The sequence below is a fragment of the Thermodesulfobacterium hydrogeniphilum genome (genome assembly GCF_000746255.1).
Taxonomy (GTDB): domain Bacteria; phylum Desulfobacterota; class Thermodesulfobacteria; order Thermodesulfobacteriales; family Thermodesulfobacteriaceae; genus Thermodesulfobacterium; species Thermodesulfobacterium hydrogeniphilum.
In genome coordinates, this window is sequence record NZ_JQKW01000006.1 from 1 (window position 1) to 112440 (window position 112440).

Annotated in this window: 136 protein-coding genes, 2 tRNA genes and 1 pseudogene (1 of these 139 only partly in view); 105 read left to right on the forward strand and 34 right to left on the reverse strand. The window is 30.0% G+C overall.

Translation table 11 applies throughout. The annotated features are described in order from the left end of the window. The 38 genes and pseudogenes from CC87_RS00435 to CC87_RS00620 all read left to right on the forward strand — a co-directional run. The coding region (locus CC87_RS00435) for an EF-Tu C-terminal domain-related protein (RefSeq protein WP_038054987.1) at positions 1-447 on the forward strand (447 nt) is incomplete at its 5' end. 24 nt (positions 448-471) lie between these two features. Then, on the forward strand, positions 472-780 hold the full coding sequence (gene rpsJ, locus CC87_RS00440; RefSeq protein WP_038055614.1) for a 30S ribosomal protein S10: 309 nt from the start codon (positions 472-474) through the stop codon (positions 778-780). 13 nt (positions 781-793) lie between these two features. Then, positions 794-1429, forward strand: a complete 636-nt coding sequence (gene rplC, locus CC87_RS00445) for a 50S ribosomal protein L3 (RefSeq protein ID WP_038054990.1) — start codon at positions 794-796, stop codon at positions 1427-1429. A 14-nt stretch (positions 1430-1443) separates the two neighbouring features. After that, a complete protein-coding gene (gene rplD / locus CC87_RS00450) occupies positions 1444-2076 on the forward strand; it encodes a 50S ribosomal protein L4 (protein WP_038054993.1) in 633 nt (210 codons plus the stop codon). A 3-nt stretch (positions 2077-2079) separates the two neighbouring features. Continuing rightward, positions 2080-2370: a 50S ribosomal protein L23 gene (gene rplW / locus CC87_RS00455; protein ID WP_038054996.1), complete on the forward strand. Its 291-nt coding sequence runs from the start codon at positions 2080-2082 to the stop codon at positions 2368-2370. A 13-nt stretch (positions 2371-2383) separates the two neighbouring features. Then, on the forward strand, positions 2384-3208 hold the full coding sequence (rplB, locus tag CC87_RS00460) for a 50S ribosomal protein L2 (protein ID WP_038054998.1): 825 nt from the start codon (positions 2384-2386) through the stop codon (positions 3206-3208). 20 nt (positions 3209-3228) lie between these two features. Then, positions 3229-3519: a 30S ribosomal protein S19 gene (gene rpsS / locus CC87_RS00465; protein WP_038055000.1), complete on the forward strand. Its 291-nt coding sequence runs from the start codon at positions 3229-3231 to the stop codon at positions 3517-3519. A gap of 12 nt (positions 3520-3531) precedes the next feature. Then, on the forward strand, positions 3532-3885 hold the full coding sequence (gene rplV, locus CC87_RS00470) for a 50S ribosomal protein L22 (RefSeq protein WP_038055004.1): 354 nt from the start codon (positions 3532-3534) through the stop codon (positions 3883-3885). A 3-nt stretch (positions 3886-3888) separates the two neighbouring features. After that, positions 3889-4551 carry a 30S ribosomal protein S3 gene (rpsC, locus tag CC87_RS00475; protein WP_038055005.1) on the forward strand — a complete coding sequence of 221 codons (663 nt, stop codon included), beginning with the start codon at positions 3889-3891 and terminating at the stop codon, positions 4549-4551. Positions 4552-4577: 26 nt separating this feature from the next. Then, on the forward strand, positions 4578-4991 hold the full coding sequence (gene rplP, locus CC87_RS00480; RefSeq protein ID WP_038055616.1) for a 50S ribosomal protein L16: 414 nt from the start codon (positions 4578-4580) through the stop codon (positions 4989-4991). Then, positions 4991-5188, forward strand: a complete 198-nt coding sequence (gene rpmC / locus CC87_RS00485; RefSeq protein WP_038055009.1) for a 50S ribosomal protein L29 — start codon at positions 4991-4993, stop codon at positions 5186-5188. Before rplP ends, rpmC begins: the two co-directional genes overlap by 1 nt. Positions 5189-5204: 16 nt before the next feature. After that, complete coding sequence (gene rpsQ, locus CC87_RS00490; RefSeq protein ID WP_038055011.1) at positions 5205-5489, forward strand: 30S ribosomal protein S17; 285 nt, start codon at positions 5205-5207, stop codon at positions 5487-5489. A gap of 2 nt (positions 5490-5491) precedes the next feature. Next, complete coding sequence (gene rplN / locus CC87_RS00495) at positions 5492-5860, forward strand: 50S ribosomal protein L14 (protein WP_038055013.1); 369 nt, start codon at positions 5492-5494, stop codon at positions 5858-5860. Positions 5861-5873: 13 nt separating this feature from the next. Then, entirely contained in the window at positions 5874-6242 is a 369-nt protein-coding gene (gene rplX, locus CC87_RS00500; protein WP_051920355.1) for a 50S ribosomal protein L24, read from the forward strand. Positions 6243-6245: 3 nt separating this feature from the next. Then, complete coding sequence (gene rplE, locus CC87_RS00505; protein WP_038055014.1) at positions 6246-6785, forward strand: 50S ribosomal protein L5; 540 nt, start codon at positions 6246-6248, stop codon at positions 6783-6785. 6 nt (positions 6786-6791) lie between these two features. Further along, entirely contained in the window at positions 6792-6977 is a 186-nt protein-coding gene (locus CC87_RS00510; protein WP_038055016.1) for a type Z 30S ribosomal protein S14, read from the forward strand. A 13-nt stretch (positions 6978-6990) separates the two neighbouring features. Next, positions 6991-7386 (forward strand): 30S ribosomal protein S8, encoded by a 396-nt coding sequence (gene rpsH, locus CC87_RS00515; protein WP_038055019.1) that lies wholly within the window; start codon positions 6991-6993, stop codon positions 7384-7386. A gap of 14 nt (positions 7387-7400) precedes the next feature. Continuing rightward, positions 7401-7988 (forward strand): 50S ribosomal protein L6, encoded by a 588-nt coding sequence (gene rplF / locus CC87_RS00520; RefSeq protein WP_038055020.1) that lies wholly within the window; start codon positions 7401-7403, stop codon positions 7986-7988. A 27-nt stretch (positions 7989-8015) separates the two neighbouring features. Continuing rightward, on the forward strand, positions 8016-8396 hold the full coding sequence (rplR, locus tag CC87_RS00525; RefSeq protein WP_342666624.1) for a 50S ribosomal protein L18: 381 nt from the start codon (positions 8016-8018) through the stop codon (positions 8394-8396). A 14-nt stretch (positions 8397-8410) separates the two neighbouring features. Then, complete coding sequence (rpsE, locus tag CC87_RS00530) at positions 8411-8914, forward strand: 30S ribosomal protein S5 (RefSeq protein WP_038055022.1); 504 nt, start codon at positions 8411-8413, stop codon at positions 8912-8914. Continuing rightward, on the forward strand, positions 8911-9096 hold the full coding sequence (rpmD, locus tag CC87_RS00535) for a 50S ribosomal protein L30 (protein WP_038055023.1): 186 nt from the start codon (positions 8911-8913) through the stop codon (positions 9094-9096). Before rpsE ends, rpmD begins: the two co-directional genes overlap by 4 nt. 4 nt (positions 9097-9100) lie before the next feature. Continuing rightward, positions 9101-9550, forward strand: coding sequence for a 50S ribosomal protein L15 (rplO, locus tag CC87_RS00540; RefSeq protein WP_084222164.1), 450 nt, complete (start codon positions 9101-9103; stop codon positions 9548-9550). A gap of 19 nt (positions 9551-9569) precedes the next feature. After that, positions 9570-10880: a preprotein translocase subunit SecY gene (gene secY / locus CC87_RS00545; RefSeq protein ID WP_038055026.1), complete on the forward strand. Its 1311-nt coding sequence runs from the start codon at positions 9570-9572 to the stop codon at positions 10878-10880. A gap of 12 nt (positions 10881-10892) precedes the next feature. Further along, on the forward strand, positions 10893-11540 hold the full coding sequence (locus CC87_RS00550) for an adenylate kinase (RefSeq protein ID WP_038055028.1): 648 nt from the start codon (positions 10893-10895) through the stop codon (positions 11538-11540). Beyond that, positions 11541-12314 (forward strand): type I methionyl aminopeptidase, encoded by a 774-nt coding sequence (map, locus tag CC87_RS00555; RefSeq protein ID WP_038055032.1) that lies wholly within the window; start codon positions 11541-11543, stop codon positions 12312-12314. A gap of 3 nt (positions 12315-12317) precedes the next feature. Further along, positions 12318-12563, forward strand: a complete 246-nt coding sequence (gene infA / locus CC87_RS00560) for a translation initiation factor IF-1 (RefSeq protein ID WP_038055034.1) — start codon at positions 12318-12320, stop codon at positions 12561-12563. Positions 12564-12568: 5 nt separating this feature from the next. Further along, positions 12569-12682 carry a 50S ribosomal protein L36 gene (gene rpmJ, locus CC87_RS00565; RefSeq protein WP_038055036.1) on the forward strand — a complete coding sequence of 38 codons (114 nt, stop codon included), beginning with the start codon at positions 12569-12571 and terminating at the stop codon, positions 12680-12682. 11 nt (positions 12683-12693) lie between these two features. Further along, positions 12694-13065, forward strand: a complete 372-nt coding sequence (gene rpsM, locus CC87_RS00570; RefSeq protein ID WP_038055038.1) for a 30S ribosomal protein S13 — start codon at positions 12694-12696, stop codon at positions 13063-13065. A gap of 15 nt (positions 13066-13080) precedes the next feature. Further along, on the forward strand, positions 13081-13470 hold the full coding sequence (gene rpsK / locus CC87_RS00575) for a 30S ribosomal protein S11 (RefSeq protein ID WP_038055040.1): 390 nt from the start codon (positions 13081-13083) through the stop codon (positions 13468-13470). A gap of 28 nt (positions 13471-13498) precedes the next feature. Then, complete coding sequence (gene rpsD, locus CC87_RS00580; protein ID WP_038055042.1) at positions 13499-14131, forward strand: 30S ribosomal protein S4; 633 nt, start codon at positions 13499-13501, stop codon at positions 14129-14131. Between the two features lie 58 nt (positions 14132-14189). Beyond that, on the forward strand, positions 14190-15155 hold the full coding sequence (locus CC87_RS00585; RefSeq protein ID WP_038055044.1) for a DNA-directed RNA polymerase subunit alpha: 966 nt from the start codon (positions 14190-14192) through the stop codon (positions 15153-15155). A gap of 18 nt (positions 15156-15173) precedes the next feature. Then, a pseudogene (gene rplQ / locus CC87_RS09235) lies at positions 15174-15521 on the forward strand (50S ribosomal protein L17); the annotation flags it as partial. A gap of 285 nt (positions 15522-15806) precedes the next feature. Continuing rightward, complete coding sequence (locus CC87_RS00595; RefSeq protein ID WP_038055046.1) at positions 15807-17264, forward strand: tRNA nucleotidyltransferase/poly(A) polymerase-related protein; 1458 nt, start codon at positions 15807-15809, stop codon at positions 17262-17264. Positions 17265-17320: 56 nt separating this feature from the next. Continuing rightward, positions 17321-18685, forward strand: coding sequence for a trigger factor (tig, locus tag CC87_RS00600; protein WP_038055048.1), 1365 nt, complete (start codon positions 17321-17323; stop codon positions 18683-18685). A 2-nt stretch (positions 18686-18687) separates the two neighbouring features. Further along, on the forward strand, positions 18688-19272 hold the full coding sequence (gene clpP, locus CC87_RS00605) for an ATP-dependent Clp endopeptidase proteolytic subunit ClpP (RefSeq protein WP_038055050.1): 585 nt from the start codon (positions 18688-18690) through the stop codon (positions 19270-19272). A 12-nt stretch (positions 19273-19284) separates the two neighbouring features. Beyond that, a complete protein-coding gene (gene clpX / locus CC87_RS00610; RefSeq protein WP_038055052.1) occupies positions 19285-20538 on the forward strand; it encodes an ATP-dependent Clp protease ATP-binding subunit ClpX in 1254 nt (417 codons plus the stop codon). Positions 20539-20546: 8 nt separating this feature from the next. Then, on the forward strand, positions 20547-22970 hold the full coding sequence (lon, locus tag CC87_RS00615) for an endopeptidase La (protein WP_038055054.1): 2424 nt from the start codon (positions 20547-20549) through the stop codon (positions 22968-22970). 73 nt (positions 22971-23043) lie between these two features. Beyond that, positions 23044-23736 (forward strand): thermonuclease family protein, encoded by a 693-nt coding sequence (locus CC87_RS00620; protein ID WP_051920357.1) that lies wholly within the window; start codon positions 23044-23046, stop codon positions 23734-23736. Here CC87_RS00620 and serS read toward each other — a convergent pair. Further along, complete coding sequence (serS, locus tag CC87_RS00625) at positions 23733-25013, reverse strand: serine--tRNA ligase (protein ID WP_038055056.1); 1281 nt, start codon at positions 25011-25013, stop codon at positions 23733-23735. The two genes, CC87_RS00620 and serS, sit on opposite strands and share 4 nt — an antisense overlap. Before the next feature lie 112 nt (positions 25014-25125). Between serS and CC87_RS00630 the strand changes: the two genes are divergently transcribed. From CC87_RS00630 to CC87_RS00690, 15 genes are all read left to right on the forward strand, one after another. Beyond that, positions 25126-26133: a potassium channel family protein gene (locus CC87_RS00630; protein ID WP_038055624.1), complete on the forward strand. Its 1008-nt coding sequence runs from the start codon at positions 25126-25128 to the stop codon at positions 26131-26133. A gap of 9 nt (positions 26134-26142) precedes the next feature. Then, positions 26143-26721, forward strand: a complete 579-nt coding sequence (locus CC87_RS00635) for a kinetochore Spc7 family protein (protein ID WP_038055058.1) — start codon at positions 26143-26145, stop codon at positions 26719-26721. Next, complete coding sequence (locus CC87_RS00640; protein ID WP_051920358.1) at positions 26684-27193, forward strand: phosphatidylglycerophosphatase A family protein; 510 nt, start codon at positions 26684-26686, stop codon at positions 27191-27193. Before CC87_RS00635 ends, CC87_RS00640 begins: the two co-directional genes overlap by 38 nt. A gap of 12 nt (positions 27194-27205) precedes the next feature. Next, on the forward strand, positions 27206-28462 hold the full coding sequence (locus CC87_RS00645) for a nicotinamide-nucleotide amidohydrolase family protein (RefSeq protein WP_038055060.1): 1257 nt from the start codon (positions 27206-27208) through the stop codon (positions 28460-28462). After that, entirely contained in the window at positions 28404-28985 is a 582-nt protein-coding gene (gene thpR / locus CC87_RS00650) for an RNA 2',3'-cyclic phosphodiesterase (protein WP_051920359.1), read from the forward strand. Before CC87_RS00645 ends, thpR begins: the two co-directional genes overlap by 59 nt. 270 nt (positions 28986-29255) lie before the next feature. Beyond that, entirely contained in the window at positions 29256-30887 is a 1632-nt protein-coding gene (locus tag CC87_RS00655) for a peptide-binding protein (RefSeq protein WP_038055066.1), read from the forward strand. A gap of 12 nt (positions 30888-30899) precedes the next feature. Further along, a complete protein-coding gene (locus CC87_RS00660; protein ID WP_038055067.1) occupies positions 30900-31901 on the forward strand; it encodes an NAD(P)H-dependent glycerol-3-phosphate dehydrogenase in 1002 nt (333 codons plus the stop codon). A gap of 253 nt (positions 31902-32154) precedes the next feature. Further along, on the forward strand, positions 32155-32346 hold the full coding sequence (locus tag CC87_RS08515) for an AlbA family DNA-binding domain-containing protein (RefSeq protein WP_051920360.1): 192 nt from the start codon (positions 32155-32157) through the stop codon (positions 32344-32346). A 54-nt stretch (positions 32347-32400) separates the two neighbouring features. After that, positions 32401-32697 (forward strand): hypothetical protein, encoded by a 297-nt coding sequence (locus tag CC87_RS08965; protein WP_156955549.1) that lies wholly within the window; start codon positions 32401-32403, stop codon positions 32695-32697. Between the two features lie 91 nt (positions 32698-32788). After that, positions 32789-33496, forward strand: coding sequence for an ATP-binding protein (locus CC87_RS08525; protein ID WP_051920362.1), 708 nt, complete (start codon positions 32789-32791; stop codon positions 33494-33496). A gap of 221 nt (positions 33497-33717) precedes the next feature. After that, the gene (locus tag CC87_RS00670; RefSeq protein ID WP_038055068.1) at positions 33718-34080 is read left to right on the forward strand and encodes a phospholipase D-like domain-containing protein; all 363 of its coding nucleotides are present in this window, start codon (positions 33718-33720) and stop codon (positions 34078-34080) included. 78 nt (positions 34081-34158) lie between these two features. Then, positions 34159-36666, forward strand: coding sequence for a site-specific DNA-methyltransferase (locus tag CC87_RS00675; RefSeq protein WP_038055069.1), 2508 nt, complete (start codon positions 34159-34161; stop codon positions 36664-36666). 13 nt (positions 36667-36679) lie between these two features. Continuing rightward, the gene (locus tag CC87_RS00680) at positions 36680-37351 is read left to right on the forward strand and encodes a TIR domain-containing protein (protein WP_051920363.1); all 672 of its coding nucleotides are present in this window, start codon (positions 36680-36682) and stop codon (positions 37349-37351) included. A 1-nt stretch (position 37352) separates the two neighbouring features. Next, the gene (locus CC87_RS00685) at positions 37353-37985 is read left to right on the forward strand and encodes a hypothetical protein (RefSeq protein ID WP_038055632.1); all 633 of its coding nucleotides are present in this window, start codon (positions 37353-37355) and stop codon (positions 37983-37985) included. Positions 37986-38039: 54 nt separating this feature from the next. After that, positions 38040-41066, forward strand: coding sequence for a DEAD/DEAH box helicase family protein (locus CC87_RS00690; RefSeq protein WP_038055071.1), 3027 nt, complete (start codon positions 38040-38042; stop codon positions 41064-41066). Between the two features lie 415 nt (positions 41067-41481). Here the strand turns inward: CC87_RS00690 and CC87_RS00695 are convergent, their stop codons facing one another. Then, a complete protein-coding gene (locus CC87_RS00695) occupies positions 41482-41661 on the reverse strand; it encodes a hypothetical protein (protein ID WP_038055073.1) in 180 nt (59 codons plus the stop codon). After that, the gene (locus CC87_RS00700; RefSeq protein ID WP_038055075.1) at positions 41658-41855 is read right to left on the reverse strand and encodes a hypothetical protein; all 198 of its coding nucleotides are present in this window, start codon (positions 41853-41855) and stop codon (positions 41658-41660) included. Before CC87_RS00700 ends, CC87_RS00695 begins: the two co-directional genes overlap by 4 nt. Before the next feature lie 184 nt (positions 41856-42039). Here CC87_RS00700 and CC87_RS00705 point away from each other — a divergent pair, with 184 nt between their 5' ends. The 7 genes from CC87_RS00705 (at position 42040) to CC87_RS00730 (ending at position 44449) form a co-directional block, all read left to right on the forward strand. Next, entirely contained in the window at positions 42040-42489 is a 450-nt protein-coding gene (locus tag CC87_RS00705; protein WP_038055077.1) for a PIN domain-containing protein, read from the forward strand. Continuing rightward, positions 42473-42682 (forward strand): hypothetical protein, encoded by a 210-nt coding sequence (locus CC87_RS00710; RefSeq protein ID WP_038055078.1) that lies wholly within the window; start codon positions 42473-42475, stop codon positions 42680-42682. Before CC87_RS00705 ends, CC87_RS00710 begins: the two co-directional genes overlap by 17 nt. Before the next feature lie 181 nt (positions 42683-42863). Next, complete coding sequence (locus tag CC87_RS00715; RefSeq protein ID WP_038055080.1) at positions 42864-43070, forward strand: winged helix-turn-helix domain-containing protein; 207 nt, start codon at positions 42864-42866, stop codon at positions 43068-43070. A gap of 72 nt (positions 43071-43142) precedes the next feature. Continuing rightward, positions 43143-43385, forward strand: a complete 243-nt coding sequence (locus tag CC87_RS00720) for an AbrB/MazE/SpoVT family DNA-binding domain-containing protein (RefSeq protein WP_038055082.1) — start codon at positions 43143-43145, stop codon at positions 43383-43385. After that, positions 43357-43749, forward strand: a complete 393-nt coding sequence (locus CC87_RS00725; RefSeq protein WP_084222147.1) for a type II toxin-antitoxin system VapC family toxin — start codon at positions 43357-43359, stop codon at positions 43747-43749. The genes CC87_RS00720 and CC87_RS00725 overlap by 29 nt, the downstream gene beginning before the upstream one ends. 147 nt (positions 43750-43896) lie before the next feature. Further along, on the forward strand, positions 43897-44064 hold the full coding sequence (locus CC87_RS08970) for a hypothetical protein (protein WP_156955551.1): 168 nt from the start codon (positions 43897-43899) through the stop codon (positions 44062-44064). Between the two features lie 67 nt (positions 44065-44131). Then, positions 44132-44449, forward strand: a complete 318-nt coding sequence (locus tag CC87_RS00730; RefSeq protein WP_038055084.1) for a DsrE family protein — start codon at positions 44132-44134, stop codon at positions 44447-44449. 32 nt (positions 44450-44481) lie between these two features. Here the strand turns inward: CC87_RS00730 and CC87_RS00735 are convergent, their stop codons facing one another. The 12 genes from CC87_RS00735 to rpmH form a co-directional block, all read right to left on the reverse strand. Continuing rightward, a complete protein-coding gene (locus CC87_RS00735; protein ID WP_038055086.1) occupies positions 44482-46590 on the reverse strand; it encodes an amylo-alpha-1,6-glucosidase in 2109 nt (702 codons plus the stop codon). A gap of 2 nt (positions 46591-46592) precedes the next feature. Beyond that, positions 46593-47639 (reverse strand): glycosyltransferase family 4 protein, encoded by a 1047-nt coding sequence (locus tag CC87_RS00740; protein WP_038055088.1) that lies wholly within the window; start codon positions 47637-47639, stop codon positions 46593-46595. Positions 47640-47757: 118 nt separating this feature from the next. Further along, positions 47758-48636: a ParB/RepB/Spo0J family partition protein gene (locus tag CC87_RS00745; protein ID WP_038055090.1), complete on the reverse strand. Its 879-nt coding sequence runs from the start codon at positions 48634-48636 to the stop codon at positions 47758-47760. 16 nt (positions 48637-48652) lie between these two features. Next, positions 48653-50116, reverse strand: coding sequence for an Asp-tRNA(Asn)/Glu-tRNA(Gln) amidotransferase subunit GatA (gene gatA, locus CC87_RS00750; RefSeq protein WP_038055636.1), 1464 nt, complete (start codon positions 50114-50116; stop codon positions 48653-48655). Between the two features lie 35 nt (positions 50117-50151). Continuing rightward, the gene (gene gatC / locus CC87_RS00755) at positions 50152-50445 is read right to left on the reverse strand and encodes an Asp-tRNA(Asn)/Glu-tRNA(Gln) amidotransferase subunit GatC (RefSeq protein ID WP_038055091.1); all 294 of its coding nucleotides are present in this window, start codon (positions 50443-50445) and stop codon (positions 50152-50154) included. Beyond that, positions 50430-51203: a hydroxymethylpyrimidine/phosphomethylpyrimidine kinase gene (locus CC87_RS00760; RefSeq protein ID WP_038055092.1), complete on the reverse strand. Its 774-nt coding sequence runs from the start codon at positions 51201-51203 to the stop codon at positions 50430-50432. Before CC87_RS00760 ends, gatC begins: the two co-directional genes overlap by 16 nt. A gap of 1 nt (position 51204) precedes the next feature. After that, the gene (mnmE, locus tag CC87_RS00765; protein WP_038055093.1) at positions 51205-52605 is read right to left on the reverse strand and encodes a tRNA uridine-5-carboxymethylaminomethyl(34) synthesis GTPase MnmE; all 1401 of its coding nucleotides are present in this window, start codon (positions 52603-52605) and stop codon (positions 51205-51207) included. 33 nt (positions 52606-52638) lie between these two features. After that, positions 52639-53286: a Jag family protein gene (locus CC87_RS00770; RefSeq protein ID WP_038055094.1), complete on the reverse strand. Its 648-nt coding sequence runs from the start codon at positions 53284-53286 to the stop codon at positions 52639-52641. Between the two features lie 17 nt (positions 53287-53303). Next, positions 53304-54926 (reverse strand): membrane protein insertase YidC, encoded by a 1623-nt coding sequence (gene yidC / locus CC87_RS00775; RefSeq protein ID WP_051920366.1) that lies wholly within the window; start codon positions 54924-54926, stop codon positions 53304-53306. After that, on the reverse strand, positions 54926-55174 hold the full coding sequence (gene yidD / locus CC87_RS00780) for a membrane protein insertion efficiency factor YidD (protein ID WP_038055095.1): 249 nt from the start codon (positions 55172-55174) through the stop codon (positions 54926-54928). The genes yidC and yidD overlap by 1 nt, the downstream gene beginning before the upstream one ends. After that, the gene (rnpA, locus tag CC87_RS00785; RefSeq protein WP_038055096.1) at positions 55155-55532 is read right to left on the reverse strand and encodes a ribonuclease P protein component; all 378 of its coding nucleotides are present in this window, start codon (positions 55530-55532) and stop codon (positions 55155-55157) included. The genes yidD and rnpA overlap by 20 nt, the downstream gene beginning before the upstream one ends. A gap of 4 nt (positions 55533-55536) precedes the next feature. After that, positions 55537-55671 (reverse strand): 50S ribosomal protein L34, encoded by a 135-nt coding sequence (gene rpmH, locus CC87_RS00790; protein ID WP_038055098.1) that lies wholly within the window; start codon positions 55669-55671, stop codon positions 55537-55539. Positions 55672-55782: 111 nt separating this feature from the next. Between rpmH and trpC the strand changes: the two genes are divergently transcribed. The 6 genes from trpC to CC87_RS00820 are packed head-to-tail and all read left to right on the forward strand — an operon-like array spanning position 55783 to position 59947. Beyond that, entirely contained in the window at positions 55783-56574 is a 792-nt protein-coding gene (trpC, locus tag CC87_RS00795) for an indole-3-glycerol phosphate synthase TrpC (RefSeq protein ID WP_038055100.1), read from the forward strand. Next, positions 56567-56947, forward strand: a complete 381-nt coding sequence (hisI, locus tag CC87_RS00800; protein ID WP_038055101.1) for a phosphoribosyl-AMP cyclohydrolase — start codon at positions 56567-56569, stop codon at positions 56945-56947. Before trpC ends, hisI begins: the two co-directional genes overlap by 8 nt. Next, positions 56931-57806 carry an ATP phosphoribosyltransferase gene (gene hisG, locus CC87_RS00805; protein WP_038055102.1) on the forward strand — a complete coding sequence of 292 codons (876 nt, stop codon included), beginning with the start codon at positions 56931-56933 and terminating at the stop codon, positions 57804-57806. The genes hisI and hisG overlap by 17 nt, the downstream gene beginning before the upstream one ends. A gap of 14 nt (positions 57807-57820) precedes the next feature. Further along, positions 57821-58129, forward strand: a complete 309-nt coding sequence (locus tag CC87_RS00810; protein WP_038055106.1) for a hypothetical protein — start codon at positions 57821-57823, stop codon at positions 58127-58129. Positions 58130-58142: 13 nt separating this feature from the next. Next, on the forward strand, positions 58143-59012 hold the full coding sequence (locus tag CC87_RS00815; RefSeq protein WP_038055108.1) for an HDOD domain-containing protein: 870 nt from the start codon (positions 58143-58145) through the stop codon (positions 59010-59012). Then, positions 59012-59947 (forward strand): GGDEF domain-containing protein, encoded by a 936-nt coding sequence (locus tag CC87_RS00820; RefSeq protein ID WP_051920367.1) that lies wholly within the window; start codon positions 59012-59014, stop codon positions 59945-59947. The genes CC87_RS00815 and CC87_RS00820 overlap by 1 nt, the downstream gene beginning before the upstream one ends. Here the strand turns inward: CC87_RS00820 and CC87_RS00825 are convergent. The 4 genes from CC87_RS00825 to CC87_RS08530 are packed head-to-tail and all read right to left on the reverse strand — an operon-like array spanning position 59944 to position 62361. After that, a complete protein-coding gene (locus CC87_RS00825) occupies positions 59944-60204 on the reverse strand; it encodes a hypothetical protein (protein WP_038055110.1) in 261 nt (86 codons plus the stop codon). The two genes, CC87_RS00820 and CC87_RS00825, sit on opposite strands and share 4 nt — an antisense overlap. Then, positions 60171-60575 (reverse strand): flagellar export chaperone FliS, encoded by a 405-nt coding sequence (fliS, locus tag CC87_RS00830; RefSeq protein WP_038055111.1) that lies wholly within the window; start codon positions 60573-60575, stop codon positions 60171-60173. Before fliS ends, CC87_RS00825 begins: the two co-directional genes overlap by 34 nt. A gap of 26 nt (positions 60576-60601) precedes the next feature. After that, positions 60602-61909: a flagellar filament capping protein FliD gene (gene fliD / locus CC87_RS00835; protein ID WP_038055113.1), complete on the reverse strand. Its 1308-nt coding sequence runs from the start codon at positions 61907-61909 to the stop codon at positions 60602-60604. A gap of 5 nt (positions 61910-61914) precedes the next feature. After that, a complete protein-coding gene (locus CC87_RS08530) occupies positions 61915-62361 on the reverse strand; it encodes a flagellar protein FlaG (protein WP_051920368.1) in 447 nt (148 codons plus the stop codon). A 186-nt stretch (positions 62362-62547) separates the two neighbouring features. Here CC87_RS08530 and argF point away from each other — a divergent pair, with 186 nt between their 5' ends. From argF to CC87_RS00885, 9 genes are all read left to right on the forward strand, one after another. Beyond that, positions 62548-63468 (forward strand): ornithine carbamoyltransferase, encoded by a 921-nt coding sequence (argF, locus tag CC87_RS00845; protein ID WP_038055114.1) that lies wholly within the window; start codon positions 62548-62550, stop codon positions 63466-63468. A 23-nt stretch (positions 63469-63491) separates the two neighbouring features. Beyond that, positions 63492-63977 (forward strand): FKBP-type peptidyl-prolyl cis-trans isomerase, encoded by a 486-nt coding sequence (locus CC87_RS00850; protein ID WP_038055115.1) that lies wholly within the window; start codon positions 63492-63494, stop codon positions 63975-63977. A 48-nt stretch (positions 63978-64025) separates the two neighbouring features. Next, on the forward strand, positions 64026-64994 hold the full coding sequence (locus CC87_RS00855) for an ABC transporter ATP-binding protein (RefSeq protein ID WP_038055644.1): 969 nt from the start codon (positions 64026-64028) through the stop codon (positions 64992-64994). Next, a complete protein-coding gene (locus CC87_RS00860) occupies positions 64963-65928 on the forward strand; it encodes an ABC transporter ATP-binding protein (protein WP_051920369.1) in 966 nt (321 codons plus the stop codon). The genes CC87_RS00855 and CC87_RS00860 overlap by 32 nt, the downstream gene beginning before the upstream one ends. A 352-nt stretch (positions 65929-66280) precedes the next feature. Then, on the forward strand, positions 66281-67636 hold the full coding sequence (gene dnaA, locus CC87_RS00865) for a chromosomal replication initiator protein DnaA (RefSeq protein WP_038055116.1): 1356 nt from the start codon (positions 66281-66283) through the stop codon (positions 67634-67636). Continuing rightward, positions 67611-68999: an FAD-binding oxidoreductase gene (locus CC87_RS00870; protein ID WP_051920371.1), complete on the forward strand. Its 1389-nt coding sequence runs from the start codon at positions 67611-67613 to the stop codon at positions 68997-68999. Before dnaA ends, CC87_RS00870 begins: the two co-directional genes overlap by 26 nt. Before the next feature lie 14 nt (positions 69000-69013). After that, positions 69014-69775 carry a tRNA lysidine(34) synthetase gene (locus CC87_RS00875; protein WP_038055118.1) on the forward strand — a complete coding sequence of 254 codons (762 nt, stop codon included), beginning with the start codon at positions 69014-69016 and terminating at the stop codon, positions 69773-69775. A 108-nt stretch (positions 69776-69883) separates the two neighbouring features. Beyond that, positions 69884-70471 (forward strand): TetR/AcrR family transcriptional regulator, encoded by a 588-nt coding sequence (locus CC87_RS00880; RefSeq protein ID WP_051920373.1) that lies wholly within the window; start codon positions 69884-69886, stop codon positions 70469-70471. An 86-nt stretch (positions 70472-70557) separates the two neighbouring features. Continuing rightward, positions 70558-70644: transfer RNA gene (locus CC87_RS00885), tRNA-Leu, on the forward strand. A 101-nt stretch (positions 70645-70745) separates the two neighbouring features. On the opposite strand, the gene CC87_RS00890 is transcribed toward CC87_RS00885, so the two are convergent. Next, positions 70746-71285: a macro domain-containing protein gene (locus CC87_RS00890; protein ID WP_038055122.1), complete on the reverse strand. Its 540-nt coding sequence runs from the start codon at positions 71283-71285 to the stop codon at positions 70746-70748. Between the two features lie 28 nt (positions 71286-71313). Between CC87_RS00890 and CC87_RS00895 the strand changes: the two genes are divergently transcribed. The 21 genes from CC87_RS00895 (at position 71314) to CC87_RS00995 (ending at position 87181) form a co-directional block, all read left to right on the forward strand. Continuing rightward, positions 71314-71796 (forward strand): methylated-DNA--[protein]-cysteine S-methyltransferase, encoded by a 483-nt coding sequence (locus CC87_RS00895; RefSeq protein WP_051920375.1) that lies wholly within the window; start codon positions 71314-71316, stop codon positions 71794-71796. Between the two features lie 116 nt (positions 71797-71912). After that, positions 71913-72398 (forward strand): flagellar basal body-associated FliL family protein, encoded by a 486-nt coding sequence (locus CC87_RS00900; RefSeq protein ID WP_038055126.1) that lies wholly within the window; start codon positions 71913-71915, stop codon positions 72396-72398. Positions 72399-72400: 2 nt separating this feature from the next. Next, positions 72401-73399: a flagellar motor switch protein FliM gene (fliM, locus tag CC87_RS00905; protein ID WP_038055127.1), complete on the forward strand. Its 999-nt coding sequence runs from the start codon at positions 72401-72403 to the stop codon at positions 73397-73399. A gap of 1 nt (position 73400) precedes the next feature. Further along, positions 73401-74009 (forward strand): flagellar motor switch protein FliN, encoded by a 609-nt coding sequence (fliN, locus tag CC87_RS00910; RefSeq protein ID WP_038055128.1) that lies wholly within the window; start codon positions 73401-73403, stop codon positions 74007-74009. Between the two features lies 1 nt (position 74010). Continuing rightward, positions 74011-74265: a flagellar biosynthetic protein FliO gene (locus CC87_RS00915; protein WP_038055129.1), complete on the forward strand. Its 255-nt coding sequence runs from the start codon at positions 74011-74013 to the stop codon at positions 74263-74265. Further along, the gene (gene fliP, locus CC87_RS00920; protein ID WP_038055130.1) at positions 74252-74953 is read left to right on the forward strand and encodes a flagellar type III secretion system pore protein FliP; all 702 of its coding nucleotides are present in this window, start codon (positions 74252-74254) and stop codon (positions 74951-74953) included. The genes CC87_RS00915 and fliP overlap by 14 nt, the downstream gene beginning before the upstream one ends. Positions 74954-74974: 21 nt before the next feature. Next, positions 74975-75244 (forward strand): flagellar biosynthesis protein FliQ, encoded by a 270-nt coding sequence (gene fliQ, locus CC87_RS00925; RefSeq protein ID WP_038055131.1) that lies wholly within the window; start codon positions 74975-74977, stop codon positions 75242-75244. A 3-nt stretch (positions 75245-75247) separates the two neighbouring features. After that, the gene (locus CC87_RS00930) at positions 75248-76030 is read left to right on the forward strand and encodes a flagellar biosynthetic protein FliR (protein ID WP_084222149.1); all 783 of its coding nucleotides are present in this window, start codon (positions 75248-75250) and stop codon (positions 76028-76030) included. Between the two features lie 3 nt (positions 76031-76033). Continuing rightward, positions 76034-77104 (forward strand): flagellar biosynthesis protein FlhB, encoded by a 1071-nt coding sequence (gene flhB / locus CC87_RS00935; RefSeq protein WP_038055136.1) that lies wholly within the window; start codon positions 76034-76036, stop codon positions 77102-77104. 10 nt (positions 77105-77114) lie between these two features. Beyond that, on the forward strand, positions 77115-79181 hold the full coding sequence (gene flhA, locus CC87_RS00940; RefSeq protein ID WP_038055138.1) for a flagellar biosynthesis protein FlhA: 2067 nt from the start codon (positions 77115-77117) through the stop codon (positions 79179-79181). Between the two features lies 1 nt (position 79182). Then, the gene (locus CC87_RS00945) at positions 79183-80175 is read left to right on the forward strand and encodes a flagellar biosynthesis protein FlhF (protein WP_038055140.1); all 993 of its coding nucleotides are present in this window, start codon (positions 79183-79185) and stop codon (positions 80173-80175) included. Between the two features lie 16 nt (positions 80176-80191). After that, positions 80192-80983, forward strand: coding sequence for a MinD/ParA family protein (locus tag CC87_RS00950; protein ID WP_038055654.1), 792 nt, complete (start codon positions 80192-80194; stop codon positions 80981-80983). A gap of 14 nt (positions 80984-80997) precedes the next feature. Next, positions 80998-81738, forward strand: a complete 741-nt coding sequence (locus CC87_RS00955; protein WP_051920378.1) for a sigma-70 family RNA polymerase sigma factor — start codon at positions 80998-81000, stop codon at positions 81736-81738. Between the two features lie 15 nt (positions 81739-81753). Beyond that, the gene (locus CC87_RS00960; RefSeq protein ID WP_038055142.1) at positions 81754-82137 is read left to right on the forward strand and encodes a response regulator; all 384 of its coding nucleotides are present in this window, start codon (positions 81754-81756) and stop codon (positions 82135-82137) included. 1 nt (position 82138) lies between these two features. Continuing rightward, a complete protein-coding gene (locus CC87_RS00965; protein ID WP_038055144.1) occupies positions 82139-82897 on the forward strand; it encodes a hypothetical protein in 759 nt (252 codons plus the stop codon). Position 82898: 1 nt separating this feature from the next. After that, entirely contained in the window at positions 82899-83234 is a 336-nt protein-coding gene (locus CC87_RS00970; protein WP_038055146.1) for a DUF6115 domain-containing protein, read from the forward strand. Positions 83235-83237: 3 nt separating this feature from the next. Further along, positions 83238-84032: a hypothetical protein gene (locus CC87_RS00975; RefSeq protein WP_038055149.1), complete on the forward strand. Its 795-nt coding sequence runs from the start codon at positions 83238-83240 to the stop codon at positions 84030-84032. Positions 84033-84062: 30 nt separating this feature from the next. Continuing rightward, positions 84063-84434, forward strand: a complete 372-nt coding sequence (locus CC87_RS00980) for a response regulator (RefSeq protein ID WP_051920380.1) — start codon at positions 84063-84065, stop codon at positions 84432-84434. A gap of 2 nt (positions 84435-84436) precedes the next feature. Beyond that, on the forward strand, positions 84437-85468 hold the full coding sequence (locus CC87_RS00985; protein ID WP_038055151.1) for a protein-glutamate methylesterase/protein-glutamine glutaminase: 1032 nt from the start codon (positions 84437-84439) through the stop codon (positions 85466-85468). Next, entirely contained in the window at positions 85469-86290 is an 822-nt protein-coding gene (locus tag CC87_RS00990; protein ID WP_038055153.1) for a CheR family methyltransferase, read from the forward strand. A 15-nt stretch (positions 86291-86305) separates the two neighbouring features. Next, a complete protein-coding gene (locus CC87_RS00995; protein WP_038055155.1) occupies positions 86306-87181 on the forward strand; it encodes a DnaJ C-terminal domain-containing protein in 876 nt (291 codons plus the stop codon). Between the two features lies 1 nt (position 87182). On the opposite strand, the gene CC87_RS01000 is transcribed toward CC87_RS00995, so the two are convergent. The 3 genes from CC87_RS01000 to CC87_RS01010 are packed head-to-tail and all read right to left on the reverse strand — an operon-like array spanning position 87183 to position 89076. Further along, the gene (locus CC87_RS01000; protein WP_038055156.1) at positions 87183-87788 is read right to left on the reverse strand and encodes an HNH endonuclease; all 606 of its coding nucleotides are present in this window, start codon (positions 87786-87788) and stop codon (positions 87183-87185) included. A gap of 1 nt (position 87789) precedes the next feature. After that, on the reverse strand, positions 87790-88023 hold the full coding sequence (locus tag CC87_RS01005; RefSeq protein WP_038055157.1) for an Lrp/AsnC family transcriptional regulator: 234 nt from the start codon (positions 88021-88023) through the stop codon (positions 87790-87792). A 3-nt stretch (positions 88024-88026) separates the two neighbouring features. After that, positions 88027-89076 (reverse strand): uroporphyrinogen decarboxylase/cobalamine-independent methonine synthase family protein, encoded by a 1050-nt coding sequence (locus CC87_RS01010; RefSeq protein WP_038055159.1) that lies wholly within the window; start codon positions 89074-89076, stop codon positions 88027-88029. Positions 89077-89236: 160 nt separating this feature from the next. On the opposite strand from CC87_RS01010, the gene CC87_RS01015 reads away from it, so the two are divergent. Next, positions 89237-90919, forward strand: a complete 1683-nt coding sequence (locus CC87_RS01015; protein ID WP_038055161.1) for a bacteriohemerythrin — start codon at positions 89237-89239, stop codon at positions 90917-90919. A gap of 83 nt (positions 90920-91002) precedes the next feature. Continuing rightward, positions 91003-91076: transfer RNA gene (locus tag CC87_RS01020), tRNA-Arg, on the forward strand. Between the two features lie 73 nt (positions 91077-91149). Here the strand turns inward: CC87_RS01020 and CC87_RS08535 are convergent. Beyond that, positions 91150-91560 (reverse strand): helix-turn-helix domain-containing protein, encoded by a 411-nt coding sequence (locus CC87_RS08535; protein WP_051920383.1) that lies wholly within the window; start codon positions 91558-91560, stop codon positions 91150-91152. 212 nt (positions 91561-91772) lie between these two features. Between CC87_RS08535 and CC87_RS09395 the strand changes: the two genes are divergently transcribed. The 3 genes from CC87_RS09395 (at position 91773) to CC87_RS01035 (ending at position 94101) form a co-directional block, all read left to right on the forward strand. Beyond that, a complete protein-coding gene (locus CC87_RS09395; protein ID WP_156955553.1) occupies positions 91773-91913 on the forward strand; it encodes a helix-turn-helix domain-containing protein in 141 nt (46 codons plus the stop codon). A 109-nt stretch (positions 91914-92022) separates the two neighbouring features. Then, a complete protein-coding gene (locus tag CC87_RS01030) occupies positions 92023-93645 on the forward strand; it encodes a methyl-accepting chemotaxis protein (RefSeq protein WP_038055163.1) in 1623 nt (540 codons plus the stop codon). A 99-nt stretch (positions 93646-93744) separates the two neighbouring features. Further along, positions 93745-94101, forward strand: a complete 357-nt coding sequence (locus tag CC87_RS01035; protein WP_038055165.1) for an STAS domain-containing protein — start codon at positions 93745-93747, stop codon at positions 94099-94101. A gap of 71 nt (positions 94102-94172) precedes the next feature. Here the strand turns inward: CC87_RS01035 and CC87_RS01040 are convergent, their stop codons facing one another. Further along, the gene (locus CC87_RS01040) at positions 94173-95876 is read right to left on the reverse strand and encodes a response regulator (protein WP_038055168.1); all 1704 of its coding nucleotides are present in this window, start codon (positions 95874-95876) and stop codon (positions 94173-94175) included. Positions 95877-95904: 28 nt separating this feature from the next. After that, positions 95905-97509 carry a sensor domain-containing phosphodiesterase gene (locus CC87_RS01045; protein ID WP_038055171.1) on the reverse strand — a complete coding sequence of 535 codons (1605 nt, stop codon included), beginning with the start codon at positions 97507-97509 and terminating at the stop codon, positions 95905-95907. Between the two features lie 130 nt (positions 97510-97639). Here CC87_RS01045 and queF point away from each other — a divergent pair, with 130 nt between their 5' ends. Continuing rightward, positions 97640-98011, forward strand: a complete 372-nt coding sequence (gene queF / locus CC87_RS01050; protein ID WP_038055172.1) for a preQ(1) synthase — start codon at positions 97640-97642, stop codon at positions 98009-98011. Here the strand turns inward: queF and CC87_RS01055 are convergent. The 5 genes from CC87_RS01055 to CC87_RS01075 are packed head-to-tail and all read right to left on the reverse strand — an operon-like array spanning position 98008 to position 107255. After that, the gene (locus tag CC87_RS01055; protein ID WP_038055173.1) at positions 98008-99654 is read right to left on the reverse strand and encodes a FlgT C-terminal domain-containing protein; all 1647 of its coding nucleotides are present in this window, start codon (positions 99652-99654) and stop codon (positions 98008-98010) included. The genes queF and CC87_RS01055 overlap by 4 nt on opposite strands. Continuing rightward, complete coding sequence (gene ftsH / locus CC87_RS01060) at positions 99644-101500, reverse strand: ATP-dependent zinc metalloprotease FtsH (protein ID WP_038055175.1); 1857 nt, start codon at positions 101498-101500, stop codon at positions 99644-99646. Before ftsH ends, CC87_RS01055 begins: the two co-directional genes overlap by 11 nt. After that, a complete protein-coding gene (locus tag CC87_RS01065) occupies positions 101500-102846 on the reverse strand; it encodes an ATP-dependent 6-phosphofructokinase (protein ID WP_038055176.1) in 1347 nt (448 codons plus the stop codon). The genes ftsH and CC87_RS01065 overlap by 1 nt, the downstream gene beginning before the upstream one ends. Continuing rightward, positions 102843-104168 (reverse strand): histidinol dehydrogenase, encoded by a 1326-nt coding sequence (hisD, locus tag CC87_RS01070; RefSeq protein WP_051920385.1) that lies wholly within the window; start codon positions 104166-104168, stop codon positions 102843-102845. The genes CC87_RS01065 and hisD overlap by 4 nt, the downstream gene beginning before the upstream one ends. Positions 104169-104189: 21 nt before the next feature. Further along, on the reverse strand, positions 104190-107255 hold the full coding sequence (locus tag CC87_RS01075; protein ID WP_038055178.1) for an AIR synthase-related protein: 3066 nt from the start codon (positions 107253-107255) through the stop codon (positions 104190-104192). 172 nt (positions 107256-107427) lie between these two features. On the opposite strand from CC87_RS01075, the gene purD reads away from it, so the two are divergent. Then, positions 107428-108711, forward strand: coding sequence for a phosphoribosylamine--glycine ligase (gene purD, locus CC87_RS01080; protein WP_038055179.1), 1284 nt, complete (start codon positions 107428-107430; stop codon positions 108709-108711). Here purD and purE read toward each other — a convergent pair. The 3 genes from purE to CC87_RS01095 form a co-directional block, all read right to left on the reverse strand. Then, positions 108708-109220 (reverse strand): 5-(carboxyamino)imidazole ribonucleotide mutase, encoded by a 513-nt coding sequence (purE, locus tag CC87_RS01085; RefSeq protein WP_038055180.1) that lies wholly within the window; start codon positions 109218-109220, stop codon positions 108708-108710. The genes purD and purE overlap by 4 nt on opposite strands. 12 nt (positions 109221-109232) lie before the next feature. Further along, positions 109233-109838: a sulfurtransferase-like selenium metabolism protein YedF gene (gene yedF, locus CC87_RS01090; protein WP_051920387.1), complete on the reverse strand. Its 606-nt coding sequence runs from the start codon at positions 109836-109838 to the stop codon at positions 109233-109235. Between the two features lie 90 nt (positions 109839-109928). Next, on the reverse strand, positions 109929-110732 hold the full coding sequence (locus CC87_RS01095; protein WP_038055182.1) for a glycosyltransferase family 9 protein: 804 nt from the start codon (positions 110730-110732) through the stop codon (positions 109929-109931). A gap of 81 nt (positions 110733-110813) precedes the next feature. On the opposite strand from CC87_RS01095, the gene CC87_RS01100 reads away from it, so the two are divergent. Continuing rightward, the gene (locus tag CC87_RS01100; protein WP_038055183.1) at positions 110814-111953 is read left to right on the forward strand and encodes a DegT/DnrJ/EryC1/StrS family aminotransferase; all 1140 of its coding nucleotides are present in this window, start codon (positions 110814-110816) and stop codon (positions 111951-111953) included. Further along, positions 111946-112440: the 5' portion of a sugar phosphate isomerase/epimerase family protein gene (locus CC87_RS01105; protein ID WP_038055184.1), read on the forward strand. Its footprint extends 273 nt past the window's final position; only the first 495 of its 768 coding nucleotides appear in the window; it begins with the start codon at positions 111946-111948; its stop codon lies beyond the right edge, outside the window. Before CC87_RS01100 ends, CC87_RS01105 begins: the two co-directional genes overlap by 8 nt.

The window sequence follows — 112440 nt, forward strand, 5'->3', positions numbered from 1 at the left end:
GGTTTAAGGCCAACGATAAAGACAGTAGCAACGAGTATAGAGATGTTTAGGAAGATATTGGATGAGGCATTACCAGGTGACAATGTAGGGGTGTTATTAAGGGGAGTAGGGAAGGATGATGTAGAGAGGGGGCAGGTGCTTGCGAAGCCAGGGAGTATAAAGCCACATACGAAGTTTAAGGCAGAGGTATATGTATTGAAGAAGGAGGAGGGGGGTAGGCATACACCATTTTTTAATGGGTATAGGCCGCAGTTTTATTTTAGGACAACAGATGTAACAGGGGTGGTGAAGTTACCAGAGGGAGTAGAGATGGTGATGCCAGGGGATAATGTAGAGTTAGAGGTTGAGTTGATAAAGCCGGTGGCATTAGAGGAGGGATTGAGGTTTGCGATTAGAGAAGGTGGTAGAACAGTTGGAGCTGGTGTAGTTACAAAAATAATAGAATAAAGGGAGTGTGAGGTTTTGGAGATGATACCCGCACAGAAAATTAGAATAAAATTAAAAAGTTTTGATCACAGGATTTTGGATAAATCGGTAGCCAATATTGTGCATACTGCTAAAGAGACAGGAGCTAAGGTAGTAGGTCCTATACCTTTACCTACAAAAATTAGCAGATGGACAGTTTTAAGGTCTCCACATATTGATAAAAATTCAAGGGAACAATTTGAGATAAGGGTGCATAAAAGACTTATAGAGATATTAGAGCCTACCCAACAAACTATAGATGCATTGATGCAACTTGAATTGCCTGCTGGTGTAGAAGTTGAAATAAAGGTGTAGGGGAGTGATAAAAATGAAACTTGAAGGGTTAATAGGTAAAAAGTTAGGTATGACCCGTGTTTTTGATGAAGAGGGGAATGTTATTCCTGTAACAGTTTTGCAAGTAGGTCCTTGTGCAGTTGTGCAGGTGAAAACAGTAGATAAAGATGGGTATAATGCTGTGCAGTTAGGATTTGATCCTAAGAAATTAACAAAATGCACTTTTCCTATGATAGGGCATTTTTTGAAAGCAGGTCTTGATACAGGATTTTATATTTTAAGAGAGTTTAAAATTGAAGATCCCGCAGAATTTAAACCAGGGCAATATATAACTTTAACAGATTTACCCATAGAAAAAGGTATAAAAATAGATGTTACAGGAACTTCTAAAGGGAGAGGTTTTACTGGGTGTATTAAAAGATGGAATTTTTCAAGACAACCTATGAGTCATGGTGCAAAAAAGGTGCATCGTAAAAGAGGTTCAAGTGGTGCTAATACTTTTCCTGGAAGAGTTATTAAGGGTAAAAAAATGGCAGGGCATTATGGAAATGAAACTGTAACTATAAAAAATTTAACAGTAGTAGATATAATTCCTGAAAAGAATTTATTGTTAGTAAAGGGAGCTGTTCCTGGCTGGACTAATGGATATGTAATGGTTTATTTTAAATAAAGGGGAGTATAAAGATGGATGTTATAAAAGCAAAATTAGTTGATAGTACTGCTAATATAATAGGAGAAATAGATTTACCTATTGATATTTATGGAGTTTATCCTAAGGAAGGGATTTTACATGAGATAATAAGATGGCAGATGGCAAGATGGAGAGCTGGTACAGCTTGTACTAAGACAAGAGGTGAGGTTAGAGGAGGAGGGAGAAAACCTTGGCCTCAAAAGCACACTGGTAGAGCAAGGCAGGGGTCTATTAGAGCTCCTCAATGGGTAGGTGGTGGAGTTGTTCATGGCCCTAAACCAAGATGTTATGAATTCAAGCTTAATAAAAAAGTTAGAAGATTGGGATTAAAAATGGCTCTTTCTTCCCGTGCTTTGACTAATAAACTTTTTGTAGCAGAGGATTTTCCTGTTAAAGATCAACCTAAAACAAAAATCTTAAAAGGATTTTTAGATAATTTAGGTTTGAAAGAAGCTTTAATTATTGTTCCAGAGAGAAATTTAGTTTTGGAAAAAAGCGCCACCAATTTACCTAAGGTTAAAGTTTTAGCAGTTGAAGGTTTAAATGTTTATGATATTTTAAATCACGAAAATTTAATCTTGGCTAAGGATGCTTTAAGTAAAATAGAGGAACGTTTAAGGAGATAAAAGATGAGGGATCCAAAAACTATAATTTTAGCACCTATTATTACTGAAAAATCCATGTTGTTAAAAGAAAGAAATAATCAGGTTTCTTTTTGGGTAGATCCTTCAGCCAATAAAATAGAGATAAAAAAAGCTGTAGAAGCTTTATTTAATGTAAAGGTAAAAAAAGTTCAAACTATAAGGGTTAAAGGTAAGCCAAAAGGAGGATTTAGAAATCCTGGAAGAACTTCAATTAGAAAAAAGGCTATTGTAAGGTTAGCAGAAGGCCAAACTATAGAATTTTTTGAAACCATATAAGGGGTGAAAGAAGATGCCTATAAAGAAATGTAAACCCACCTCACCAGGTAGGAGATTTCAAAGCTATTTAGTTAATCCTGAACTTACTAAAAAAGAACCTGAAAAAAGTTTAGTAGAACCTTTAAAAAAGACAGGTGGAAGAAATAACTATGGAAGAATTACAGTAAGATTTAGAGGAGGTGGGCATAAAAGACTTTATCGTATTATTGATTTTAAGAGAGATAAAGATAATATACCTGCTAAAGTTATAGCTTTAGAATACGATCCTAATAGATCTGCTAATATTGCTTTACTTCAATATGCTGATGGAGAAAAGAGGTATATTTTAGCACCTCTTGGACTTAAGGTTGGCGATGTGGTAATGTCTGGTGAGAATGTAGAAATAAAGGTAGGCAATGCTTCACCTTTAAAAAATATTCCTGTAGGTACTATAGTTCATAATGTAGAACTAAAACCAAAAAAAGGTGGACAATTAGCTAGAGCTGCAGGAACTTTTGCCCAGATACTTGGTAAAGAAGATAAATATGTTATATTAAGACTTCCTTCAGGAGAGATTAGAAAGGTTCATGAAAATTGTAAGGCAACTATTGGACAGGTTGGTAATTTAGAATGGGAAAATGTTATGCTTGGTAAAGCTGGAAGAAGCAGATGGCTTGGAAGAAGACCTCATGTGCGTGGTGTTGCTATGAATCCTGTAGATCATCCTCTTGGTGGTGGAGAAGGAAAATCTCATGGAGGAAGACATCCCTGTTCTCCTTGGGGTTGGTTGTGTAAAGGATTAAAGACCCGTAAAAAGAAACCTTCAGATAAGTTTATTATTAGAAGAAGGAAGGGCTAATTGAGAGGGAGGTGTATTAGATGCCAAGGTCCAAAAAGAAAGGTCCTTTTGTAGATGAGCATTTGTTGAAAAAGGTTTTAAAAGCAAGAGAAACAGGAGATAAAAAGCCTATAAAAACATGGAGTAGGCGTTCTACTATAATACCTGAGATGGTTGGTTTAACTTTTGCAGTGCATAATGGGCATAAATTTATTCCTGTTTATGTTACTGAAAATATGGTGGGGCATAAATTAGGGGAGTTTGCTCCTACCAGAACTTATAAAGGACATCCTGCTGATAAAGGAAAAGTAAAGGGAGTAAAGAAGAAATAAAGGAGATAGAATATGAAAGCCCGAGCTACAGCAAAATATGTACTAATTTCTCCTTACAAAGCAAGGTTGGTTATAGATTTAATAAGGGGTAAAAAAGTTGATGAAGCTTTAAATATTTTGCAATTTACTCCTAAGAAGGCTGCCAGAATAATAAAAAAGGTTTTAGAAAGTGCAATTGCAAATGCTGAGAATAATTATGGGATGGATGTAGACAAACTTTATGTTTCTGAGGCTTATGTAAATGAAGGTCCTCGTTTAAAAAGAATTTGGCCCAGAGGATGGGGAAGAGCCAGCAGAATTCTTAGAAGGATGAGTCATATTACTGTAGTGGTAGAAGAAAAAGAAGAAAAAAGAAAAGGGAGGTAAGCCTTGGGTCAGAAGGTTAATCCAATAGGTTTGAGAATTGGTATTACAAGGACTTGGGATTCTCGTTGGGTGGCTAAATCTTCAGAATTTCCTAAATATGTGCATGAGGATTATTTAATTAGAAAATATTTAAAAGATAATTATTATCATGCAGGAATTGCACGTATAGAAATAGAAAGAGCAGCTAATAAAATTAGAATAATAATACATTCTGCTCGTCCTGGAATAGTTATAGGAAAAAAAGGAGCAGAAATTGAGAAAATAAAAAAAGAATTAAAAAATACCTTAAAAGATTATGAAATAGAGGTTTTGGTAAATGAAGTTAGAAGACCGGAGCTTGAAGCACAGTTAGTAGCTGAAAATATTGCTACACAGATAGAAAGAAGAGTATCTTTTAGACGTGCTATGAAGAGAGCAGTAGCTTTAGTTATGAGATTTGGAGCCCAGGGTGTAAAAGTTCAATGTTCTGGTAGATTAGGGGGAGCAGAGATTGCAAGAAGTGAATGGTATAGAGTTGGTAGAGTTCCTCTTTCTACTTTAAGAGCGGATATTGATTACGGTTTTGCTACTGCTATTACTAAATATGGAAGTATTGGGGTTAAGGTTTGGATTTTTAAAGGAGAGGTTTTACCTGAAAGAGAAGGACAAGAAAAAGTAGTTATATAAAAAATAAACAGAGGTGAGCAAAAATGTTGCTTCAACCAAGAAAGACAAAATATAGAAAGCAGCAGAAAGGTAGAGTTAGAGGAAAAGCTACTAGTGGTTATACTTTAGAATTTGGTGAATATGGTTTAAAGGTTTTAGAAGGTGGATGGTTAACTGCTCAACAAATTGAAGCAGGACGTGTAGCTATTGTAAGAACTGCTAAAAAAGGAGCTAAGATCTGGATTAGAGTTTTTCCTGACAAACCTATTACTAAAAAACCTGCAGAGACACGTATGGGAAAGGGAAAAGGTTCTGTGGAAGGCTGGGTAGCTGTAGTTAAACCTGGTAAAATAATTTATGAAATTTCTGGAGTTCCTGAAGAGGTTGCAAGAGAGGCTTTAAGGTTAGCTGCAAGCAAGATGCCCTTTAAATGTAAAATTGTTACCAGGGAGGAATTTTAATGAAAGCCCGTGAGCTTAGGGAATTATCAATCCCTGAATTAAAAGAAAAACTTTCCCAATTAAGAGAGGAATTATTTAATTTAAGATTTCAGAAGAGTATCCACAGATTAGAAAATCCTATGAGAATTAGACAGGTTAAAAGAGATATAGCCAGAGTTTTAACTATACTTAGAGAAAAAGAACTTAATATAAGATAATAGGTGGGAGAAAAAAATGGGAAGGAGAAAACAGTTTATAGGAACTGTAGTAAGTGATAAAATGAATAAAACAGTGGTTGTGATGGTAGAGACTTTGGTTAAACATCCTTTATATGGAAAATATATTAAAAGAAGAAAAAAATATATGGCTCATGATGAAAATAATGAGTGTAAAATAGGAGATAAAGTTTTAATTGAAGAGACCAGACCTCTTTCCCGCAGAAAAAGATGGAGAGTGAGAGAGATATTAGAGAGAGCCAAAAGATTGGAATTGGAAGAGCCTTCTGAAGGGGGTGAGTAAGCATGATTCAGCAACAGACTTATTTAAATGTAGCTGATAATTCAGGCGCTAAGAAAATAATGTGTATAAGAGTTTTAGGTGGTTCTGGAAGAAAGTATGGAACAGTGGGAGATATAATAGTTGCTTCTGTAAAAGAAGCTTTACCAAATTCTAAGGTCCAGGCAGGGGATGTGGTAAAGGCAGTTATTGTTAGGACCAAAAAAGAAATATCAAGACCAGATGGTACACATATCAGATTTGATGAGAATGCTGCAGTGCTTATAAATCAATATAAAGAGCCTGTTGGAACTCGTATATTTGGACCTGTAGCAAGAGAGCTTAGGGCTAAGGGTTTTATGAAAATTATATCCTTAGCTCCTGAAGTTTTATAAAAAGGGGTAAGTTATGATAAAGCGTGGAATTAATAAAAAACTTCCTAAACCTCATGAAGCAAAGGTGCATATTAGGAAAAATGATATGGTGGTAGTAATTGCAGGTAAGGATAAAGGTAAGATTGGTAAAGTATTAAAAGTTTTTCCAAGAAAAGGAAGAGCTATTGTAGAGGGAGTGAATATAGTTAAGAGGCATATGAAACCTACTCCTTATAGTAGCGGAGGTATTATAGAAAAGCCAGCACCTATTCATGTTTCTAATTTAATGATTTATTGTCCTAAATGTAAAAGAGGGGTTAGGATAGGGAAAAAAATTCTTGAGAATGGTACAAAAGTTAGAGTTTGTAAAAAATGTGGAGAAATAATTGAGGCAGAGGAGTAAAAAATGAGTTGGTTAAGAGATTATTATAAAAATGAGGTGATTCCTAAATTGAAAGAGAGATTTGGTTATAAAAATATTCATGAGATACCAAAATTAGAAAAAATATGTGTAAATATGGGATTAGGAGAAGCGGTTTCTAATCCTAAAATAATTGATCAGGCTTTAATAGAGCTTGCTCAAATTACAGGACAAAAACCCAAGATTTGCAAAGCAAGAAAATCTATTGCTGGATTTAAATTAAGAAAAGGAATGCCTATAGGTGTAATGGTAACTTTAAGAAAGAATAGAATGTATGATTTTTTGGCCAGACTTATACATGTAGCTTTACCAAGAGTAAAAGATTTTAAAGGTCTTTCTAAATCTGGATTTGATGGTAGAGGTAATTATACTCTTGGTATTACAGATCATACTATTTTCCCTGAGGTAGATTCAAGTAAAGTGGAAAGAATTAAAGGGATGAGTATTACTATTGTAACTACAGCAGAAACAGATGAAGAAGCTTACGAACTTCTTAAAGAATTAGGAATGCCATTTAGGAGGTAATTTTATATGCCAAGAAAAGCCCAAATAGAGAAAGCAAAAAGAGAACCTAAATTTGAAGTAAGAAAAAGAAATCGTTGTTCTATTTGTGGAAGGGCAAGAGGATATATAAGGAGATTTGGTCTTTGTAGAATGTGTTTTAGAAAATTAGCTTCAGAGGGAAAAATCCCTGGAGTAAGGAAAGCTAGTTGGTAAGGGGGATGGAAATATGATGACCGATCCAATTGCAGATATGTTAATTAGAATAAAAAATGCTTTAATGGCAAGACATAAAACTGTAGTAATTCCCGCTTCTAAGATAAAATTAGAAATTGCCAGAATTCTTAAAGAAGAAGGATATATAGAAGATTTTAAATATATAAATGAAAAACCTCAAGGTAAGATCGAAATAGTATTGAAATATGATGAAAACAAACGACCTGTTATTGCTGGAGTAAAAAGAGTTAGTAAACCCGGAAGAAGGATTTATATGGGGTATAAAGATTTACCAAAGGTTTTAGATGGTTTGGGAATTGCTATTGTTTCTACTTCTCAGGGAATTATGACAGATCATGAGGCAAGGCGCCGCAAAGTAGGCGGTGAAATACTTTGTGAAATTTGGTAAAGGGGTGATTTGATATGGGAGAAGTTTCACGTATAGGTAGAAAACCCATTAAAATACCAACTGGGGTTAAGGTTGAAATTAAAGATGATGGTATAGTTGTAGTAGAAGGACCGAAAGGAAAATTAGAGAAGAAATTACCACCCTTGGTTAAGGTTAATATTGATGGTGATACTGTTATTGTTTTACAAGAAGATGTAAGAAAAAAATTAAGGAATAAAGCTAAAGCTTTTCAGGGGTTAGCAAGATCTTTGATTAACAATATGGTTATTGGTGTAACTCAAGGTTTTAAAAAATCCTTAGATATCGTAGGATTAGGGTATAAAGCAGAGGTTAAAGGAAATGAGATAGTTTTTAGTTTAGGATATTCCCATCCTATCAATTTTAAATTACCTGAAGGAATTACTGCTAAGACTGAAAAAGGAAGTGGAGAGGTTCAGGTAAGGGTTATAGTAGAAGGTATAGATAAAGAATTAGTAGGACAGGTTGCTGCGAATATTAAAAGACTTAGACCTCCAGAGCCTTATAAAGGTAAGGGTATTAGATATACTGGTGAAATTATTCTTAGAAAAGCAGGAAAAGCTGGAAAAGGTGCTAAAAAGTAATTTAAGGGAGTGAAGTATATGGCTAAACTGAGCAAAAGAGAAAAAAAAGTAGAAGCAAGGCTTAGGAGAAAAAAGAGAGTTAGAAAAAAGATTTTTGGAACTCCAGAAAGACCAAGATTAAGTGTTTATAAGAGTTGTAAACATATTTATGCTCAAATTATAGATGATACTATAGGGCATACCTTAGTAGCAGCTTCTTCTCTTTCACCCGAAATTAGAGAAAAGGTGGAAGAGCTTAAGAAAAAAGGTGGAAAAACTGAAGTTGCCAAAGCAGTGGGGGAACTTTTAGCTAAGAAAGCTTTGGAAAAAGGTATTACAAAGGTTTGTTTTGACAGGGGTGGTTTTAAATACCATGGTAGGATTAAAGCTCTTGCTGATGCTGCAAGAGCTGTGGGATTACAATTTTAAAGGAGGTAGGGGCTTTGGCTAAGGTAGGAGAAGAATTTATTGAAAAAATCATACAGATAAATAGGGTTACTAAGGTTACTAAAGGTGGCAAAAGATTAAGATTTTCTGCATTAGTAATAGTAGGAGATGGAAAGGGTAAAGTTGGTTTTGGATTGGGTAAGGCTCCTGAAGTTCCTGATGCTATAAGAAAGGCTATAGAAAAAGCAAAAAAAAGCATGATAGAAGTTCCTATTTCTAAGGATACTATACCTCATACTATTATGACAAAGTTTGGAGCCACAAAAATATTATTAAAACCTGCTAAACCAGGAACAGGAGTTATTGCTGGAGGTACTGTTCGTGCTATTATGGATGCTGCGGGAATTAAAGATATTGTTACTAAATGTATAGGGAGTAGTAATCCTCATAATTTAGTAAAGGCTACTTTTAAGGCTTTATCTCAATTACAGAGTGTTGAATATGTAGCCAGAAAAAGAGGAAAGAGTATAGAAGAAATTATGAGGGAGATGAGAGTATGAAAAAGTTGAAAATAACTTTAATAAGAAGTAGATATGGAAGAAAGCCTAAACAAAGGGAATGTTTAAAAGGTTTAGGTCTTAAAAAAATTGGACAAAGTGTAATCAGAGATGATAATCCTATGATAAGAGGTATGATAAGAAAAGTAAGTCATTTAGTAAAGGTGGAGGAAATCCATGAATAAGGTAATAACCTTAGATGAATTAAAGCCGTTTTATGGTTCTAAGCATAAAAAGAAAAGAGTAGGTAGAGGACATGGTTCTGGGCATGGAAAAACTTCATGCAGAGGACATAAGGGGCAAAAAGCACGTAAATCTCCAGATATTTCTCCTTGGTTTGAGGGAGGTCAAACTCCTATAATTAGAAGACTACCCAAAAGAGGTTTTAAGAATATTTTTAAAATTGAATATACTGTGATTAACATAAAAGATTTGGCTGAAAGATTCAAGGAAAATGAGATAGTGGATTATGAAAGTTTACAGATGAAAGGATTGATAAAAGGTAAAAATAAGCTTATAAAAATTTTAGGAGATGGTGAGATAAATATTCCTTTAATTGTAAAGGTACATGCTATTTCTCGTAGTGCTAAAGAAAAAATTGAAAAAGCAGGTGGTAAAGTGGAATTAGTAAAGGTTTAATTTTTGGAGTTTTTATAGAGTGAATGGAAGAGACAACCTTTTAAATTTTGCTAATATTCCTGAATTAAAACGTAGATTATTATATTTATTTATCGGATTGGCTATTTATCGGTTTGGTGTTCATATTCCAACGCCTGGTATAAATGGAGAGGCTTTTCTTAGTTTATTTAAACAGGCAAGTGGAACATTATTTGGATTTTTAGATATTTTTTCAGGTGGGGCTTTGAGAAGATTTTCTATTTGTGCCTTAGGTGTGATGCCTTATATAAGTGCCTCTATCATCCTTGAATTAATGACAGTAGTATATCCTTCCATTAAAGAACTTTATAAAGAGGGACCAGAGGGTAAAAGAAAATTAGCTTATTATACACGTTATCTAACCATAGCTATTTGTCTTATTCAGGGATTTGGCATATCCTTAGGGTTAGAGAGGATGACAGCTCCTAATGGAGCTCCTATTGTAATTGAACCTGGATGGCTTTTTAGAATTACTACCACTTTAAGTCTTACAGCTGGAAGTATGTTTTTAGTTTGGTTAGGAGAACAGATGACAGAGCATAGTATTGGAAATGGTATTTCTATGATAATTTTTGCGGGAATTGTAGCAGGGATTTTTCCAGCTATAGCAAGAACTTTAAAATTTGTTCAGACAGGTGAATTTTCTTTATTTTTTCTTTTAATTGTTTTGCTTTTAATTTTTGGTATTTTGGTTTTTACCTGTTTTATGGAACTTGCTCAGAGAAGGATACCTATTCATTATGCTCGTAGGCAGGTAGGGCGTCAAATAATAGGAGGGCAGACAAGTTATTTGCCCTTAAAAGTAAATACGGCTGGTGTTATTCCACCTATTTTTGCTTTAGCAATTTTAATGTTTCCTACTACTTTGGCTAATTTTGTTCCTGTAGAAATATTTAAGCAGATAAATAGTTTTTTGAGACCAGGAAGTATTCTTTATGAAGCTATTTTTGCTGGTCTTATTATCTTTTTCTGTTATTTTTATACAGCAATTATTTTTAATCCAAAGGAAGTGGCTGATAATTTAAAAAAATGGGGTGGTTTTATTCCTGGGATAAGACCTGGTAAGGCTACAGAAGAGTTTTTAGATAGAGTGTTAACAAGGATTACTCTTATTGGAGCTTTATATGTTGCATTTATTTGTGTTCTTCCCAGTTTTTTAATTGCTAAGTTGAATTTACCTTTTTATTTTGGAGGAACTTCGCTTTTAATTGTAGTTGGAGTTGCTTTAGATATAATGGGACAGATAGAGGCGCATTTAATAACGCGCCAATATGAAAGTTTTGTTAAGCAAAGTAAACTTAAAATTAAATAAGGGGGTGGGGAAATGAATATAGTATTTTTAGGACCACCAGGAGCCGGTAAAGGAACACAAGCCAAAATTTTAGTAGAAAAGTATGGTATTCCCCAGATCTCTACAGGGGATATGTTAAGAGAACATGTTTCTAAGGGAACAGAATTAGGATTAAAGGCTAAGGAGTATATGGAAAAAGGACAGCTTGTTCCTGATGAGATTATTTTGAGTATGGTAAAAGAGAGACTTAGTCAGCCAGATGCTCAGAAGGGGTTTATTTTAGATGGATTTCCCAGAACTGTAGCTCAGGCAGAAGCTTTGGATAAGATGTTAGAAGAAATGGGTAAAAAGATAGAATTTGCTCTTGCTTTAGTTGTTCCTGATGAAGAATTGGTTATTAGACTTACTGGTAGAAGGACTTGTAAAAATTGTGGAATGATGTATCATATAAAATTTAAACCCCCTAAGGTAGAAGGAAAGTGTGATGCTTGTGGAGGAGAGCTTTATCAAAGACCTGATGATAATGAAGAAACTGTTAGAAATAGATTAAAGGTATATCATGAATCAACAGCACCTCTTATCGAATATTATAAGAAAAAAGGTGTTTTATATGAAATTGATGGAAGTAAAAGTATAGAAGAAATTACCCAACAAATAATAAATATTTTGGAAAAGAAGTAATTGTATAGCAGATTTTATAAACCAAAACCAAGATTAAAAACTCAGAAAGAGATAGAGTTACTAAGAAAGGCTAATGCTATAGTTATGGAGATCCTCCTCTATTTAAAAGAGGAGGTTAAACCTGGTAGAAATACATACGAATTTGAAGAAATGGCTATTAAGCTTTGTGAAAAAAAGGGTGTTAAACCTGCTTTTAAAGGGTATAGGGGTTATCCCTATGCCCTTTGTGTTTCTGTAAATGAAGAAATTGTGCATGGTATGCCAAGAAAAGACAAGGTTTTAAAAGAAGGAGATATAGTAAGTTTTGATTTTGGTGTTATTTATGAAGGTTATTTTGGAGATGCAGCTTTAACTGTAGGGGTGGGGAAAATTTCTGAAGAGGCTGAGAAGTTATTAAAAGTCACGGAAGAGGCTTTATATAAAGGTATTGAAAAAGCGCATTTTGGTAATAAAATAGGAGATATTTCTTATGCTATTCAGGCTTATGTAGAGAAATATGGATTTAATGTGATAAGAGATTTTGTAGGACATGGAATAGGAAGAGATTTACATGAACCTCCAGAGGTTCCAAATTATGGTAAACCAGGAAGAGGACCAAAGATAGAAATAGGTATGACTATTGCGATTGAACCTATGGTTTCAGCTGGAACGTATGAAATAGAAATTTTAGAAGATGGATGGACAGCGGTTACTAAGGATAGGAGTTTAGCTGCTCATTTTGAACATACTATAGCTATCACACCCAAAGGACCAAAAATTTTATCAAGGATATAGGTTATGGCTAAGGAAGATGTTATTCTTTTAGAGGGTAAGGTTGTAGAGGCATTACCCAATGCTATGTTTAGAGTTGAACTTGAAACAGGGAATAAAATATTAGCACATATTTCAGGTAAAATGAGGATGCATTATATAAGGATATTGCCAGGAGATAGTGTTGTGGTAGAATTATCGCCTTATGATTTAACAAGAGGGCGTATAGTATATAGAGGTACCATGAAGGATTATAATAGAAGGGGAGGTTAAATATTATGAAAGTAAGTCCTTCTGTTAAAAAAAGATGTAGAAAATGCAAGATAATAAGAAGAAAAGGAGTGGTTAGAGTTATTTGTGAAAATCCTAAACATAAACAAAGGCAGGGTTAGGAGGATAGATTATGCCAAAAATTGCAGGAGTTGATATTCCTGAGAATAAACCTGTAGAAATAGCTTTGACTTATATTTTTGGGGTAGGAAGAACTTTAGCTCAAAAAGCCTGTACTAAGGCAGGGATAGACTGGTTTAAAAAGGTAAAAGATTTAACTGAGGAAGAAATAAATAAGTTGAGACAAATTGTAGAAAAAGAATATAAGGTGGAAGGAGATCTTAGAAAAGAAATTAGACAAAATATTCAAAGGCTTATGTCTATAGGATGTTATAGAGGTTTAAGGCATAGGATGGGACTTCCTGTAAGAGGACAAAGAACCAGATCTAACGCCAGAACCAGAAAAGGACCGAGACCTGGTTCATTGAGAAGAAAGAAGAAATAAGAGGAGGGATATAACGTGGCAAGACCAAGAACCAGAAAGAAAAAAAAGATTAAAAAGACAGTAACAGAAGGAATTATCCATATACATTCTACATTTAATAATACTATAGTTACTATTACTGATAGGCAGGGGAATACAATAGCTTGGGCAAGTGGAGGAACCGAAGGTTTTAAAGGAACAAGAAAAGGAACTCCCTTTGCAGCTCAGTTAGCCATGCAATCAGCTTTAAAAAAAGCTCAAGCTTATGGATTAAAAGAGGCTTGGGTATATGTAAAAGGCCCAGGACCAGGAAGAGAAGCAGCTTTACGTGCTTTACAAGGTTCAGGTATAAAAATTACTTTAATTAAAGATGTAACCCCAATTCCTCATGATGGATGTCGTCCTCCTAAAAGAAGAAGAGTTTAAAATAAATTAGAAAAGGAGGTTAAAGAGCGTGGCCAGATATACAGGACCGAGATGTAGACTTTGTAGAAGAGAAGGAATGAAATTGTTTTTAAAAGGAGAAAGATGTTATACAGATAAATGTCCTTTTGAAAGAAGAAGTTATCCTCCAGGACAGCATGGACCGCAACAGATAAGGGTTAAACTTTCAGACTATGGAGTGCGTTTAAGAGAAAAACAGAAAGTTAAAAGAATTTATGGAATTTCTGAGAAACAGATGAGAATGTATTATGAAAAAGCTACAAAAATGCCTGGACAGGCAGGTCATAATCTTTTACAGCTTTTAGAAAGAAGACTTGATAATGTAGTTTATAGATTAGGATTTGCAGTATCAAGAGCTCAGGCAAGACAATATATTACTCATGGTTTCTTTAAAGTGAATGGAAGAAATGTAGATATTCCTTCATATTTAGTAAAACCTGGAGATGTTATTGAATTAAAAGAGAAATATAGAAATAATCCTCAAATTATTGAAAGTTTGGAAACTGTTATAAGAAGAGGAATTCCTTCTTGGTTAGAGTTGGATAGTGATAATTTCAAAGGTGTAGTTAAAAGCTTACCTACAAGAGATGATATTACTATGCCTATTCAGGAAAGCTATATTATTGAGTTTTACGCAAGATAAACGTTGTTATATATAAAGAAAATATTTAAAATATTTTAAAACAGAGGGAAAAGAACCGATGAAAAAAGAGGTAGAATTAATTAAACCAGAAGAAATAAAGGTTCATAAAGATAGTCAGTTTCCTTATTATGGAAAATTTATTATTGAACCTTTGGAAAGAGGTTATGGAATAACTATAGGAAATGCTTTAAGGAGAGTTCTTTTGTCTTCTATTCCTGGTTATGCTATTACTGAAGTAAAAATAGAAGGAGCTCCTCATGAATTTAGCAGTTTACCTGGTGTGATAGAAGATGTTCCTGAAATTATTTTAAATCTAAAAGGAGTTAGGTTTAAACTTAATGAAGAAGGACCTGTATATTTAAAATTAGAAAAAATTGGAGAAGGAGAAGTAAAAGCAGGAGATATACAAATAGAAGATAAAGGAGAAATAGTAAATCCTGATCATCATATAGCAACTTTGACTAAGGATGGAAAATTGGTAATGGAAATAAAAGTAGAGAAGGGTAGAGGATATGCTCCTGCAGAATATTCTAAAAATAATGAAATAGGAGTAATTTTGGTAGATGGATTATTTTCACCTATTACCAAGGTTAATTTTAATGTTACTCAAGCTCGTGTAGGAAAAAGTAGTGATTATGATAGTCTTATTTTAGAAATTTATACTGATGGAACTATAGATCCAAAAACAGCTTTAATTAAAGCAACTAAAATATTAATAGAACAATTAATGGTATTTTTGGGAGAAGAAAAAATAGCTTTACAAGCTCAACCAGCTGAATCCGTATCAATAAATAATATTTTAAATTTACCTATAGAAGAGCTTGACCTTTCTGGAAGAGCTTACAATTGTTTAAAAGGGGCTGGCATTAATTATGTAGGACAACTGGTTCAAAAAACAGAACCTGAGCTTCTAAAATTAAGAAGTTTTGGTAAAAAATCCTTAGATGAGATTATAGAAAAATTAAGTAAATTTAATTTAAAACTTGGTATGACAGATATTAAATGGAAACCTCCAAAAGATTAAGCTAAGGGAGAGGAAAAGATGAGACATAGAAAGGTTAGTAGAAGGTTAGGAAGAGATACAGAACATCATTGGGCTATTCTTAGAAATCAGGTTACTGATTTATTGAAATATGGTAGAATAACTACTACCTTAGCTAAAGCTAAGGAACTAAGAAGAGTAGCTGATAGAATGATAACCTTGGCTAAAAGAGGTGATCTTGCTTCCAGAAGAAAAGCATTGGCTTTTATTAGAGATAAAGCTATAGTTAAAAAGCTTTTTACTGAATTAAGAGAAAAATATATGGATAGACCTGGAGGATATACCAGAATTATTAAAATTGGTCCAAGAAGAGGCGATGCCTCTATGATGGTTATCATAGAATTAGTAGAAGAAAAATTATCTACTAAACCTTCTAAATTAAAAAGAGAAAGATTAAAGAAAATTCATGATTTTATTGAAAGAAAGAAAAAGGAATATGGATTGATAAAAGAAAGTAAAGGTGTAGAAGCTAAAACTTCAAAAGTTGAAGTTTCTAATCAAGCTACTGAAACCCAGAAAGAAGAACCTCAAACAGAAACAAAGGAGGAAACTTCTCAGGAGAATCCTTCTTAAAAATAAGTCTTTTGGTCTTTTTTAGCCCCTTTGCTGGGGCTTTTTATAATTGTTTTGTAAATGGGAAGTTTAATTTTTGATAAACATTTTATAGAAAGATTTTTTAATCTTCTAAAGTTTCCTCCTAAGGAAAAAAAACTTTTTATTTCCTTTTTAAGAAAATTTAAAAATAGAAAAGATTTTTATATAGTAGGAGGAGCTGTTAGAGCTATTTTTACTTTAGAAAAAATATATGATGTAGATCTTACTTTAAAAGATGATGTGGAATCCTTAGTTTTTTTTGTCAAAGAATATCTTAAATATCATTTTGTTCCATTAGCTCCAGAATTAGGCATTTATCGTTTAGCTAAAGGAAAATGTAGTATTGATTTCACAGCTTTTAGAGGAGAAACCATAGGAGAGGATTTAAAGGAAAGAGATTTTACTTTTAATGCTATGGCTATTCCTGTAGAATTTTTATTTGAAGACCATCTTATTATTATAGATCCCTTTTCAGGCTATGAGGATTTACAAAAAGGGCTAATTAAAATAATTGATGGAAAAAATATTATAGAAGATCCTTTAAGGATTTTAAGAGGATATAGATTCTTTGCCTTTAGATTAGGAAATTTAGAAGAAAAAACAAGAATTTTATTTAAAAAGTATAAAAAAAGGATAAATTTTTGTGCTAAAGAGAGAATTTTACAAGAATTGATTTATATTTTAACTTCATCTAAAACTTATGAAACATTTAAATTGATGGATGAAGACGATGTTTTAGAGGAGATTTTCCCTTATATAAAAGATTGTAAGGGAGTTCCTCAGCCTTCCTTTCATCATTTAGATGTTTGGGGACATCTTTTAGAGTCTCTTAAATGGGCTGAAGAAATTTTAAAAGATCCAAAAAAGTATTTAGATTTAGAAATTTTTCCTGAAAAAATAGATGAGGATTTTATAATTTCTGTTAAATTAGCAAGTTTTTTTCATGATCTTGGTAAAGCTCATACTTTTGAACTTAGGGATAGAATCACTTTTTATGGTCATGAAAAAATTTCAGCTGAACTTTTTAAAAAAATGGCTGAAAATTTAAAATTTAAAAAAGATCTTATTAATAGAATATATATTTTAATAAAAAATCATATGAGACCTTTCCATTTGTTAAATGAAAAGGAAAAAGGAAGACTTACTATAAGAGCTAAAAGAAATCTTATTAGAGATGTTCCCTATTTAATAGAACTTTTCATTATATCTATGGCTGATTCTTTGGCAAGTCAAGGTCCTGATAAGGAGCCTGACTATGAAGAAAGACTAAAAAATTTTTTTAAAGAACTTTTTAAATTTAAAGAGGAATTGCAAAAAGAGAGTACCAAAGAAAAGCTTATTACAGGTAAAGATTTAATAGCTCTTGGTTTAAAACCTGGTCCAATTTTTAGAAAAATTTTACAAGAGGTGGAGTTATTAGTTTTAGAGGGTAAAATAAAAAAGAAAGAGGAGGTTTTAGAATTTGTAAAAAATAAATATATTAATAATAACTTGTAAAAATCAAAAATTAAGTTAAGGTAAAATTAAAATCTTTATGAAAGGAGTAGAAGGATATGAGAGTAGAAATTCAAGATCGCAGTGATGTTGAGAAAATTTTAAAAATTGAAGTTCCAAGTGAAAGAGTAAATCAGATTATAGGAGAGGTTACCAATGAATTAAAAAGAAAGGCTAAAGTTAAAGGATTTAGAGAGGGTAGAGTTCCGGCATATTTAGTAAAAAAGCTTTTCAAAGAAGAGATTCAAGAAAAAAGTGTTGAAAGATTAATTGAAAGAACTTTAGTTGAGGCTATAAAAGAGAAAAATTTAGAACCTCTTTTAAGACCTAAAATAGAAGAAATGGGAGAATTAAAAGAGGGAGAAGATTTTACTTACTCTGTATTAGTTGAAGTTCGACCCAATATAGAATTAAAAAAAGAAGATTACATAGGAATTGAAGTAGAAAGAGAACCTGATGAGATAAGTGAAGAAGAAGTAGATAATATTTTAAATGAATTTAGATACTCTTTTTCAGAACTTAAAAAAGCTGAAGAAGGAGAGGAAATCAAAGAAAGGTATATAGCAGTTATTAAATTTGAGGCTTATGACGGAGATCAGCTTATTCCTGGGCATCAGGCAGATGCTTTATATATTGATGTAGGCACAGGAGAATTTAATGAAAAAGTAGAAAAGGAATTAATTGGCAAAAAAGTAGGGGATAAATTTACAGTAGTAGTAGATTATCCAAAAGAAGGGCTTAATCCACTTTTAGCGGGTAAGTCTGTAAGATATGAGATAGAAGTAAAAGAAATTTATAAAAGAGATTTAAAAGAACTTAGTGATGAATTTGTTAAAAGCTTAAATATGGGATTTGAAACTGTAGAAGCGCTTAGAGAAAGTATTAAAAATAGATTACTAAATGAAAAGAAAAGAAAGAATGAAAATGCTTTTAGAGAAAAACTTCTTTCTAAAATTTTAGAAAAAGTTGATATAAATGTGCCTCAACGCTATATAGAATTAAAGCTTTACCAGTTAATAGAACAGGTTAAAGAAAGTTTAGAAAGAGATGGATTTAGTTTTGATAGTTTAAATATTTCTATGGAGAAATTAAGAGAAAGGCTTTATCCTATAGCTGAAAAACAGGCTAAGGAAGAAATACTTTTGGAAAAAATTGCAGAGATGGAAAATATAGAAATACCTCAAGAAGAAATTGATAAAACTGTAGAGGGTATTTCTAAAAGTTTAAAAGTTTCTAAGGAACAGGCTATAAATATAGTTTATTTTAATATCTTACCTAAGAAATTAGCAGAAAAAACCATGCAATTTTTGGTAGAAAATGCTAAACCTATTGTGAAAGGAAAAAAAGAAAATGAGGAGGTTCAGGAAATTCAGGAGAAATCCAAGGAAGAAAATGAAGAAAGGGAGGTAAAGAAGGAGAGTTAAATATGGGACATTATATTCCTATAGTAATTGAACAGACTGGGAGAAGTGAAAGGGCTTATGATATATATTCTCGTTTATTAAAAGAAAGAATTATATTTTTAGGCACAGATATTGATGAGCATGTAGCTAATTTAGTTATAGCTCAGTTATTATTTTTGGAAGCAGAGGACCCTGATAAAGATATAATGCTTTATATTAATTCTCCAGGTGGACTTGTTACAGCGGGTTTAGCTATATATGATACTATGCAGTATATAAAACCTGATGTATGCACTATTTGTGTAGGGCAAGCAGCCAGTATGGCAGCTATTCTTTTGGCAGCAGGTGCTCCTGGAAAAAGATATGCGCTTGCTCATTCCAGAATAATGATACATCAGCCTATAGGAGCTTTTCAAGGACAGGCTACAGAAGTAGAGATTCAGGCTAAAGAGATATTGCGTTTAAGAGAAATTTTGAATAATATTTTATCAAAGCATACAGGACAGCCTAAGGATAAGATTGCTAAAGATACAGAAAGAGATTTTTATATGTCAGCAGAAGAAGCTCTTAATTATGGAGTTATAGATAAAATTTTAATAAAAAGATAAGGTGGTGATAGTATGAAAAATAGAAATGATGAGCCAAGGTGCTCCTTTTGTGGAAGAAGTCAGAGCGAGGTTAAAAGACTTATAGCAGGTGTTTCAGCTTATATTTGTAATGAATGTGTGGAATTATGTAATGAGATTTTGGAGGAAGAATATGAAAGAGTTAATCTTTCAGAAAAAGGAGAGTTACCTAAACCCTCTGAAATTAAGGCTTATTTAGATCAATATGTAATTGGACAAGAAAGAGCTAAAAAAATTCTTTCTGTAGCTGTTTATAACCATTATAAAAGAATAGAATATGAGAAATATAAAAAAGGCAAGTTAAAAGATGTAGAAATTCAAAAAACTAATATTTTACTTATAGGACCTACTGGGTGTGGTAAAACTTTACTTGCTCAGACTTTAGCTAAATTTTTAAGAGTTCCTTTTACTATAGCTGATGCGACACCTCTTACAGAAGCTGGATATGTAGGAGAGGATGTAGAAAATATTTTACTTTACTTATTACAAGCTGCTAATTATGATTTAGAACTTGCTCAAAAGGGAATAGTTTATATAGATGAAATTGATAAAATTGCTAAAAAAAGTGAAGGTCCATCTATTACAAGAGATGTTTCTGGAGAAGGTGTTCAGCAAGCACTTTTAAAAATTTTAGAGGGAACCATTGCTAATATACCTCCTAAAGGAGGAAGAAAACATCCACAACAAGAATATATCAAAATGGATACTACTAACATTTTATTTATTTGTGGAGGAGCTTTTGTAGGTTTGGAAGATATTATCAAAAGAAGACTTGGTAAGGGGTCTATTGGATTTGGAGCTGAGATAAAAAATGTAAAAGATTTAACCTTAGGTGAAGTTTTATCAAAGGTTCAGCCTGAAGATTTAATTAAATTTGGCTTTATCCCTGAATTTGTAGGAAGAATCCCAGTAGTTGCGACCTTAGATGAATTAACAGTAGATGATTTAGTAAAGATTTTGGTAGAGCCTAAGAATTCTATTGTAAAACAATATCAAAAACTTTTTGAAATAGAAGGAGTAGAACTTAAATTTACAGAGGGGGCTTTAAGACTTGTGGCAGAAGAAGCTGTAAAGAGAAAAACAGGAGCCCGTGGTTTAAGAGCTATTATTGAAGAAATAATGGTAGATGTTATGTATGAGCTTCCCTCCTTAAGAGATGTGAGAGAATGTGTGATTACTGAAGAGGTGGTCTTGAAAAAAGAAAGACCGATCTTAATTTTTAATAGAAAAAAAGTAAAGGAGGGGTAGATTTAGTTATGCAAAATAATGAATTAAAAGTTTTACCTTTGTTACCACTTAGAGAAATTGTAATTTTTCCTAATACTGCTGTGCCTCTGTTCATTGGTAGAACAAAAAGTATTTTGGCTATTGAAAAGGCTTACAGCAGTGATAGAACTATATTTTTATCAGCTCAAAAAGATGCTAAATTAGATAATCCATCTGAAGATGATATATATAAAGTAGGAACTATTTGTAAAATTTTACAACTTTTAAAACTCCCTGATGGAACTTTAAAAATTTTAGTAGAGGGATTAAACAGAGGCAGGATTGTTAGATTTGTTCCTAATCTGGATTATTTTTTGGTTGAAATAGAACCAAAAACAGAAATTATAGAAACAGATATTGAAACTATAGCTTTATTAAAACTCTGTAAAGAATCCTTGGAGGAGTATTCTCATTATAATAAAAAGATTAATCTTGAAGCAGTGAACAATCTTTTAGAAATAGAGGATCCTGCTGAATTTTCAGATAGATTAGCAGCTATTTTAAATTTTAAATTAGAACAAAAGCAAAGATTACTTGAAACTATTAGTGTAAGGAAACGTTTAGAAACACTTCTTAACTTTTTGAGAGGTGAGATAGAGATCATCAAGACAGAGGCTCGGATAAGAGAAAGAGTTAAAAAGCAGATGGAAAAAACTCAGAGAGATTATTATCTTCATGAGCAGATGAAGGCTATTCAAAAAGAACTTGGTGAGAGGGAAGATGGGAGAAGTGATTTAGCAGAGTTGGAAAAGAGAATTAAGAAAAAGAAGATGCCTAAGGAAGTAGCTGCTATTGTTAGAAAAGAGTTTAAAAAGCTTTCTATGATGTCTCCAATGTCTGCTGAGGCTACAGTAGTAAGAAATTATATAGAATGGCTTATCAGTCTTCCCTGGTATGAAAAAACTAAAGATAATATAGATTTAGAAAAAGTAGAGTATTTATTAAATAAAAATCATTATGGTTTAGAGAAACCCAAACAGAGAATTATAGAACATCTTGCTGTCCAAAAACTTACTAAAACTATTAAAGGACCTATTCTTTGTTTTGTAGGTCCTCCTGGAGTGGGAAAAACTTCCTTAGCTAAATCTATAGCTGAGGCTATAGGAAGGAGATTTGTAAGGGTTTCCTTAGGTGGTGTAAGAGATGAAGCAGAAATAAGAGGACATAGAAGAACCTATGTAGGAGCTTTACCAGGCAAGATTATTCAGGGAATGAAAAAGGCTGGAACTATAAATCCAGTTTTTTGTCTTGATGAAGTAGATAAAATAGGTATGGATTTCAGGGGAGATCCTGCAGCTGCACTTTTAGAAGTTCTTGATCCTGAACAGAATTATTCTTTCCAGGATCATTATTTAGAAGTTTCTTATGATTTATCTAAGGTATTATTTATTACTACAGCTAATGCTTTGCATACTATACCTGCACCATTACTTGATAGAATGGAGATTATTGAACTTCCAGGGTATACTGAAGAAGAAAAATTAGAGATTGCAAAGAATTATTTATTACCAAGACAATTAGAAGTCCATGGTTTAAAACCAGAAATGGTTCCAATAAGTGATAAAACTATTCTTGAGATTATTAGAAAATATACCAGAGAAGCTGGAGTTAGGAATTTAGAAAGAGAACTTGCAACGATTTGTAGAAAGATTGCTAAAGATGTAGCTAAGGATCCAGAGGCTTTTAAGCCTTTTAAGATTACGGTATCTAAATTAGAGAAAATTTTAGGGGTACCAAAATACAGATATGGAATTGCAGAAGAACAGCCACAAATTGGAATCTCTACAGGTCTTGCATGGACGGAAACAGGTGGAGCTTTATTACAGATAGAAGCAGTTATTATGCCTGGTAAAGGTAATTTACAGATTACTGGTAAGCTTGGAGAGGTTATGCAAGAATCTGTCCAGGCTGCTATGAGTTATGTAAGGTCAAGAGCCTTACAACTGGGATTACCTTTAGATTTTTATAAAAAGATAGATATTCATGTCCATGTGCCAGAGGGAGCTATACCAAAAGATGGGCCAAGTGCTGGTATTACTATTGCAACTGCTATAGTATCTGCATTGCTTAAAGTACCTGTTAAGAATACAGTTGCTATGACAGGAGAAATAACTCTTAGAGGAAGAGTTCTTCCAATAGGTGGATTAAAAGAAAAATTATTAGCTGCAATTAGAGGTGGAATTAAAACTGTAATAATACCTAAGGAAAATGAAAAAGAACTTAAAGAAATCAACCCTAAGATTTTAAAGAATTTAGAAATTGTTTTAGTAGAAAATATGGATGAGGTATTAAAAATAGCCTTAATGCTTGAAGATCCTTCTACTCTCTTTAAAGAGGCTCCATCTTTAGATGTCTGGGAGCTTGTAGAATTGCAGGAAAAATTAAAAGAAAAATCTTTAACATTAGAACATTAATTTAAAAAGGGAGGTTTGTCAACTTCCCTTTTTATTTACCTTCTATATTACCACTTCGTAAGTGGTAATATTTATGGTAAAAATGAAAAATTTTAAAATTCTTAAAATATTTATACTTCTCTTCCTCTGGATTTTATTTTTTGCAGAGTTAAAAGGCTTTTCTCAAAAATTATTCTTAAAAAAACCAGGTTTAATAAAAGTAAAAATAAAAAGAGTGATAGATGGAGATACTGTAATTTTAGAAAATGGTGAAAGATTAAGATATGCAGGTATAAATACTTTAGAACTTCATACTGAATCTGGTAAACCTCAGCCTTTTGCTAAAGAAGCCTATTTTTTTAATAAAAAGTTAGTTGAAGGTAAAATTTTATATTTAGAAATTAATAATCTAAGAAAAAGGGATAGATACAGAAGGCTTTTAGGAGAACTTTATTTTGAGAATGGAACCTCGGTTTCAGAGCTTTTAGTTAGAGAAGGTTTAGCTTTGGTTTGTTATTATCCTGGTAGTGTTAAATATTATAAAAAATATTTACCTTTACAAAGAATAGCTTTAAAACAAAGAAAGGGTATTTTTTCTCTTATTGGTAAAGAGCCAAAGGGTATTATTTATATAGGTAATAGAAAATCAAGAAGATTTCATCATCCTGCTTGTCCAGAAGCTAAACGAATAAAAAGGAAGATATACTTTAAAAGTTTAGAAGAAGCTTTTTATAAAGGATATTGTCCTTCAAGGGAATGCTTTGACTTGATATTTCCTAATCATTAAGGTTTTATTTTCTCAAGCCCTCCCATATAAGGACGAAGGATTTTAGGAATAATAATAGAACCATCTTCTTGTTGATAATTTTCAAGAATAGCCATAACTGTTCTTCCTACAGCAAGACCTGACCCATTTAAAGTATGAACAAAGCAAGGCTTTCCCCCTTCTTTGGGTCTATATCTAATATTAGCTCGTCTTGCTTGAAAGTCTTCAAAATTAGAGCAAGAGGATATTTCTACATAACGATTTTGCCCAGGAGCCCAGACTTCTATATCATAGGTTTTAGCAGCAGCGAATCCTAAATCACCTGTGCAAAGCACTACTACTCTGTAATGAAGACCAAGAAGCTGTAAAACCTCTTCTGCATCAAGAAGAAGACTTTCTAATTCATCATAAGAAGTTTCAGGTTTAACAAATTTGACTAATTCTACTTTATTAAATTGATGCTGTCTTACAATACCTCTGGTATCTTTTCCATGAGCTCCTGCTTCTGCTCTAAAACAGGGAGTATAAGCGGTATAATAAAGGGGTAATACCTCTTCTGGAAGAATTTCATCTCTATGGAGATTAGTAACAGGAACCTCAGCTGTAGGAACAAGATAATAATCCCACTCTTCTAATTTAAATAAATCCTCTTTAAATTTGGGTAATTGTCCTGTGCCAAAAAGAGAAGTTTCATTAACGATAAAAGGTGGTAAAATCTCTTTGTAACCATGTTTTTTAATATGAAGATCTAACATAAAATTAATTAAAGCTCTTTCTAAAAGAGCTCCTTCATTCCAATATACTACAAATCTGGACCCTGTGAGTTTAGCCGCTCTTTCAAAATCAAGAATACCAAGTTTTTCACCTATTTCCCAATGAGGTTTAGGTTCAAAATCAAATTGAGGAGGCTCTCCCCAGCGTTTAACTACTACATTTTCTGTTTCATCTTTACCTATAGGAACACTTTCATGAGGAATATTAGGAAGAACACTTAATAAATTTTTTAATTCAGTTTCTATTTCTCGTAGTTTAACTTCTAAAAATTTCAGCTCGTTTCCTAAATTTTTAACTTCTTGAGCTAAAATCTGAGCTTCTTCGTTTTTGCCTTCTTTTTTGAGTTTTCCTATAATTTCGGATTTTTCTCTTCTAAAATGTCTAAGATTTTCTACTTTTTGTATAAGCTCTCTTCTTGTTTTATCAAGTTCCAAAATTTTATTAATAGGATAATCTTCACCTCTTGTTTTAAGACGTTCTTTTACCCAATCCGGCTTTTCTCTAATAAGCCTTATGTCAAGCATGCCTAAAATTTAACATATTATTTTGTTTTGTCAAAAATAACCTTTATTGACCATAAGTTAAAAGGATTATATAATTATCAAAGATCAAAAATTGATTAATTTTAAAAATCTTATGAGATTAGAAACAGTTGTAAAAAAGAAAATTTTAATTATTGTCTCTCTCATTTTAATAGTTCTTAGTTTTGGAACTATAGGATATATGATCATAGAAAATATGAGCTTTTTAGACGCTTTTTACATGACAGTAATTACAGTTACTACTGTAGGTTTTGGAGAGGTAAAAAGACTAAGTTATGATGGTAAAATTTTTACTATTTTTCTTATTGTAAGCGGTTTTGGAGTTTTCACTTATGCTGCTACTGCAGGAGCTCAAATATTGGTAGAAGGAGAATTAAAAGAAATATTTAAAAAGAAAAGAATAAAAAAAGATATTAATAAACTAAAAGGACATTTTATTATATGTGGTTTTGGAAGAATGGGACAAATTATTTGTAAAGAATTAAAAGCTAATAAAGTGAATTTTGTAGTAATTGATAAAGAAGAAGATTTTTTAAAGGACAGAGAAGATATTTTATATTTAATAGGGGATGCAACAAAAGATGAAATTTTAAAAGAAGCTGGAATTGAGAGAGCTAAAGGATTAATCAGTGTATTAACTACTGATGCTGAAAATCTTTATGTAGTTTTAAGTGCAAGGTCTTTAAATCCTAATTTATTTATTGTAGCACGTGCAGCAGAAGAAGAAGCAGAAAGTAAATTAAAAATAGCAGGTGCAGATAGGGTAATTTGTCCCTATCATATAGGTGGTTTAAGAATGGCTCATACTGTTATTAGACCTAATGTAGTAGATTTTTTGGAATTCGTTACCCGTTCAGAATATATGGATATTCAGATTGAAGAAATAAGAGTTTCAGAAAATTCATCTTTAGTAGGGAAATCCTTAAGTGAAGCCAGAATTGGCAGTGAGATAGGGGCTATAGTTATAGGTATAAAAAGAGCAGATGGAAAAATTGAATTTAATCCCTCAGCTTATACTACGATTAATAAAAACGATATTTTAATTGTTTTGGGTCCTATGCAAAAATTGACAATTTTAGAAAAATTAGCTCAAAAAACTTGAAGATACAAAATGAAAATAAAAAAATATATTTATTTTTTGTTATTTTTGTTTTTGCTTGCTTCATGCTCTTTAAAAGATATTAATCTAAGTTTGCAGAATTTTAAAGACATAATTGTGGAAAGAACAAAGGTATTTTTAAATAATATACCTTTAATTAAAAAGTATATATCTCTTCCTCCAGCTCCTAAAAAACTATATAAACAAACAGAAAACATAATAGAACAACTTAAAACTTATGGAACCCAAAAGGTATATAAAGATGAATACGAAGAAGTAATTATACTTTGGAAGAAGGCCAAGGATTTATATCAAAATAGATATTATTTGTCAGCTAAAAAAGAATTAAAAAAACTTTATCCTAAAGCAAAAGATCTGTTAGAAAAAATAAAGGCTTATAAAGAAAATGTTAGAAAAGAAGCTTTACAAAAATATAAAGCATTGGTAAAAAGAGCAAATTTAAAACTCTCTCGCTTAAAAGAAAAAGAAGAAAAGCTCAAAATAAAATTATATTTATGGAAATTAAAAATTTTATTAACCACGGAGAATTATAATGAATTTAATGAAGCAATTAAAAATCCTCCATTTTAATGAATTTGATAAGAATTTTTTTTGGATTTTCATTTCATCAGGGGCTTTGGTAGGTTTTTTACCTTTATGTCCAGGAACTTTTGGAGCTTTAGAAGGTTTAATATTTTTTTGGTTTATTAAAAATTTATCTATGGTTTACCAGATTTTATTAATCATAATTGTAACAATTTTAGGAATAATAAGTAGTGATTTTACAAGTAAAATTTTAAAGGAAAAAGATCCTGAAATAGTAGTTATAGATGAAATTGTAGGGATGTGGATAAGTGTTTTGTGGAAAACCACCATTTTAGAATTTATTTTGGCTTTTATACTTTTTAGGATAATAGATATTAATAAACCTTTTCCCTTGAAAAAGTTGGAGAAATTACATGGTGGATTTGGAATCATGGCTGATGATATTTTGGCAGGAGTATTTACTAATATTTTGGTTATCATTTTAATTTATCTTGCCAAAAATTTAGGTTTGATATAAACTAAATTCATAATGAAAGGTGCACTTTTATTTATAGGAAATGAACTTATTTCAGGAATTATGGAAAATGTTAATAGTAATGTAGCTACTAAGGAGCTTGTCTCTTATGGTTTTGAGGTAGAACAGATTATTACTATTCCAGATAAAATAAATCTTATTATAGAATCTTTAAAAAATCTTTTTGAAAAGTATGAGTTTTTAATAATTTCAGGAGGACTTGGTCCTACTGATGATGATATTACCAATTTAGCGGTAGCCAAAGCTTTTAAATTACAATTAAAAGAACACCCTGAGTTTGCACAGGCTATTAAAAATTCTTCAGAATATAAAAATTCTCAAGAATTAGCTATTAAAATGGCAATTCTTCCTGAAGGAGCAATTCCTCTTTCTAAGGATTTTTCTTCAGCTGGTTATCTTTTAAGAATTAAAGAAAAGTATCTTTTCTTTTTACCAGGAGTTCCTTCTCAGTTTTCTCAATTATTAAAAGAAGAAGTTATTCCTTATCTGTTAAAAAAATTTAAAGATGTGAAAAGATATTATATAAAAACTTTAAGATTTTTTGATGTAAATGAAACTGATTTGAACCAGATTATTAAAGAAGAGGGTTGGGATATTAAAATAGGGTATTATCCTGTTTTTCCTGAGGTAAAGCTTATTTTAAAAAGTGAAAGTCCTGAATTTTTAGAGGAAGTTATAAATAAACTAAGAAGAAATTTTAGTATCCAATTAATAAGTGAAGAAGATAAAGATATTCCACATGTTATAGGTCAACTTTTAACCAGAATAAATAAAACTATTGTAGTAGCTGAATCATGCACAGGTGGGCTTTTGTCATCTTTGATAACTTCTGTTTCAGGAAGTTCTGCTTATTTTGAAAGAGGTTTTGTAACTTATAGTCCCAAAAGCAAGATTGAGCTTCTTGGGGTAAAACCTGAAACTATAGAAAAATTTGATGTAGTTAGTTATGAAGTAGCTTTAGAAATGGCAGAAGGAGCAAGAATGAGGACAGGTGTAGATTATGCTTTGGGAATAACTGGTTTTGCAGGTCCTACAGGCGGGACTTCTGAAAATCCTGTAGGAACAGTTTATATAGGGTTTTGCTACCAAGATAAAGTAAAAGCTTTTAAGTTTATTTTTCCCGGTAATAGAAAAGAGGTGCAAACTTTGGCAAGTTATACAGCTCTTGATATTTTGAGGAGGCAGATTTTATATGGTGAGGGCTTTTTTAGCTATAGATTTGCCCGAGGAATTAAAGAAAAAACTTTATGAACTCAGTAAAATAGAACCACCTGAAGGTCTAAAAATAAAATGGGTAGAAAGACCCAATTTTCATATCACTTTGAAATTTTTTGGAAGTATATCTGAAAAATTATTAGAAAAGATTTTTAAAGCAAGTGAGAAGGCTTTAAAAGAAGAAAGTAGTTTTAAACTTGTTATAGATAAAATAGGATATTTTCCTGAAAAAGGTAATCCAAGAGTGGTATGGATAGGTTTAAAATTAGAGAACGATCAATTATTAAATATTCATAAAATCTTAGAAAAAATTTTTAAAAAGATGAAAATTTCTGATAGAAAAGAAAAATTTCACCCTCATATTACTTTATTTAGGGTTAAAAAACTTAGTGATAAAGAAGATTTTAATGCCTATTTAAAAAATCTTGCTAAAGAATCCCAAATTTTAGAAGGGTTTAATTTTATAGTTAAAGAACTAACCATTTTCAAAAGTAATTTAACACCACAAGGACCTATATACGAATCTTTATATAAAATAAAAATCGGCCATGGAATTTAAATGTGAAAAACTATAGAAGCTTTAAGTTCTGTATTTATGAGTTTAATAATTGTTTTAGAATTAATTAGAGCCTTTGTAGATTACTTTAAGTATGAAAGAGTTAGAAATAGAGATTCTTTTAGAAGTTTTATTAGCCTTTGTTATTAGAGAGTTTATAATTCATCTATTTTAAGCTAAAATTTACGGTATAGATGTATTTTGGTAGTGTATAGGTATTGTGTTTATTATTAAAAGAACTATAGCGATTTTGGATAAACCCGAGAAATAAAAATGAAAAAAATTTTATGGTTTATATTGTTTAGTATATTTTTTTGTATTTTTTGCAAATTTTCTTTTTCTAAAAAAGAAATAGATTATAAAAAAATTAAACCTGATTATGGAGATGCTCTGGTTATAGGAACTATTGCTGATGCCAGTGTTCTTGTCCCTATGATAGCAACTGATGCCATGAGTCATGAAGTAAGCAGTAATATCTTTTTAGGGGTAGTTAAATATAATCCAGAGCTTAAAATAGTGGGAGATTTAGCTGAAAAATACAAAATTTCTCCTGACCAAAAGACGATAACTTTTTATTTGAAAAAAGGGGTTAAATGGTCTGATGGAAAAGAAGTTACAGCAGAAGATGTATATTTCGGTTACAGACTTATTACCAATCCTGAAATCCCTTCTCCTTATGCCAGTGATTTTTTAGAGGTTAAAAAATTTGAAATTTTGGATAAATATACTTTTAGAGTAACTTATAAAAGACCTTTTGCTCCTGCTCTTTCTTCTTGGGGTAATTTAGTAGTTTTACCTAAGCATTTATTGGAAGGAAAAAGTCTAAGCTATTTAACTAATGTTTTCGGAAGAAAACCTATAGGGAATGGACCTTTTAAATTGGAAAAATGGAAACCTCAAGAAGAAATTGTTTTAAAATATAATCCACTTTTTTACAAAGGAAGACCCTATTTAAACTACCTTATTTATAAAATTATTCCAGATCCTTCTACGCTTTTTATGGAATTGAGGTCAGGAGGTATTGATTGGATTTCTTTGACACCTCTTCAATATTTAAAATTAGAAAGAGAAAAAAATTTAAGAAAGGAATTCAAAATTTACAAATATCCTTCTTTTAGTTTTACATATATAGGCTATAATCTTAAACATCCCCTTTTTAAAGATAAAAAAGTAAGAAAAGCTTTATGTTACGCGATAAATAGAAAAGAGATAGTAAAAGGTGCTTTATTAGGGCAGGGTATTCCTGCTTATGGACCTTATAAACCAGACACATGGTTTTATAATAAAGCTGTAGAAAAATTCTGTCCTTATAATCCAAAAAAGGCTTTAAAGCTTTTATATGAAGCAGGTTTTAAAAAAAATAAAAAAGGAATTTTAGAAAAAAAGGGAAAACCTTTTGAGTTTACCTTGCTTGTTAATCAGGGTAATCTTTCCAGACTCCTTGCTGCTCAGATTATCCAAAGAGAGCTGTCTAAAATAGGAATAAAAGTAAAAATCAGAGTAGTAGAATGGACAACCCTTATACATCAATTTATAGATACAAGAAGATTTGAAGCAGTTATTTTAGGATGGGTTACAGGTCCTGATCCAGATCTTTACGATATTTTTCATTCTTCTAAAATAAAACCACCTGGTCTTAATTTTGTAGGATATTCTAATTCAAAAGTAGATAAATTATTAGATCAAGGAAGATATACACTTGATCAGAAAAAAAGAAAAAAAATCTATTATAAATTACAGGAAATTTTAGCTAAAGATCAACCTTATACTTTTTTATATATACCTATGAGTTTAGAAGCTATACATAAAAGGTTTCAGGGTATAAAACCTTCAGCTATAGGGATAGGTTATAATATAGAAGAATGGTGGGTGCCTAAAAATATGCAAAAATATTTAATACCCTAAGGAATTTTAGAAATGAAAAAGATTACAGTAATAGGGGGAGGAAGCTGGGGAACAGCTCTTGCCAAAATTTTAGCTGAAAAAGGATTAAATATTTATCTTTTAGTTAGAAGAGAAGCTGTTTGTGATAGCATAAATAAAGAAAAAGAAAATCCTTTTTATCTTCCTGGTATAAAACTTCCTAAAAAACTAAAAGCCACAACAGATCCAGCAGAGGCTTTTAAAGATTGCGAGATTATTTTATGGGTAATTCCTTCTTTTGCTCTTAAAGAAAACTTAGAAAAGATGAAAAAATTTGTAGAAAAAATTCCTTATCATATTTCAGGTATAAAAGGTATAGATTTGGAAACAGAGAAAACACCTTTTACCATTTTAAAAGAGAACTTACCAAAAAAAGCCAAAATTTTTGTTCTTGGAGGACCTTCTTTTGCTAAAGAAGTGGTTAAGGGTCTTCCTACGGCTGTAGTTTTGGCAGGAGAAGATCCAGAAGCTACACAAAAAATGCAGGAGCTTCTGGCTGTGCCTTATTTCAGGGTTTATAGAAGTGATGATCCCTTAGGGGTGGAAATAGCAGGAGCTTTAAAAAATGTTATAGCTATTGCTTCTGGAATAAGTGATGGTTTAGAGTTAGGTCTCAATGCCAGAGCAAGTCTTATAACAAGAGGGCTTATAGAAATAATTCGTTTAGGAACAAAGTTAGGAGGAGAATTATATACTTTTTATGGACTGGCTGGCTTGGGAGATCTTGTTTTAACATGCACAGGAGCTCTTTCACGGAATTATCAGGTAGGATATAGATTGGGTAAAGGCGAAAAGCTTGAGAAAATTTTAAAAGATTTAAAACAGGTAGCAGAGGGAGTAAAAACTTCTAAGGTAGTAAAAAAACTTTCAGAAATGCATCAGGTAGAAATGCCCATCTGCGAAGAGGTGTATAAAGTGATTTATGAAGACGAAACTCCTAAAACCTGCTTAAAAAGACTATTATCCAGAAGCTTAAAAAAAGAGTTTGAAGATTGATATGTTCTGACTTTCCTTATGTACAGAAAATACCTAAATTTAAAACTGATATATTTAAGCAAATATAAAAATCTCTAAAAGAGAAAAAAACTTTGAGCACTTTTATCACCAACAGCCAAGAAAAAAGTTTAAAGAAGCGATTAAAAACCCTTATCAGCCAGAGTGAGGAGTTAAGATTTTTAGTGGGATTTTTGAGAAAGTTACGATTGCTATAGAAAATCAGAAAATTTGAGGTAATCTTTTAAAAAGTACTATGGACAGAAATGAGATTTTAAAACTACTTGAAAAGGAAGAAGGCAACAAGCTGGAGTTTAAGGAAAGATTTAACGACAGCATCCTGAAAACAATATCCGCTTTTGCAAATACACACGGTGGTTTGATTATCGTTGGTGTAAATAACAAAAAAGAGATAGTGGGAATAGATACGAACGATAAAAATTACTAGAAAATTATTAACCGAGTTGTAGATAAACTTGGTATTACACCCAATTTTGAAATTGTGGAGGTGGATGACAGATCCATTCTGGCGATTGAGGTAAGCAGATCATACATCCCTGTGTCCTTTGAAGGAAGATACTACAAAAGAGTGAGAAACACCACGAGGGAGATGAACTTTGAAGAACTTAAGAGATTTTTCCAGAGAGATCTGAGGTGGGAACACCTTTCAGAGAGAGATTTTAAAATAGACGAGATTGATGAGCATAGCGTCAGAAACTTTTTGAGAACTGCGAAATCAAAAGGAAGACTGACTGTTTTTAATGGCGATGAGCCTATAAAGAAGTGTTTGAAAAGTTAGGACTTATGGAGAACGGCAAAATCAACAACGCGGGTATGCTTTTATTCGGAAAGAATCCGCAAAAATACTTTGACCACGCAAGGGTTCGGGGGTGCGATTAAAAGATAACATTACAATTATCGGAGATAGATGGATAGAAGGAAATTTATTCAATCAGTTCAGAGAAACAGAGGAGGCAATTAAAAACTTCATAAATGTGCGATATGAAATTAAGGGTTTTGAGAGGGAAGATATCTGGGACTATCCACTGGAGGCAATTCGGGAAGCCATCGCCAATGCCCTGCTGCACAGGGATTATCTGAGACCTATTAATGTGCAAATAAAAGTTTATGACGACAAGCTCTGGTTTTACAATGTTGGGGGATTACCGGAAGAGTGGGACACTGAAAAACTTCTAAGTTTGCATTCTTCTATGCCCAGAAATCCACTAATTTTTAATGTTTTTTACCTTGCAGGTATCGTTGAAAGTGTTGGTTCCGGGATTGAGAGAATGATGCAGACTTTAAAAAAAGCGGGGCTTCCAGAACTCAAAATTGAGGCAAATCACTTAGAGTTTACACTGATGTTTTTTAAAGATGTTTATACAGAGGAATACTTGCGGAAAATGAGACTCAACGAGAGGCAGATTAAAGCAGTTATGTATGTGAAGGAAAAGGGGAGGATAACGAATAGGGAGTATCAGGAAATAAATAGATGTTCAAGAAATACGGCAACGAACGATTTAAGAGATTTATGCAGCAGAGGTTTATTAAAAGAAAGTGGCAAAAAAGGAGCTGGCTCTTATTATGAAATTGTGTAGTAATTGCATATATTGCATAATAATTGCACACAAATTGCACAATAAGGGTGCCGGAAAAGCACTGGCTTATGTGCTTCAGATAATGAAAAAGTAATGAAAGGGTAATGAAAGTAACTCACAGAAAATTAAAATATTAAAGATGTGTGATAGAATAAACCCGAAAAACCAGAACAAAACCCGAAATAAACCCGGAAAAAATAATTAAAGAAAAAAGTGACAAAATGCCTTTTATTACCAATCAACCAAATAAAGAACTCAAAAAACGGATCACTGAACTTATTAAAGTAAGCAGGGAATTAAAATTTCTCGTGGGCTTTTTCTACTTCTCTGGACTAAAAGAGCTTTACCATGCCTTAAAAGAAAGAGCCAGGTCCGAAGAAAATTTCCGGGATTTTACTTTTAAAATTCTGGTAGGCTTAGAAGTAGATAAACTACAATACCAGCTCGTTGAAGTTGCAGAAAAGGAAAACTTGAGTGGAGAAGAAAAAATTGAAAACTACTTTCGTTCCATTGTAAAAGCTATAAATTTTAAAGACTTTGATAATAAGGAATTTTACGAACAGGCGAGTTTTTTTATAAAGTAAAAAAATATTAAAGGATTAAAAAATATAAAAAATTTGAGTAAACTTTTTGCGAGAAAATTTTAAAATAAGAGGAAAAAGATGAAGTATAAAGAAAATTTTTGGCAAGCTCTTAAAGATCTTTTTATAGGAGCCGAAGTTGAGGGCAAAAGCGGATACATAAATTTAATGCGAATAAAGTCTAAATACTTTGAAAAACACATATTACCTCAATTGGAAAAGGATATTAACGAAGTTATTGAAACATTTCCAGATTTTGAAAACGAACTTTACGAAAAACTTTATACTTTTTTTAAATCCTATTTTTCCGAAAGCGGAGCTATTTATTTTAATTCAACTCCTTATCATAAAAGTATTTATGAAAGAGTCTATACAGATGATAAAGATGTAATCTTATTCTGGAAAACTCGCATGCTTTATTATGTTAAAACTGATAGAATTTTTAGAAGTTTAAAGGTAGAAATAGACGAATTTAAATTCTTCTTTGATGTCTCCACACTTGAACATAAAAAGGCAAATGAAAAAAGGGAACTAATATACGAGTTTAAAAAAATTCAAGAAGATGGAACGATTGTTTTTAATGTCTTTTATACGGAAAGAGGGAAGAAAACGAATGGAGAAAAAATAATAAAAGAACTTAGAAAGCAGGGAATTAAAATTACTACTGATACTCTGGAGAGAGCTTTTAAAATTTTTGAAAAACAGAGTGAAGTTGATTATTTTATAAACAAAAATGCTAAATCATTTTTAAAAGAACAGTTTGATTTATGGCTTTATCAGTATGTCTTTAAAGAAAAAAGTGATTGGACTGAAAAAAGAATTAAGGAACTGCAAGCATTAAAGGATATTGCATACAAAATAATTGATTTTATTTCTCAATTTGAAGATGAACTTGTGAAAATATGGAATAAACCGAAATTTGTTTTTAATTCAAATTATGTAATAACTCTGGACAGGATTGCAGAAAGAAATATTGATGTAATAGAAAAGATTTTAAATCATCCAAATTTTGAAGAGCAACTCAGAGAATGGAAGGAACTTGGATTTATAGATAAAAATTTTGATAAAGAAAAAATTATTGAGCATACTTTACATGGTAAAATCTTAAATGAAAAATATAAGTTTCTTCCTATTGATACAAAGTATTTCAAAGACTTGGAAGTTGAGATTATATCATTATTTGATAATCTGGATGAATCCCTTGATGGTTGGTTAATAAAAAGTGAAAATTATCAGGCATTAAATACCATTTTACCCAAATTTAGAGAGAAAATCCAGACAATTTATATAGATCCGCCCTTTAACAAAGAGCAAGATGCAGATTACTTCTATTCAGTTAAATACAAAGATGCAACCTGGATAACGATGCTTGAAAACCGGTTAAAAATAGCAAGGGATTTATTAAAAGATACGGGAAGCATATTTGTAAGATGTGACTACAACGGAAATATGTATGTGAGATTATTGATGAATGAGATTTTCGGGGAGGAGAATTTCAGGAATGAGATTCAGGTTAATAGAACTAAAAAAATTTTCACAGGCGTTAAGGGATACAATGTAGCAACAGATAATTTATTTTTTTATTCAAAAAATGAAAAATTTTATTTTAATCCTCAATATAAACAACGTGAGAAGAAACAAAAATGGTTAAATATGCATTCTCCAGGTGAAAGAAAACCTCCCGAAAGGATTATATTTGGAAAATTATTTTATCCACCTAAAGGAAGACATTGGACATTTGTTCAAGAGAAGATATATGAATTAGAAAAGCAAGGAAGGATAAGAATAAATGAAAATATAGAATATATTGATATAATGGGAAATAAAGTAAGAGGAATGCCTCAGTATTTAACAGGAGAAACCGAATTATTAGACTCTAACTGGACAGACATTCCAGGATATTCTCAAACTCAAGGATTCCCCACCGAAAACTCCGAAATACTTTTAAAGCGTGTGATAGAGTCCACTTCAAATGAAAATGATTTAATTATGGATTTCTTTCTGGGTTCAGGGACAACATGTGCTGTGGCTCATAAGTTAAAAAGAAAATGGATAGGGATTGAAGTCGGAGAGCATTTTTATACTGTAGTTTTGCCCAGAATGAAAAAGGTTCTGTTTTATGACAAATCGGGAATTTCAAAAGAAAAAGATGTTAAGGAAAAATACAATGAGAAAAATGCAGGCGGGTTTTTCAAATATTACGAACTTGAGCAATATGAAGATGTTTTGAAAAAGGCGAAGTATAGTGAAGATGCTAATCTTTTTGAAAATCCTTATGAGGACCCATATAATCAGTATGTGTTTATGAAAGATGAAAAAATGCTTTCCTGCCTTGAAATTAATTACGAGAAAAACAAGGTAAAAGTAAATCTGTCAAAACTTTACTCAAAGGAAAAAGATAAAAAAGAAATAGACATTGTGGAGACACTTTCAAATCTAACAGGTAAGTGGATTAAGAAAATAACTAAAGACTACGCCGAATTTGAAGACGGGATGAAGATCGACTTAAAAAATCTTGAATATATTGAATTACCCGATGGAAGAAAGGAAATGTTTTACAAATACATAAAAGATTTAATATGGTGGTGAGAGGGAGATAAAAATGAGCAAGGGTGAACAATTGAAAAAACTAATTGAAAGTATTATTAAAATTAATGAAGCTAAAAGAAGAAAAAGGAAAGTTTTTATAAGTTACTATCATTATGATGATGAATATTACCGAAAAAGATTTGAACAACTTTTTGGTGAGTTATTCCAAAATATTTCTGTAAAACCAGGCGAAATAGATGATGAAAATTCTGATAGATATATTTATCAACTTATAAGGCAAAACAAAATTTCCAATACAACAGTATTATTAGTATTAATTGGAAACAGAACTTATTGTAGAAAACATGTAGACTGGGAAATTTATGCAGCCTTAGATCCGAGAGTTGGAAAAAAAAGAGCTGGATTAGTAGGAATAATTTTACCTACATGTTCTCTTTTTAATACTTCTATAATTGAAGAATTACAGAAAATAGCTTATGAAAACTATGAAGATATTTACGATTTAACTGATCAAATAAATAGGACTTTATTATCAAATAATTACCCTAAATTACCTTCACGGTTATTAGATAATATCCTCTCTGGTTATGCTAAACTTTATAAATGGACAGAAAATGCTTCTCAAATCATTGATATAATAGAAGAAGCATTTCAAAACAGAAAGAATGAATATTTAGTAAAAAATGGAAGAAAACAATACAAAAGGAATTTATGCGGAGATTAAGATGAACATTTTGCACATTTTAATTGATGATGAAAATTTAAAAATAATTATACCATGGTGGCTTCTCCTTTTATTTTTAATACTAATTGGGGTGCTCTTTTTGTTAAGAAGCAGAAAATTTTTTCTCAAAGATTATAAGATAGAAGAAGTAGAAATAGGTATACGAGACTATCGGGTAAAAATAAAACCTAGTTTTGAAGATATACAAGTTGCTTACAAAATTTGGGTAGAAATTTCAACTCGTAAATTAGGACTGGAAATAGACGAAGAAAACGATGTCATTGTTGAAGTTTATAATTCTTGGTATGAATTTTTTAAAATTACAAGAGAAACTTTAAAAGAAATACCGGCTCACAAAATTGTGAATCCAGAAACCCAAAAAATTATAGATGTCTCACTTAAACTTCTTAACGAAGTAGTGCGTCCTCATCTTACCAAATGGCAAGCTCGGTTCAGAAAATGGTACTATGAAGAAAAAGAAAAAAATAAAAGTCTAACTCCTCAAAAAATTCAAAGACAGTATCCCCATTACGAAGAATTGATAAAAGATATGAAGAAAGTTAATAAAAATATAATGGAATATAGAAAAAGTTTAGAAAAACTTATAGGTTTTCATAAATCTTGCGAGATTTAGACCATGTATAATGTGGAAAAATGTTAAAAGACATTATAGTTTAAAGAGATAAAAATGGAACAAAAAACACATAAAACAAAAATCTATCTTCAAGAAATGATAGAAGACTTAAGATTTGAAAATCTCTCTCCAAATTGGATTTCTTTTGATTTTAAAACCTTTTCCAAAACAAAAACTTTATGGGATTATCAGGAAAATGCTTTAAAAAATGCCATTAAAGTTTTATGGAAATACTATGAAGATTTTGCTGATTATCAAAAATATGAAGACCCTGACATAGATAAAGAAAGAAAAAGAAAGTTTTATGAATGGTATAAAGATAACGGACTTGATTTAAAAATTGATCTTGAATTTGACGAGGGCTCTAAACTTTTAAAACTACTTGAAGATTATTATCCTGTGGAGGAATTTTCTCATAGAAGAAACGGAAAGAAAAAATTTAGAATTTCTTACGAACACTTTATTAACAGGATGTGCTTCTGGATGGCTACGGGTTCGGGTAAAACTCTTGTTATTGTCAAACTTATTCAGATTTTAAGAGATTTAATTAAAAGAGAGGAAATACCTCCTAATGATATCCTTATATTAACTCATAGAGATGACTTAATAGAACAGTTGAAAAGGCATGTAAATGAATTTAACCATGTCAATAGTCACGAGATTTTTATAAAGTTAAGAGAGTTAAAAGAGTATGATATGGTTAAAAGAGAACATCCTTCCATTTTCAGGGAAAAAGAAATAACTGTTTTCTATTATCGCTCTGATAATTTAAGTGATGAACAAAAAGATAAGATAATTGATTTCAAAAATTATGATAATAATGGAAAATGGTATATCTTCCTTGATGAAGCTCATAAAGGAGACAAACAGGAATCTAAAAGACAGCACATTTACTCTATTCTTTCAAGGAATGGATTTTTATTCAATTTCTCAGCCACATTCACAGATCCAAGAGATGTTATAACCACAGCTTTTGAATTCAATCTTTCATCTTATGTAAAAGGGGGATACGGGAAACATATTCTTATTCTTGAACAGGAAGTAAGGGCTTTCAGAGACAGGAAAGAAAAATACGAGGATTACAATTCAGAAGAAAAGCAGAAAATAGTTTTGAAATCCTTAATTCTTTTAACTTATGTAAAGAAATTTTATGAAAAATTATCCAGACACGAGTTTAAACTTTATCATAAACCCCTACTCATTACTCTTGTAAATTCTGTAAATATAGAAGATGCAGATTTGAAGTTATTTTTCAGAGAAATAGAAAAAATAGGAAAAGGAGAAATTAATGAAAGTATTCTTAATTCTGCAATAAATGAACTCTGGGAGGAATTAAAAAAAGAACCAGAATTTATGTTTGAAGAGGAAAATCTAAAAATTGATGAAGATACATTTAAAAATATAAAATTTGAGGACATTTTAAAGTGTGTTTTTAATTCCTCTTCAACAGGAGGAATAGAAATTTTAATCAGACCCTCTGATAAGAAACAGATGGCTTTCAAGTTGAAAACAGCAGATAAACCATTTGCTCTAATAAAAATTGGTGATATTTCAAAATGGCTTAGAGAAGAATTTTCGGGATATGAGATAAATGAAAGATTTGATGACGAGGGATATTTTGAAACTTTAAACAGGGATGACTCAGATATTAATATCTTAATGGGTTCACGAAGTTTTTATGAGGGCTGGGATTCCAACCGGCCTAATGTAATAATGTTTATAAACATAGGAACAGGAGCCGATGCAAAAAAATTTATTTTGCAATCCGTAGGTAGAGGTGTAAGAATTGGGCCAATAAAAAATAAAAGAAAAAGAATAAAATTCCTTTACAACAACAAAGAAATAGATGAGGGATTATACAAAAAAATTAAAGATTTTGTTTTACCTTTGGAGACATTATTTATATTCGGCACAAACAGAAATGCAATAAAAGCAGTTATAAAAGAATTAAAAACTCAGGCAAAAAAAGAGGGAGAAGAATTAATAGGCACTTTATTTACAATTGCTGATTATGCTAAAAATAAAAAACTTTTAATACCCAAATATAGAGAAGTAGATTATCTTCTAATAAAAAAAAGAGAAATTGCTAAATTTGGAATTTCAAAAGAGGATTTTGAGCTACTTAAAAGATTTATAGATTTTTTAGATGATGATAGGATTTTACTTCTGCGATATAATACTGAGCCGGAAAAGATAAAAATTTTAAAACAGAGTCTTCAGGATAAAAACAAATATTACAGAATTGAGACTAATAAAAGTTTTAGAAATGTAGATTTAATCATTCAAAGAATATTTAACTATTTCAGTATTGTCCCTGAAGAAGTTGATAGACTTAAAGAACTTGAAAATGAAATAAAACATTTTAAAAATATAAAAGTTTACATAGAAGAAATAGATGAACTGAAGAAAGAAATTGAAAAAGTTAAAAATTATCCTAAACTATTGAAAGAATTAACATCTCAGTATGGTAAAATACCCCCAGAGGAATATATTAAAAAATCACAAGAATTGAAAAAAGAAGAAATCTTTGAAATAGATGATAAAAAAATTAAAATAAAATATATTATGAACCACTACTATCTTCCTATGGTAATGACTGAAGAGGAAAAAATTCAATACATAACTCACATAATAAAAACAAAAAGTGAGGTGAGATTTATAGAACATCTTGAAAAATACTTAAGCAGGGAAGATAATATATTTAAGGAGTTTGAATGGTGGGTATTTTCCAAAATTAATGAACATCTTGATGAAGTTTATATTCCCTATTACAGTCCCAATGAAAACAAAATAGCCCATTTCAAACCTGACTTTATCTTTTGGTTAAAGCCGAAAAATTCAAACAGATATTGTATTTTATTTATTGACCCAAAAGGCACAGAGTATAGGGATGCTGATAGAAAAATTGAGGGTTATAAAGAAATTTTAGAGGGAAAAGAATTTAGGTATGGAAACGAATTTGTGAAAATATTCCTTTTCTATTATACCCGTGATACCCACCGTATTCCTCAAAACGAATATAAAAAATACTGGATTGATAATATAGAAACAGCTCTTAAAAATATTTTAAATTTTTCTTAAAACCAAAAAATGATAGTAAGTTTAATCATTTATCCAATCACTACCGCCTTTGATGCCATCTCTTTTAACGCCCTCGGCTTAACCGAAGAAGAACGCAAAGAAGTTTATTGAGTGGTTATAAACTACCTTACAAAAGCATTTAAAGGTAAACATTTAGATTTAAAAATTACAACCATAAAACAATACATGGGAGCCATATTTTATCAAAAACAAGACTATAAAGAGGCAACATGATTAAGAACGAAGTATTTGCTGCCTTTGAAATAAAAAAATACAGCTCAGTGGTGCAGAAACACAATGGTTCAAGAAGGTCTTTTAAACTCTGATTTTCCTAAAGGCATCTAGGAAATTAGTAAAAAAGGAATAGAATATTTGAAAAAGCAAAGCTTTCGGGTTAATTTAAAAAAGCGATTCCTTAATTTAATCCACCCCTGAGAACTTTCAGTAATTCCCTATACAAATCACTGCTCCTTTTATTATACCTGAATTCAAGCTCTTTCAAATACAAAGGAAAGAGCAAAAGAACTGGCACTTCAAGCTCAAAGAATTTCAGGGCTAAGAGAAATTTTGAGAAGCTTACTTTTATTTTTTTCAAGGATGCTTCCTTTTCTTGTACTCCATTCTCTTTTGCACCTGTAGCATTTGTAGGTGTTTCTTTTTACTTTTCCATAGTTGCTGGGTTTCACAGTAGGGACAGCTGATGAATGTTTTCAAGATTCCTTTTTCTCTCAAGAACTTTTCAGCTTTATTTTCATCTGTTATAATGTCCATGTGTTTTACACTCTCCATTTTCCACCTCCCTTTTTAGATATATTTTACCAAGGGATGAATGATTTTAATCAATCGCCTAGGGGGAATTTCCCGAGGTTTTAGAATTTTTAAAGCGATTAAATGGAAAGAATATAAAGCTTGTTATATAAAGTTGAAAAATAAAGATTTTTAATTTATAATCCGTTTTAAAAGGAAAAAACAAATGAAAATTTATATGGATTGCTGTTGTTTAAATAGACCTTTTGATGACCAAACTAATCCTATTATTCATCTTGAAGCTGAAGCAATAAAAATTATATTATCTTTATGCGAACAAGGAGTTTTTACATTAGTATCAAGTGAAGTTTTAAAATTTGAAATAGAAAAAACTCCAGATATTTTAAAAAAAGAAAAATTAAAAATTTTAGAACAGCTTGCTCAAGAAGTAATAAAAATAAATGACGAAATAGAAACCAGAGCAGAGTATTTTGAAAGTTCAGGAATTCAATCTTTTGATGCTTTACACTTAGCTTGTGCAGAATGGGGAGCAGATATTCTTCTCACTGTAGATAAAGCTTTTTTAAAGAAAGCAAACAAGATAAGAGATTTAAAAATAGAAATAAAAAATCCATTAGAATGGTTAAAAGAGGTATATTATGGAGAAGATAGTTAATTACAAAACAGGAATAGAGATTCATAAGGAAGGTTATAAAATATTAGCTAAGGAATTAGGAATAGTAAATTTTATAAGATTTATTCAAGAGTTTGAAATAGGAGAAGGTGATTATACTAAAGATAGACATAAATGGCAGGATAAATATACAGTAGAAAAAATAGTAAAAGAAGTAAAAAAGAAAAACTTTTAAATATGCCTCTCAACCTGGTTCAATTTGGTAAGGATGTTATAGATCAATTTGGGCGCTATAATAATACGTATCGGAAGCTGTTTAGTTCTTGATTTATGAGCCGCTCACGAGCACTCGCCTTAATTGACATTCTTTTACCGTGGGAAAAAGATAAACTTTTAAGAGCAAAGGCTCAAGCTAAATGAAAGACAAATTAAACGAATACGATTATCAAGTTTTATCTTTTAATAATACAGTCCGCTGGAAAAATACAGCTCAGTGGTGCAGAAACACAATGGTTCAAGAAGGTCTTTTAAACTCTGATTTTCCTAAAGGCATCTGGGAAATTAGTAAAAAAGGAATAGAATATTTGAAAAAAGCAGAGCTCTTGGGTCGATTGAAGAATTAAAGATTTTTAGCTCTTGATTTTTAAGTTTCTTTACCTATAATAAAAAGTAGAAATTTTAATTTGGAGTAAAAAATGGAGAGATTGGTAAGGATATCTTCTAAAGGACAGGTTACTATTCCTAAAAAAATTCGTGAAGTTTTAGGGACAGACTTGATTAAATTTAAAATTATAGAAGGAAAGGTTATTATTGAACCGGTAAAAGATGTAGGAGGAATTTTCAAAAAATATGTTAAAAAAAGCCTATCTTTTGAAGAAGAGCGGGAGCATGCATGGGAAAAAGTAGCAAATGAGTACCGTGATTTTTCCAGACACTAATGTAATTTTACGCTATCTTTTAGCTGACAATGAAAAGCAGTATCAAGAAATTTATCCATTTTTTGAATATCTAAAGAATGGAACACAGAAAGCTATTTTACTTTCGGAAGTTTTACTAGAAACTTTTTATGTTCTTACAAAAACATACAAAATTCCTGATAAAGAAGCTGCAGATGCTTTGAAGAACCTTCTTTTGTATAAGGGAGTTATTAATAAAGATAAAGAAGTGCTTTTAGAGGCTTTTGAATTATTTATTGAAAGCCGTGGATTAAGCTTGCTTGACTGTTTTCTTTGTATAAAAGCCAAAAACAAAAAAGGGAAAGTATTAACTTTTGACGAAAAGCTTCATAAGAAGTGCACTTGAAAATTTGCGTATTAGTAAAAAGTTCCCGGTCAGAACCCAAAATCTCAAAAATAAATTCTATAAGATCATTTATTTTACATGGTCAAAGAAAGGTGGGAAGGTAATTTAGGCTCTTCTGCCCCCTCCTTATTTTGTAGGGGGCAACTGGTGAGAAATATCGGAAGTAAGAAGATTAAAAACATAATGGACTTTAGATGTGGGCGGAGACGAGAACTTGCGTGGAAAAAAGTAGCCTCACGAATGAAATCCTCAAGAGTAACTTCTTCAAGATTATTAAAAGAATTGAAATTTGACAAAGTGGTTTATAAATTATAAAATTAGAATTCATAAGAAGAATATATTAATAAAATAAAAATATACAAAATTTGAGGATAAGGCTATTATGGCTGATTTAAAACTTCTTATACATGTTCCAGATTCTAAGAGGTTTGAACCTGTTTTAAAGATTACTAAAAATTCTGTGCTTGCGATGGAAGAAGGAAAAAATTTTAAGATAAGAATTTTTGCTAATTTTGAAGGTATAACCGTTTTTAATGATTTTAGCAGATTTGAAGCCCTTTTCAGAGAAGCTCTTGAAAAAGGAGTTAAGGTCTATTTTTGCGAAGATGCTCTAAAAGGATTTAATATTTTCTTTAAAAAATTTCCGAAAGGTGAAAAGATTGTTTCTGGAGGTATAGTGGCGCTTGTGGAATGGCAGTAAGAAGATTATAAATATATAAAGCTCAAAAATATTTATTTTTCTATAAAGATTTTTACTTCTCCTTTTTTATCAATTACATTTACTATTACATCTTCGCCATATTTTTTAAAATACAAATCCACCTTTCCATTTTTTACTTTTAAATCTTTAATCCAGACTTCTTCAAGAAATTTAGGAAGAGAGGGTTTTTTAAAAAAAACAATGTTATCTTTTATATAAAGTCCTAAACAGGCCTGTAGAATTAAAAAGACACTTCCTGCAGCCCATGCTTGAGGATGACAGGCTACTGGATAATGAGTAGGTCCTTCATTAGCTCTTCTGGGAAATCCACAAAAAAGTTCAGGAATTCTATGTAATTTGAAAAAAGTGCTTGCCTCAAATAAAGATTTTAAAATTCTTAAAGTACCATTTTTAAAACCATACAAAGAAAGTCCATAGGCTATAATAGCATTATCATGAGGCCATATAGAACCATTATGATAAGAAAGAGGATTATATCTTTTTTCTAAAGAAGAAAGTGTTCTTATACCCCAACCTGAAAAAAAGTGTTTTTCAAAAAAAGAATTATAAATTTCCTTAGCTTTATTTAAAGGAATTGCTTCACAAAAAAGAAGATGCCCTGGATTACTACTTCTTACTTTACAAGGGCGTTTCTCTCCATCTAAAGCCAAAGCATAAAAATTTATATCTTCACACCAAAAAGCTTTATCTATTTTTTCTTTTAATTCTTCTGCCTCTTTTTCCCATTTTAAAGCTAAATTTTTTATCTCCAAAGCTCTTGCAATCTTAGCAGCTTCTTTTTTAGCTTTATAAGCATATCCTTGAACTTCTATCAAAGCAATAGGAGGCTTTGCTAACCTTCCATCTTTATAAAAAACACTATCCTCTGAATCCTTCCAACCTTTATTAGTTAAACCTATTTCTGAAGGGATATATTCTATAAATTTATCTTTATCCAGATCTCCATATTCATCTATCCATTTTATAGCTGATTTAATATTAGGCCAGATATCTTTTATAAATTCTAAATCACCGGTGCGATCCAAATAATAACCTGCTAAAATTATGAAAAGAGGAGTTGCATCTACACTTCCATAATACCAGGAAAAGGGTATTTCTCCAGCTGTAGCCAGTTCACCTTTTCTTATTTCGTGGATAATTTTACCTGGTTGTGCATCTTTTTCAGGATCATTATCTTTTGCCTGTGTAGCTGCTAAAAAAGCCAAAGTTCCTTTTGCTATTTCAGGACAGATCCACAAACACTCTAAAGCTGTAATAATTCCATCTCTGCCAAAAGGGGTATTAAACCAAGGAACTCCTGCAAAAGGATAAGGACCATAATAAGTATTACTAATAAGCATTATTATATCAGCCCAGGATCTTTTTAGCCATTGATTAAATTGTTCATTAGAAGTATATATTTTGCAGGCACAATCCTCCCATTTTTTTAAACGCTTTTTTATCAAAAACAAAGCCTGATTATAAGAAAGTTTTTTAGATTTTTCCCCTTCTATAAAGCATTTTATAATAAGATAAAAAGTAAAATTTTGTTGAGGTTTTAGTTTTATTTTAAAAATAGCCTTATCATGAGAAATAAAATCCGGTGATTGAGAAAAAGAAATTTCAGTAATTCTTTTTCTATTGTCAATCCCTTTATAAATAAAGTCAATTTGGTCTTTTTTTATTTGTGGAGGAAATATTTCCCCTCTTCTTTTTCTTTTAAATCCTCTTATTTCAAAAATATCTACAAAATCACTTTCAAAATGAAAAGATAATTCAATTTCAACAGGTTCAATAAAAAAATTTTTCAAATATACCTTTTCATAACAACAATTTTTATGTAAGAATTTACTTTTCCAGATATGAATACTACCTTGAGGAATAACCACTTTATCTTTATTTAAGATATCAAAATTTGTAAGATCTACTGTAAAAACAGAATTATCTTCTTTTATTGCTGAGCTTAAAAGCAAAGGCTTTTTTTTACAGATAAACATTTCATATTTGGAAAGGAACCTGGTCCCTTTATAATAAATGCCTTGTTCTCCTAAACCTTTGGATTCAATATTCCCTAAGGAATCAAAAATAGCAAAACTTTCCTCATGTTTAAGAGTATAAGTTTCTGTAATAGAGTTTTCCATATTTATACAACCTCGAGAAGGATTTCCTCTTTAACCAGAGTTTTATATACTTTTAAGTAATCTTCTGCCATTCTTCTTGCAGTAAACCTTTGTTCAAAACATATTCTACAAGCTTTTCTATCTATAGATGAAATATTATCCAAGGCTTTTATAGCTTCTTCTATACTATTTACTATATAACCAGTTTTTCCATTTTCTATAATTTCTGGCACAGAACCACAATTCCATGCTACTACAGGGGTTCCACAGGCTAAAGCTTCTATCATCACCAACCCAAAAGGCTCAGGCCAATCTATAGGAAAAATTAGGGCATAGGCATTTCCTAAAAATTCATTTTTTTCTTTTTCCCCTATTTCTCCGATAAATTCTACCCAGGGATTTTTTAACATTGGTTTTATTATTTCATTAAAATAGTTTTCATCTGCTTTGTCAACCTTAGCAGCAATTTTTAATTTCATACCAAATTTTTCGGCTATTTCAATAGCTCTATCAGGTCGTTTTTCAGGAGAAATCCTTCCAAGAAAAGCCAAATATTTTTCTGATTCAGGATAGAATTTATAAAGGTCTTCAGGTAAGCCATGATATACTGTTGCTTGCCAATTTAGCCAAGGTAAAGGTTTCCTTTGAGAATTAGATATAGAAACAAAAGGGGCATCTTTAAAAATTTTAAATAAAGGTTTATATTCTGGAAGATCTAATCTGCCATGCAAAGTGCTTACAAATGGTGTTGAATGCCGAGTTGCTAAAGGCAAATGTAGATATTCTGTATGAAAATGAATAATATCAAACATATTAGCTCTTTTGTAAACTTCTTCAAACATATAAAGATGCCAGACTATAGGATCTTTAGTATTAGAGTCAAGTCTTAAAGCCTTTGGGCAAACAGGGATTAATTGTGCTTTGGTTTGAGAATCTGCACTTGCGAAGAGAATTACTTCGTGTCCTAATTTTACCAATTCTTCAGTAAGATAGGAAACAACCCTTTCTGTTCCTCCATAAAGTTTTGGTGGAACACTTTCATAAAGAGGAGAAACTTGCGCTATACGCATGATTCCCCTCCTTATGAAAGTTTTCAAGGAATTTTTTATAAAAAATAAGAATATAATTGTAAAAGACAAGTATTAAAAGAACAAATTGACACTTCCGAGATGTTATAATTTAGAATAACTACAAATTGAAAAGCTTTTTTAAAGTTTCAATAAAATCTTCAGCTCTTTCCAGCTCATCAAATTCAAAAATAAAATAGGTTTTTTTCTTTTTAGTTTTAACCTCAACTTTAGTTCCTACTAACTTACTAAGTTCTTCAGATAAATAAATTAAATCAGGATCAGGTTCTTTAGTTTTTTTTGAAGGTTTTTTTTCTTTAAGTTTAGTAACTAAAACTTCTGTTTCTCTTACAGAAAGTCCTTTTCTTAAAATTAAATTTCTTATCTCTATTTGTTTTTCTTCTGAATCCAAGGAAAGTAAGGCTTTGGCATGACCTACTGTAAGTCTTTCTTCCATTAAATCTTCCTGAATTAAGTTGGGAAGCTTTAAAAGACGAAGAAGATTAGCAATTGTAGCTCTATCTTTGCCTACTTTTTCAGCTACCTCTTCCTGAGTATAACCAAATTTTTCTATAAGGTTTTTATATCCTAAAGCTTCTTCCAAAGGATTTAAATTTTTTCTTTGTAGATTTTCAATAAGAGCTACAATTAAAACTTCTTCATCATTAAGATTTTTTATAATAGCAGGAACTTTCTTTAAACCTGCTTTCTGAGCTGCTCTAAGTCTTCTTTCTCCTGCTATACATTCATAAAAACCTCCTCCTTTTTCTCTTACCAAAATTGGTTGCAAAACTCCTTTATCTTTTATAGATTTAACAAGTTCTTCAAAGGATTCATCCTCTTTAAAAGTAATACGAGGCTGAAGGGGTGAAAAAAGTATATTTTCTATAGGAACAAAATTAACAAAACTTTCTTGAGACTCTTCTTTGTTGATAAAAACTTCTTTTTCTATCTCAGGAATAAGTTCAGATAAACCCTTTCCTAAAGCCTTTTTTTTCATAAAATCTTCCAATTTTTTAACTATTTTTTACCACAGGAGGAATAAATTTAGTATTTACTTCTTTTTCAATCTGATAAGCTAAGCTTAAAACTAATTCGTCTTTAAAATGTGGTCCTATAATCTGTAAACCTATAGGCAGATTATTAGAAGTCAAGCCTATCGGTAAACTTATACCAGGAACTCCTGCTAAATTAACAGGAATAGTAAATATATCAGAAAGATACATCTGTAAAGGATCAGAGATCTTTTCTCCTATTTTAAAAGGTGGAGTGGGTGTAACAGGTGTTAAGATTAAATCAACTTCTTTAAAAGCTTTAAGAAAATCTTGAGTGATAAGAGTTCTAACTTTGGAAGCTTTTAAATAAAAAGCATCATAATATCCAGCAGAAAGAGCATAAGTCCCAAGCATAATTCTTCTTTTTACTTCTTTTCCAAAACCAAAAGCACGGGATTTTTTATACATTTCTATTAGATTTTTAGCTTCAGCTCTAAATCCATATTTTACTCCGTCATAGCGTGCTAAATTAGAAGAAGCCTCAGCAGGAGCAATGATATAATAAGTTGCTACAGCATATTCTGTATGAGGAAGGCTTATTTCTTTTATAGTATGTTTCTTCTTGAGTTTATTTATCAAATTTTCTATTATTTGAGTTATTTCTTTATCTGTAGATCCTTCAAAATATTCTTTTGGAAGTCCAATTTTATAGGATGTTTTTTCGTTATCTTTTATAAATTCAATATAATCAGGCACTTCAAAAGGTGCTGAGGTTGAGTCTTTAGGATCATGTCCAGAAATAATCTGTAATAAAAGTGCTGTATCCTCTACATTTACACCAAAAGGTCCTATTTGATCCAAAGAAGAGGCAAATGCAACTAATCCAAAACGGGAGACCCTTCCATAGGTAGGTTTAAAACCAACTACCCCACAAAAAGCAGCAGGTTGTCTTATAGAACCTCCAGTATCAGAACCAAGAGATCCCAGTCCCATTCTACTTGCTACTGCTGCAGCAGAACCCCCTGAAGATCCTCCAGGAACTCTCTCCAAATCCCAGGGATTATGAGTTGGAAAAAAGGCAGAATTTTCTGTAGAAGAGCCCATGGCAAATTCATCCAGATTGGTTTTACCAATAAAAATAGCTCCCTCAGCCTTTAGCTTTTTTATAACTGTAGCATCATAAGGAGCAATAAAATTTTCTAAGATCTTAGAGGCACAAGTAGTAGGAAGACCTTTTATGCATATATTATCCTTTATAGAAATAGGAATACCAAGAAGCCTTCCTTTTACTCCTTTTTCTCTTAATTCGTCAGCTTTTTTTGCTTCTTCTATTGCTTTTTCTTCGTTAAGATGTAAAAAAGCCTTTACCTTTGGATCCACCTTCTTAATCTGACGGAAAGTTTCTTCTACCAGCTCCACACTGCTAATTTTTCTTTCCTCCAAAAGGGTTAATGTCTTAGTAATAGTTAACTCAGTTAAATCTATGCTTGCCATTTTGCTCTCCTTTCTTAAAAAATTTTTTAAGGAGCTTTAACCACCTTGGGGACAACTATCATATTCTCCTTTAGCTCAGGGGCATTTTTAAGAATGTCATCTATGTCTAAAAAAGACTGAACTTCATCTTCTCTAAAAGGTGTCTTAAGTTTTACAGCATGGAAAGTAGGAGGAATTTCTTTAGTATCAAGAGTTTGAAGTTTTTTAAAGTAATCTAAAATATTAGAGAGCTCTTCAGAGAATTTTTTAGCTTCCTCCTCTGCAAATTCAAGTCTGCAAAGATGAGCTATTTTTAGCACTTCTTCTAAAGAAATAGCCATAACTTTCCCCCTGTTTTTTCTTCTGCTCCTTTTTTAAGATATAAATATAACCAATTTTTAGCTTTTTTAAAAGATATTAAAGAAGAAAAACCCTTAAGTAAAAAACAAAGAAAAGCTGAAGAAAAAGCACAGCCTGTTCCATGAAATTCTATAGACAATTTTTTCTTTTTTAAAAATAAACTTTCTCTGGGAGTATGAAAATAATCATAAATAAAATACTTTGTAGTATATCCTTTTATAATAACACCTTTACATCCTAATTTTAGCAAATCTTGGGTTGCTTTGATTATATCTTTTTGGTTTTTAATTTTTCTTTCAGTTAAAACAGATGCTTCATAAAGATTAGGAGTTATAAAATCTATATAAGGCAGTATTTTAGTTTTTAAAATATTTAAAAAATCTTTAGAAAAAAACAGGGGATGATCAAGGGTTGCTTTTAAAACGGGATCTAAAACAATGTAAGAAAGCTGATGTCTAAATTTTTTTAAAAAGAAACTTATTATTTCTAAATTTTCAGAAGTTCCTATCATACCTATTTTTACACCTTTTACAGGTAAATCAGAGAAGATAAGCTCAAGAGCAGTTTTTAAATAATCAGGTTTAACAGGCTCCCAGCTCTGGAAAGAAGAAGTACTTTGTAGAGTAAGGGTAGTAGGGACTCCCCCTCCCTTAATTCCTAAAAGAGAAAAAACTTTTGTATCAGCTAAAATTCCAGCCCCTCCTGTAGGATCAAAACCGGCTATGCTTAAAGCATACATTTTATTTCCCAATACAAAAAGTAGAAAAAATCTGGCTCAAAAGATCCTCGGTAGTAACTTCTCCTATTATTTCTGATAAGCTTGATAAAGCACCTCTTATTTCAATGGCTATAAGTTCTGGTAGGGGATTAGGTTTTTCAATTTCTTTTAGAGCATTAAGCAAAAATTCTTTAGCCTTTTCTAAAGCCAATTTCTGCCTCAAATTAGGAACAATTTCAGGAATCTCTGTAGCTCTTTCAGAGGTTATTTTTTCAAAAATATTTTTGGTTAATTTATCAAGATTAATATGTTCTTTTACAGAAATTTCCAAGAAATTCTCAATTTTCCATTCTAAAAGTTTTTCTTTCCAGATTTCTAAATAATTAGGAATAATATCAATTTTATTCAAAAGAACTAAATGAGGAAAATTTTTTACTTCCTGATAAATTTGAAAATCTTCTTCAGAAGGGGGTTTACTTACATCTACCAAAAAAAGTATTAAATCCGCCTCTTTAAATTTCTTTTTGGCTCTTTCCACCCCAATTTTTTCTACTATATCTTCAGTTTCTCTAAGTCCAGCTGTATCAATAAGTTTTACAGGAAGTCCTTCAATAGTGGCTTCTTCTTCCAGAAAATCTCTGGTGGTTCCAGGAACAGGAGTAACAATAGCTCTTTCTTCTTTAAGAAGGGCGTTCATAAGAGAAGATTTACCTACATTAGGTTTCCCTGCTATAACTAAACTTATTCCTTCTTTATAAATTTTTCCTTCTTCATAATTCTTAATAAAACTCTCTATAATGGGTAAAATTTCCTTTTTTATTTTGATAGAAAGATTTTCTGGTTCAAGAATTTCTATATCTTCCTCAGGAAAATCTATAGCACTTTCCACTTGCACTAAAATTTCCATAAGTTTTTCTCTTAAAATATTTATTTTTTCAGAAAGTTTACCCAAAAGATTATTTAAAGCCAAATTAAGAGCAGTTTCGGTTTTGGCATAGATTAATTCCTGAATAGCTTCAGCTTGAGAAAGATCTATTCTTCCGTTTAAATAAGCCCTTAGGGTAAATTCACCTGGTTGAGCAGGTCTGGCGCCTGCAAAAAATACTAATTCTAAAATTTTTTTTAAAATATAATAACCACTATGAGCATAGATTTCTACTACATCCTCTCTGGTATAAGTTTTAGGTTTTTTCATATAAACTACAAGAACCTCATCAATAATTTTACTATCCCTTGGATTTACAATAAATCCATAATAAAGTTTATGAGACTCAAATTTCTCACGGGGTTTAAAAGGTTTGAAGATTTTTTTAAGAATAGAAAATGCTTCCTCTCCGCTTATTTTAATTACACCAATTGCGCCTTTACCTGGAGGGGTGGCAATAGCAGCAATAGTATCTTCTGTGTAAAGTTTAGGTTGCATAATTTAAAGGGGGGAATTATTTCCCCCTCATTTTTAGATTTTTTCAAAAGTTAAAATTATTCTTTTTTGTTTTCCTTCTCCTTCTATAGTATATCCTATATTATTTTCGTTTTTAATCAAATTCAAAACAATCTTTTGTTCTCTTTGGGAACCTACTTTTATTACCTGAGACTCTTTTGTGGATTTTACTTTTTGAATGGCTTTTTTAACGGCATTTACTAATTTTTTCTCTCTTTCAATATTAATTCCTTCAGGCTTAAGGACAATTTTAGGTCCTACACCTAAGGCTTTAGCAACAATTTTATTGGTTAAAAACTCTAAAGCAGATAAAGGTTCTGCCCCGTTTTGGATAAAATATTTTACATCTTCACCACTTAATAAAATTTCTATTTGAAGTTGGTCTCTTAAAAGATTGGTTTTTGTTTCAATATTTAAATCTGCATAATAAAAGAGTTCTTTTAAAAAAGTAACAGCACGATTAGCTCTTTCAGAAAGCAGTTTGTCAGGTTTGATTCTGGCTTTAATTCTAATTTTTTTACCAGGAATTCCCAAAAGACCAGAAGAGGTACTAAATTCAAGAATTTCAAGTTCAAGATCTTCAGGTACACACCCCAACTCTTGACAGGCAACCTCAACTAATTGATCTAAACTTTTTCCTTCAAACTCTTTCTCTAAAATCATAGCCCCCACCTCTCAGATTATTTTTTTGATAATTTAAGAGTTAAATATTGTTGCGCAATAGATAAAATATTATTTACAAACCAATATAGAACTAATCCTGAGGGAAAGTTAACAAATAATATAGTGAAAAATACAGGCATAAAAAGCATAAGTTTTTGCTGAAAAGGATCAGGAGAGGAAGGAGAAAGTTTCTGCTGTAAATACATGGAAAAACCCATTAAAATAGTTAATAAAGGAATTCCACCTAAGTAAGGAATATGAAAGTTTCCTAAATAAAGTCTTTCAGGAGCACTTAAATCATCTATCCATAACATAAAAGGAGCATGTCTTAATTCAATAGCCATCAATAATACCTTATAAAAAGCTATGAAAACAGGAATTTGAATAAAAATAGGTAAGCATCCTGAAAAGGGGTTGATTTTATAAGTCTTATAAATTTTCATAATTTCCTGATTCAAAGCCTGGGGATCATCTTTATACTTTTCTCTAAGTCTTTGAATTATAGGCTGAAGTTCTTGCATTTTCTTCATACTCTTAAAACTTATATGATTAAGTGGAAAGAAAAGAATTCTTAAAAGAATGGTTATTATAATAATATCCCATCCAAAATTATGGGTAAATTTATTGGAGAATTTTAAAATATAAAGAAGAGGTTTAGCCACAAAATCAAATATCCCAAAATATAAAGCTTTTCCTAAAAGAGGATATTCTTTTTGCATTTCTTCAAGCTTTTTAGGCCCCATGTAAAGCTTAAATTTATAGCTTATTTTTCCTCCTGTTTTCAATTCAAAAGTAGGTAACCATAAAATAAATTCCTGAGTATTCTTTTTAAGATTTCTGAAAGTGGCTCTAAAAGTACTATTACTCATATTCTCAGGAATTACTGCTACCATAAAATAATTATCTTCAAATCCTATGTATTTAAGAGGTCCTACAAATTCTTCTAAATGATTTTTAATCTTTACCTCATTCAGATGGTCTGTATAATAAAAAGGACCTTTAAAAACATATCTTGTGCCATCTACAAAAGGAGAAAATACACCTCTTATAAGTAAATTATCCTTCAAATTCTTTTTACTTTTATTTATGAGTGTGACTTTCATATCAATATAATAAGAATTTTTTTTAAAAGTGAAAGTTTTTTCTAATACAATGTTCTGATAATTTGTAATAAAAGATACTGTCTTATTATTGGTATTTTTAACAACAATTTTTTTAGTTTCAGGACCTTTGTAACCTATTACAGCTAATTCAGGTTTACTGCTGAGATAAATCTCCAATGGTAAAGATTCTGAAGAAGCAGAAACTAATTCTACAGGCTTTTTTTTCTTTTTATCTATAAAATACTTTTTGAGTTTAAAACTCTGGAATCTAACCCCCGAAGATATTAAAGTAGCATTGTATTCGGGTGTATCTATTAAATAGATTAAAAAATTTTTTAGATTAGAAGCAAAAAAATCAGATTCAATCCTTTTTTTCTGGACTTTTTCAGAGATTTCCTTAGATTTATATTTAAAGCTCTCTTTAGAGGTGGCATTATAAAAAATTTTTGGAGAGGGAAAAAATTTGGTATATAAAAATTGAAAACCTAAAATAACTAAAAAAGATAAAGCCAAAGCTAATATTACTCTTTTCTCCATTAGGAAAATTCCTCCTTTTTAAATTTTTCAGGAACAGGATCAAAACCTCCAGAAGAAAAAGGATGACATTTCAGGACTCTTTTTAATCCTAAATAACTACCTTTTATTAAACCGAATCTTTTAATAGCTACTTTGGTGTATTCACTACAAGAGGGGTAAAACCGACAGTTAATACCTAAATAAGTTGAAAATATAGGAGAAATTACTTTTTGATAAAAATCTATAAGTTTAATTATAACCTTTACCATAAAAATCAGATTTGCTCCTTAAAGAAAGAAGTTCCCTTTTTACTTTTTCTAACAATTCTTTGTAACTTAAATTTATTAAATTGGGGTGAGGAATAATAATTACATCACAACTTTCAGGAAACCAGTCTTTATTTCTTCTAAACAATTCTCTAATCCACCTTTTTACTTTATTTCTTTGAGTAGCTTTTTTAATTTTTTTTGATACCACTATACCTAATCTTCTGTATCCTAAATCATTAGGTGTGTAAATTATTAATAAAATAGAGTTTATCCAAAGCTTTTTTCCTTCTTTAAAGACTTTTGCAAATTCTTTATTTTTTCTAATCCTTTCTTTTTTAGATAATCCTTCTTTTTTCACCGATTTATACAGTTAAACGCCAACGCCCTTTGCGTCTTCTATTTTTAAGAATTCTTCTTCCAGAACGGGTTCTCATTCTGGCTCTAAACCCATGTCTTCTTTTCATTTTTAAACGACTGGGTTGATAAGTCCTTTTCATAAGTTACCTCCAACTAAAAAATTAAAAATTTTTTAAGATATTAACATCTTTTAAAAATTTTTCTACAGTTTAAAATAGAAGATAAAAAAAATTTATCTAATAAAAAATAATATGGAAAAAAACAAAATCAACCCAGTTTTGAATCAGATTTTGGTGGAAAAATATTATGAAATTCTTAAAAGGAAGCAAAAAGGCCTTTATTATAAGCCTTTTTGGGATAGGACCCCTATTAATTTTAAAAATTACTTGCAAAAGGAGAAATTTGTTATAATAGCTGAAATTAAAAGAGCAAGCCCTTTAAAAGATGATTTTAGATCTGATTTTAATCCTTTATTTTTAGTTGAAGCTTATATAAAAGGTGGAGCTAAAGCTATTTCTGTCATTACAGAGGAAATATTTTTTAGAGGTGCCTTAGAATATTTACCTGCTATAAGAAGTATTACGGATCTACCTCTTCTAAGAAAAGATTTCATTTTAGATCCAGTGCAAATAGAAGAAGCCAAAGCTTTCGGAGCAGATATGGTGCTTTTAATAAGCACTATTTTAAAAGAAAAAGAGCTCTCAGAACTTATCAAATATGCTAAAAAACTCGGTTTATCAAGTTTGGTAGAGATTCATAATGAAGAGGATCTGGAAAAGGCTTTAAAAGCTGGAGCTGAAATAATAGGAATTAATAACAGAAATTTAACAACTTTACAGGTTGATATTAACCAATCTCTAAAAATTTTTCCTTTAATTCCCAAAGATATTCCCGTAATTGCAGAAAGCGGTTATAATAAGCCGAGCGAAATAAAAAATTTAATCAAAAAAGGATTTAAAGGGGTTTTAATTGGAACATCCTTAGTAAAAAGTAAAAACCCCGAAGTTAAATTAAAAGAACTTCTGGAGGAGTTAAATGTATAAGCCGAATTTTGAAAAAGGACAGGGACTTATTCCAGCTATTATTCAGGATTATCAGACTGGGAAAATTTTAATGCTGGGATTTATGAACGAAGAAGCTTGGCAGAAAACTTTACAAACAGGTTTAGCTCATTTTTATAGTAGAACAAGAAATAAGATCTGGCTTAAAGGTGAGACTTCTAAACATTATTTAGTAGTAAAAGAAATTTATATAGACTGTGATGAAGATACAATATTAATAAAAGCTGAACCCAAGGGACCTGTGTGCCACATGGGTTATATGAGTTGTTTTTTTAGAAAACTTGAAGGAGATAATCTTAAAATTGTAGAAGAAAAACTATACAATCCGGAGGAGGTTTATGGAAAAAAGGCTTAAATTTGGTATTCCTAAGGGAAGTTTAGAAAAATCAACCATTGAGCTTTTTGAAAAAGCAGGCTGGACTATAGAAGTTCATCGTAGAAATTACTTTCCTGAAGTAGATGATGCGGAATTAGAAATGGTAATTTGCAGGCCTCAAGAAATGAGCAAATATATAGAAGCAGGAATACTTGATGCAGGAATAACAGGTAAAGATTGGATTTTAGAAAACGATTCAAAGGTGATTATAGTGGAAGATTTGATTTATTCTAAGGTAAGTAAAAGACCTGCCAGATGGGTATTAGCAGTAAAAGAAGGTTCTGGGATTGAAAAATTAGAAGATCTTAAAAATAAAAAAATCAGCACAGAGCTAGTTAATTTTACAAAAAGGTTTTTTAAAGAAAAAGGTATCCCTGTAGAGGTTAGCTATTCTTGGGGAGCAACAGAGGCTAAAGTGGTTCAAGGCTTATGTGATGCTATTGTAGAAGTAACCGAAACAGGAACCACTATAAGAGCGCATGGTCTAAAAATAATTTATGAATTACTAATAACCTATCCTCAGCTTATAGCCAATGAAAAAGCTTGGCAAGATGAATGGAAAAGAAAAAAAATTCAACAAATAGCTACTCTTTTAAAAGGTGCTTTAAATGCTTATAAAAAAGTGGGATTAAAAATGAATGTTCCTGAAAAAAGTCTTCATAAAGTTATTGATATTTTACCAAGTATTACTGCTCCTACTATTTCTAAACTTTATAACAAAGATTGGTATGCTTTAGAGGTGGTAGTTTCAGAAAAAGAGGTAAGAGATTTGGTTCCTCAGCTCTTGGAGTTGGGAGTGGAAGGAATTATAGAATATAGCTTGAATAAAGTTATTTAAAGAGAGGTAAAGATATGCAAAGATTACCTTTGTCTTATATTAGGCCAGGTATGAAAACCTATGAAGAAGTAATAGATGCAAATGGAAGAACTCTGTGTGGTAAAGGTATAGAATTAACAGAGGAGTTAATAAAACGTTTTTACGAATTGGGGGTGAATTTTGTAACAGTAGAAGGTCATCCTGTAAAACTTCCTTGGGAAAAGACCTTAGAAGAAGAATTAGAAGAGTTAGAAAATCGTTTTAAAGGGGTAAGTGATCCTGATTTGCTTAAAATTAAAGAAATTTTAGTAGAATTTTTGAACGAAAAATATAGCAAAGGTTAATAAGGAGAAAAAAATGGATCTTGCAGAAAAGCGCAGAGAAGTCCGGAAAAAATTGAGAAAAATGGAAGGACTTCCTACTTTACCTCCAATTGTTCAAAAGCTCAATACTATGATAGAAGATGAAAGAGTTTCCATTCAACAAATAGCAGAAGTTATAGAAAGAGATCAAGTTATAACAACTAAAGTTTTAAGATTGGCTAATTCAGCTTTTTATGGCTTTCCTAAAAAAGTAAGTACTGTACAAAATGCGCTTATGCTTCTGGGAATTAATGTAATAAAAGTATTGATAACCACCTCATCTATTTTTGAAATACTCCATAAAGAGGATGTAGGTCTTTGGGAACATTCCATAGGTGTAGCGGCTTGTGCCAAAATAATTGCAGAAAAGATAGAATTAAAAGATCCCCAGGAGATCGCTACTGCTGGTCTTTTACATGATTTAGGAAGGGTTATTCAAAAAGTGGGTTTTAAGGAAGAATATGAAGCTCTTTTAAAAGCTGTAGAACAAGGAGAAGATCCTCTTGAAGCAGAAATGCAAATTTTTGGAATAAACCATGCAGAAATAGGAGCTTTTTTAATGAGACAGTGGAGTCTTCCTGATAGACTTATAGAATCAGTAGGATCTCATCATGCTATTGAAAAGGCTAAACAATTTAGAAAAGAATCTGCAGTAATTCATTTGGCAGATGTTTTGGTAAATGCCAGAGGATACGGAAAAACTATAAGAAAAACAGTTCCTTTCATGAATGAAAAGGTGTTTAAACTTCTAAAATTGGATTTCTTAGATATTAAAGAAATCTATGTAAAATTAGAACCAAAACTATATGAATTAAAATTTTTTACCGAAGAATTGAGAAAAGAACTTGAAGCTTCTGAAGTTTGATGATTAATAAAAAGGTAATTTATTTAATTCTAAAAAAAAATAGATTTTTTAAACACTGGAGGGATTTTTTAAATGAGAAATTAGGTTCTAAATACAATTTTAAATTTTTTTACAAAGCTGAAGATTTTATAACAAATTTTTTATTTCATCCACCTTCTATGGTAATTTATTATTATCCTAAGGATCCTTCTACTTTTGAAAAACTTTGCATGGTAAAAAGGGATTTCAATCTTAGAATAATACCTTTAATTGTAATAATTGATGATTTAGACTTTAAATTTCTCCTTTCAAAGGCTGATGTAGTGGATGATTTTATAACCACTATGGAAAGTGTAGAGGAGTTTATTTTAAGAATAGAATACGCCTTTAAAAGATTGGAAAGAATTTCAGATAATAATCCTTTAACAGGACTCCCTGGAAATGTTTCTATTGGAAAAGCCATAGAAAAAGTTCTTAACGATCCCAATCCTCATGCAGTAGCTTATGTAGATCTGGATAATTTTAAAACTTATAATGATTTATATGGGTTCTTTAAAGGGGATGAAATGATTAGAAATTTAGCTAGGATAATTTTTAATACAGTTTCTGAGCTTTCTCCAGAAGACCATTTTGTAGGTCATATTGGCGGAGATGATTTTGTTTTTATAGTACCTTTAGAAAAAGTAAAAAAAATATCTCAAGAAATTATTGATAGGTTTAATAAAACTCTTTCTTATTTTATTAAACCTGAACATTTAGAAAAGGGTTATTTCATTGCTAAGGATAGAAAAGGGCAGATATGTAAAATTTCTTTACCTTCTGTATCTATTGCTATAGTTCCAGTTTATAAAGGTAAATTTGTTCATATAGGAGAGGTAGCCTCAAGAGCTGCTGAAATAAAGAATATAACTAAAAAACTAAAAGGAAGTAATTACTTTATAGATAGAAGAAGCTAAAATCTGGTATAAGCTTTTCTTAAATTTAGAAATTTTTGATTTTCTAAGGATTTTTTATATTTATTTTTTAAAAGCTTCTCTATGTAATCTAACAATCTTATTAAATTATTAATTTCTTCTATTTTTAAGTTATTTTCATATTTTTCCCAATTTTTATTAATATTTTCATATAGTTCTAATGCTTGATCTAATTTGTTTTGCTTTAAAGCTAACTCTATTTTAATTAACTCTTTTTTGAGACTGTAATTTTCTGACATTTAATATCTTCCCAGGCTTTTTTAAGATTTTCTAAAATAGTAACACTTTTAGAAATAATTTCTGTATCATTTTCCATATTAGCTTTGACTAATTCATTTATTAAAATATCATAAATTTCATTTAAATTCTTGGCAATCTCTTGGCCTTTTTCAAAATTGAGGCAACCCTGTAAATAAGCCAATATTTCTGTAGCCTTGCCCAAATTTTCAGCTTTTTTCTTAACATTCTCAGGATTGTCCAAGCCACTTTCTATAGCTTTTTGAGAGATCTTAAGACAGGAAATAGCTTTATTATAAAGCATAATAATTAAACCTAAAGGATCAGTATTTTTCACCTGATTTTCGATATAATTTTGCACAGGATTTAACATAAGCTAAAAACCTCCTGTTTTTATTATTAAGAGTTTTGTGTTGTTTGAGATATAGGCACAGCAAAATTTTGCAATTTTTGTCTTAATTGTTCATTTTGATACATAAGGCTCTCAATTTTAGCAAATTCTAATCTTAATCTTTCTTCTTCTTTAGATATCATAAGTTGCATTTCTTCAATTTCATCATCAATATAGTTTATTTGATTGTCTTGGGCAGTTTTATAGGTATTAAAACTGCTTATCAAATTTTCCAAATCAGAACTAAAATTTTCTTTCACTTGAGAGATAGCTGTTTTAAAATCTTCTAAATTATTTTCAATTACACTGTTTAATGTATCAGTATTGAGAGAATATTTTCCTTCATCATCTATATTAATAATTCCCAGATTAACAAGAGGTTGCATTAGAGTTAAAAAACGGGGCTTAATTTGAGTAAACATAATATTACCTTGGAAAATACCGCCTTTAGCAGTATTAGAATTAACCAAATCTATTATACTATTTAATTTATTTAGAAAGTCACTTAAAGTAGAAGAAATTCCAGAGTGATCATCTTCTACAGTTATAGAGGTTGTTCCTGTTTGATAAACAGTTACAGAAAGGCCTGAGATGATATTTTCAAAAGTGTTAGTGGGACTTGTTACCGGAGTAGCACTATCACCTATTTGAATCTCTGCATTTTTAGCATATTGCATGATACTTAAAGAACCTAATTCTGTAGGTAAAGATCCTACAATTTCAATTACAGTTGAAGTATCTGTAGTTTCTTTTGTAGAGGCTCCTACATCTTTTTCGCTTAACATTAATTTATAATAAGTTCCATCATAGAATATAGATGCTTCAACTTTGTCTTGGGATGAATTAATTGTATCTGCAAGATCTTGTAAAGTACCTCCAGAGAAATTTATATCAAAGGTTTCATAATCTGTATCAGAAGTCCAGTATTTTAAGGTAAAAGTTGAAGCAGAAATTGAATTATTTAAATCTGAAACCCCTTGAGAAGAAACCAATACTTCTGTTTGAGAAAGTTGTGTTACATTCAAACTCAAAGTTACATTTGGAGTATCATCAGAAGCAGTAGCAGAAAGAATAGAAGTATCTTCAACATTAACCGATTTTGCATTAAATAGATTATCAATATTTAAATCGTCTATAAAACTCTGAGCATCTTTCAAAGCTCCTAAAAAGTTACTTATAGCACTTGCTTGGGCTTGTAAAGTAGCTTTCTTGTTTTGAAGCTTCTGTAAATCTTGAAGTTTTGGCTGCAAAATCCCTTGAACCATAGAATCTATATCTAAAAGCCCTGTAACATTACTTAAATATAAATCAGCCATAAAAACTAAACCTCCTTTTTAAATAAAAGACCTTTCAGATCTTCCTCTCTAATATGCTCTAATTTCAAAAGCTTTTCAAGATTTTTTAGAAATTTAATAACTTCTTCCCAGGGAATTTGCCTTAATACTTCTTTTGTATTTTTATCAATTATTTTAAAAATAGGCATATTTAAATCTCTGTCTATTTCTACTTTAAGTTCTTTTTCAAGAGGATTTAACCGCCGATTTAAAATTTCTAAAAATTTATTTAATTTTTGAGGATTTTTAAAGAGCTTTTTAAAGAATACGTCATCTTTTTGGGAATTTTTAAAAAGATTATTAGTTTTGTTTGGCAAAGGGGTATTGGTTTGAGAAGCATCAACATTTTTATTATATTTGATTACTTTTAAATTCTTATTTTGAACAGAAATACTTAAATTTGAGATATTTATTTCAGCTTTTTTTATCTCCATAGGAGTAAACTCCTTTTCTTCTCATTCTATATTATCGGATAAAATTAAAAAAACTTAAGAGGTAATTTTAAAAATTTTGAAAAATTTTTAAAATAGATTTTAAAAGGGTTTACAAATTTTAAAAATAAATTAAAAATTTAGAATTTAATTTTATAAAAAATTAAACTCAATAAAAAGGAGCCGGTCATGAAATTAAGACATTTTATAAGAGTTTGGAACCTATCTAAAGAAGAGACTTTTAAAATTATAAATAGAGCTTTGGAATTGAAAAAAAATAAAAAATGGGAGAGAAAATTTGTAGGAAAAATTTTAGGTTTAATATTTGAAAAACCTTCAACCCGGACAAGAATTTCTTTTGAATCAGCTATGATAAAATGGGGAGGAAGTGCTATATATCTTTCTTATAAAGATTTACAATTAAGTAGAGGTGAGCCTATAAAAGATACTGCCAGAGTTCTTTCAAGGTATGTTCAAGCTGTTGTTTTAAGAACTTATAAACAGGAAACCATAGAAGAGTTTGCTAAATATGCTTCTATTCCTGTAATAAATGGACTTTCAGATAGATATCATCCCTGTCAGGCCTTATCAGATGTTATGACAGTTTTAGAAAAGGGTAAGGATCTTTTTAATAGCAAAATTGTATGGATAGGAGATGGAAATAATGTAGCCCAGTCTTGGGTAGAAACTGCAGCTTTATTAGGTTTTAAATTTTATTTAGCCTGTCCACCTGGTTTTGAACCAGATCCAGAGTTATTAAAAGAAGCTAAAAAGAGATATAAAACAGAAATAACTATTTCAAATGATCCTAAGGAAATAATAAAAGATGCAGATGTAATAAATACAGATGTTTGGGTAAGTATGGGACAGGAAGGAGAAAGTGAAGAAAGACAAAGAGTTTTTAAACCTTTTCAAATTAACAAAGAGCTTTTAAAACTTGCTAAACCGGATGCTATAGTTTTACATTGTTTACCTGCTCATAGAGGAGAAGAAATAACAGAAGAGGTATTGGAAGGTTCTAAATCTGTAGTTTGGAATCAAGCTGAAAACAAAATGTGGCTTCATATGGCTTTGCTTGAATTTTTATTAGAAAGTGTTAAAATTTTTTAGTAAATAAATTAAGGAGGTAAAGAATGGAAGACTTTGTAAAAAAAGATTTTTTTGTGAAAATCAAGTATCAGATGAAACTTAAGGGAGAAAAAGCTCCAGAATGGTTTTCCCAAATTTATGAAACTTCTTTTATTTTGGGAAGAGAGCCTCTTCCCCAAATAATAGAAGAAAACATTTTTGATAAAAAAGCAGGAGATATCATAGAATTAGTAATACCTCCAGAATCTGCTTATGGTCCTCATTTACCTCATTTGATAAGAGAAATAGATATAAATTCTTTAAAGCATCCTGAAAGACTAAAAGTAGGAGAATGGTATGAGGAAGTAAGCCCTTATGGTTCAAGAACAAGTTTTAAAGTTTTGGAAATAAAAGAGGACAAAGTAAAAGCAGATTTTAATCATCCTGCAGCTGGGAAAGAAGTGATTATGAAGATAGAGATTTTAGAAGCAAGACCTGCTACAGCTTATGAAATATTATCTGCCGAGATTAAAGCTTGTAGCGGAGGTTGAGCTCGCTAATTTAACTCAAACAGGTTGTTTGAGAATAGAGCTTATAGAATGCCTTTTTTAGAAGTTAAAGATCTGATTATAGGTCTTAAAAAGAGGAATATACCTTTAATAGATAAGGTTTCCTTTACTTTAGAAAAAGGAGAAATCTTAGGTATATTAGGAGAAAGCGGTTGTGGAAAATCCTTAACAGGGTTTTCACTTTTAAGACTTTTCCCCTCAGGTGTTAGCTATTATTCAGGAAAAGTTTTAATTGATAACATAGATCTTTATTCTTTATCAGAAAAAGAATTATCTAAGATTAGAGGGAAAAAAGTGGCTATTATTTTACAAGATCCTTTAAGTTCTTTGAATCCAGTTTTAACCATAGGGGAACAAATAGCAGAGGTTTTAAAACATCACTTTAATCTAAATTCAAAAAATAGAAGAGAAAGGATTTATGAATTATTAAAAGAAGTAGGAATTTCTGAACCAGAAATAAGAGCCAAAAGTTATCCTCATCAGCTTTCTGGTGGTTTAAGACAAAGAGCCATGATTGCTATGGCTTTAGCAGGAGAACCTGAACTTTTAGTAGCAGATGAACCTACAACTGCCTTAGATTTAACTTTACAAATTCAAATTTTGGAACTTTTAAAGGATTTAAATCAAAAAAAATCTTTAACAATAGTATTTATTTCGCATGATTTAGGAGTGGTTAGATGGATCTCTGATAAAATTGCGGTTTTTTATGCTGGAGAAATAGTAGAAATTGCCTCTACTGAAGAAGTCTTTAATAATCCTTTACATCCTTATACTCAAGCTTTGATAGAATCGTATCCACGAGAAGGAAAAATAAGAAAAATATTAAAAGGATCACCTGTAAATTTACTTCAAAAGCCTTCAGGATGTCGTTATTTTGAAAGATGTGAAAATCCTTGCAAAGAGGGTAAAAATATCCATCCAGACTTAATCAATGCAGGGAAAAATCATTGGGTAAGGTGCTTTAAGTATGGAAATGTCTCAGTTTTTGGTAGAAATTAAGAATGTATGGAAAAGTTACGAAATAAGAAGTTTCTGGTTTAAAAAACAAAAATTCTATGCTCTTTTGGATGTTAGTTTAAAAATTAGTAAAGGTGAGGTTATTGGAATTTTAGGAGAAAGTGGTTGTGGGAAAACCACCTTAGGGAAAATTATTTTGGACTTGGAAAAACCTGATAAAGGAGAAGTTTTCTGGTTCGGAAAAAATTTAAAATATATAAGCCGCAGGGAATATAAATCTCTTAGGTCTAAAATTCAGGCTGTTTTTCAAGATCCTTATTCTTCTTTAAATCCTCGCTATAAAATAAAAGATATATTGTTAGAACCTTATTTTATCTGTATAGAAAATAATAAAAAAAAAGGATTGGAAAAGGCGAAAGAATTATTAAATCAAGTAGGGCTTGATCAGAATGTTTTAAATGAATACCCTCATGCTTTAAGTGGAGGTCAAAGACAAAGGGTGGCTTTAGCAAGGGCCCTTATGGTTTCTCCAGATTTAATAGTGCTTGATGAGCCAACCTCAGCCCTTGATATGACTATCCAATCTCAGATTTTAGAACTTTTAAAGAATTTTAAAGAAAAAATAGGTTTAAGCTATTTTCTAATAAGCCATTCCTTACCTGTGGTTTTTTATCTTTCTGATTGGATTATAATTATGTACTTAGGAAAAATAGTAGAGATTTGTAAAAAGGAATTTTTTAATTCAGTTGATCATCATCCTTATACTTTGATGCTTTTAGAAGCCCATCTTGATCCATTTTCTAAGAAACCCCCCTTTAAAAAAGAGATAAAAGGAGAAGTTCCAAGTGCTTTATTTAGACCTTCTGGTTGTGTTTTTTATTCTCGCTGTAAAGAAAGACAAAAAATGTGTTTGAAAAAATCTCCGAAATTAAGAAAAATCAACAATTTACAATATATAGCCTGTTTTAAAAGATAAAATCTCCCATTTTTAACTTGCTCATTTAAAGTTAAAAATTTAAATTAAAGAAAAAAAGAGAAAATTAAAGAAAAAACAAAAAAGTTAAAGATTTAAAAAAATAATTTTTTAGAATTCTGAAAATATAGGTTTATCTGATATAGAAATAATGAGCATTTTAGAAATACAATATATTTAACCTATTGATTTATTGTAATTTTTAAAATTTAAAATAGAAATTCAAAATTTCTTTTAATCATTTTTTTTTAAATTTGCATAAATAGAATTTTTAATTATCCTTATTTAAAAAGATTCAGTTAAATTATTATCATTTTTTTAATAAAAAGCCTGTAATAGGTAGGGGGATATTATTATGTCTATTATTTGGGAAAGGATAAAAGGCAGAATTAAAGAGCTTTTACCTGAAGCAATTTTTAAGGTCTGGTTTAGTTCTTTAAAAGGAGAAATAATAGAACAAAAATTGATTTTACAGGTTCCCAATGAGTTTACTAAAAACTGGATAAATGAAAATTATAAAGATCTTTTAAATAAAATTTTAACTGAATTTAATATTCAAGATATTGAATTTTTTATAAGTGAAACTCCCAAAGCAGAGCAGCTTATACTTCCCTATAATCCCGTTAATCTTATTGGAAGAAGATTAAGTCCTAAATATACCTTTGAAGATTTTGTAGTGGGTAAATGTAATGAATTCGCTTATAATGTATGTTATCAGGTAGCAGAAGAGAGACCAAAAAGTTATCTTATTTATCTTTATGGAAATTTTGGTCTTGGTAAAACCCACCTTACTCAAGCAGTAGGTAATGGTCTTTTTAGAAGAGGTTTTAATAAAGTTTATTATCTAACTGCTCAAGATTTTCTTAATTATATGATAAAGTATCTTCGTTCTGGTATGATAGAAAGTTTTAAAGAAAAATTTAAGGAACACTGTGATGTACTTCTTCTTGAAGGGATTCATTTCTTTGCAGGAAAAGAATATACTCAAAATGAACTGGCTTTTTTACTTGATTATCTTCTTGATCAAGGAAAAACCATAATATTTACTTCTTTGAAACTTCCTCAGGAGATGCAAAAATTAGATAATAGTTTAAAATCAAGACTTAATTCAGCTCTTATAATTAGACTGAATACTCCAGATTTTTCTACCAGAAAGAAAATCATAAGACATAAAGCTAAAAAGATGGGATATAATTTACCTTATGAAGTGGTGGAATATTTAGCTCGTCAAATAAGAGGAGATGTAAGACAGCTTGAAAGTGCTGTTTTAGGTTTAATTGCAAGAGCTTCTTTACTTAAAGAACCTGTGTCTTTAACCTTGGCTAAGGAACTTGTAAATGAATTGGGAATTCAAGAAGATAAAGATCAGGTTGATCTAATTATAGAAACTACTTGTAAATTTTTTGGTATAGGAAAAGAGGATCTTTTTTCTTCTTCCAGAAAAAGAGAACTATCTACTTCCCGTCAAATAATAATGTATATTTTAAGAAATAAGTTGAATAAACCACTTAAGGAAATATGTCAAATTTTTCAAAAACAGCATTCTACAATTATTTATAATCTTAAAACTCTGGAGCAAAAACTGCAAAAAGATATAACTTTAAAGATGAAGCTAAATTATCTTATAAAAGAAATATCAGAGGAATTGTCTGATAAGAATCCTGGTATAGAATATAATGATATAAATGAAATCAAAACCAATACCATTTGAATTTATAAAAAGTTTAGAAAAGCTTCTTGGGAAGGATTGGGTTCTTACTAAGGAATCTGATTTATTAGCTTATTCTTATGATTCCTCCTCTTTGATAAAAATTCCTTCTGCTGTTGCTTTTCCAGAAAAAAAAGAAGAAGTAATAGAGATTTTAAAACTTGCACAAAAGTATAAAGTTCCTATTATTTCTCGTGGAGCAGGGACAGCAACAACAGGAAGTCCTTTAGCTCATAAAGGTGGGTTAGTACTTTGTTTTAGTAGAATGAATAGAATTTTAGAACTGAATGAAGAAGAGAGAATTGTTATAGTAGAACCCGGGGTTTTAAATGGAGATCTTAAAAAGTTTTTAAAAAAATATGGTTTTTTTTATCCTCCTGATCCTGCAAGCTTTGCTTATTCAACTATAGGAGGAAATGTAGCTACAGGTGCAGGTGGTCCTAAGTGTTTTAAATATGGAACTACCAAGGATTATGTTTTAGCTTTAGAAGTAGTTTTACCAGGAGGAAAAGTTTTAAAAACCGCTCCTTATACTTTAAAAGCAGCTGTATTCTATAATATTACTCCTCTTTTTGTAGGTTCAGAAGGAACCCTTGGTGTTTTTACAGAAATTGTACTAAAGATTATTCCTTTACCAGAAAAAAGACTTTTATTTCTTTCTGCACATAAAAAAGAGGAAAAGCCTTTGGAAATTATTTCTCAGCTTTTAAAAAATAAAGTTACTCCTGCTTCTGCAGAATTTGTAGATAAAACCACTTTTTTAGCTCTTTTAAATTCCAAACAAAAGGATTTATTGAAAAATTTTGCTAATTTTAAAGCTCTTTTATTTTTGGAACTTGATGGAGAAGAAAGTGCTGTTGATAAAGAAAAATCAAAAGTAGAAAAATTTTATAATGATTTAGGAATTTTTTATATAAAGGCAGAAGAGGAAGAAGAAATAGAGAGATTGTGGGATATAAGAAGAGCTATATCTCCTGCATTGAAAATTTTAGGAGAAAAAAAGATTGCTGATGATGTAGTAGTTCCCAGGAGATTTATGAAGGAACTTTTATTTAGAATAAGGAAGATAGAAGAAGAAACAGGACTTAATATTTGTTGTTTTGGACATGCAGGAGATGGAAATTTTCATGTAAATATTCTTTTTAATCCTGAAAAAGAAAAAATAGCCTTGAAAGTAAGGGAGGAAATTATAAAGGAGGTTCTTTCTCTTGAAGGAACAATTTCAGGAGAACATGGGATAGGCTATACTAAAAAGAGTTTTGTTAGCTGGGAGCTTTCCCCTTTTCAAATAGAAATAATGAAAAAGCTTAAAAAAGTTTTTGATCCAGATGGTATTTTAAATCCTCATATTAAAATTCCTGATTAGAGGAAAATTTTTACATGTCTCTCTATGACAAACTTAAAAGATTTATTGGAAGAGCAGTTTTTGGTTATGATATGCTTAAAGAAGGAGATTATATTATTGCAGCTCTTTCTGGAGGAGAGGATAGTTTGGTTTTGGCATATTTTTTAAGCGAGTGGCGTCAAAAGATGAGAATTAATTATAAAATTTTAGGTGTTCATTTAGATATGAATTTTCCAAGAGATGAAGAAAGGTATCAAAAGGGTGTAGAATGGCTTAAAGATTTTTGTGAATCCTTAGAGATAGAATTTTATTATGAAAGAACCAATTGCGGAAAGCAAGCTTTGGAGGTTTATGAAAAAAATATTACCAGTCCTTGTTTTGTATGTTCCTGGCATAGAAGAAAGTATCTTTTTAAATTGGCTGAAAAAACAGGAGCTAATAAAATAGCCTTTGGACATCATCAAGATGATATGTTAGTAACTTTTTTTATTAATATGTTTTATCATGGAGAATTGTCAACTATTTTACCGGTTCAGGAGATGTTTAAAGGCAAGTTATATCTTATAAGACCACTTATTTTTGTAGAAAAGGACTTAATTTCTCGTTTTGTAAAAAGACAACAATGGCAGATTTTAGAGAATCCCTGTCCATTTTCTCAACAAACTAAGAGAAAATTTATAGAAAATTTTTTAAGAGAGCACATTTATCCTTTGGGTAATAAAGTAAAAAAAAGCATTATAAATGCTATTTTTAATCCCAAATTAGAATATTTACCTTCTAAACCCAAGAAAAATTAAAACCTTCATATTACCACTTCGTAAGTGGTAATTTTTGGTAATTGTTGACAGGAAGAGGATGTATGATACATTTATAATGTTAGTAAGCACTTACAAATAGGGAAAGAAGTGGCTAAAAATACTAAAAAGAAAATTATAGAAGCAGCTTTAAAACTTTTTTCAAAAAAAGGTTATTTAGGAGCTACCACTAAAGAAATTGCCCGAGAAGCAAAAGTAGCAGAGGTAACTCTTTTTAGATATTTTCCTTCTAAAGAAGCCCTCTTTGAAGAGGTCATAAATACTTATTCTTTTTTTCCAAAATTAAAAGCTATTCTCTCAGAAATTCAGGATAAAAATTATATAGAAGCTTTAAAAATTATAGCTCAAAATTTCTTAAACCTGTTAGAATCCAAAAAAGATTTAATCAAAATTATGCATTCTGAAATGCAAAGATATCCTGACCAAATTAAAAAAATTTACGAAAATGTAATAGATAGTACTGTAAATTTACTATCTGATTACTTTAAAAGTTTACAAAAAGAGGGGATTTTAAGAGATTTTAATACAGAAATTGTTGCCAGAGCTTTTCTTGGTATGTTTTTTTCTTATTTCTATGTTAGAGAAATTAAAGAGTGCGTTAGTGTGCAAAAAAGTAATATAGAAGAAATTATTGATGTTTATGTAAGTATTTTTGCTAATGGAACCTTTAGAATTTAATTTAATAAAAATTTTTTAAACATTTCAAAGAATATCTTGCTAATTTCTAAAAATAGATTATTATTATGAATGTCTAAAGGGTTTTAGCCCGGGTGGCGGAATTTGGTAGACGCTGCGGACTTAAAATCCGCTGGGGTTTCCGCCCCGTGCCGGTTCGAGTCCGGCCCCGGGCATTCCTGAACCTCTAAAATTCAGGAATCTATATCTAATTTTTAGATTATTCCCCTTCTGATATAAAAAATTAAAATGATATTTTTGTAAAAAACAAAAAAGTTTAAGAAACAAGATTTTTTAAAACTTCTTCAAAAGTTTTATAACTATTTTCTCCCCAAAGGACAAAACGAACTAATTTGGGTTTTTGATATTCTTTTAAAAAATTTATTACAATTTTTAAAGCTATTTCCGCAGCTTCTTCTAAAGGATAACCATAAGCTCCTGTGCTAAGAGCAGGAAAAGAAATGGAGTTTATATTATATTTTAAAGCTTTTAAAAGAGAATTTTTATAAGCATTGGCAAGAAGCTCAGGTTCACATCTTTTCCCATTCTTATAAATAGGTCCCACAGCATGAATTACATATCTGGCTTTAAGATTACCAGCTCCTGTAATAACAGCCTGCCCTGTTGGACAACCTTTATATTTGGCTCTTAATTCTTCTAATATTTTAGGCCCTCCTTTTCTATGAATAGCTCCATCAACACCACCTCCAGGAATTAAAGCTTCATTAGCTGCATTAACAATAGCTTCAGTATCTTGTTCAGTTATATCACCTTGCACAATTTCTAAAATACAATTACCTATTTTTACTTGTTTCATACAAATTATTATAATATAATTTTCAAAAATGCAAAAAGCTATTTTAAACTTATTTCCTTTTATTTTTTATCTTCTTTGGAATGAAGAAGGTAAACTTATTAAACTTAGTTTCAATTTCTCTTTTGATTTAGAACCTAAAATTCTTCAAATTGGTTCTATAAAAGCAAAAAAATGGGTAGAAGAATTCTATGAAGCATTTTTAGCTTATTGGAATTTTGAAAAGGATAGAGTAGAAATTCCCCATTTAGAAAATTTCACAGAATTTGAAAAAAGGGTTTTAAAAGAACTTAGCCAGTTAAAAATAGGAGAGGTCATTACTTATAAAATCCTTGCTGAGAGGATAGGTTATCCTAAAGCTCATAGAGCTATAGGAAGAGTTATGGCAAAAAATCCTTTGCCTCTGGTTTATCCATGTCATAGAGTAATTGGAAGTAAAGGACTTACAGGCTATTCTCAAGGACTTATTTTAAAACAATTTTTACTTTATAGAGAGATTAAATATGGTTTTTGACGAAATGTCAAGTTTTTGACAAACAAATTATTAAATTTTTGAAAATCGGTATTAAATTTAAATACAAATAAAAATAGGTATAAAATTTGATTAAAATATAAAAAAAGGAGGGAGCTATGGCTGAAGAAGTAAAAGAAACAGGACAGGGGGCTGCTTCAAAGAATGGAGGTAAAAAAAAATTATTAATTTTTTTGATTATAGGTTTATTAATTATTGGAATAGCAGGAGGGTTGGTAATTTTTCTTACATCTAAAAAAGGTAGAGAGGAGAAAAAATATGTAAAAAAAGAGGTTTCTGAACCAGCAGTTCTTTATAATTTAGATCCTATTGTAGTAAATCTTTTTGATCCCACAGGTAAAAGGTATATACAAATTAGATTAGCTTTAGCTCTTGCAGATAAAAAAGCAGAAGAGGAAATAAAAAATAAGGAACCTATAATTAAAGATGCAATTATTACCTATTTGAGTACTAAAACTCCTGAAGAGGTAATTCAGCCTGAAGCTAAGGAGGTTATTAAAAAAGATCTATTAAAAAAGATAAATGAAGCTTTAGGAGAGGATTGGGTTTTAGAAGTTTATATTACTCAATATATTGTGGAGTAAATATGGAAGAAAAAGTATTAAGTCAGGAAGAAATAGATGCTCTGCTTTCCGGTTTAGAAGAAGGTAAAGTTGATACAACTCCAGAGGAGAAAAAGGAACAAGAGGTTAAGCCCTTTGATTTTAAAAATTACACTATTTCAGCCAGGCTTAAAATACCAGGTTTAGAGGTTATAAATGAACAATTAGCCCGTAGCTTAAGAATGCAACTTTCAACTTTATTAAGAGAAATGATTGATATTACTAATTTACCTTTACAAATGGAAAGATTCAAAGATTTTTTAAATAAAATTCCTGTTCCTACCTCTATTCACATTTTTAGATTGGAACCCTTAAAAGGACATGCTTTAATGGTTATTGATGCAACCTTAGCCTTTTTATTTATAGAGAGATTTTTAGGAGGAGAAACCAAACATATAAAAGTAGAAGGACGAGAATTTACACCAATTGAGCAAAGGCTTATAAAAAAAATGGTTGATTTGATTTTTATAGAATTGGAAAAGGCTTGGAAAAATATTTATCCTGTAAAACCTAAATATGTAAGAGGAGAAGTGAATCCTCAATTTGCCAGAGTATTAATGCCTGAAGAAACAGTAGTGGTCACAGGGCATAATTTAGAACTTGAATCAATTAGTGGAAAAATCCTTTTCTGTTATTCTTTAAGTACTCTTCAGCCTATTAAAGATAAATTGTATTCACCCTATCAATTAGAAGAATATGTAGATTTAACCTGGAAAAAGACCTTAGAAAGATATATTTTAAACAGTAAAGTGGATGTAAGAGCTATTTTAGGAAAAGGAAATATTACTTTGGAAGACTTGGTGAATTTAGAAGAAGGAGATGTAATAGTTCTGGATAAAAAAGTTGAAGAACCTATAGAGGTTTATGTAGAGGATACACCCAAAATTCTTGGCAAATTAGGTGTATTTAAAAATCACATAGCTATTCAGGTGGAAAAATTTATAACTTCTGAAGAAGAAAATGAAATAAAGGAGGCAGGTTAGTATGGTAGAAGAAAATAAAGAAGGGATGGAAAACATAGAGCAAATTCAAAATCAAGAGAACACTCAGGAAGAATCTCAGGGAGCACCTCAAGAGTCTTCTCAAGAAGCTACACAAGCCCAAGAAACTCCTCAAGAGGCTTCTCAGGAAGCTCAAAGTGAAGAAATGAGTCCTGAAGATTTAATGGCTTTATGGGAAGAGGCTCTTAAAGAAGCTCAGTCCTCTGAATCTCAAAAACAAGAACAAGAGCAAAAATTTAAAGAAGAAGCCAAAACCTCTGTTAAAGAGTCTGTACCAGCTCAACCTGCTAATTTAGAAGAGCTCAGCCCAGCTAAAGGCTCAGGGGTCCACCCTGAACTTGAATTCATTTTGGATATCCCTTTAGAGATTTCAGTAGAAATTGGAAGAACAAAAATGTTAATAAGAGATCTCTTGAAATTAAACCAAGGTTCTATTATAGAGCTTGAAAAATTTGCAGGAGAACCTGTAGAAGTTTATGTTAACGGAAAACTTATGGCTAAAGGTGAAGTTGTAATAGTAAATGATAGGTTTGGAGTAAGAATTACAGAAATAATAAGTGCGCAAGAAAGGATCAAAAGATTAGGGTCTTAAAATGGATTGGTTTTATTATTTACAAAGTCTGGGTGTGGTTTTACTTATTTTGAGCTTGTTTCCTATAGGGTTACATTTTTATAAAAAATATAGTGTAAAATCTTCGTCATCCAATTATATAAAGATTTTAGAAATTAAACCAATTAATTATAAGGCACAACTTTTGCTAATAGAAGTAGAGGGAAAAAAATGTTTAATAGGTTATTCAGATAAAGGTTTTAGCTATTTAGGTGAAATAAAAGATGATAGGCCTTAGTTTTTACGCTATAACCTTACCTACTATAAACATAGGGTTTCAAACAGCTAAAACTCCGGAACAGGTTTCTACTATTTTACAAGTATTAATTCTTCTTACCATACTTTCTATAGCTCCGGCTTTACTTCTAATGCTTACTTCTTTTACAAGATTAATTGTTGTTTTTTCCATTTTAAGACATGCTATAGGAACCCAGCAAACCCCTCCTAATCAGGTTTTAATTTCTTTAGCTTTATTTTTGACTTTTTTTATCATGTCTCCCACTTTTAAAAAAGTCTATGAAAATGCCTTGATTCCTTATTTAGACAAACAGATAGATGAAAAACAGCTTTTTGAAAGGGCTCAGAGACCTTTTAAAGAATTTATGTTAAGAAATACCAGGGAAAAAGATCTGGCTTTGTTTATAAAATTAAGAGGGGAAAAACGTCCCTTAACACCTGATGATGTTTCTTTTTTTACACTTGTGCCTGCTTTTATGATAAGTGAATTAAAAACAGCCTTTCAAATAGGCTTTTTGCTTTATATACCTTTTTTAATTATAGATGTTGTGGTTTCAAGTGTTTTAATTTCTATAGGAGTTTTAATGCTTCCTCCTATGATGATTTCTTTGCCTATTAAACTTCTACTTTTTGTTTTAGTAGATGGATGGAACTTACTGGTAATGTCTTTAGTAAAAAGTTTTCATTAAAATTAAGGAGGAGTCAGAAAAATGACAGATGCCACAATTTTGACGCTTGCTAAAGAATCTATAAAAATTTGTATTTTAATTTCTGCTCCTTTTTTATTAACAGCTTTAATTGTGGGTTTATTGATAAGTGTTTTACAGGCAGTTACTCAAATACAAGAAATGACCCTTACCTTTGTTCCCAAAATTTTGGCTATGATTTTAGTATTTATTTTGATTTTACCATGGATGTTAAAAAAAATGACAGCTTTTACAGAAAACTTAATTCTAAATATTCCTCATTATATAAAGTAGATTATGGAATTATTTAATAATTTAGAACAAAATTTACTATTGTTTTTTTTAGTATTTTACAGAATACTACTATTGTTTCTTTTATTCCCTATTTTTAGTTCCACCCTTTTTCCTACAAAAATAAAAATTCTTATGACTCTTATATTTGCTTTGGTTTTAACACCTGTTATACATTTTAAAGTTCCACAAATTGCTAACCTTTATCAATTAATTCTTATTCTTTTATCAGATTTTATTTTTATTTTTCTTATTTCTTTACTTTTTAGAATAATTTTGGCAGGAATTCAGGTGGGTGGGGAACTGGTAGGTTATCAAATGGGTTTTGGAATTACTCAAACCATAGATCCCCTTTCTGGTTTTAGTTTACCTATTATTTCTGAATTCATTTATATAATATTTTTATTATTATTTTTTTCATTTAATTTTCATCATTATCTCATTTATTTCATTTATCAAAGTTTTGAAAAGATACCTCCTGGAAGTTTTATTTTAAACAATAATTTAGGACTATTTCTTATAAAGAAAAGTAAACTTATTTTTGAATTGGGAATTAAATTTTTAGCTCCTCTCATGGTATTTATGATGCTTATTTATATAAGTTTAGCAGTAATAGGGCGTTTAATACCTCAGATGAATGTAATGTTTGTAAGTTTTCCTTTAACTATTGGTTTGGGGTTAATTTTTTTTGGTCTTATGCTGATTTTATTACCAAAGATTATATACCCTTATTTTGGAGATTATTTTAGAAGTTTAAATATAATTTTAAAATTCATTAAAAGAGGTTAAAGTATGCCTGAGGAACCTCTTGAGGAACGAACAGAAGAGCCTACGCCCCGGCGGCGTGAAGAAGCCCGAAAAAAAGGACAAATTGTTAAAAGCAGAGAACTTTCTTCTGTTGCTATATTAGGAGCAAGTTTTTTTACTTTTTTAGTTCTTAGTTGTATCTTCTTTCAGCAAATTTATATAATTTTTAACCAGTGTTTAAATAGTTATTATTACGATTTAAATATTAATACATTTCTAAACCTTTTTAATAATATTTTGGCAGAAACAAATAAAATCTTATTGCCCTTTTTTATATTGGTATCTTTAGTAGCTATAATTGTATATTTAGTTCAAACAGGAGGTGGGGTTTGGGCTTATGAAGCAATAAATTTCAATTTTGATAGGATAAATCCTGTGGAAGGATTTAAAAGACTATTTTCTCTCACTGCTCTCTTTGAACTTTTTAAATCCTTAGCTAAACTTGCTATTATAATAGGAGTATCTTATTGGATTATAGAAAAACATCTCAATAATATCCTAAAACTTTTTGGTGTAGAGATACCTTATTTAGCTTTTAGTTTTAAAGTTTTTATAAAAGATTTTATTACTAAACTGTTATTCATTCTTACTATTTTAGCTGTTTTAGATTGGCTTTATACCAGATGGGATGTAGAAAGGAAGCTCAAACTTACTCGTCAGGAACTAAAAGAAGAACTTAAACAAACCGAAGGAGATCCTTGGGTAAGATCAAGGATCAGACAAAAACAAAGAGAAATGAGTCGCAGGAGAATGCTTGCTGAGGTTCCTAAGGCAGATGTAGTTATAACTAACCCTACTCATTATGCAGTAGCTCTAAAATATGAAATAGGAAAAATGCCTGCTCCACAGGTTATTGCTAAAGGAAAAGATTTTCTTGCTCAAAAGATTAAGGAAATAGCTTTGGAAAATAAAATACCAGTTTATGAAGATCCACCTTTAGCAAGATTGCTTTATGAAAAAGTAGAAATAGGAGAATACATTCCTGAAGATCTTTATCAGGTAGTAGCAAAAGTTTTGGCTTATGTATATAAGCTGAAAAATAAGAAAGTAGTATAAAGAAAAAATCATGGGAAAGGAATTAACTCTTAAAAGATTTTTTGATTTTTATAATATTATAGCTATTATCGGAATAATCATTTTACTTTCCATTATGCTTTTTCCTTTACCTCCTTATCTTATTGATCTTGCTTTAAGTCTGAATTTTTCTATATCTTTGTTAATTCTTATTATGACCATGGAAGTTAATAAACCTTTAGATTTTACAGGTTTTCCTGCCCTGCTTTTATTAACCACTTTGTTTAGATTATCTATGAATATTGCTACTACGAGAGTAATCCTTTTAAGAGGACATGAAGGGACTAATGCTGCTGGACATATTATAAGAAGTTTTGGAGAATTTGTAGTTGGAGGAAATTATATTGTTGGATTTATTGTATTTTTAATTTTGGTTTTGATTAATTTTGTAGTTATTACAAAGGGTGCTGGAAGAATTGCAGAAGTTGCAGCCAGATTTACTCTGGATGCTATGCCAGGCAAACAGATGGCTATAGATGCAGATTTAAATGCAGGGTTGATAGACGAAGCTGAAGCTAAAAGAAGAAGAGAAGAAATAGCTAAAGAGGCGGATTTTTATGGAGCTATGGATGGTGCTTCTAAATTTATTAGAGGAGAGGCAATAGCAGGACTTATTATTACATGTATCAATATCATAGGTGGAATTTTAATAGGGACTTTACAAAGAGGTCTTGATTTAGCAACTTCTGCTAAAACTTACACTATTCTTACTATAGGAGATGGTTTGGTTTCTCAAATTCCGGCTTTAATTGTTTCTACTTCTGCAGGTATCTTGGTAAGTCGTGCTGCAGCGGAGGAAGGTTTAGGAAAAGATATAGCCTTTCAATTTGCCGCACGGCCTGAAGTATTAATTTTAGCAGGAGCTGTAGTTTTTCTTTTAGCTTTAATTCCCGGACTACCTTTTTTGCCTTTCTTTTTCTTTAGCCTTTTTCTTTTTGTTTTAGGATATTTTTCCTATGCTACCCAGAAAAGAAAAGAAGAAGAAATAATTTCTGAAGAAGCTCCACCTCCACCCCCTGAAGCTGAAGAAATAAAACCTGTAGAACTTTTGGCTATAGAATTAGGTTATGGATTAATTTATTTGGCAGATGAAACCAGAGGAGGGGATTTATTGGAAAGGATTAAAAACTTAAGAAAACATTTGGCACAGGAACTTGGTATTATGATACCCTCTGTACATGTTAGAGATAATTTAAGTTTAAAACCTGGAGAATATTCTATTCTAATAAAGGGAGTGGAAGTGGCTAAAGGAGAACTTATGCCTAACTATTTAATGGCTTTACCTTCAAGCTCTGATCTTATTCCTCCAGAAGGTGCTATTCCAACTAAAGAACCTACTTTTGGTATGACTGCATATTTTATTCCTGAAGACTTAAAAGATGAAGCTGAAACTGCTGGATTTACTGTAGTAACTTTATCAACTGTAATTACTACACATTTATCCGAAATAATTAAAAAATATGCTGATGAATTGCTAACAAAACAGGAAGTGCAAAGAATAATAGATACTCTTAATAAATATTATCCTAAGGTAGTAGAGGAATGTTTGAACAATGCCAATATTACTATAATTCAAAAAGTTTTGCAAAATTTGGTCCGAGAAGGAATACCTCTTAAAGATCTGGTAACAATTTTTGAAACTATAAGTGATTATGCCTCCACTATTAAAGATCCTGAAGTTCTTACAGAATATGTAAGACAAAAATTAGCAAGATATATTGTTAAGCCTTATTTAGTAGATAATACTTTGCCCGCTATAGTAATAGGTGATGATATAGAAGAGGCTATAAGAAAATCTTTACAAAGAACAGAACAAGGGGTATTTTTAATGATAGATCCTAAAATAGGTAGTAAAATTGTAACAGCACTTAGCCAAGCAGTAGAAAGAGCTGGACAAAAAAATATAATACCAGCAATTGTGTGTAGTCCCACTATTAGAAGACATTTAAGAAAATTAATAGAAAGAACTCTTTCTTATACCCCTGTAATTTCTCAAGCAGAAATACCTCCTGAAATAAAAATAGAGATTTTAGAAATAATTAAATTGGTGAGAGAGTAAGATGAGGATTAAAAAATTTAGAGGAAAAAGTATTGTAGAAGCCTTAGATAAAGTAAAAAAAGAATTTGGAGAGAACGCTGTAATTTTAAGTTCTGAAAAGGTAAAAACAGAAGAAGGGCATATTTTTGAAATTACAGCTGCAATAGACCAAGAGGAAGTTATCTTTAAAAAAGAACCAGATATAGAAGAAGAAACTAAAAATGATGAGGTTTCTTTTGATTATTTTAAACAGGAACTTGCTGAAATAAAAGAAATGTTGAAAAAAGCTCTGTCTCCGCAATTGAAGAACTGGAATTATTTGAAATTATTAGAAAAGGGAATACCAGCTTTTATTGCGAAAGATATAATAGAAAAACAGCTGGAATTAGAAGAGTATATTTCTTTAAAATTAAAAGAAAAAGGAAGCATTCCTAATTCCAAATATCAAGTATTTATTGGAGAAGGAGGAGTAGGAAAAACTACTAATATTTTTAAACTTGCTATATGGTATAAATATAAATATAAGACAGATGTTTTGGTTTTAAGTCTTGATACTTATAAAATAGGAGGAATTTTTCAAACTAAGAGATTAGCAGAATTATTAGAAATTGATTTTGAAATTCTTGATATAGAAGATTTTAAGGAAATAGGAGTTCCGTTTAATAAATATGATTATGTTTTAATTGATACTCCTGGATTAAATAAAAAATTTGGAATAAGCGATTTGGAAGATTTAATTATAAAATTACCATTTTTGAGGTTTTATTGGGTGGTTAAGGCTACGGAGCATTATGAATATATATTAAGACTTTGGAGAAAAATAGAAAAATTGCCGGTAGAAGGAATACTGTTAACTTTTACAGACAAAATTTCAAATAGTTTACCTATTTTATGGCTCTTAGATGATAGATTTCCTCCCTTAATTTTTATTTCTATAGGAGAAAGATTACCTGAAGATATTATGAGAGCAGAAGAAGATGTTTTATTAAACTTATTTTTAAGAGGTATTGAATAAAATAGGAGGAGGTTTTATGAGAAGCATTGCTATAGCAAGTGGTAAAGGGGGTGTTGGGAAAACAAGTTTTGTTATTAACTTGGCTTTAGCTCTTGCCCAGTGCAATCAAAAAGTATTGATCTTTGATGCGGATCTTGGGCTTGCCAATGTAGATGTAATGTTAGGGCTGTCGCCTAAATTTGATATAAGACATGTTCTTACAGAAAAATTAAGTTTAAAAGATATAATATATACTACAGATTATAATTTTGATATAATTCCTGCAGGATCAGGTGCAATAGAATTAGTTAATTTAAGTTCAAATCAAAAGCTTTTATTAAAAGCTCAAATGGAGGAAACTTTTAAAAACTATGATTTTTTACTTTTTGATAGTTCTGCAGGGATTTCAGAAAATGTTTTATTTTTTCTACTTTTGGCAGGAGAACGAATTATTTTATGTACCCCAGAACCTACATCTATAGCAGATGCTTATGCCTTGATTAAGGTGGCTTATAAAAAGTATAAAATAAAAGATTTTTATTTAATAGTAAATATGATAAGTAATAATTTAGAGGGTAAAAGAATTTATCAACAAATCTTGTATGTGCTTGAGAGATTTTTACCAGAAATTAAACTATCATATTTAGGAGGCTTACCCTATGATGAAGGAGTAAAAAAAGCTATAAAATCACAAATACCTTATTTAATACTTTATCCAGAAAATACTTTAAGTTCTAAAATAAAAGAAATTACTTTAAAACTTTTAAAATTTAATCCACAGGATGATAAGGGATTGGAAACTTTTCTTGAAAGACTGGTGAAATTTTAGCTTGAGGTTATTAAATGAAAAACAAATTGATAAGCAAAATATTTTATGAGAAGCCGCCTTTGGAAAAGGTTATAGAAGAATTTTTGCCTATAATTAATTATTGGGCTAACAAATATAGTTATCAGGGACAGCCTGTTATTAATAAAGATGATCTGGTTTCTGCAGGGATAATAGGATTAATAGAAGCTTATAATAGATATGATCCTTCTAAAAGGGTTAAATTTAGAACTTTTGCAGAAATTCGTATTAAAGGAGCTATGCTTGATGAAATTAGAAAAGTAGATATAATACCAAGAAGTGTAAAAGAAAAAATAAATGAATTTGAAGAAATTATAAAAGAGCTGTATAAAAAATTGGGAAGGATGCCTAAGGAAGAAGAAATAGCCCAAGCTATGAATCTTAGTTTAGATGATTATTATAAGTTTTTAGAAAGTATAAAAGGTATTAGTTTTATTGATATTCAAAGCTTTAAACAGAGGATTCCAGATTTGGAAGAAGATGATATTTTTGAACTTATAGCAGGTGAAACTAAAGAAGATCCTTTTGAAAAGTATGCTTTAAAGGAATTACAGGAAGAATTAGAAGAAGCTTTAAACTATTTAAATGAAAGGGAACGTTTGGTTTTAGCATTGTATTATTATGAAGGACTTACTATGAAAGAAATTGCTAAGGTTTTAGATTGTACAGAAAGCAGGGTTTCTCAGTTACATAATCAGGCTATTTTAAAACTAAGAAGTATTCTAAACAAAAAATAAGGAGGGATATAAACAATGGCTTTAGATCCAAATTTAAGAATATTAGTTGTGGATGATTTTGCTACTATGAGAAAAATTATTAAAAATATTTTAACTCAGCTTGGTTTTAAAAATATTATTGAAGCAGACGATGGAACTACTGCTTTAGAAGTTTTGAAAAAAGAAAAAGTAGATTTAATTATTTCAGACTGGAATATGCCTAAAATGAATGGATTAGAGTTATTAAAAGCTGTTAGAAACGATCCTAACCTTAAAGATATTGTATTTATAATGGTTACAGCTGAGGCTCAAAAAGATAATGTTATAGAAGCTATTAGACACGGTGTTAATCAATATATAGTAAAACCTTTTACTCCTGAAACCTTAAAAGAAAAATTAGAAAAGGTTTTAGGAGGATAGTTTGGAAGAAGATATCAAAAAAGATCTTAAAGAAATAAAAAAAGATATAGAGAAGTCTGAAGAACAAACAGAGGAATCTAAAAATCAAGAAGAAGCTGACATTTCTCCAGAAAAAGCAGAAATTCTTATAGAAGATCTTAAAGAAGAGATACAAAAAGAAGAAAAAGTTAAAGAAACCCAGGTGGAAAGTGAAGAAGAACCCTTAAAATTTAATTTTAAAAAAATTTTATTATTGACAGGTATTTTTATTATAATTATTTTTTGTATTTTAGGAATTTTTATAGCTTTTAATCTAATAAAAGGTAAAAAAACAGAAAGAAAGGAAAAGATTTCTTATAAAAAGAGAGAAGAGATTTATTTGAATACTACTTCTACAAATAAAAATTCTATAATAACTCCTCTTTCCAAAAGTAAAGTTTCTACTAAACTAACGATTTCTAAGAATGTAAAAAAGGAAATACCTCAGCTTTTTAAATTTGAGCTCAAAAATTTTTTAATTCCTTTATCTTCTAAAATTTTTTTAGATACTGATGTTATTTTATATTTTGATAAAAATGCTACTATGAAAGAGATTATGGCAAATGAAATTATTTATAGAAATATTATATATAGTTACCTAAGAAATACTCCTCCTATTGCTTGGGTTAATTTGAAACAAAGAAAGGAATTAGAAAAAAAATTACAGAAAATATTTGAGATTAAAAAAATAGAACCTTTGCCTAAAAAGATAGAAGTGAATGGTATTATTTTGAAAGGTTAAAATGGAAAATTTTACCGATTTTTTTTTAATAATTCTATTGATAATAGATTTTTTAATGATAGGTGTTTTTATAATTTTCTATATAAGATTTAAAAAAGTTTTAAAATTACCTTGGGAAGAAATAAAAGAAAGTATAGAAAAAGCTTATGAGTTGGTTAATATTTTAGAACAAATAAAAAAAACAAATAGTAATGTTCCCTCTAAAAATGCCGATTTAAAAGAAAAAGTATATAAATTATTTCAGAATGGTTATAGTTCTAAAGAAATAGCTAAAAAATTAAAAATAAGTGAAGCAGAGGTTGAACTAATTTTAGCTTCAAAAAAAATGAAGTTTTAAATTATGCAAATAACAGCCCCTTCACCTATAATTTACCTTCCTGAAAATTTATGGTCTTTATTTACAAAGCCCGGTAGAGAACTATTGGTAAGGGTTTTAAATATTGAAGGTAAAACTTTGGATTTAGAATTAGGAGGAGAAAAATTTCAGGCAAGAATAGGAGGCACTATAAATCCTGAAGATTTTAAAATAGGAGAAACTATAAGAGTAAAAGTAATAAAAACAGGTAATCCTATAATTTTGCAAGTTATTTCTGAAGAAAAAGAGGCATCAGATTTAAAATTATTTTATTTAGTAACTAAGGAGTTTGAAAAAGAAGTTACTAAAGATATTTCTTTAAGAAAGGATTTAAATTTATTAGCTACTTTTGTAAATGAAATAATAAAAAAAGAGAAAAAGGAAATAACAGATAAAAGTTTAAAAAAACTTTTTGGTGATAAAATAAAAAACTTAAAAGTTATTTATCAGCAAGATAAAATAGTTTTACCTTTTATTTTTAATGATGAAAGATCTTGGGGTTATTTGGAACTTGGTGCTCCTGAAGAAAGAAAAGGAAGAGTAAAATTGTTTTATCTAAAGTTTTATTTTGAGTATTTAGGATTGGTAGAATGTTATATAAGTTATTTAGAAAAAGAAATTTATATAGAATTTTATTTTGTTAATCAAGAAGCTTATAAAATTGCAAAAAAGGAATATAAAAATTTGGAAAATATATTGGTATCTCAAAAAATTCATTGTAAAATAGAAGTGAATATGGAAGAAATTTCTCCAGGATATTTACTGGAAAAAAGGGGGTAGTTTTAAAAATAAAAGTATAGGATTATTTAAATGATTAAAGTATTAGTGGTAGATGATTCCAAAGCAATAAGAGAGATAGAAAAGAAATACTTAGAAGAGATGGGATTTGAGGTTGTAGAGGCAGAGAATGGAGAAGAAGCTTTTAAAGTTTTGGAAGAGCATCCTGATATTAAATTGATTTTACTTGATTGGCATATGCCTGTAATGAATGGGTATGAATTTTTAGTAAAAATGAGATCAAATCCAAAATGGTCAGATATTAAAGTAATGATGGTAACCACAGAAAATCAGCAAAAAAGTGTAATTGATGCTATTATGGCAGGAGCTAATGAATATCTTATGAAACCTTTTGATAAAGAAATGCTTGAAACCAAGATAAAATATCTTCTGGAGAATTTTTAATCATGAATAAAAAAATTAGTGTTTTGGTTGTAGATGATTCAGCTATAATGCGTAAATTAATTGTTGATATTTTAAAAGAAGATCCAGAGATAGAGGTTGTTGATACTGCTAAAAATGGAGAGGAGGCTATTGAAAAAGCCAGAGCTTTAAATCCAGATGTTATCACCCTTGATATAGAGATGCCTGTGATGGATGGTTTAACAGCTTTAAAAATCTTAAGGAGAGAACTTCCACATATAAAAATAATAATGTTTTCATCTTTAACCCAGGAAGGTGCTAAAGCAACTATTGAGGCTTTATCCTTAGGAGCAAGTGATTTTGTTCCTAAACCATCTTCTAAATCGTTTGTAGAAAGTGTAAAAAAAATAAAAGAAGATCTTATTCCTAAAATAAAATCACTTGTAATTAAAAAAGTCTTATTAAAACCCCCTGTAAAAAAGCCTAAAATAAAAGCAGGGGATTATAAGGTATGTGGTATAGGTGTTTCCACTGGTGGTCCCCAAACTTTAATGCAAATTATTCCTAAACTGCCTGCTAATTTTCCTGTTCCAATTTTAATAGTTCAGCACATGCCTCCGATATTTACTAAACAGTTAGCCGAAAGATTGGATCATATGTCTGTCCTCAGAGTAAAAGAAGCTGAACAAGGAGAACCTGTTAAAGATAGTTTAGTTTATATAGCTCCTGGAGATTATCATATGGTAGTAAAAAAGCAGGGAGCAGGGATAAGAATACATTTACATCAAGGACCACCTCGAAATTTTTGCAGACCTTCAGTAGATGAATTGTTTGAATCTTTAGCAGAGGTCTATAATGGTAAGACCTTAGTTTTAGTGTTAACTGGTATGGGAAATGATGGAAAAGAAGGGGCAAAAAAAATAAAAGAAAAAGGTGGTGTAGTTTTAGCTCAAGATGCTGAAAGTTGTATAGTTTTTGGTATGCCGAAAGCTGTTATAGAAGCAAATTTGGCTGATGAAATCCTTAATCTTTCACAAATACCTCAAAGATTGAAAGAACTCTTCAGGTGTAGTTAAATGGAAAGAGCAATATTTGATTTTTTTACAACCCTTGTGGAAAAATTTAGTGGTATATCCTATGGAGAGGGAAAAGAATATTTAGTAGAAAGCCGTTTAAGCGAACTTGCTCTTAGTTTAGGATATAAAGATATAAAAGAATTATATAACAGAATAAAACAAGGATTTGACCATAAATTATTAAATGAAATTATAGATGCTTTAACCACTAATGAGACTTATTTCTTTAGAGATTTTTATCCCTTTGAAGCTTTAAGAAATTATATTTTACCTGAGCTTTTTAAAAAAAGAGAAAAGGAAAAAAAAATCTCTATTTGGTCTGCTGCTTGTTCCACGGGTCAGGAACCTTATAGTATTGCCTTAATTCTATTGGAACACTTTTCAATCTATTTAAAAAAATTTAAAGTTTTTATTTATGCTACCGATATATCTAAAAAAAGTATAGAAAAAGCCAAAAAAGGTGTTTATAACCAGATAGAAATTAACAGAGGTCTTCCAGTTAATTTTTTAATAAAATATTTTAAACAAGAAGGACCTTATTGGAAAATAGATGAGAAAGTGAAAAATATAGTTAATTTTGAGGTTTTAAATTTATTAGAAACTCGTCAAAAAATAAAAGAAAAGTTTGATATTATCTTTTGCAGGTATGTATTGATTTATTTCTCAAATCAGGTTAAACAGAAAGTATTTAAAGACTTATGGAATTGCTTAAAGCCAGGGGGATATCTTATTTTAGGAGCTACAGAGATTGCTCCTTTGACTTTTCCAGATATGGAACGAAAAGTTATAGGAAAAACAAGTTGTTATTACAAAAAGGATTAAAAAAAGGATTAAAATATGAATTTGTTAAATAATTTTAAATCTTTTGAAGATATTAAGCATTATTTTAGAGAACAAGTTAAAAAGTTACATCCTGATAAAGGTGGTAATAAAGAAGATTTTCTAAATCTTTTGGAATGGTATCAAAACTATCTCAAAAATTATAAGACTATTCCCAAAATAAAAGTTGTTAAAAATCCACCTTTAAAAGGAAATTGTTTTTTTTCAATTTTAGATCTTACTGTAGAAGAAGTAGCTTTAGGAGGAAAGAAAAAAATTCAAATTTTTGGAGAAGAAAAAGTTTGTCCTAAATGTAATGGAACAGGAAAAAACCAAAATGGAAAGATTCAGGTTTGCAATTTTTGCCAGGGGAAAGGTATAATTGATAATTTAAATTGCCCTTATTGCAAAGGAGAAGGGTATTTATATATAGAAAATTGTAAAGAATGTAAAGGGAAAGGTAAAATAAAAACACTTAAAGAAATAGTAATAGATATTCCCTTAGGACTTAAAAATAGAGATATTCTTTTTATTCCTAAGGAAGCAGTTAATACAGATTATGATTTGTATTTAGAGATAAATATTTTACCTCATCCTTATTTTATTTTAGATGGAACCAATTTAATATATAAATGTAATATACCTTTTTGGGAGGTGATTTTAAAAAAAGAGATTTCTGTAAAAACTCTGGAAGGAGAGGAATATATTCCTTCAGAGCTATTTACTCAAGGAACACCTATTGTTCTTAAAGAAAGAGGCCCATTTTTAGAGAATAATAAAAGAGGAAATCTTATAATAGATTTTAATTTGTATGTACCTAAGGATATACCTTTAGAAGCTATGAAATTGATTTCAAAGGCAGTTAAAATTATAGAAAAAGATCAAAGAATATAATTTAATCTTCTAAAATACCTGCAAAATTTAAAAATACTTTCCATGTTTCCTTTTTATGCTTAGGAAATTCTTCCAAAATAAGAGAATGCCATTTTGGTTCCTTAGGAGGTTTTAAAAGTTTTAAACCTGCTTCTTCAGGAGTTCTATTACCTTTTTTGAGATTGCATTTTTTACAGCATAAAACTACATTAGTCCAAACAGTTTTCCCTCCTCTACTTTTAGGAATTACATGATCTATGGTTCTATCCTTGGGGTTTTTTAAAAGTTTACCACAATATTGACATCTAAACTTATCTCTTAATAATAAATTTTGTCTTGAAAAAACTACCTCGGTTTTGGGAAGACTTTCATAATAGGGTAAATAAATAGCATCTGGAACCAAAATAGCTACAGAAGGACTTTTTATCATTTTACCATTACCATTTTCATAAAATTTACTAATTTTAATCCATTCTTCAAAAGAATGAGTAGTCCAGTCTGTAGTTATAACTTTTGCAGTTCCTTTTACCAGATGACAGATAGCTTTTTGCACTGTAGTTATTTGAATAGCCTGATAATATTTGTTTAAAACTAAAACTTTTTCCTGTAAAAGATTATATTTGCTCACTTTAACTTACTACAGGACATGTCATAGTGTGGTTAATAGCAGGTATGCTTTGTAATTTATTTAAAAGGATCTGAGATATATCTTCATAACTTGGCACTTCAATTTCTATTATTATATCGTAAGGTCCCATAATTATATCTAATTTTTTAACTTCTGAAATCTTTTTTAGTTCTTCTGCTACTTTTTGAGTTTGTCCTATCTGGGTATTAATTAAAATATAAGCCCTTATAGCCATTTTTTAAACCTCCTCTGCTATATGGTTTTTAAAAGCCTTTAATAAATTTAGTCCTTTTTCAGCTAAAATTACAGTAAGACTTCCCATACCACAGGCAGGTGTAAACAGGCTTTTTTTAAGAATTTCTTTTTCAGAAAAATCAATTTTAACAGAAAAGTCTTTTAATTGATTTTTAAATTTTTTTAAAACTTCTTCTAACTCTACTTTTTCCAGTTGTTCTTTATCTGTAGGAATTACTCCCCAAGCTATATACTTATTATCTTTTTTTAAAAAGTTTTTAATATGATTATCATAAATTACAAATTTTTCATAAAAATTAAAGCTATCAAAATTTAATATATCTATTTCTGATTCTAAAACTATATCCCATGAAGTGTTTGCACATACATGGATTCCTGGGATGATATTATGTTTTTTGAGAAGAGTAGCTATTTCATTAAGCATAGTAATAACATCATTTTTTGAAATAGTTATGAAAGCAGAAGATCCAAATCCTGCCAGACCAGGTTCATCAAGAAAAATAATTACTTCAGGGGCAAGCTTTTTTAATTTTATTCCTTGAGCTAAAGCCTTTATACTAATAAATTTTGTAATAAGATCTCTTAAATCATCTCTGAATATAGGTATTTCTCCTGTTTCTATTTTTAGAGCTGTAGCCAAAGTAAAAGGTCCTGTAATTTGACCTTTTACAATAGATGGTTTATATTTTTCTCCAAAACTTAAAAAGGCTTTAAATCCTTTTGCTACTTCTTCAGATAAACCAAAATTTTCTAAAAGTTCTAAATTATTTTCTTCCACAATTTGTAAATAGTTTTCATAGAATTTAAGCATATCTTCTTCAAATTTAGGGGAGGAAGTATCAATTTTCTCTTTATCCCAATTGAACCCTGGCAATCCTTCATTGAACTGTAAAAGCATACTTTCCTTTTTTATCTTAGACAGTTGAGGCCAAGCTGGAATATCCAGGTTTTCAAAAACTAATTCTACAGATTTTTTAGGATCTTCTAAAGGAAGACTTCCTATATGAGTAGTTTTTAAAGATAAATCTTTCATTAAAAACCTCCTGATCTAAAATAGTTTCTTTTTAACTTTACCTAAAAAATAGAAAAAAATCAATATAAAATTCTTAATTTCATTGACGTAAAAAAGAATGTATTATAAAATTTTTTATATAAATATTATTTCTAAAAATTTTTAAAAAAGGGAAAAAAAATTGTTAATAGAATGGAATGAACAATTAGTTACAGGTATAAAAGAAGTAGATACTCAACATCAAAAATTAATAAGTCTGATTAATGAACTGTATGAGGCTTTAATTCAAAAAAAAGAAAAGGAAGTTTTAGATAGAATTTTAAGAGAACTGGTTGATTATACCAATTATCATTTTAAAACTGAAGAACGATTAATGGATGAGAATAAGTGTCCAGAAAAGGAGGTTCATAAAAAAGCTCACGAGTTTTTCAAGAGCAAAATAAAAGAGCTAATAAGAAAAAAAGAAGAAGATTATGCAAGCTTTGAATTGTTTAAATTTTTAAAAAATTGGTTAATAACTCACATTTTAGTTATGGATAAAAAATTAGGATGTTTTTTAAAATATGGTCAAGAAAAATGTAAAGACGTATATAAAGATTCTTTAACTGATATTTTAACTAAAAATGCCTTTTTATCCCTTTTAGATCAATATATTTTTAAAGCTCAGGAAGAAGATAAGGAATTAGCTTTAATTTTATTAGATATAGATGATTATTTTTTTATTAACACAAAATATGGTCCTGAAATTGCTGATCTTTTATTAAATGATTTTGCTAAATATTTAAAGAGGCAGATAGAAAAAGATAATGTGTTTTTAGGAAAATATGAGGGAGATCAGTTTATTATAGCTGTTTATGATATTACTTTTTTAGAGCTTTTAGATTTTATAGAAAATTTGATTAAAAAGGTCAGAAATTATAGATTTAATTTGGGGAGAATAGATATACAAATAACTGCCTCCTTAGGAGTGGCTTTTTATCCTTCTGATGGAAAGAATTCTTCTGAGCTTTTAAGAGCTGTTTTTATAGCCTTGAAAGCTGCTAAAAAAGCAGGGAAAAATACTTGGAAATTTTTTGAATCTAAGTTTGAAGAATATATTCAGAAATTTACACAAATTAAAGAACTTATAGAGTATGCTATTAAAGAAAGAAAAATAGTTCCTTATATACAACCCATTTTTGATGCTGAAAAGTTGACGATTATAGGAGGGGAGATACTTTTAAGAATTTTAGATAATAAAGGAAATTTAATACCAGCAGGACATTTTATAGAAATTGCTCATGAAATAGGATATATAGATGAACTTGAAGATGCTTTAATTGAAAAAATTTTATCTTCAAAGTATTTAGAGCTGTATAAAAATAAATATATTTTTATAAATAAAACTATCAAATCCATAGAAAAAGCGATTTACTTATCTTCAGAAATTGAAATTCTTAATGATTTGGCCCATAAAAAAGATTTTTATTTTGTAATTGAAATTACAGAAGAATCTTTAGTTCATTTTTCAGAAGGTGTACAACTTATTAATCAAAGTATTAAAAAATCAAAAATAAAACTTGCTATAGATGACTTTGGGGCAGGGTATGCTTCTTTTACTTCACTTATTAATATTGATGCTGAGTTTTTAAAGATTGATGGATCAATTGTAAAAAGAGTTTTAGATTCAAAAAAGCATGTAAGTATATTAAAAGGAATAATTTATTTAGCAAAAGAACTTGGTCTTAAAACCATAGCAGAATTTGTTGAAACAAAAGAAATAGTAGATTTACTTTATGTTTTAGGAATTGATTATTTGCAGGGATATTATTTAGCCAAACCTATGTCCTTAGAGGAATTTAAGGATTTCAAATTAAATAAATAAGTTTAAATAAATAAGTTTTTATATTTGAATTGTGGATCTTGAAAAATTGTTTTAAAATATTAAGATAAAAAGGAATTTAATATGCCCCCGTAGCTCAGGAGGATAGAGCACGAGATTCCTAATCTCGGTGTCGCAGGTTCGAGTCCTGCCGGGGGCGCATGAATTCTATGTTTCAGAGGAGTTTATAGTTCACTAAGCAATTTTAAAAAACGCTAAGGTATTCATTTTTTTTATGATTCAAGTTCCTTAACTAAGTCTTGAAGAAATTTTAAAGCTTTTTCGTTTCCATTCTTAGCTTTTATAAAATTTATAAAAAATGTTAAAAATTCTTCTATTAATGATAGATTAAATATTTTTTCAAAAAGATAATGATAGTCTTCTAATGTTGAATTTATAAAAAAGAAATTATTTTCTAATAATTTTTGAGATGTTTCAATATGATCTATAAACATATTTCCAATTCCTAAAAGTAACCAATTTAGATTAACTTTATAATGGAGTGCAATTTTTATAAGCATATCATAACCAGGTTTTATTTTTCCATTTTCATATTTAGAAATCATGGTAAAAGGTATATTTAATTGAGCTGCCATTTCTTTTTGAGATAGACCAAGCTTTTTTCTAAGTAATTTTAGTCTCATGCTAAAGTTGTCCTTTCTTTTTTCTGTCATATATTTAATCAAAATTGGTTAAAAAATTAACCAATTTAAGCCATTTTAACTTGACAATTTTCTAAATTGTATTAGTATTTTATAAAAATATTAAACAAAAAAAATCTTTAATATTATATATTAATTTTAAATTATAACCCCCATAAAAGCAATTCTATTTCAGATTATAATTTTTTTAAAAAATGATAAAAATAAAAACTAAAGAAAGAACGATAAAAATAAAAACAGCTTTATTATTAAAAGGGTTAAAACAAAAGGACATTGCTCGAGATTTAGATATTAGTTCAGCAGCTGTAAGTATGTTTATAAATGGGGAAACGTAGTTCAAAACGATTTGAAAAATGGGTAAAAGAAAATTTAGGGATAGAGTTGTAAAGAAGTATCAGATAATTATAAAAATTGTTAGATTATACAGAGAATCAGGAGGATTATATGTTTAAAAATTTAAGTATTGCTAAAAAAATAGGTTTAGGATTTGGGATATTGATTTTTTTGATAATTTTGCTTTCTTTTTATATGTTTTTAAATCTTTCAAAAATAGAAAAACATATGAGAAAATTATACAATAATTTTTATAAATTAGAGGCAGTGCAAAATATAAGAACTTTAGTTTCGGATGTTACAGTAAGAGAGCTTTTAATGATGCTTCGTGTAGAAGATTTGCAAAAGAGGAAAGAGCTTTATAAAAAAATTCAAGGAGTTGAGGATATTTATAAAAAAAATCTTGAGTTTTTGAAAAAGGCTACGGTATCTAAAGAAGAAGCTAAAAAATTAAATGAATTTATTGATGCTATATTAAATTTAAAAGAAAAAAATAATAAAGTTATTGAACTTGCTTTAAAAGGAAAAACTTCTGAAGCGAATTTGATTTACGATAAAGAAGTTCTTCCAAAAATAAATACAATTGATAAAAAAGTTAGTGAATTGTTAAATTATCATCGAAAAGAATTAAAGGATGAAATAGGTGATGTAAAAGAATCTGTACGTTCAAGTGTTATTGTGCTTTTATTGTTAGGTATTATTTCTGTAATTATATCATTTTTTGTATGTATTAATGTAATAAATGGAATAAAAACACCTGTTAGAAAAATAAGTGAAAATCTCAAGAAGGTAAAAGGGGGAGACTTTACTATAAAGTTTGATGTAGCACGTAAAGATGAAATGGGAATAATAGCTCAGAGTATTAGAGATACAATAGAAAATGTAAAAGGGCTTTTGAGAGAAATAAAAGAAGTATCCATAGCTCTTGCAAGTTCAGCAGAGGAAATGAATACTATAAGTAAAGAATTTAGTGTTAATATAGATACGACTACAGAAAAAACTACCCAAATAGCAAGTGCAGCTGAAGAAATGAGTGTAACTGTTGTTGATATTGCTAAGAATACTCAAAATATACTCAATTCAAGTGTAGAGACAGCTAAGGTTGCAAGAGAAGGAGAAAAATTAACTCTTAAAACAGCTCAAGAGGTTAAAGTGATAGAAGAAGCTGGTAAAAAATTGCAAGATATAATGCTCAGGTTAGTAGAAGAGACAGAAAAAATACAAGAAGTAGTAACATTTATTAAAGATGTAGCGGAACAAACTAATCTTTTAGCTTTAAATGCAACTATTGAAGCGGCAAGGGCAGGGGAACATGGTAAAAGTTTTGCTGTAGTTGCAGGAGAGATTAGAAAGCTTGCTGAAAGAACAAATAAATCAACAGAAGAAGTAGATCAGATGATTAAGGAAATTCAAAATGTTGTAGAGGAAGTTAAAAATGCAGTAAAAGATATAAATGAAAAGGTTAATTTAGGAGTTAAATTATCAGAAGAAGCATCTAATATCCTTAATACTATTGCAGAAAAAGCTGATAAATTACAAGAAATGATTCAAACTATAGCGAGTGCAACAGAAGAAATGAGTGTTACTGCAGACTCTGTTGCAAAGGATGTAGGGAGTATTGCAGAAGGTACAAAAGATATAAAAGTAGGAATAGAACAGTTAGTTGAAACTTCAAAAGAAGTAGCCAAACTTGGAAATGACCTTAAAAATGCTATAGAAAAGTTTAAAGTTTAAAACAAAAGTCATTAATAAATGGAAAATATAGCTCAAAAAGATTGAAAATAGGTAAAAGAAAATTGGGAATAGATTTGTAAAGAAGAGGGGAAAGAGAAAATGAATAAGAATGATATGAATAATCTAATTTTACAGGAAGAAGATTTTAGTGTAAACGTTTCTATTACGGAGAAAGAAAATGAACTTATAATTACTGGACATGTTATTACTATAAGTGATTATTGGCTTATTAAAGAGGTAGTTACTAATTTGGTTGAGAAAGGATATAGAGAAATAATATTAACCTTTAATGATGCAGAGATATTAAATTCTTCTATTATAGGATTTCTTTTGAAATTAGTTTTAAAAGAAAATATAAAGGTTAAGATAAAAATTAAAAATCCAGATCTTTATAAATTTTTAAAGATTTTAGGCGTTATAGATGTATTTGAGATAGAGAAAGTAAACCTTACATAGGGATTTAAAACTTTTAGAGAACAGGATAAAAGAAAAGGAGAAGGAAGAAAAAAGAAAAATAATGGATGATGTTACAATTTTTTTGGAAAACAGTTTTTTAAATCAAAAATTACTACTATAGTATTACCACTTAAATTAAAGAAAAAATCTTTAGCTAATTGATTTATTATTTTAAATCCATAACCACTAAACAATCTTTTATAACCATTTTCAAGAATATCTTTTTTATTAAATCCACTTCCTTCATCTTTTATAATTATATACAATTCCTTTTTAGAAATAGACAAAACAAATTTTATTTTAATTTTTTTAGTAATAGCGTTAGCTACAAAATTGGAATAATTTCCATTTATTATAAATTTTTCTTTTTGTTGAGGACTTAACTTTAAAGAACCATGTTCATGAGCATTTAATAATAGTTCATTCATAATAGTAAGAAATTTATTAGCACAAGAATTAAAATATTTGGTTTTTTGTAATCTTTTGTAGATTAAAGTTAAAAATTTATTAATCTCAATTAAATTAGAATTTATTTCAAATTCCGATTTAAAAAAACCTTTTATTTCACAAGAATTTATATATATTGCTGTAAGATCATCATCAAACTTTTTGATTTTTTCATAAAAAATACATAACCAATCTTTAAAGGTGTTTGAGTACAAAAAATCGTTATCTAAAAGTTTAAAATAAAATTTGTAATCTGAAGCCTGTGCAGTTAAAATGCCATCTGAAAGTATTAACATTTTTGTTATATTAGCCAAATCAATTTTTACCTTTTTAAAATTATGGGTATATTTGGAAATAGGTAATTGCTCAGAATATATTTTTTTTAACTTGGAATTTTCAATAATATATAAAGGTGGCATACCAAAATTAGATACCAAAATTTCATTTTTTGATACATCCATTAGTAAAAATAATGCACATAATACTTCATTTTCCAAAAGAATGGAATTAATGAAATATATAAATTCTTTAACCAAAAAATCAAATATTTTTTCATTATTATTTAAATTTTCTTTTATACGTAATCTTGGTAATATATTTATCAGATAGTTTATAAAAGCTGTAGCTGTAACAGCAGTAATAGAACCAGGAATACTTTTTCCCATTACATCAAAAATAAAGAAAAAAATTTTTCCCTTTTCTAAAATTCTTATAGAATATGTATCTCCACTAAGAATTTCTATAGGTTTATAAAATGTTTTAAAATAAAAAATTTTTTTACCTAATGGAATGTCTTCCCAATATGTAGAAGAGATCAACTCGTTGTTAATTATCTCTTTTTGTTTTTTAAAGGCTTCTTTTTGTTGATATTGTAGATATTTGTTAATTAATTTTGAACTTTCCAATTTTATTTCTGGTTTTTCCAATGTAAAATTTTTACAAATTTTATTTTGGATTAAATTTTCAATGACTTTTATCAAATTATTAATAGTTTTAGAATAAACATCTTTTAAGATATACTTGTCTATTGCGACATTTAATGTTTTTAAATAAGAAATATCTCTTTTTGTAGTAAGCAAAATAGTTTCCAAATCAGGATTAAACTGCTTAGCAACATTTGCTAATTCTAATCCATTAATATATGGTAATCGGTAATTTACAATTAAAATATTAAACTGTTCGTTTTTAAGAGTTTTTAAAGCTTCTTTAGGATTACTACAAGCTTTAACATTAGGGCATATCTTTTTAAGATTATATTTTAAAATATCTAAATAAAACTTATCATCATCTACAATCAAAATTTTTAAAGTATTAATTAGGTTTTTCATTTTTCATAATCGTTGTTCTTTTTAATTTTTATTTTTTTTGATATTTTTCATAGTTTAATATAAAATCTTCTATAGAAACCGGTTTGCTGAAATAAAATCCTTGTAAATAATTACAATTTAAACTTTGGAGAATTTTTAATTGTTTTTCGTTTTCTACCCCTTCTGCTAAAGTTTTAATTCCTAATTTTTTAGAAAGATCTATAATAACTTGAACTATAGCCATGACTTTTGGTTCATTTATCATCCTTTTAATGAAGTTCATGTCTATCTTTACTATATCAACAGGAAAGTCTATTAAATATCCTAAGGAAGAATATCCAGTACCAAAATCATCTATAGCAATTAGAATATCTAATTTTTTAATTTCTTTAAGAATAGAAAAGACATTGGGTTCTATAAATAATCTTTCTGTAAGTTCAATTATAAACGGTGATTTTAAGATTTCCCTTAAATTCTTCAATTTATCAATTAAAGATGGAGTAAAGAAACTTTTAGCTGATAAATTGATAGATGGAATAGCTTTAATATTATTAATTTTAGAAGCAAGTAGTTTTATTTTTTCAAAAATCCAATTTTCAACTTTCGTAATAAGCCCGGAATTTTCTAATATTTCAATAAAATGTTTAGGAAGTATAATTTCTTCATTATGTTTTAATCTAAGCAAAATTTCAAAACTTTCAATTTCAAAGGTCTTGCTTGAATAAATGGGTTGTACATAAAGTAAAAATTTTTCATATTTTAATGCCCTTAATATTTCATTTCTCTTTTCTATTTCTTTTTTAATTAAAATATCTATATCTTTACTATAAGAAAAATGTATATTTTCTCCCTTGTTTTTAGCTAAATCTAAAGCTAAAAGAGCTTTTTCATAGAGATCTTCTGCATTATCTGCATCTTCTGGATATGTAGAAATACCCAAATTAAAACTTATAGGGATTTCTTCACCATTTATATTTATGGGAGAAAGTAATTTATCAAATATTGAACTTATAATACCAGGTAAATAATGTTTATTTTGATTAAAAATGACAATTAGAACTTGATCTAATCTTATGTTTGAAATGTAGGCTTCAGGGAAAAGTTTTTTTAATTGATTATTTAAAATTTTAGTGATTTTATAAGCTACATTTAGACCAAAACTTGAAGATATAGTAAAAAAGTTTCTAATTTCTAATACAATAAACAAAATTGGATTATTTCTAAATTCAGTAATATAAATTTCAACGTGTTTTAAGGTTTCTTTTAAATTTATAAATTCTTTGTTATGAGATATAATAGATTTTAATTCTTTTCCAAAAAACACAAAAGCTTCCAAAGAATCTTTATTTTTAAGAAGTAGTATGGTAAGTTCTACTGTGGTATATATACCATCTTTTTTTTTCAATTTTGCTATAAATGAGTAATTTTTTCTTAAAATAGATAAGTTTTTTAACTTAGACGATTCAATAAATAAATCTAATTTCTGCCCAATAATTTCTTCTTTTAAATAGTTAGAGATCTTATAAAAAGCTTCATTGGCAAATAAGATTGTTCTTTGTGTATCTGTTATAATAATGATTTTATTTATTTCTAAAGCTAATTTATAGATTAAATTACATATTTCTTCTTTAGAGATGTTTCCACTTGATTGCATAATTATATTAAAAATTATAAATATTAAATATGAAATTTCAAGTTTTACTGTTTAAATGATAATAAAATGTGATTAAAGAATCATCTTGTTCTTGTTTTTTTAAAAAATTGCTATAAAATAAAAATATCTTATGGCAGAAAAAAAATATGGTGAAATTGCTATAGAAGAAGCTCAGCTTGAAGCATGGGACAATCCCTATCCTGATAGAAATTATCTGATTGAAATCACTTTTCCAGAGTTTACTTGTCTTTGTCCTCGTTCAGGATATCCAGATTTTGCTGTAATTAAAATCTCCTATATTCCTAAGGATAAAATTGTAGAATTAAAGTCTTTGAAACTCTGGCTTAATAAATTTAGAAGCCGTTATATTTCTCATGAGGCTGCTACTAATGAAATATTTGATGCCCTCTGGAATTTACTTCAGCCCAAAAAACTTAAAGTAATAGCTGATTTTCATCCCAGAGGGAATGTTCATACTGTTATTACTGTGGAAAAGCCTTAAAAATAACTAAAATAAAGCTCACTCTCTGTTTGACCAGGATATTTTCCTTTTACATTGGTAAAATAAAGTACATGATTTACTACCCCTATTCCTGTAATAAATCCTGTTTGAGCATTTGTAATGTTTTTATAAAAATAAGTTCCTTTGAAACTAAGAACAAATATTTGAGAAGTGGCACTATTTAATGGTATATATTTGAGATCAGATTTTACAGTTTTCAAAGGAAATTTATTAGATACAAAGAGAACATCAGGTATGCCATCTTTATTAAGATCAGCTATCACAGGAGTGATTAAAGGTTTAACAATTTGTTTTATTATTTGATAACTTGGTTTTCCTTTTACCAGTTTTATATTGTAAAAATGATCAGCTACAGGATATGGAGTTTCCCAAACTAAATCATTATTTTTATAAATCCCCAACTTTCCATCAGGAAGATAATTCAGAATTTCAGGCTTCCCATCCCTATCTAAATCTACAAAAGAACTCCCTATGTTTTTATAATTTTCAGGGAGATCCAATTTCATGGCATATATTAATTTGTCATTTTCTCTTTTTAAGATATATACATCTTTTCCAAAAAATTTTTCTGAATCAAAAGTCTGACCAATAAGGGTATCTTTTACTCCTCTGGCGGTATAATCTATAAAATTAAGAATCAAATTAATATTAGTGATTACAGGAACAAGCCCTTTAGAGGTATATTTCAAAATTTCACTTCTCATGCCAACTCTCTCATCATAAATATTTAAAGCAATCCAACCAGAGGGACCAACAGAAAAATTCAAAATCTTACCATATTGTGGCTTATATTTAGCTAAAAGACCATCTTTTATTTTTACTATAAATAATCCTTGATCATTAAAATAAACCATTTCTGGAATTCCATCATTGTCCAAATCTGTAAATTCAGATTGAATTACTTCTTTTTTCATTTTTCCTAAAAGTGAAGGCTTTAAAATCTGAAAATCTTGAGAAGGTTGATAGTTATAAGTAATGGCAGGAATATGTGTAATAGGTTTATAACTAAAACCACCATAATATCTTATTAAATCTAATTTATAATTGTAAACTTTTATAATATTTTCATCCTCTACAAAAACAAGATCAATTTTATTGGATAAAAGATATTCAAAAGAGATTTGACTTAATTTAAGATTTGGGTTGAAAATTATTTCACATTCGGGGAGATTGGTTTTTAAGATTAAAAGTAAATTTTCATCTGGATTTGGTTTTTCAGAAATTACAAGTATTTTTAAATCAGTAAATCTTTTAATAGGAGTGGGTATAGGAAATTTTTCTTTTTGAGAAATTATTTTTGCTGTAGCAAAATTTTCATCCACATGAGTGATTTCAATTTTTCCTATAAATTTTTTTAAAAATCCTAAGGTTTTACCTGTGCGTGGATCAGTTATTTTTTTTTCCAATTTATAAACTGAAAAAATATCCTTAGGTTTTACTCCTTGAGCAGCACCTTTATCAATTATAATCTCACCTTCTTCTGAACCTATAATAAAAGCCGAAATAGGAGTAAAATCCTTTTTAATTTGTTCATAAACTTTTGGAGGAATATCTGACCAAGAATTTTTACAAAATAAGAAAATAAAAACTCCCAAAAGAAAAATAACTATTTTATATTTCATTTTTTTCCTCCTCTTTTTTGTGTTGATATAATAATTTTTCAAGTTCTTCTCCCTCAAGGACTTCTCTTTCAATTAAAAGTTTGACCATTTTTTCTAAAAGCTCTCTCCGTTCTTCCAAAATTTTAACTGCACTTTCATAACAATTTTTTAAAATTCTGGCAATTTCTTTATCTATAATTTTAGCAGTTTCTTCTGAAATAAGTTCTCTTTCTTTAAAAGGAATATCTAAAAAGAGATGTTCTCTTTTTCTGAAGGTTTGAGGGCCTAAAATTTCGCTCATTCCATAATCCATAATCATAGCTCTTGCAATTTCTGTAGCTTTTTCAAGGTCATTTTGAGCGCCTGTAGAGACCTCTTTAAAAACCAATTCTTCTGCAGCTCTACCTCCAAAAAGAACAGAAATCTTAGCAAGAAGTTCTTTTTTAGTGACTAAATATTTTTCTTCTGAAGGAAGTTGTAAAGTATAACCTAAAGCAGCAATTCCTCTTGGTATAATAGAAACCCTATGCACTTTTTCATGAGGAGTGAGAACAGAAGCTACTATAGCATGACCAGATTCATGATAAGCAATACGTTTTTTTTCTTCAGGAGAAAGATAACGATTTTTTTTGGCTAATCCTGCTATAACTCTATCTATAGCCTCTTCAAAATCCTCCATTTCTACAGCTTCTTTACCTTTTCTTGCAGCAAGTAAAGCAGCTTCATTTACAATATTAGCCAAATCTGCTCCAACCATTCCAGAGGTCCTGGCTGCAATAACTTTTAAATTTACATCAGGAGCGAGTTTAATATTTTTACAATGTAATTTTAAAATCTCTTCTCTTCCTTTTAAGTCTGGACGATCAACCACTATCACTCTATCAAATCTTCCTGGTCTTAAAAGAGCAGGATCAAGAGTTTCTGGTCTATTAGTTGCTGCAATAATTATAACTCCTTTTTTAGGGTCAAAGCCATCCATCTCTGTGAGTAATTGAGTGAGAGTATGTTCTCTTTCTTCGGAGCCTCCAGCAGGAGAAACACCTCTAACTCTACCTACAGCGTCTATTTCATCTATAAATATTATACAAGGAGCCATTTTTTCTGCTTGGGCAAATAGATCTCTTACGCGTGCAGCTCCAACTCCTACGAACATTTCTACAAAAGAAGAACCAGAAATAGAAATAAAAGGAACTCCTGCCTCACCTGCTACTGCCCGAGCAAGCAGAGTTTTCCCTGTGCCAGGAGGACCCACTAAAAGAACGCCTTTAGGAATTTTAGCACCCAACCTGGTAAAATTATCAGGATATTTTAAAAATTCTATAATTTCTTTTAATTCTTCTACTGCCTCCTCAACCCCAGCTACATCTTTAAAAGTTACATTAATTTCATTTTCTATATAGATTTTGGCTTTGCTTTTACCAAAGCTAATAATTCCTCCATCAGGAGAAGCAAATCTTTTAAAGATAAAAAGCCAAAATCCAATAAAAATTAATAAAGGAAAAATCCAGGATAAAAGTGTAAACCAATGATTGTTTTCTGGCTTTATTTCATAATTAATTCCTTTTTGATCCAATAGTTTAAAAAGATCAGGATCTTCTGGAGGTTTGTAAGTTTTAAAATATGTAGCTACACTAACAGGCTTTTTTCTTAATTCAAATAACTTTTTTGCTGCTCCCTCTTTAAATTTCCCATATATAACTGATTTTTTAATAATTAAATTATCAACCAGTTTATTTTTAGCTAAAACTTTAAATTCACTATAACTGATTTTTTCATACTTTATATATTCTCTCTCTATAAAAAGAAGAAAGAGAGAAAAAAAAATAAGAATAACAAGAAAAATACTTAATTTTTGACCTTTATCCATCAGTTATTTTTTAAGGTTCCCTGTCCTGTTGATTCTAATACAGAAAGCCAGAATCTACCATGTAGATTAATCTGTTTTCTTCTTTTTACTGCCTCTTTTAAAGGAATATGAACAAATTGCTCATTAATATTACTTATCATTATACCTGTTTTTCCAGCCATAGCAGCATGGACAGCATATTGCCCTAAAAATCCACAATAAATTCTATCCTCAACATTAGCAGGAACACTTCTTATAATATAGCTTGGATCTATATATCTTATAACAATGGGTATATTTTTCTCTTTGAAATACTCTTCTATACGTTCTTTTAAATATCTTCCAATATCTCCAAGTTTTATATTTCCTGAAGCATCATATTCAGGAGGATCTTTTTGAACATATTTTTGTCCTGCTCCTTCTGCTACTACTATTACTGCATGTTTTCTATTTTTCAATCTTTTTTCTAATTCTGCTAAAAGACCCTTAGGTCCATCTATATCAAAATCCATTTCAGGAATCAAACAAAAATTGACTTCTTTAGTAGCAAGAGTAGCAGCAGCTGCTATAAAACCAGAGTGTCTTCCCATAAGTTTTACTAAACCTATTCCATTTGGTACTGCGATGGCTTCTGTATGAGCACATCTTATAGCATTACAAGCGAGTTCTACTGCAGTATCAAAACCAAAAGTTTTTGAAACAAGCCAGATATCATTATCTATAGTCTTTGGGACAGCAATAACAGCAATTTTTAATTTCCGTTTATCTATTCCCTCTTTTATTTTATAAGCTGCTCTAAAAGTTCCGTCTCCACCAATCATAAAAAGGATCTGAATATTCATTCTTTCAAGGGTATCAACAATTTCATCAATAGGTTGATGCCCACGGGAGGTTCCAAGAAAGGTTCCTCCCATAGTATGAATATCTTTAACTAATTCAGGATTAAGCTCTAATACTTTATGTCTATATTTAGGAATAAATCCCTGAAGCCCGTATCTGAATCCTATAATTTTATCTACTCCATAAGAATAGTATAAAGTCATTACTATAGAACGAATCACATCATTTATACCTGGACATAAACCTCCACAAGTGACAATTCCTACTTTTACTTTTGAGGGATCAAAATAGATATAAGGTCTTGGTCCAGCTACTTCTAAAGAAGGAATGTCTTTTCCTTGAGAAAGACTTTCTTTAAGATAACTATAATTAAGCCTTAGAGTTATTCTGATATCATCTGTAATAAAAGACATAGGAGCTTGTTTCATAGGATTAGGAATTTTACAGGGACCTAAATTTTCTACTTGAGTATCTATATCTTCAAGAATTTCCTCTGTAAATTCTAAATAAGAATCATATTCTTTCATTTTAGATCCCTCCTCAGTTTTTTTATTCTTACTTTTACAGCTTCTGCATGAGAAGGAAGATTTTCTGTTTCTGCAAGTAAAATAACTTTGTCTGCTTCAGATTTGAGATCTTCCAGGGAATACTTCAAAAAATTAATCTTTTTTAAAAATTTTTCCACGGAAAGAGATGAGCAAAATCTGGCTAATCCCATGGTTGGTAAAACATGATTAGGTCCTGCTATATAATCTCCCATAGCTTCAGGAGTAAAAGAACCTAAAAATACAGCACCAGCATTTTTAACCATAGATAAATATTCCATAGAATTTTCTATACAAAGCTCTAAATGTTCAGGGGCTATAAGATTTGCTAAAAAGAAAGCCTGTTCCAGATTCTGAGTTATAATAATAGCTCCTCTTTGAGAAAGGGATCTTTCTGCAATCTCACTTCTAAACCCTTTTGCTAAAGCAGAAGGTAAAAGATTTTTGACTTCCTTAGTTAATTTTTTAGAAGTAGTTATAAGGATAGCTAAACTCATGGGATCATGTTCAGCCTGAGCTAACAAATCCCAGACTACAAATTCAGGATCTGCTGTTTCATCCGCTATAATTAAAATTTCGCTTGGTCCTGCCAAAATATCTATTCCTATCCAAGAAGAGACAAGTTTTTTAGCTATAGTAACATAGATATTCCCAGGTCCACATATTACATCTACTTTTGGTAATGTTTCGGTTCCATAGGCCAAACCAAAGATAGACCAGGGTCCTCCAACTTTGTATATTTCATCTACTCCTGCCTCTTTAGCAGCTACTAAAAGAGCTGGATGTAAAGTTTTATCCTTTCTGGGAGGAGATACCATTACAATCTTTTCAACACCTGCTACTTTAGCAGGTACAGCAGTCATGATAACTGTGGAAACAAGAGGAGTTTCTCCACCTTTCCCTCCAGGTATATAAATCCCTGCTTTTTCAACAGGTTTAACTACCTGCCCTAAGATAATATTAGAACCATCCTCTATAAACCAAGATTGAGGCAAAGCCTGAGAATGAAATTTTCTAACTTTTTTTATAGCTAAACGAATAGCAGAAAGAAGCTTTTTTGGAATTTTTTCATAGGCTTTTTCTATTTCTTCTTCTGTAACTTTTAATTCAGAGGATTTAAACAAAACTCCATCAAATTTCTGAGTAAATTCTATTAAAACTTTATCACCCTCTTTTTTAACTTTTTCTCCAATTTTTTTAACATTTCTTTCAATTTTAACAGGAAAACTCTCTATACGATTTATAATTTTTGTTAAATATGAATCTGCTCTTTTAGAAGGATACTGATAAACTCTAATTTTCATTTTTTAAACCTTTTTAAAAATTTACCAATTACTAAAAGGCAATTGCCAGGCTTTTTTAAGCTGTATTATATCAGATTTTAAAATGGTTTTTCCGGTTAGATCTTTAATAATTAAAATTGGTTCAGCAATAACTTCTCCAATAAGAGCAAAGGGAAGATCAGACATAAGTTTCTCAAAATCTCTAATTTTTTCTTTTTTAACTGTTACAAGAATTCTTCCAGCACTTTCAGAAAATAGGATGTAATCTTCTCTTTTTTCTCCTTCATAAGGGACAGCGCTTAAATCTACTGCTATGCCATAGCCACCTGAAAAGGCTTTTTCAGCAAGACAAACTCCCAAACCTCCATCAGAAAGATCATGAGCAGACTCAATTAATCCCCAATAAATAGCGTCTCTTAATCTTAGATAAAGTTTTTTATTTAAATGGGGATCTGGTTTGGGAACTTCACCCCCTTTTATATCAAAAAGTTTAAAATATTCAGACCCACCAAGTTCTTCTTTAGTTATTCCCAAAATAAAAACAAAATCCCCTGGATTTTTGACATCCATAGTTTGGGCAAATTGAATTTTAGGTATTTTACCAACTACAGAAAAAAGCAGGGTAGGTGGAATAGAAATTTTTAAACCCCCATCAGAAAGAATAGTTCCTACTCCATAAGGATTGGGTTTATCTGGATCTAATCCAAGGCTCATAAGATAATCATTTTTCATAGAATCTTTTCCAGAAATGCAGGGAACACCATAAGTTTTAGTAAAATCATAAAGAGCCATATTGGCTCTAACAAGTTGAGCAAGTTTAAATTTTCCATCAGGGGTTTTCTCACTTTCTATGGGATCACACCAGCAAAAGTTATCAAGACCTGCCATGTATTCTAAATCAGCACCTACACAAACAGCATTTCTAATTGCTTCATCTATAGCATTTGCCACCATCCAATAGGTATCAAAATCTGAGAACTTAGGGCATATTCCATGAGCTACTACAATTCCACTTTCATTCTCAAGGTCATATCTTAAAACTGCTGCATCACTTGGTCCATCATTTTCTGCACCTACTAAAGGTTTAATAACACTTCCGCCTTGAACCTCATGGTCATATTGTCTAACAACATATTCTTTGGAACAGATATTATAAGAACTTAATAGATCTTTTAAGATTTTTTCAAAATCTTCAGGTTTTTCCACTTTAGGTTTTCTGGAGTATTCTGGTGTTTTCCATTCTGCGTATAATTCAAGTTGAGGAACCCCGTTATGTAAGAATTCTAAAGGTAATAACCCTACAGTTTTTTCTTCGTATAAAATATGGAAATAACCAGAATCAGTAAATTTACCAAGAACTGTAGCAAGCACTCCCATTTTGTTAGCTAATTCTAAAAATCTATCAATCTTATCAGGGGGAACAGCCACAGTCATTCTCTCCTGACTTTCTGAAACAAGGATTTCCCAAGGACGAAGTCCAGGATATTTTAAAGGAGCTTTAGCAAGATCTATTTCAGCTCCTCCAGATTCTCTTGCCATTTCTCCTACAGAAGAAGAAAGGCCACCTGCACCGTTATCTGTAATAGAGTTGTATAAACCTTCATCTCTGGCTTTAAGTAAGAAATCTACCATTCTTTTTTGGGTAATAGGATCTCCTATTTGCACGGCTGTAGCAGGAGATCCTTCATGTAAAGCTTCTGAAGAAAAAGTTGCTCCGTGAATACCATCTTTTCCAATCTTTCCACCTACCATTACCACTAAATCACCAGGTTTGGCTCTTTTTTCCCAAGAAGGTTCATTATTAATACAGAGAGGTAAAAGCCCTCCTGTTCCGCAGTAAACCAGAGGTTTGCCAAGATATCTGGGATCAAAGACTATAGATCCATTTACCGTAGGTATTCCACTTTGATTCCCTCCGTGTTCCACCCCTTCTCTTACTCCTTCAAAAATACGCTTAGGATGTAAAATACGAGGTGGTAAAGGTTTATCCCAATCAGGAGGAGCAAAACAAAATATGTCTGTATTAAAAATAAGCTTAGCTCCTTTACCTGTACCAAGGGGATCTCTGTTTACTCCTACAATCCCTGTTAAAGCACCTCCATAGGGATCAAGGGCAGAGGGACTATTATGTGTTTCTACTTTAAAAGCCAAAGCCCATTTATCATCAAGTTTGATTACTCCTGCATTATCTACAAAGATAGATAAGCAAAAATCTCTTTTGCCTTTTTCTTTTCTGATTTCTTCTGTAGAGGCTTTTATAAAGGTTTTAAATAGACTGTTTATAATCTTTTCTTCGCCGGTATCAAGGTCTTTATAATAAATTTTAGAATTAAAAATTTTATGTTTACAGTGTTCTGACCAGGTTTGAGCAAGACTTTCAAGTTCTACATCGGTGATGGCCTCATCAAGCCCATATTTTTTTCGCACCTTTATAAAATCAGGATTGGAAAAATATTCTTTTATAGTCTGCATTTCTTTAAGATTTAAAGCCAAGAGACGATCTTTAGAAAGCTTAATCAGTTCTTCTTCTGAAAGCTCTGCCAAATTGAAAGTTTCTACAACAGGTGGAAAATATTCTGTAACTCTTGGCACAGGATAACTTAATCCTTTTTGAATAAAATCCTCCTTAGAAAGGATAAACCATCTTTCAATAAGTTCATTAGCTAAAAGCTCTTTAGCAATTCTCTCTACATCTTCTTTTTTTATAGAACCTTTTATAAGAAACTGACGGGCAAAATAAACACCTTCCTTAGAGGAATCCAAGGGTCTTTCCAAAATATAACTTAAAGCTTCTTCTGCAGTTTTTCCTTCATTATCAGTAACACCAGGACGATAACCAATTTCTAAAACCCAATCAAAAGAATAATTTAGCTCTAAGGAAAGAGGCTTGTTAATGCTAAAGATTTGAATTACAGGATCACATAGAGCGGATTTAGTAAAAGTTTCAATAATATCTTCAGAAAAGTCACCTTCTACGAGATAAACTTTGATAAAATGAACTTCTTCTAAGGAAAAACCAAGATCCTGTTCAATTTTTTTAAAAACTTTTGCACCGAAAACATCTTTAAAATTAGGTTTAGTAGCAACTTCTATTCTATAAACCCCCATATCACAGAATATATCATTTATTATAAAAAAATTCAACCCTAAATTATCATTAAAACAAGGTTATTCAGATTCTATTTAAAAAGATTACATAAAATTAGTTTTTTACAGTTGACACTCTTAGTTTAAAAATATATAATAATTTTAAAAAATAAATGAGAACGAGGAAGTTAAAATGAGGATACTTGTTCTTGGAGGAGGCGGAAGAGAACATGCTATATGTTATGTTATCTCTAAATCTTCTAAATTAGAAAAACTTTTTTGCATACCAGGAAATGGTGGAATTTCAGAAATTGCTCAAACCTTTCCAGATATATCTTTAAATAGTTTTGAAAAAATTGCTGATTTCTGTAAGGAAAATAATATAAATTTTGTAATCCCAGGTCCTGAAGAGCCTTTGGTTAAGGGTATAAAGGATTATTTAGAAAAAGAAGGTATAAAAGTTTTTGGACCGGATAAATTATGTGCTCAGATTGAAGGAAGTAAAGCTTTTGCTAAGGAAGTAATGGCTAAAGCTGGGGTTCCTACAGCTAAATTTGAAATTTTTGATGATTCTTCTAAAGCCAAAGCCTATGTTGAAAAGATGGGTGCTCCCATTGTAGTAAAAGCAGATGGGCTTTGTGCTGGTAAAGGCGTTTTTGTATGTGATACCAAAGAGGAAGCCATTAAAGCAATAGAAAAAATAATGGAAGAAAAAATTTTTGGAGAATCAGGAAATAAAGTAGTAATTGAAGAAAAATTGGTAGGAGAAGAGGCCTCTTATATAGTAATTACAGACGGATATACTTTTAAGGCTCTTCCTACATCACAGGATCATAAAAGACTTCTTGATAATGACGAAGGACCTAATACAGGAGGTATGGGAGCTTATTCCCCTGCACCTTTAATCACCCCAGAACTAAGAACAAAAATAGAACAAAAGGTAATAGCTCCTATTATAAAAACTCTTGAAAAAGAGGGACATCCTTATTTAGGATTTCTTTATGCAGGACTTATGATAGTCAATAATGAACCTTATGTGCTTGAATTTAATTGCAGACTTGGAGATCCTGAAGCTCAGGCTATTTTACCAAGAATAGATAATGATTTTTTAGAATTAGTAGAACTTACTATAGAAGGTAAACTTGCTGAAGTAAATCTTAAAGAAAAAGATGGAGCAGCAGTTTGTGTTGTTATGGCAAGCAAAGGTTATCCTGGTAAATATGAAAAAGGCAAAAAAATAGAGGGGTTGGATAAAGTTTCTCAGATGTCAGATGTGATTGTGTTTCATGCAGGAACAAAAAAGGTGGGAGATGAATTTTATACCAACGGAGGAAGAGTCCTTGGAGTAACCGCTCTTGATAAGGATATACCCTCAGCTATAGAAAAAGCATATAAAGCAGTCTCTCTTATTAATTTTGAAGGAGCACATTACAGAAAAGATATAGGTAAAAAAGCTTTTAAATATTTAAAAACTTAAGCTTTATAAGCTAAATACTCTTTATATCCTAATTTTTGTAATTTCTTGTTTTTTTCCATAACAGATTTTTTCATTTTTTCTCTATAGTTTCCAAGTTTTTCTTTAATTTCTGGATATTTGATAGAAAGAATATGAATAGCTAAAAGACCTGCATTTTTAGCATTATTTATAGCAACTGTAGCTACAGGAATTCCAGAGGGCATCTGGACTATAGATAAAAGAGAATCCAAACCGTCTAAGGTTTTGCTTTTTATAGGAACACCTATTACAGGAAGAGTAGTAAATGCAGCTATAACACCTGGTAAATGCGCTGCTCCTCCTGCTCCTGCAATAATGACTTCTAATCCCCTTTCTTCTGCAGTTTTGGCATATTCAAAGGCTATTTCAGGTGTTCTATGAGCAGAAATAACAGAAATTTCATAGGATATTTCAAAGGCTTCTAAAACCTCAGCAGCTTCCTTCATAATAGGCAAATCAGAATCACTACCCATTACAATTCCTACTTTCATAAATTTCCTCCTTTATCCTATCCATACAGTTTTTTTGAAATAAAAAATCCCTTCTAAATATACATCAGTTCCTGCTCTATGTCCAACCTTTAATTGGTTTTCCAATTGAAAATATTTTAAACAGGTTCCACAGCTATAAATTTCTACTCCTTTTTTCTCCAGTTCTTTTATCAAAGGTATAAATTCTTCTTCTAAAGTGGTCAATTTTACTCCTGTATTCATAAAAAATATTCTATCAGGTAAAAGATTATGCACAAGCATTGTTTCAAAAAAGGCTTTCATTAAAATTTTACCAAGTTTTTCCTCTTTTCCCATAGAATCAGTAGCAATAATAACAAAAATATTTTTTCTTTCTTTATTTTGAATTTCACAAGAAATAGGGACTTCTTTATCAGTATCTCCTATTTTTTCAATGATAATAATATATTCATTTTCTTTTTCCTCTACAGAGACAATTTTATGTCCCTGAGCACTTACAAATTTTTGCACATTTTTCAAAGAGGTTTCATTATCCAGAAGCACTTTTATTTGTTCTCCAATATTTATGGATTCCAAAGCTTCTTTAGTTTTTATAATAGGTTGAGGACAGGGAAGACCTTTAACATTTATTTCTTTCATAAAATCCTCCTGCAATTTTTTATTTCTGAAATAATTTACTACTGGAAATCCAAAGATTCTAATAGAAAAATTTAATAAAATTGTAAAAATTTATTTATTTAAGCAATAGAATTGATTTAAAAATTTTTTAAAAAGGAACTCTGTATCCAAACAAGGACGGTCTTTGCAAACATTTGGAAAACAGGGACTGCATTTTAAATTTAAAGAGATTATTGTATAGTTTAACCCTATAGGTTTCCAGATTACAGGATCAGTGGGTCCAAAGAAGATAAAAGATTTTACTCCTAAATATGAAGCAAGATGGGAGATACCACTATCAAGACCAATAAAGATTTTAGCAGATTTTAAAGCTTGGGCTATTTTTAAAGGATCTAAGGATTCCCAGTAATTTTTAGTGAAATTTTTTATCCACTGATCACCTTCTCCAATTAAATAAATAGTTTTAAACCCTTGAGAGATTAAAAACTTTTCTATTTTTTCAAAAAGAGAAAAATCAGGTATCTTTTTAAAAGAACCACTTCCAGGATGTAAAACTGCCTTGTTTTTTAAAGGACTGTTTGATATTTCTTTAACAGGTAAAATCCAAGAAAAATCCTTTTCCAGATTTAAAGTTTTAAAATAATAATCTATAATCCAAATTCTTTTAGAGGGAAAAGGATCAAATCCTTTTAATTTAGAAAAGATTATTTTTGTTTCATAATCTTTCCCCAAAATCTGGGGATAGAAATCACTATAAATTTCATCTAACCAGCCTATATGTTTGGCAATTTTGAAATATTCAGTATTTCCTATAGCAACAATGTAATATTTTCTCTTTTTAAAAGTTTCTAACAATGGAAAAGTAAGTAAGGTATCTCCTAAACCCCCTCTTCTGTAAAATAAAAGTTTTTTCATAAGCAATTTAATCTGGAGTTTCTTAAAATTTAAAGTATAATTATCAAGACTTATTTTGGAAAGATATAAAAGGGTTTGTTTATGGAAATTCCTTTTATAGACTTAAAAAGAAGTTATAAGATTTATGGAGAAGAAATAGAAGAAGCTGTAAAAGAGGTTTTAAGAAGCGGGATATATTTAAATGGTTCTAAAACAAAGGAACTTGAAGAAACTTTAGCAAATTATTTAGGGACTTATTTTGCTGTTGGAGTTTCCTCTGGAACAGAAGCTTTGTATTTAATTTTAAAAGCTTTAGAATTACCTCAAAATACCTATGTTTTACTTCCCTCTTTTACCTTCATTGCCACTTCCGAAGTGGTAATACGGAATGGGCTTATTCCCTATTTTTTAGATATTGATGAAAAGACCTATAATTTAAGTCCAAAAAGTTTAGAAGAAGCTTATTATAAACTTACAGATCAGGGCAAAAAGGTTTCTGCTGTAATAGCTGTAAGTCTCTTTGGATTGCCAGCAGATTTAGAAAAAATAAAATGCTTTTGTGAAGAAAAGGGACTAATTCTTATTGAAGATATCTGTCAGTCCTTTGGAGCAAAAATAAAGGATAAAAAAGTAGGAACCTTTGGGGTAGCTTCAGCCACCTCTTTTTATCCAACCAAATCTCTTTCTACCTGCGGTGATGCTGGTATGGTTTTTACCTCTGATAAATTTTTGGCTCAAAAAATAAGATATTTAAAAGAACATGGTCAGACTAAACCTTATTTTTATGAATATCACGGAGTAAATGGGAGGATTGATGAAATCCATAGTGCTATTTTACTTGTTAAATTTAAATATTTTGAAAATGAAATAAAGCTGAGAAATAAATGGGCTAAAAAATATCAAGAAGGGTTAAAAGATTTAGAGCCTTATTTAAAACTTCCTTTTGTTCCGGAAAATTATTATTCAACTTGGTCCTTATTTACTATAAAAACAAAAAAAAGAGATAAATTAAGAGAATTTTTAAGTAAAAGAGGGATAAAAACAGGAGTTTATTATACTTATCCTTTACATTTACAGCCAGTTTATAAAAAATTAAATTTTAAAAAAGGGAATCTGCCTGTTACAGAAAAAATATCTCAAGAGGTTTTAAGTTTACCCATGTTCCCTTATTTAACTGAAACAGAAATAGAATATGTTATTAGTTTTATAAAAAATTTTTTTGAAGAGGTTTTAAATGAGTGAATTAGTATTTGTTTCTGTTCCATTTAATCTATTAGTAGAAAAATATTTATCTCATATTTTTAAAAATAGAATAAATGTGGAAATAGCTCTTAATACCGAGTCTTTGGATAATTACTCTTACAAATTTTTTAGAAAAATAGCTCAAGAGTTAAAAGAGGAGGGATTAAAAATAACTATTCATTTGCCTTTTATGGATTTATCTATAGGAGCTTTGGATCCCTGGATAAAAGAAGCAAGTTTAAGAAGAATTATCTTTGCTATAGAAAGAGTTGTTATTTTTGAACCTTTAAATATGGTTTTGCATTCTGGTTATCATGCTGATTATCATAGAGAAAAAAAATCTGAATGGAGAGAATCTTTCATAGAAGGTCTTTCAAAAATTTTAGAAATTTGTAAAGATTTTAATTTAACTTTATCTCTGGAAAATACTTTTGAGCCTGATCCTGAATTTATAAAACCTGTTTTTGAAACCTTTCAGGGTGAACTT

What these genes read in the sequence shown, in the direction of transcription:
- rplC (WP_038054990.1), top strand. Translation starts at nt 794, where the DNA reads ATGAAACTTGAAGGGTTAATAGGTAAAAAGTTAGGTATGACCCGTGTT.
- rplD (WP_038054993.1), top strand. Translation starts at nt 1,444, where the DNA reads ATGGATGTTATAAAAGCAAAATTAGTTGATAGTACTGCTAATATAATA.
- rplW (WP_038054996.1), top strand. Translation starts at nt 2,080, where the DNA reads ATGAGGGATCCAAAAACTATAATTTTAGCACCTATTATTACTGAAAAA.
- rplB (WP_038054998.1), top strand. Translation starts at nt 2,384, where the DNA reads ATGCCTATAAAGAAATGTAAACCCACCTCACCAGGTAGGAGATTTCAA.
- rpsS (WP_038055000.1), top strand. Translation starts at nt 3,229, where the DNA reads ATGCCAAGGTCCAAAAAGAAAGGTCCTTTTGTAGATGAGCATTTGTTG.
- rplV (WP_038055004.1), top strand. Translation starts at nt 3,532, where the DNA reads ATGAAAGCCCGAGCTACAGCAAAATATGTACTAATTTCTCCTTACAAA.
- rpmC (WP_038055009.1), top strand. Translation starts at nt 4,991, where the DNA reads ATGAAAGCCCGTGAGCTTAGGGAATTATCAATCCCTGAATTAAAAGAA.
- rpsQ (WP_038055011.1), top strand. Translation starts at nt 5,205, where the DNA reads ATGGGAAGGAGAAAACAGTTTATAGGAACTGTAGTAAGTGATAAAATG.
- rplN (WP_038055013.1), top strand. Translation starts at nt 5,492, where the DNA reads ATGATTCAGCAACAGACTTATTTAAATGTAGCTGATAATTCAGGCGCT.
- rplX (WP_051920355.1), top strand. Translation starts at nt 5,874, where the DNA reads ATGATAAAGCGTGGAATTAATAAAAAACTTCCTAAACCTCATGAAGCA.
- rplE (WP_038055014.1), top strand. Translation starts at nt 6,246, where the DNA reads ATGAGTTGGTTAAGAGATTATTATAAAAATGAGGTGATTCCTAAATTG.
- CC87_RS00510 (WP_038055016.1), top strand. Translation starts at nt 6,792, where the DNA reads ATGCCAAGAAAAGCCCAAATAGAGAAAGCAAAAAGAGAACCTAAATTT.
- rpsH (WP_038055019.1), top strand. Translation starts at nt 6,991, where the DNA reads ATGATGACCGATCCAATTGCAGATATGTTAATTAGAATAAAAAATGCT.
- rplF (WP_038055020.1), top strand. Translation starts at nt 7,401, where the DNA reads ATGGGAGAAGTTTCACGTATAGGTAGAAAACCCATTAAAATACCAACT.
- rpmD (WP_038055023.1), top strand. Translation starts at nt 8,911, where the DNA reads ATGAAAAAGTTGAAAATAACTTTAATAAGAAGTAGATATGGAAGAAAG.
- CC87_RS00550 (WP_038055028.1), top strand. Translation starts at nt 10,893, where the DNA reads ATGAATATAGTATTTTTAGGACCACCAGGAGCCGGTAAAGGAACACAA.
- infA (WP_038055034.1), top strand. Translation starts at nt 12,318, where the DNA reads ATGGCTAAGGAAGATGTTATTCTTTTAGAGGGTAAGGTTGTAGAGGCA.
- rpmJ (WP_038055036.1), top strand. Translation starts at nt 12,569, where the DNA reads ATGAAAGTAAGTCCTTCTGTTAAAAAAAGATGTAGAAAATGCAAGATA.
- rpsM (WP_038055038.1), top strand. Translation starts at nt 12,694, where the DNA reads ATGCCAAAAATTGCAGGAGTTGATATTCCTGAGAATAAACCTGTAGAA.
- CC87_RS00585 (WP_038055044.1), top strand. Translation starts at nt 14,190, where the DNA reads ATGAAAAAAGAGGTAGAATTAATTAAACCAGAAGAAATAAAGGTTCAT.
- CC87_RS00595 (WP_038055046.1), top strand. Translation starts at nt 15,807, where the DNA reads ATGGGAAGTTTAATTTTTGATAAACATTTTATAGAAAGATTTTTTAAT.
- tig (WP_038055048.1), top strand. Translation starts at nt 17,321, where the DNA reads ATGAGAGTAGAAATTCAAGATCGCAGTGATGTTGAGAAAATTTTAAAA.
- clpP (WP_038055050.1), top strand. Translation starts at nt 18,688, where the DNA reads ATGGGACATTATATTCCTATAGTAATTGAACAGACTGGGAGAAGTGAA.
- clpX (WP_038055052.1), top strand. Translation starts at nt 19,285, where the DNA reads ATGAAAAATAGAAATGATGAGCCAAGGTGCTCCTTTTGTGGAAGAAGT.
- lon (WP_038055054.1), top strand. Translation starts at nt 20,547, where the DNA reads ATGCAAAATAATGAATTAAAAGTTTTACCTTTGTTACCACTTAGAGAA.
- CC87_RS00620 (WP_051920357.1), top strand. Translation starts at nt 23,044, where the DNA reads ATGGTAAAAATGAAAAATTTTAAAATTCTTAAAATATTTATACTTCTC.
- serS (WP_038055056.1), bottom strand. Translation starts at nt 25,013, where the DNA reads ATGCTTGACATAAGGCTTATTAGAGAAAAGCCGGATTGGGTAAAAGAA.
- CC87_RS00630 (WP_038055624.1), top strand. Translation starts at nt 25,126, where the DNA reads ATGAGATTAGAAACAGTTGTAAAAAAGAAAATTTTAATTATTGTCTCT.
- CC87_RS00635 (WP_038055058.1), top strand. Translation starts at nt 26,143, where the DNA reads ATGAAAATAAAAAAATATATTTATTTTTTGTTATTTTTGTTTTTGCTT.
- CC87_RS00640 (WP_051920358.1), top strand. Translation starts at nt 26,684, where the DNA reads ATGAATTTAATGAAGCAATTAAAAATCCTCCATTTTAATGAATTTGAT.
- CC87_RS00645 (WP_038055060.1), top strand. Translation starts at nt 27,206, where the DNA reads ATGAAAGGTGCACTTTTATTTATAGGAAATGAACTTATTTCAGGAATT.
- thpR (WP_051920359.1), top strand. Translation starts at nt 28,404, where the DNA reads ATGGTGAGGGCTTTTTTAGCTATAGATTTGCCCGAGGAATTAAAGAAA.
- CC87_RS00655 (WP_038055066.1), top strand. Translation starts at nt 29,256, where the DNA reads ATGAAAAAAATTTTATGGTTTATATTGTTTAGTATATTTTTTTGTATT.
- CC87_RS00660 (WP_038055067.1), top strand. Translation starts at nt 30,900, where the DNA reads ATGAAAAAGATTACAGTAATAGGGGGAGGAAGCTGGGGAACAGCTCTT.
- CC87_RS08515 (WP_051920360.1), top strand. Translation starts at nt 32,155, where the DNA reads ATGGACAGAAATGAGATTTTAAAACTACTTGAAAAGGAAGAAGGCAAC.
- CC87_RS00670 (WP_038055068.1), top strand. Translation starts at nt 33,718, where the DNA reads ATGCCTTTTATTACCAATCAACCAAATAAAGAACTCAAAAAACGGATC.
- CC87_RS00675 (WP_038055069.1), top strand. Translation starts at nt 34,159, where the DNA reads ATGAAGTATAAAGAAAATTTTTGGCAAGCTCTTAAAGATCTTTTTATA.
- CC87_RS00680 (WP_051920363.1), top strand. Translation starts at nt 36,680, where the DNA reads ATGAGCAAGGGTGAACAATTGAAAAAACTAATTGAAAGTATTATTAAA.
- CC87_RS00685 (WP_038055632.1), top strand. Translation starts at nt 37,353, where the DNA reads ATGAACATTTTGCACATTTTAATTGATGATGAAAATTTAAAAATAATT.
- CC87_RS00690 (WP_038055071.1), top strand. Translation starts at nt 38,040, where the DNA reads ATGGAACAAAAAACACATAAAACAAAAATCTATCTTCAAGAAATGATA.
- CC87_RS00700 (WP_038055075.1), bottom strand. Translation starts at nt 41,855, where the DNA reads ATGGAGAGTGTAAAACACATGGACATTATAACAGATGAAAATAAAGCT.
- CC87_RS00705 (WP_038055077.1), top strand. Translation starts at nt 42,040, where the DNA reads ATGAAAATTTATATGGATTGCTGTTGTTTAAATAGACCTTTTGATGAC.
- CC87_RS00710 (WP_038055078.1), top strand. Translation starts at nt 42,473, where the DNA reads ATGGAGAAGATAGTTAATTACAAAACAGGAATAGAGATTCATAAGGAA.
- CC87_RS00715 (WP_038055080.1), top strand. Translation starts at nt 42,864, where the DNA reads ATGAAAGACAAATTAAACGAATACGATTATCAAGTTTTATCTTTTAAT.
- CC87_RS00720 (WP_038055082.1), top strand. Translation starts at nt 43,143, where the DNA reads ATGGAGAGATTGGTAAGGATATCTTCTAAAGGACAGGTTACTATTCCT.
- CC87_RS00725 (WP_084222147.1), top strand. Translation starts at nt 43,357, where the DNA reads ATGAGTACCGTGATTTTTCCAGACACTAATGTAATTTTACGCTATCTT.
- CC87_RS00730 (WP_038055084.1), top strand. Translation starts at nt 44,132, where the DNA reads ATGGCTGATTTAAAACTTCTTATACATGTTCCAGATTCTAAGAGGTTT.
- CC87_RS00735 (WP_038055086.1), bottom strand. Translation starts at nt 46,590, where the DNA reads ATGGAAAACTCTATTACAGAAACTTATACTCTTAAACATGAGGAAAGT.
- CC87_RS00740 (WP_038055088.1), bottom strand. Translation starts at nt 47,639, where the DNA reads ATGCGTATAGCGCAAGTTTCTCCTCTTTATGAAAGTGTTCCACCAAAA.
- CC87_RS00745 (WP_038055090.1), bottom strand. Translation starts at nt 48,636, where the DNA reads ATGAAAAAAAAGGCTTTAGGAAAGGGTTTATCTGAACTTATTCCTGAG.
- gatC (WP_038055091.1), bottom strand. Translation starts at nt 50,445, where the DNA reads ATGGCTATTTCTTTAGAAGAAGTGCTAAAAATAGCTCATCTTTGCAGA.
- CC87_RS00760 (WP_038055092.1), bottom strand. Translation starts at nt 51,203, where the DNA reads ATGTATGCTTTAAGCATAGCCGGTTTTGATCCTACAGGAGGGGCTGGA.
- mnmE (WP_038055093.1), bottom strand. Translation starts at nt 52,605, where the DNA reads ATGCAACCTAAACTTTACACAGAAGATACTATTGCTGCTATTGCCACC.
- CC87_RS00770 (WP_038055094.1), bottom strand. Translation starts at nt 53,286, where the DNA reads ATGATTTTAGAGAAAGAGTTTGAAGGAAAAAGTTTAGATCAATTAGTT.
- yidC (WP_051920366.1), bottom strand. Translation starts at nt 54,926, where the DNA reads ATGGAGAAAAGAGTAATATTAGCTTTGGCTTTATCTTTTTTAGTTATT.
- yidD (WP_038055095.1), bottom strand. Translation starts at nt 55,174, where the DNA reads ATGGTAAAGGTTATAATTAAACTTATAGATTTTTATCAAAAAGTAATT.
- rpmH (WP_038055098.1), bottom strand. Translation starts at nt 55,671, where the DNA reads ATGAAAAGGACTTATCAACCCAGTCGTTTAAAAATGAAAAGAAGACAT.
- trpC (WP_038055100.1), top strand. Translation starts at nt 55,783, where the DNA reads ATGGAAAAAAACAAAATCAACCCAGTTTTGAATCAGATTTTGGTGGAA.
- hisI (WP_038055101.1), top strand. Translation starts at nt 56,567, where the DNA reads ATGTATAAGCCGAATTTTGAAAAAGGACAGGGACTTATTCCAGCTATT.
- hisG (WP_038055102.1), top strand. Translation starts at nt 56,931, where the DNA reads ATGGAAAAAAGGCTTAAATTTGGTATTCCTAAGGGAAGTTTAGAAAAA.
- CC87_RS00810 (WP_038055106.1), top strand. Translation starts at nt 57,821, where the DNA reads ATGCAAAGATTACCTTTGTCTTATATTAGGCCAGGTATGAAAACCTAT.
- CC87_RS00815 (WP_038055108.1), top strand. Translation starts at nt 58,143, where the DNA reads ATGGATCTTGCAGAAAAGCGCAGAGAAGTCCGGAAAAAATTGAGAAAA.
- CC87_RS00820 (WP_051920367.1), top strand. Translation starts at nt 59,012, where the DNA reads ATGATTAATAAAAAGGTAATTTATTTAATTCTAAAAAAAAATAGATTT.
- CC87_RS00825 (WP_038055110.1), bottom strand. Translation starts at nt 60,204, where the DNA reads ATGTCAGAAAATTACAGTCTCAAAAAAGAGTTAATTAAAATAGAGTTA.
- fliS (WP_038055111.1), bottom strand. Translation starts at nt 60,575, where the DNA reads ATGTTAAATCCTGTGCAAAATTATATCGAAAATCAGGTGAAAAATACT.
- fliD (WP_038055113.1), bottom strand. Translation starts at nt 61,909, where the DNA reads ATGGCTGATTTATATTTAAGTAATGTTACAGGGCTTTTAGATATAGAT.
- CC87_RS08530 (WP_051920368.1), bottom strand. Translation starts at nt 62,361, where the DNA reads ATGGAGATAAAAAAAGCTGAAATAAATATCTCAAATTTAAGTATTTCT.
- argF (WP_038055114.1), top strand. Translation starts at nt 62,548, where the DNA reads ATGAAATTAAGACATTTTATAAGAGTTTGGAACCTATCTAAAGAAGAG.
- CC87_RS00850 (WP_038055115.1), top strand. Translation starts at nt 63,492, where the DNA reads ATGGAAGACTTTGTAAAAAAAGATTTTTTTGTGAAAATCAAGTATCAG.
- CC87_RS00855 (WP_038055644.1), top strand. Translation starts at nt 64,026, where the DNA reads ATGCCTTTTTTAGAAGTTAAAGATCTGATTATAGGTCTTAAAAAGAGG.
- CC87_RS00860 (WP_051920369.1), top strand. Translation starts at nt 64,963, where the DNA reads ATGGAAATGTCTCAGTTTTTGGTAGAAATTAAGAATGTATGGAAAAGT.
- dnaA (WP_038055116.1), top strand. Translation starts at nt 66,281, where the DNA reads ATGTCTATTATTTGGGAAAGGATAAAAGGCAGAATTAAAGAGCTTTTA.
- CC87_RS00870 (WP_051920371.1), top strand. Translation starts at nt 67,611, where the DNA reads ATGAAATCAAAACCAATACCATTTGAATTTATAAAAAGTTTAGAAAAG.
- CC87_RS00875 (WP_038055118.1), top strand. Translation starts at nt 69,014, where the DNA reads ATGTCTCTCTATGACAAACTTAAAAGATTTATTGGAAGAGCAGTTTTT.
- CC87_RS00890 (WP_038055122.1), bottom strand. Translation starts at nt 71,285, where the DNA reads ATGAAACAAGTAAAAATAGGTAATTGTATTTTAGAAATTGTGCAAGGT.
- CC87_RS00895 (WP_051920375.1), top strand. Translation starts at nt 71,314, where the DNA reads ATGCAAAAAGCTATTTTAAACTTATTTCCTTTTATTTTTTATCTTCTT.
- CC87_RS00900 (WP_038055126.1), top strand. Translation starts at nt 71,913, where the DNA reads ATGGCTGAAGAAGTAAAAGAAACAGGACAGGGGGCTGCTTCAAAGAAT.
- fliM (WP_038055127.1), top strand. Translation starts at nt 72,401, where the DNA reads ATGGAAGAAAAAGTATTAAGTCAGGAAGAAATAGATGCTCTGCTTTCC.
- fliN (WP_038055128.1), top strand. Translation starts at nt 73,401, where the DNA reads ATGGTAGAAGAAAATAAAGAAGGGATGGAAAACATAGAGCAAATTCAA.
- CC87_RS00915 (WP_038055129.1), top strand. Translation starts at nt 74,011, where the DNA reads ATGGATTGGTTTTATTATTTACAAAGTCTGGGTGTGGTTTTACTTATT.
- fliP (WP_038055130.1), top strand. Translation starts at nt 74,252, where the DNA reads ATGATAGGCCTTAGTTTTTACGCTATAACCTTACCTACTATAAACATA.
- fliQ (WP_038055131.1), top strand. Translation starts at nt 74,975, where the DNA reads ATGACAGATGCCACAATTTTGACGCTTGCTAAAGAATCTATAAAAATT.
- CC87_RS00930 (WP_084222149.1), top strand. Translation starts at nt 75,248, where the DNA reads ATGGAATTATTTAATAATTTAGAACAAAATTTACTATTGTTTTTTTTA.
- flhB (WP_038055136.1), top strand. Translation starts at nt 76,034, where the DNA reads ATGCCTGAGGAACCTCTTGAGGAACGAACAGAAGAGCCTACGCCCCGG.
- flhA (WP_038055138.1), top strand. Translation starts at nt 77,115, where the DNA reads ATGGGAAAGGAATTAACTCTTAAAAGATTTTTTGATTTTTATAATATT.
- CC87_RS00945 (WP_038055140.1), top strand. Translation starts at nt 79,183, where the DNA reads ATGAGGATTAAAAAATTTAGAGGAAAAAGTATTGTAGAAGCCTTAGAT.
- CC87_RS00950 (WP_038055654.1), top strand. Translation starts at nt 80,192, where the DNA reads ATGAGAAGCATTGCTATAGCAAGTGGTAAAGGGGGTGTTGGGAAAACA.
- CC87_RS00955 (WP_051920378.1), top strand. Translation starts at nt 80,998, where the DNA reads ATGAAAAACAAATTGATAAGCAAAATATTTTATGAGAAGCCGCCTTTG.
- CC87_RS00960 (WP_038055142.1), top strand. Translation starts at nt 81,754, where the DNA reads ATGGCTTTAGATCCAAATTTAAGAATATTAGTTGTGGATGATTTTGCT.
- CC87_RS00970 (WP_038055146.1), top strand. Translation starts at nt 82,899, where the DNA reads ATGGAAAATTTTACCGATTTTTTTTTAATAATTCTATTGATAATAGAT.
- CC87_RS00975 (WP_038055149.1), top strand. Translation starts at nt 83,238, where the DNA reads ATGCAAATAACAGCCCCTTCACCTATAATTTACCTTCCTGAAAATTTA.
- CC87_RS00980 (WP_051920380.1), top strand. Translation starts at nt 84,063, where the DNA reads ATGATTAAAGTATTAGTGGTAGATGATTCCAAAGCAATAAGAGAGATA.
- CC87_RS00985 (WP_038055151.1), top strand. Translation starts at nt 84,437, where the DNA reads ATGAATAAAAAAATTAGTGTTTTGGTTGTAGATGATTCAGCTATAATG.
- CC87_RS00990 (WP_038055153.1), top strand. Translation starts at nt 85,469, where the DNA reads ATGGAAAGAGCAATATTTGATTTTTTTACAACCCTTGTGGAAAAATTT.
- CC87_RS00995 (WP_038055155.1), top strand. Translation starts at nt 86,306, where the DNA reads ATGAATTTGTTAAATAATTTTAAATCTTTTGAAGATATTAAGCATTAT.
- CC87_RS01005 (WP_038055157.1), bottom strand. Translation starts at nt 88,023, where the DNA reads ATGGCTATAAGGGCTTATATTTTAATTAATACCCAGATAGGACAAACT.
- CC87_RS01010 (WP_038055159.1), bottom strand. Translation starts at nt 89,076, where the DNA reads ATGAAAGATTTATCTTTAAAAACTACTCATATAGGAAGTCTTCCTTTA.
- CC87_RS08535 (WP_051920383.1), bottom strand. Translation starts at nt 91,560, where the DNA reads ATGAGACTAAAATTACTTAGAAAAAAGCTTGGTCTATCTCAAAAAGAA.
- CC87_RS09395 (WP_156955553.1), top strand. Translation starts at nt 91,773, where the DNA reads ATGATAAAAATAAAAACTAAAGAAAGAACGATAAAAATAAAAACAGCT.
- CC87_RS01030 (WP_038055163.1), top strand. Translation starts at nt 92,023, where the DNA reads ATGTTTAAAAATTTAAGTATTGCTAAAAAAATAGGTTTAGGATTTGGG.
- CC87_RS01035 (WP_038055165.1), top strand. Translation starts at nt 93,745, where the DNA reads ATGAATAAGAATGATATGAATAATCTAATTTTACAGGAAGAAGATTTT.
- CC87_RS01040 (WP_038055168.1), bottom strand. Translation starts at nt 95,876, where the DNA reads ATGAAAAACCTAATTAATACTTTAAAAATTTTGATTGTAGATGATGAT.
- CC87_RS01045 (WP_038055171.1), bottom strand. Translation starts at nt 97,509, where the DNA reads ATGCAATCAAGTGGAAACATCTCTAAAGAAGAAATATGTAATTTAATC.
- queF (WP_038055172.1), top strand. Translation starts at nt 97,640, where the DNA reads ATGGCAGAAAAAAAATATGGTGAAATTGCTATAGAAGAAGCTCAGCTT.
- CC87_RS01055 (WP_038055173.1), bottom strand. Translation starts at nt 99,654, where the DNA reads ATGAAATATAAAATAGTTATTTTTCTTTTGGGAGTTTTTATTTTCTTA.
- ftsH (WP_038055175.1), bottom strand. Translation starts at nt 101,500, where the DNA reads ATGGATAAAGGTCAAAAATTAAGTATTTTTCTTGTTATTCTTATTTTT.
- CC87_RS01065 (WP_038055176.1), bottom strand. Translation starts at nt 102,846, where the DNA reads ATGAAAGAATATGATTCTTATTTAGAATTTACAGAGGAAATTCTTGAA.
- hisD (WP_051920385.1), bottom strand. Translation starts at nt 104,168, where the DNA reads ATGAAAATTAGAGTTTATCAGTATCCTTCTAAAAGAGCAGATTCATAT.
- CC87_RS01075 (WP_038055178.1), bottom strand. Translation starts at nt 107,255, where the DNA reads ATGGGGGTTTATAGAATAGAAGTTGCTACTAAACCTAATTTTAAAGAT.
- purD (WP_038055179.1), top strand. Translation starts at nt 107,428, where the DNA reads ATGAGGATACTTGTTCTTGGAGGAGGCGGAAGAGAACATGCTATATGT.
- purE (WP_038055180.1), bottom strand. Translation starts at nt 109,220, where the DNA reads ATGAAAGTAGGAATTGTAATGGGTAGTGATTCTGATTTGCCTATTATG.
- yedF (WP_051920387.1), bottom strand. Translation starts at nt 109,838, where the DNA reads ATGAAAGAAATAAATGTTAAAGGTCTTCCCTGTCCTCAACCTATTATA.
- CC87_RS01095 (WP_038055182.1), bottom strand. Translation starts at nt 110,732, where the DNA reads ATGAAAAAACTTTTATTTTACAGAAGAGGGGGTTTAGGAGATACCTTA.
- CC87_RS01100 (WP_038055183.1), top strand. Translation starts at nt 110,814, where the DNA reads ATGGAAATTCCTTTTATAGACTTAAAAAGAAGTTATAAGATTTATGGA.